Origin of the sequence: Spirosoma liriopis, assembly GCF_023196085.1 — a bacterium.
In the GTDB taxonomy this organism is placed as follows: domain Bacteria; phylum Bacteroidota; class Bacteroidia; order Cytophagales; family Spirosomataceae; genus Spirosoma; species Spirosoma oryzicola.
Map to the genome: position 1 here is coordinate 1,095,350 of NZ_JALPRF010000001.1, position 115,343 is coordinate 1,210,692.

Genomic DNA, 115,343 nt, shown 5'->3' on the forward strand with positions numbered 1-115,343 from the left:
GGTTAAGGAACTAGGCGGATCAATTATTTACACGGTTCCGGCTACGGGTGGCGCACCAAAGCAAATTACGCCTAAAGGGCCGTCCTATCTGCACGGGTGGTCGCCCGATGGTAACAGTTTAGTATTCTGCGGTTCACGTGATAACGAATACGACATCTACAAAATACCCGCAGCTGGTGGACCGGAGATCAGGCTCACCGACGCGAAAGGGCTCGACGACGGTCCGGAATTTACACCCGACGGTACGTTTATTTACTTTAATTCAAACCGTACCGGCACCATGCAAATCTGGCGAATGAAACCCGATGGCAGCGGACAGGAGCCCGTCACCAATGGCGATTTTCATGATTGGTTTCCGCATATTTCGCCGGATGGCAAATGGATTGTTTTTCTATCGTTTCTCAAAGAAGAAGTGCAGTCCGGTGACCATCCCCCGTACAAACACGTTTATCTCCGGCTGATGCCCATCAAAGGAGGAAAACCAACGATCATCGCTTATTTGTACGGTGGTCAGGGTTCGATCAATACCCCTTCGTGGTCGCCCGACAGCAAACGAATCGCGTTCGTCAGCAACACAGACATCAGTACGTTGAGTCCGGCAGAGATAACGGATAATTAGTCGATCCTGGTTGCCGAAGCGTATATTGCATCAACTAGCCGACTTACAGCGACAAAGTAAACTCATTAATTTTATCGGGTCGAATGAAAACAAGACGTGAATTCCTTAAAGCATCGGGCTATCTGGCAGTAGGCGCTGCTTTAGTCCCTAATCTAGCCAAAGCCGCGAAAGTGAAGAATGTCGGTATTCAACTCTATACAGTTCGCAAGGAGATGCTGGCCGACGCAGCAGGCACCTTAAAGCAATTGGCTCAAATTGGCTACACAGAACTGGAATCGGCCCGCAGCGAAAAAGGTAATTTCTATGGCTTACAGCCTAAAGAAATCAAAAAAATTGCCAACGACCTGGGCATGACCGTACGCAGTGGTCACGTGCAAATCGACAACAACTGGCAACGCACGGTTGACATGGCGGCAGAAGCGGGACAAACCTACCTGGTGTGTGCGTCACTACCAACAGAAGGCCAGACCGTTGCGAACTATCAACGTTGCGCTGACGCATTTTCTAAAGCTGCCGAAACCTGCAAAAAAGCGAATCTGGTCTTTGGTTACCACAATCACGAATACGAGTTTGAAAAAGTAGATGGCAAAATTCTGTACGACATTCTGCTGGACCGCACCGATCCTAACCTGGTGAAGATGGAGATGGATTTAGGCTGGGCCATTCTGACGGGCAACGACCCACTCGCTTATTTCAAAAAATATCCGGGCCGTTTTCCGCTGTGGCACCTCAAAGACATGGACAAGACCAAAAAGGAAAGCACCGAATTTGGTAAAGGTCAGATTGATATCAAGAAGATGTTGCAGAATATGGACAAATCGGGAACGAAGTATTTCTTTGTCGAGCAGGAAGAATACCCTAAGACGGCGATGGAAAGTGCCAAGTACGATTATGATTATCTGGCAAAGCTAACGTATTAACCAGCCTGCCTCACAAACACCGATAGCCGGACTGAGTTCGCTTCTAAAACCAGTTAAACAAGTGCTGGTGCGATTAACGTAGTGTGTCTGGCTATCGGCGTTTACCAAGTGACTACATTTTACAAGACACACCTACTAAACGATTCACTACCATTATCTTTCATCCTAAGAAGTACTTAAGTTGCCCCTGAATTATTGTACCGTTTACGATTACTCCACTGAATCTTATTTATCACCGTTTGCCTTACGAGACGCTGATTTCTTAAACAAAAGCGTTCTGATTTTTTGGTAAGGTTCAGCGTAACCAACTTATCTGTCTAGATCTTAAAATAGATTTTATACTTTTCTTACACCGATAAAGCGTCTGTTTATTTCTCTATTAAATCATATTTTATCCGCGTAAACAAAACAAAGTGCCCTAATCAAACATTTTAGTAAGTTACTACGTACTTTGTCAATTCTTTGCTTCTAACAGAGGAAATCTATGGACTTGTGGTAAACACGCTTGTTAACCAATCTACCATTTAATATATTTTTCGTGTCTTAATTAACTGGTTTCAGTCTAAAATAAATAAAGGAGCACTTAGTTAGCAGAGCTTGTTAAAATACAACTTGAATTGCACTAGTAAAGGATTATGCATACTTCACTGACCGACGAGAATATTATTCGCCTGTACTTACCTAATCAGCCGAATGAGTGTTTTGAGACACTTTACACACGATATGTCAACAAAGTATATCGTCGTTGTTTGTCACTTACCCACGACTCGGCCAAAGCTGAAGACTTTACGCATGATATCTTTCTAAAAGTATTTGACAAACTCGATGCTTTCCAGGAACGGGCTCGTTTTTCAACTTGGCTTTATTCGATTGCCTACAATTATTGCCTGGATCAAATTCGTCTGTCGAAACGCCTGAATACGGTTACAATGGACGACGACTACGAACTTGATATCGCCGACAACCAGGAATCTGTACTGCACGAAGAGACGCTACAGATGGTAAAGCAAGCGATGGATACACTGTCCAAAGAAGAAACGACGCTCCTACGGATGAAATACGAAGATGGAATGAGTATCGACGAGATTGCCGACCTGTACAACCTTAAAGCCAGCGCGGTAAAGATGCGTCTAAAGCGCAGCCGGGATAAAATTCATCGGCTGTACGAGCAACAATACAACAGCTAATTATTTTTTTCAATTTCACTTACCAAAAGGTGACCAAAGGGGTTAACTTTGCTCTAAATGGTAAAGACCCTCTATAAACCAGAAATTGCTCGGAGCCCAGCTGTAATGGCTGGGCTTTTTTTTGGGCAAATTCATATACTTCCCGCTGTTCACCAGTTTTATCTCAAGTAAGACTGATAGAATCATCCTACCTACCGAAAGCGAACCGTACGGGCAAGCTTTTTTGTTCGTACAGTACATACGGTTATTTACTGACCTGAGTTACGGCTTCGGCTTTCGTGCCCCAGTCTATTTCCGTATCTTTGCACTCATTTTTAACCGCATGAGTTTCAAATAGCTATTTGAAAAACTCGTGCTATTCGTTTATTCCAGGCGTGAAGTATCAGCAATATGAGTCCCTCGATTATGCGAAGATCGCAGCCGAGGTTTTAACGTATTGGAACCAAAATCAGGTTTTCGAACAGTCGGTCGCCATTCGCGAAGGGAAGCCCACGTTTACGTTTTACGAAGGTCCGCCTTCGGCCAACGGAGCTCCCGGTATTCACCACGTAATGGCCCGGACAATTAAAGATATTTTCTGCCGGTACAAAACCCTACAGGGCTTTCAGGTCGAGCGGAAAGGTGGCTGGGATACGCACGGTCTACCCATTGAGCTACAGGTTGAAAAAGAACTTGGCATTACCAAGGACCACATTGGTAAACCCGAGTCGGAAGGAGGCATCAGCGTTGAAGCCTACAACCGCAAGTGCCGCGAAACCGTTATGCGGTTCACCGATCAATGGAACGACCTGACCCAGAAAATGGGCTACTGGGTTGACCTCGACAATCCGTACGTCACCTACAAGAACGAGTACATTGAGTCGGTGTGGTACCTGCTGAAAAAGCTGTACGACCAGGATCTGCTGTACAAAGGCTATACCATTCAGCCTTATTCGCCGAAGGCCGGAACGGGCCTGAGTTCACACGAGCTAAACATGCCCGGCACATACAAGGACGTACGCGATACGACCATTGTGGCTCAGTTTCGGGTAAAGCTAACGGGCAAATCAGGCTATCTGTTCGATGCCGCCGACTCCGACGACATCTTCATTCTGGCCTGGACGACTACCCCCTGGACGTTGCCAGCAAACTCGGCGCTGACCGTTGGTAAAGACATTGACTACGTCCTGATCAAGACTTTCAACCCCTACACCTTCAAGCCAATTAACGTTGTGCTGGCAAAGGCGTTGGTCAGTCGTTGGTTCAACGAGAAAGGGCGGGTTGACTTTCCGGACGATCCGGCGTTCGATGCCTATCTTCCAAACGACAAGGTCATTCCCTGGGCTATTATCGACATACCGGGCTTCAAAGGTGAACATCTGGAAGACATCGAGTATGACCAGTTGATGCCGTACGTTACCCCCGACAAACCCGCCTTCCGGGTTATCATGGGCGACTTCGTTACGACGGAAGACGGTACGGGTGTCGTTCATACGTCGCCAACCTTCGGTGCGGATGACTTCCGGGTGTCACAGGCGGCTGGTATTCCAGCCATCATGGTCAGGGATGAGACCGGCAAAGAAGTTCCTATCGTCGACAAACACGGTCAGTTTGTTGACGAGATCACGGATTTTGCTGGTCGGTACGTAAAAGAAGAATATTATTCGGACGAAGAACGCGCCGATCCGGAGTTCAAGCCAACCGATGTGCTGATCGCCATCAAGCTGAAAGAAGAAAACAAAGCGTTCCGGGTCGAGAAATACGAACACCCTTACCCGCACTGCTGGCGGACCGATAAACCGATTCTGTATTATCCGCTCGATAGCTGGTTTATCCGCACGACAGCGAAAAAAGATCGGCTGGTTGAGTTAAACAAACAGATCAACTGGCAACCCGAAAGCACCGGAACGGGACGCTTCGGCAACTGGCTCGAAAACCTCGTAGACTGGAACCTCAGCCGAAGCCGTTTCTGGGGAACACCACTTCCCATCTGGCGATCAGAAGCGGGCGAAGAAGTTTGTATCGGCTCGGTCGAAGAGCTACAGAATTACGTGCAGGAAGCTCAGCAGAGCGATGTGCTGACTGATGAGCAACGGACCAAAAACAGCGCGTTTCTGGATCAACTTTCAGCTGGCGAGTACGATCTCCATCGGCCCTACGTCGATGAGGTGTACTTTGTGTCGGCGTCGGGCAAGGTTATGCAGCGTGAGTCGGATTTGATCGACGTTTGGTTTGATTCGGGAGCGATGCCGTACGCGCAGTGGCATTATCCGTTCGAGAATGAGGATGTCTTCAAGAAGGCGTTCCCGGCTGATTTCATTTCGGAAGGCGTTGACCAGACGCGGGGTTGGTTCTTCACGCTTCATGCCATTGCCGGCATGCTGTTCGATTCGGTTGCGTTCAAAAACGTTGTTTCGACGGGACTGGTACTCGATAAGAACGGCAACAAAATGTCGAAGCGATTGGGCAACGCCGTCGATCCCTTCGCGACCTTATCGCAGTACGGAGCCGACGCAACGCGCTGGTACATGATCACCAACGCTGAACCGTGGGACAACCTTAAATTCAATACGGAAGGCATCGGCGAAGTGCAGCGAAAACTGTTCGGAACCCTGTCGAACACGTACAATTTCTTTGCGCTGTACGCCAACCTCGATCAGTTTTCCTTTGCTGGACGAACCATACCGGTAGCCGAGCGCCCGGAGCTTGACCGCTGGATCTTGTCGAAACTGCAATCATTGATCCTTGAGGTTGAAGAACAGTTCGATAGCTATAACCCAACCAAAGCAGGTCGGGCGGTTCAGGACTTTGTGAACGATCAACTCTCGAACTGGTATGTGCGCTTATCACGTCGGCGCTTCTGGTCCGGGGTCGCGTCCGACGGTGAAATGACGCCCGATAAACGAGCGGCTTACGAAACCCTGCATGAGTGTCTGACAACCATTGCGCAACTGATGTCGCCCATTGCGCCATTCTACGCCGATTGGCTGTATCGGAACCTGACGGAAGGCAATACATCGGTGCACCTGACCGACTTTCCGAAAGCCGAGCGTGCTTTGATCGACACGGAACTGGAAACGTCGATGGAACTGGCGCAGGATATCTCGTCGCTGGTTCACTCGCTACGTAAAGGCCACAAACTAAAGGTTCGTCAGCCTTTGAGCCGCGTGCTTATTCCGGTACTCAACCCCGATACGCGTCGGCAAATTGAGCACGTTGCGCCCATCATCCTGTCCGAGGTTAACGTGAAAGGCGTTGATTTTGTGGACGATGCAAGTGGTATTTTAAAAAAGAAAGTGAAGCCTAACTTCAAAGCGCTTGGTCCCAAGTTTGGTAAACAAATGAAGGACGTAGCCGCTGCGATCACGGCCATGACCGAAGATGATCTGAAACAGTTAGAGACATCTGGCAACTGGCAGTTACCGCTGGGCACTATTTCGCTTTCCGACGTTGAGATTCTTACCGAAGATATTCCGGGCTGGCTCGTGGCTAGCGAGGGGGGACTGACTGTCGCGCTGGACGTTAACGTAACCGATGAACTGCGCCGGGAAGGCATTGCTCGTGACTTCGTAAATCGCATTCAGAACCTGCGTAAAGATCGCGACTTCTCCGTCACGGATAAGATCCAGATCACGTTGGAACGTAACGATGATTTACTGGCGACCGCAATCGAAGCGAATCGCGAGTATATCCAGCAGGAGGTTCAGGCGATCTCACTTGAGTTGGTTAGTGACTTAAATGGTTCGGCTACGGAAATTGAAATGGACGAGTTTCAACTCCGGGTTAAAGTGGATCGACTGTAAGTAAGCTCCTACAAACAGGAATTTCATTTTTATAAAAAAAGCTGCCTTGAATAAGGGCAGCTTTTTTTGTGCATTAGCAGCTCATTTTGTAGCAAGGCTGTGTATTCTAGCTTTGATTAAGTATACTATAGATGATTATTTATTGACAAACGGCATGAAACTTGTACGGTATTTAGTGGGATCTTCTGCTTACATGAACGCAACTCATTCAGATTGGCCGATAACCCATCAATCCACTTAATACTTGTACACTTTTTGATGGAACCTTTACAAAACACGCTACAGTCGTTTGTCAACAGTTACCACTCCATAATGTGGCGACTCCGGGAATGTAAGCTGAATGACGAGCAATTAAGCTACGAGGTTAATCTCAGCAGCGGAGCGATTCGCAATCGCCGGGCCAAACCAGACCTTTGGAAGCTCAAGGAAGTTGAGCAGTTAGCCGCTTATTTCTCAATCCCAACTACTGCTTGTCGGCAAATGAATGCGCTGCTTCACGACCTACCCAACCGGTGGGGTACAATGCCAGAAGGCGAACGTCGTCGTGTCGAACGCATGCTTTCGATCAGACGATCTCAGTTTGAAACATACAATAAAACAGATTGGCCCGTGCGCCATTTGCTTAACATGCACCGGATCATGAATCTGTCAAACGCCTAATCAAGCAAGTACCTGCCCAAGACCGAAAAGAATAACAAACAGCAATGTTGACAAAGCCAACTGTCCCAGTCGGGCGTTTAGCTCGGCGGGACGTTTGTGCGTAGCCACGAACCGGCCATTCACGACAAATAAGGGGAACGTAAGAACGTAGAGATAGCCTACTGCGGGTGCGCTCGTTAGAAAAGAATAAGCCAATGCACAGAACATGCCTGCCAGCAGCAGTCCCCAATGGTAGCGGATCGCAAGTGGTAAGCCTATTCGTGCGGGAATCGAGCGTTTGCCGGTCAGCGTGTCGGTTTCTATATCGCGAATGTTGTTGATGTTCAGTACGCCTGTAGCAAATAAGCCAACGCTGGTAGCTGGCAGTAATAAGATGGGACTAAAAGACAAGGTGTGCAGAAAATACGTGCCTAGCACACCGACCCAGCCAAAGAACAGTAGAACGGCAATATCGCCAAAACCGGCATACCCATAAGGTCGCTTTCCGTTTGTGTAGCCAATAGCAGCCGCAATACTGAGCAGACCAAGAATCAGGAAAAACCAGAACAACTTCGGCCCTGCTCCGAAAAAGGCGATCACCAATAACCAGATACCACTAGCCAACGACAGCACTGAGGTAATGATAATGCCCCGCATCATCGCTTCTTTGGTGATATCGCCCGTTGCTACCGCCCGCCGTGGGCCTACGCGCAGTTCGGTATCTTTCCCCGACACCGCGTCACCGTAGTCATTGGCAAAATTAGACAAGACCTGTAGAAAAATAGTTGTCAGCGCGGCCAGTAACGCTATTGTCCAGCTAAAATGCCCAGTAGATACCGATGATCCGGCGGCCAGAAAACTACCGAGAATAATGCTCGCTAGTGATAAGGGTAACGTGCGCGGTCGAGCCGCAGCAATCCAATTTTTTACGGACATGGGTAATGTGTAAAAGCACGAATGAGTGATCAAGCAAATAACATCCGAAAATGCACTTACTCAACCACTCATCCGCGCTTTTAGCAATTTAGATGCCTACGGCTTTCTTGAATTCTTCATCGTCTGGCTTCACTTTCGAAGCAAAGAAGTGAGTCAGCTCACCTTTTTCGTTGATGACATATTTGCAGAAATTCCAGGTTGGCACTTTATCGTTCCAGCCATTCATATCTTTAGTAGTCAACCACTTGTACAACGGAGCCTGATCGTCACCCAGTACCGATACCTTCTCGAACATCGGGAACGTTACACCGTAATTTTTCTGGCAGAACGACGCAATTTCTTCGCTGGTACCGGGCTCCTGGCTTTTGAAATTGTTGGCAGGAAAACCGAGTACCACAATTTTGTCGCCATGCTCTTTATAAAACTTCTCCCAGTCGGCATACTGTGGCGTAAACCCACATTTAGACGCTACGTTCATAATAACGACCTTTTTGCCTTTGAATCCACTCAGCGAAACAGGTTTGCCGTCGAGTGATTTCACCGTGAAATCGTAGAGCGTTTTTGTCGGCGCAGCGGCATTCGCTGGTGCTACAGCCACTTCGTTTTTGTCAGCCATAATTCCTTTGACGAGTGTTGATAATGACTTGAAGCTCGTGGTGGTAAACGCTACAGCCACTACAGCCAGTAGGATCATTGCTTTTTTCATGGTAACCGGATTGTTGTATAGAGTTTGGAAGAATAATACGTACGTTAAATTCAGACGCCTGGATCTACATTTTCTCGGGCACGTCTATGCCCAATAAACCCATTGCTTTTCGAATAGTTTCACCGACTGATTTTGACAGGGTTAACCGCGTATGCAGCTTCACGGCATCGGTCTCTTTCAGGATCGATAGCTTATCGTAAAACTGGTTGAACGTCTTTGCCAGATCGTAGGCGTACTGCCCTATGTACGAAGGCGCATAGCTCTCTCCCGCTTCGGCCACGCGTTGCGGATATTGACTCAGCAGGAAGATAAGCTGACGCTCGATTTCGTCAAGCGTTCCGTTCTGAACCGCGCCGGCCAGCGAAACGCCGGAATCAGCCGCCTTCCGTAAGACCGACTGGACACGAGCGTGTACATACTGAATGTACGGCCCCGTGTTACCGTGCAGATCAACCGATTCTGCCGGATTGAATTGCATCCGCTTCTGAGGATCGACTTTAAGCAGGTAGTATTTCAGCGCGCCCAGGCCCAGCATTCGAAAAAGAGTTGCTTTCTCGTCATCGCCAAACTCATCCATCTTGCCTTTGGCGGCTTCGTCGGCAGCCGTAGCAGCCGCATCGATGGTTTCCTGGATCAGATCGTCGGCATCAACAACGGTTCCTTCGCGCGATTTCATCTTGCCGGTCGGTAAATCGACCATACCGTAGGAAAGGTGGTACAGGCCATCGGCGTACGTCCGGCCCAATCGACGCAGAATGGCAAACAGTACGTTGAAATGGTAATCCTGCTCGTTACCAACAACCCAAATCTGACGATCATTCTGAAAATCCTGGTACTTCAGATCAGTGGTCCCGAGGTCCTGCGTCATGTATACCGAAGTACCGTCGGAGCGCAACACCAGCTTCTGGTCTAAGCCTTCTTCGGTTAAGTCGATCCAAACAGAGCCATCATCCTTGCGGTAAAAGACGCCTTTTTGCAGCCCTTCTTCAACGATTTCCTTGCCAAGCAGATAGGTGTTCGACTCGTAATAAGTCTTGTCAAAATTCACGCCAATGCTGCGGTACGTTGCGTCGAAACCTTTGTATACCCAGGCGTTCAGCTGACTCCAAAGCGCTACAGTCTCTTCGTCACCTTGTTCCCAAAGCCGCAGCATCTGCTGTACCTCAAGCATCAGGGGTGCCTTTTTCTCTGCTTCCTCTTTAGCCATGCCCTGCCCGACCAGTTCTTCAATCTGCGCTTTGTAGGCTTTGTCGAACAGGACGTAATATTTTCCAATCAGGTGATCGCCTTTCATACCAGCCGACTCCGGTGTTTCACCGTTGCCGAACAGCTTATACGCCAGCATGGACTTACAGATGTGAACGCCCCGGTCGTTGACGATACAGGTTTTCACCACGTCATAGCCGTTGGCCGCCAGAATCCGGCTGACCGAGTCACCCAGAAAGTTGTTACGCAGGTGTCCCAGGTGAAGCGGCTTGTTGGTGTTTGGCGACGAAAACTCAACCATCACCGAGCTTTGTTTGGCCGGGAGCGTGCCAAACGCCGGATTGGTTGCGATGTCGTTTAATACGTCAACCCAAGCGGCATCGGCAATGCTGATATTCAAAAAACCCTGTACGACGTTGAAGCCGCTGACGATGGCGCTATTCTCGGCTAACCAGGAGCCAATTGCCTGTCCTATCTGCGCGGGTGCTTGTCGAAGGGCTTTGGTGAGTGAAAACGTGACAAACGTGTAAAGCCCCTCAAATTCTTTCTTGGTGGGTTGCAGGGTAACTTCGTCAACGGTTGTTTGAAAAAGCACCTGTATAGCTTGCTGTATATCGGTTTTTAATTGTTCCTGAATGTCCATTCGGTCGGATTCCATGTCGAATCACAAAGGTAACTCTTCAAGTCTTCGAATTACAAATTGTACCAAACTGCGACGGATGGTATAATTCCGTCGCTAATAGCACTCTGGTTAAAACACCACGAGTCTTCCCGTCTGGCTAACCTGATTCTGCGTATACGATACCCCAGCCACTTTTAGTCCCGTTGGATCGAGTAAACTGATCGAGCCGCCGTCATTGCTCAACACAACCCGCTGTCCATTAAGCGCGTATACAAACACCTCTCCTGCCGGTACGACTCCACTCAAAGGTTCACGACGATTGGCTTTATCGACCAGTTCATAGCCAGCCAGGTCAATCGCATTCGGCGACGCATTCAGAATATAGACACGTTCAGGTTTACCCGCCTGAGGCTTTACTAGCGCGGCAATCAGATGCAGATCAGCCATTTCCGGCACGGGTTGCGGTCCGCCCGGCACCTTCGTAATCGCATGGCCGTTTTCGTCGGTATGGAAGGACTGCGACTGAAACGCCAGAAACAGCGCTACCCATCGGTTGGTACTTGTAAAGTGGATCAGAATACCCCCATCCTGCCAGATGCCATCCTGCGCGACAAACTGACCAACGTTACCCTGATTCATGTGAATGTCGTGGATACCCCGCCCCGGCAGAAAAGCAAAGTACTGGTCAAGTTTTGTTTCGGGTCCCCAAGGTTCGCCAAAGGCGTAGAGTTCGGCATCGGGGTTGTTCATCGCCCGTTGAATATACAGGTCGAGTTTGTCATTGAGATCGTTGTCTTCACCGGGTACCTCCAGCGGCAAAGGCTGCATTTGCGCCGTATCGAATAGGTTACGCCGAACGAAATCCAGCGCCAGCCCATTTGGTTTGCTCGGGACAGCAGTTAGTCCGGTGGGCAGCTTGGCCTGGGCGATCTTGTCAAGAATTTCGTGCGTGTAGTTGTCACTGAAAAAATACAGCACTTCGGACGGAGCTACCTTCGACTTGGCGTTGACGGCAACACGGTACTGAACACCCTGCGCATCTTCGATCAGAATTTGAAAGTGGGCACTCTGCGCTGTAGCACGTTTGCGATCTTTGACGCGTCCTTTCAGAATGCTATAATTGGCGATTGGCATGATAGTCAGAAGCTTTGTGATACCCTGATCAGGGCTTCAGTATAGTCGTTTGCTCGGCTACGGTTTTCACCTTGTCTTTGGTGAAGAACACCGGAAAATAATTGTTTTCGGCCCAGATTGGAAATAAGTCGCTGTAATGCGGACTATCAGGATTACCAGACTGTCCCGGACTGTTGACGCCCAGCGTTTTATCCCAATCTTCGGTATCAATCAGAATACGGAATGACGCCCCGTGCGTCTGGTTCAGGTCATTAGCCGTTGCGTTGACGGTTTCGCCGTAACCGCCCCGCGCCACCGGACCAAGGTTGATCTTTTTCTGCATAGCTTTGTCTACCAAATCGCTAAGCGGGTGCGTGATGGTAATGTGCTTATTTTTTCGCTGTCCGTACAGCCAGTCATCCATGTCGTTACCAAGCCGGTCGGTCAGTTGGGTCACAGCGCGGTCCATGCAGGAAAGCAGCAGGCTATCGCGGGAAACCGTCGGAATAAGTAGTTCGTCAAAGACCCGCTTCGAGGGCAGGCTTTTAAAATAAGGCTGCGCATTTTTCGGCACTTTCTGTTGATAAACCGCTTTTTTCAGCTCTCCCTCCCAAGCAACGTAAATCGCAGCGGCCACCGAATTTGTCTCTAGTTTATAATCCCATTTACGCAGGTAACCCAACGCCTGTTCGGTTCGGTTATCAGGCGAAGCCAGGTTTTTCAGCAACGGTACCAGCGTTCGAGCCGGAATAGATAGATAGTCAGCCTGCAAAGCCATAAAATCGACCATACTCTTGCGTTTCCCATCATTCAATACTTCTTCGATGCGGTGGGCCCGATTAGGCGAAGACCATGTCCAGCCGACCGCATCGCGATGGGGAAAGTTAGCGGGTGTCAGGTTGTTATTGGCCGTGGCGACATACCCTTCCGATGGATTCAGTTTGTTGGGCAATTGCTGAATCGGTAGATAGCCACTCCACTCGTATCGGCCATCGCCGGGTACGGGTACCAATCCCGTAAAGTTCTTGCGAATCGGGGCCAAGCCTACGGCCTGCCAGCCAATGGTTCCGGTTTTATCCGCCCAGATCATATTTTCTCCCGGAATCCGGCTGTACGAACACGCTTGCCGAAACTCCGTCCAGTTACGCGCCTGATTCATGCGCAGACTTGCCAGATACGGTGAACAGCCCGTGTCGAGCCAACCCGCCCGGATAGCGTAGGCTTTGTGATGCTGCTTGTCTTCGAAGACCACCGGGCCGTGTCGCGTATATTTCAGGGTCGCCTGCACCGGCTGTCCACCTTTCACCGGAATGGTTTCGGTCAGCGTTTTCATGCTTACCCAGTTGCCTTTGTAGCGGTATTGATTCGAATTGGCCGGGTTGGTTTCGTACACGTACAAATCTTCGTTGTCGGTCTCAAAAATCGTCAAGCCCCAGGCCCCATGATCGTTATGACCGATTGAAATTCCCGGTAGGGTCGGCTCCCCCGCCCCGATCACGTTCCATCCGGGCCCATTTAAGTGTACCCAATACCGCAGGGAGGGTGTCGATTGCGCCCGGTGCGGATCATTAGCGAGCATCGGATAACCACTCGCCGACTTATTGCCCGAAATAATCCAGTTATTGGAGCCGACGTATTGTTTTTCGGTATCAAACCACTCGTCGTTGTTTTGCTGACGGTCGAGTTGGGCTTCGTCTTCGTCGGCTTTTGTGGGTCGCCCCTGAAATTTTAAGGGTAAGCGAAACGCTTCGTACAAGTCGAGAATGGGCTGGAACAGTTCATCGCCGTTCACGCGTAGGGTCAGGTCAGGTTCGTTCGGTTTCGATACAGGATGAAACCATTGCAGTTCACGGAGTTTGTCAGCGCCAATGAGTTTGACCAACCGACCGTAATTTAGTTCGTCACGCACGTTATAGGCTAATCCCTGATGACGGCTAATAACTACTTCAGGCGTCCACAAACCCGGTTTCGTGTTCAGGACCCGAAATTCGAACGGAAGCTTTTCGGGCGTTTTCAGTATCTGTGTAATGTACGCGTTAACGCCATCGACAAAGGCCCGAACAATCTGCGGTCCGTGCGGGTGGTAGTGCAGTAGTTCCTTGTTAAGATCGCCCCGAAAACGAAAAAGCCGGGTACCCATATCCCGTTTGACTTCCTGCGGACCGAGCAGTTCGGCGACGGTTCCGGTTGCCTGCCGACGCCAGATTTCCAGTTGGAAAAGCCGGTCTTGAGCCGCCGAATAGCCTTGCGCAAAAAATAGATCGTGCTCGTTTTTGGCGTAAATGTGATTGACGCCCCAACGATCACGGATTATTTCGACGGGTTGCTGAAGGCCGGGAATGGACTGAGCAACAGCAGAAAACAGCGAACAAAAGAGCAGAACAAGTGGTAAAAGCCGATGCATGACGTTGAGAGGATTTCCGGGTAAGATAACCAACAATCAGCACACCGCAACTTTAAGAAACCTTTAACAACCGAACTACTTTTATTTGGTTAGTTTAGCAACAAGATCAGAATACTTATGAAAGCGCTGACTTTTTGCCTCCTGATTAGCTTCGTAACTGGCTGTGTCACGATTCAATCGAACACTAAATCCGACGCCGTACCAACATTTAAACGGATTTTGGTCGTAACAAAAATGCGGAAAGCACCAGACAGCTACGCGCAGGGCTTTGTCCATGCATTCCCCGCAGGGTATCAGGTTTGTACGGTGGCCCTAAGTCCACTGTCATTCGACAATCCCAACGAAACGATCCGGAAGCAGGTCGAAGCCTGCCAAAGCGAAGTGATTCTTACGCTCGAATTAAGCAAGACGGGCAGTATCGACCGGTATCACAGCAGCGATTATGAATACAACGCGGAAATGACTTCCGTAGCGACCGGCCAGCCCTTCTGGAAAGCGATCATTTCGGCAAATCCGAATCTGGGCGAACAATTATCTCCTCGCAGTGTCGTCAAGCGCTTGCTGAACGATCATATCCTTGATGGTAAGCTACCAAGTTCGCAATCGCTACAAGCCGTCAATTGATAAAATATCGATGGTTGCGTTTTGAATATTCCGGACGCGGGCAAACACTGCAGTGCCGTTACTTCCGCCCTTCACATCCGTATTGCCTTCCAGTGTCTCAATGGCATCACCGAGAACGGCTGTCACAATGCCCGTATGAAACCAGTCATCGGTTTCTGGATTACGCAACAGAAACACATCACCGGGACGCATACAGGCTGGTTTTTTCCGTAGATTGGCACATCTGGTAAGCCGTCCGGTTCCCTGTCCATGCAGGGCCATTGTGTCGCAACTAAGCGTATGCGGCATAATGGCCGTAAAACTGCGCCCGTAGGCCGATGAGGTCTGATCCAGCACCGTCTGCACAAAGCCCGCACACCATTTGAAAAGGGAGCCATCGTACCCATCGCAATAGCCACGTACCCAAGGCCCCAAATTCTGTCCATCCGACGTTTGCAGTTCTGCCGACCGTTGTCTCAAATGGGCGTTCGCGATCTGAATAACGGCTTTTCGGGAATCTTTCGCAGTCGGCTTTGCGCTAAACGCATTCGACAGGGGAGCACTCAGGCGTTTAAATAGCTCCGGCGTGACGACGCCCGTCTTCGGTACTTTAAGCGCAGCCTGAAAGTTCTGCACAGCCCGCTCTGTCGCCGGTCCGAACTGACCATCGATGGACGTAGTAAGAGCCGCTCTGGGGTAATTCGGCGCATTCAGGCATAACCACTCCTGAACTCGTTTAACGTCGTTTCCTCCATCACCTTTTTTGATGGCACCGGAAAAAAGCAATTCGTTCTGGTAAGCCGTTTTGATCATGGTAACTGGTGGGATATGGTGGGTAGTCAGATTCGTTATTTCAACTTCTCGTTATTCAGGTGCCGTGTCGCATCTCGGATATTTTTTTTCGCCAGATTTTTGGCAAAAGCGTCGGTCAGATCGACACCGGTTTGATTGGCGAGACAGATAAGCACCCAAAGAACATCAGCCATTTCGTCACCCAAGTCTTTGTCTTTATCGGATTCTTTTTCCGATTGTTCGCCGTAACGACGCGCAATAATCCGCGCCACTTCGCCCACCTCTTCGGTGAGCATTGCCATGTTGGTAAGTTCATTAAAATACCGAACGCCGACGGTTTTGATCCAATCGTCAACGGTAGCCTGAGCGTCTTTTAGCGTTATATCCATTTCGTTAGTGTATTTCCCGCTTGAGCATCACAAGAACACTCCGCGATTGCCCCTGCGCCATGTTCAGATCCACCGACGATACGACTTCCCAGCCTTGCTGGCCAAGTTCGTTGAGCTTGTCGGTTAGTTCCTGCACGTCAATCTTACCTCCTCCGCTCCAAAAACCGCCTGCGGCTACGTCAAGGACGCGGTATTCAAACTTTTTCATGGTGTTGATAAATGACTGGTTCGTGAATGGGATCAGCCCACGAAGATAGGCAGCACTCAGGCAAATAAATCAACTTTCCTGTACCAACGGGCGTTATACAGGAAAGTGAATGCTATGGCTCTCGTTGCTCCCGTTACCATCCAAAAAATTTCAGGCGACGGTCTGAAAGAGACCCCCGATCTGCTGGCCGTTGAGGAACCGCTCGAAATCCGTCTTGGCTTCGGACCCGTCGATGACCGTCAGCAGCGGAGCGTCGCCGTTACGATGCGAACACCCGGCCACGACGAAGAACTGGCGATGGGGTTTCTGTTTACGGAAGGCATTATTCAGCGCCCCAGCGACATTATTTCCTGCCGCCACTGCGTTCAGGATTCGGCCAAAGAAGGCAATGTACTCCGCGTTGAACTCCATCCCGACGTAGTTGTTGACTGGGCACGGCTCAACCGGAATACGTTTACGTCGTCGAGTTGTGGACTCTGCGGCAAAACGACCATCGATGCCGTAATGGCTCTTACGCCCGGTCCCGTTTCGTCCGATTTTCTGCTGGAACCAACTGTATTACACGCTTTACCGGAGCGGGTTCGGACTGCACAGCGGGCGTTTGCGTACACAGGTGGTATTCACGCAGCGGCTCTGTTTAATGCGGCTGGAACGGTGTTGCTTGTTCGGGAAGACATTGGCCGGCACAACGCGCTGGATAAACTCATAGGCGCTGCTTTCTGGCAAAACGGGCTTCCGCTGTCGCAATCGGGCATATTTCTAAGCGGACGAATCGGTGTCGAACTGGTTCAGAAAAGCTGGATGGCCGGTGTTCCGTTGTTAGCGGCTGTCGGTGCACCATCGAGTCTGGCCGTTCAGATGGCGCAGGAAGCCGGTATGACACTCATCGGCTTTGTCCGTGACGAACGATTTAATGTTTACAGCAAAGCTGAACGGATTAACGTTCATTCGCTCTTAGCAACCAGCCTTTAGGCCGTGACTGGTTGCGGTACGATCATTTTCACAACGCCGGGTTTAACCTCGGCTTTTAGCTGAGTTACCCGACCGATGTATTCGCCGTCTACCTGAAAATACGCTTTACGGTGCGTTTCGATCGTGATCGACGTGGCGGGGAAAATTTCAATTTTTCGAGGATCGAACGGTTGATAACGCCAGAACAATTTCAGGATTTCCCAGAATGACAAGCGCCGAAAAATAACTACTTCGAATTGCCCATCGAACGGATCGCCCTCGGGATTGATTACAGCCCCCGTACCATACATGCGCGCATTGGCCAGCACGATCATGAAGGCCGCTCGTGGGATGCATTCATCACCTTTATTGATCTCAACCCGCAACAAACGGTGCTTTCGCAACACATTGACCACTCCGCGCAGATAACCTAGTTTACCGCGCAGATTATTTTGCTGGTAATGCTTTACTAGCTGGGCGTTCAGACCAATATCGGCCAGGTGCAGACAGATCTCGCCATTCACCGAAATAAGGTCTGTTGGCTTTAAAACCCCATTAGTGAGCACATTCAGGCTTCCTTCGACGTCAGCGGGAATACCAAGCTCACGGGCCATTCCGTTTGCCGAGCCAGCCGGTAAAATTCCTATCGGGATATCCGTGTCCAGGAGTTGCTCGGCCACAAACTTGATCGTACCGTCACCCCCGACGGCCACGACACGGTCTGGTTTTACCTGAGCGATTTTTTTCTTTAGCTCTTCCTCATCCGTCTTGCCGTCGAGGTACAAAAACTCGGCTTTATTGGGCGAGTTATCGAAATGGTTGTGGATACCATCTTCCCAGTCCGTTTTGGCTTTCCCACCGGAAACGGGATTTATTGCGAATAAAAAGACCAACTTCTGAGCGAATTATGGGTTATACGTGACACGCACCGTTGAACATTATGACCCTTGACCAACAGCCAATACAGAGTAAACAGAATTTAAGCCTAAAAGGTAAGTTAATAAATCGTTTCTTAACATGGCTGCGGCTAACCGATCAGCCCGTTGTTAACGTTTATCGGGGATTTGGCAATGCTCAAAAGGTAACCATCCACGGACATGCGCTTCGGCGGAGTGCCCAACCTCGAAAAAATTATCGAAACAGCGCCGTGGTAAATTTGCTTGCCGTCCTTCGCCTGTTTTTGGTGCGTCCGTATCCACAGGCTACCATTCGGGTCCGTTTAGGTGACCACACGACGGAAATCCGGACCGATCCTGATGGTTACTTTCGTATCGAACTCCCCTTGGAGCAGGCCCTACCGCCCGGCTGGCACTCGGTAAAGGCACAAATGGTGTCGCAAACGATTTCGCCCGAAACGATACTGGCCGAAGGAGAAGGTAAAATACTGATTCCGCATCAAACGCCGTTTCTGTGTATTTCGGACATTGACGACACATTCTTGATTTCCCATTCGGCGACTATTGGCAAACGTCTGCTGGTACTACTGACTCAGAATGCGCACAGCCGTGATCCCTTCGAAGGGGTTGTAGCCCATTACCAGCTGCTCGCCGAAGCCGCCAGCGGCCCGGACGCTACCAATCCTTTTTTCTACGTATCTAGCAGTGAGTGGAACCTGTATGATTATATTCTGGAATTTTCGCGCAAGAATGGGCTTCCGGAAGGAATCTATCTCCTGAGCCAGCTTAAGCAGCTATCGCAGTTGTTGCAGACGGGCAAAACCAAGCACCTGACCAAGTTTGACCGCATCGTCCGCATCATCGAAACGTATCCAGATCGGAAATTCATTCTGTTAGGCGACGACTCCCAGCAGGACCCGCCTATTTACGAATCGATTGTCAGGCATTTTCCTCAGCAGATTCTTTGTGTGTACATTCGGCGCATCCACCCCAAAAAACAGGATGCAACGAATGAGCTTATGAAGAAAATTGAAGCCAACGGGGTGGCCTATTGTTATTTCGCGAACAGTGCCGAAGCTCATCGGCATTCGGTAGAAATGGGACTTGTCGCTTCCTGAGAATACAAGCGGACATTACACGCTAGAGAAAGCGTTGAGAAGATAGACAGGTTTGTGATGACCGCCTGATACAGCCATCACAAACCTGATTCGTTATTTCGTCGCTATGTAAAAGAAGTCGAGACTTCCGGCGGGATCGTTGCTGACCAGATAATCGGTGTAGTCGATCTCGGCAGCAATACCATCCGCTTTCAAAAGTCGGTTGCGATTCAGTCGATTCATCAAATCGTAAGGAACCTGTAACAACCGGCGGGGTAACCGATACTGTAGATTGAAAATATCGAACCGGGTCAGCTTTTTGACCGACTCTTTATTTTGCTCATAATAGGTCATCACTTTTCCATTGCCGTGAACGCCTTTGGTATCCACGTTTGGAAAATACTTACCCATCAGGTTCCTTAAGCCGTCGGCGTAATATTCCCGAACGTGCCACGGATTACGGGTTAGCGAGAACGTCTTGTTGACGGTTGTCAGCAGTAGCTTCCCCCCCGGTTTCAGAACCCGATGAGCCTCCCGGATAAACAGATCATCATTCTCAATATGTTCGATCACCTGAAACGTTACGATATAATCAAACGTATTGTCAGGTATTGGAGCACCGTTGGCACCCATTAACGGCGGAATGTTGGCGGCAATAAATGTAGACTGTGGGTAGGCCGCACCCAATGCCGAAATCAGATCGTTGTTTTTATCAATACCGGTATAATGATCAGCGGCTTTGGTGAGCAAATCAAGGCCACGTCCCCAGCCACAACCGATTTCGAGCACCTTGCCACTGACGATTGAAGCCGCTTCCACGTATGGAAACAACAGGCGCTGATGGACAGGATTGTCCGACGCAATTTCAGCGGAGGTAATTTCGGTGGTTTTGTACATATCTTTTCTGGACGCCTGGGTTATTGTTGGCCACTAGGATCGTTTTTATGCTTAATTTAAGATCACCAAGTAGCCATTGTCTGTTTATCAAACGTCGTCGTTTGCAATTCAATCTACAAAATTAGTCTTTTGTAGTTAAGTAAAGAAAAATGAACCGCTTCCGTAACCCGAACGATACAATTTTTTCGTTATAAATACGGCTTTGCTGCTTTTAGGTGTACGTCAGGTTGGTAAGCCGTTAACCGACAGCCAGTTGCTGAAGCCCAAACTAAACATTTACTATCCGAAACACGCAAGATTACTTATATTGTATGCGTATTCTGTCAGCTATACTATTCATTGCATTCGTATCGGCCTGCTCAAGCAGCAAAAAGACGCAGCAGGACCGTGCCACTGCGGCTTACGAAGCGCGCACCGAAGCCCGGCGTAATTCGCCCCAAAGCGATTCGCGCCCGTCGGCACCCGCAACAGCAGCCCCTATCAAACTAAACGATGGTCCGACTACGACGCCTAGCTCAACACCAACGGCGGGGCCAAAACAGGTCGGAGAATGGGTTGTCACGTCCATAAAAGGTAAGTTTCTGGCAGTCGACACCAGTTCGGTTCGCGTGTACATGAACCTGACGGCAAAAACGCCAAAAGGAGAGCCGGTTTTGAACCCCGCTGAGTTTGTCGAGCATTTTCAAATGGCGTACGTCATGTATCCCGACTACAACAACCGCGAACGACTCGGTTATGGCACTATTCCACTGTCTACGCAAAACGTTAGTCGTGAAGGTGATTACCTGACATTGATGTTTGACGTTAAACGGCCTAAAGATGCCGCGAATGCTGTTCTGCTGACAGAAATTACGGAAATGAATACAGGGACGAAAGCGCGTAACGACCTGTCGCTGCGTTTTAAAGGCGGAAAACTCAGTGACCGTTTCGCCCTGTTCGATAAAAAGGGAACGATGCCACAACTGCGGAACTACGTCAACGCAGGTGATACGGTTATTATCCGCGATGTCAGCGGTGCCAGCAAGCCGCTTTACGGGTTTCGCTACCGGCACGATTTCGAGGCTGCTTCGTCGCCAATGAACACCTCGCCGAAACCAGCTCCTAAATCGCTGAACGTCGATTCAACCTTGAGCATTACTACGAACCAGCCGTTTATTATTCCGCGAGAAGGGCTTTATTACTTCGTGGAAGACACAACCGCCGAGACGGGTATTGGCCTGGTTGTCAGCGACAAACGATTCCCAAAAATGACTCGTCCCGAAAAACTCATCAAACCCGTGCTGTACATGAGTACCAGTAGTGAGTTTGGCGAGCTAGCTCAGGCGCAGGATACCAAAAAAGCGTTTGACCGCTATTGGCTCGGCCTGATGTCAGGAAATGAGGAAGTCGCCCGAAAAACGCTAAAAGCGTACTTTGACCGGGTTGAAGAAGCAAACCGCCTGTTCACCACGTACAAGGAAGGCTGGAAAACCGATAAAGGCATGATTTATATCGTACTTGGCGCTCCGGACCGTGTGCAACGGAACCGCGAACGCGAAGTGTGGGTTTATAATCGCCGGGCCAACGTCTCGGAAGTCAATTTTACATTTACGAAGAAACCGAATCAATTTGTCGAGGATCATTACGAACTGGTGCGCTACATTGAGTATCAGCCAATTTGGTACCCGATAGTCGAAGCATGGAGAACCGGCGCAATCCGCGAATAAATCGCTTTAATCATCGAAATAACAATGCCAAACCCCAATTTCGTCCGCAGCCCGACGAGATGGTGTTTGGCATTCAGTCTGTTATCGAAACCCTGCGTTCCGAGCAGCAGATCGATAAACTGTACATGGAAAAAGGGCTTAGTAACCCCGATATCCAGAACCTGGCATTTCAGAACCGCGTCACGATACAGCGTGTACCCGTCGAAAAGCTGGATCGGCTGACCCGGAAAAATCACCAGGGCGTCGTTTGTCTTGTCGCTCAGGTGCAGTACGTCAAGCTGTCCAACGTTATCGCTGATGTGTACGACCGGGGCGAAACGCCATTTTTTCTGCTTTTGGACCGCATCACGGACGTCAGAAACTTTGGTGGTATTGCGCGTACAGCCGAATGTACGGGCGTGCAGTGCATCGTCATTCCGGGACGTGGTGCCGCAGCGATCAACTCCGACGCGATGAAAACGTCGTCGGGTGCGCTCAACCACATCTCGGTTTGCCGCGAACCAGATTTGACCGAAACAATAAAATATTTGCAGGATTCGGGCATCACGGTTGTGGCTTGTACGGAAAAGTCGAGCCGGGATCTTTACGAGCGTACCACCGATCTAACCGGTCCGCTGGCTATTATCATGGGTTCGGAAGAGGACGGTATATCGCCCGAATTACTTCGCATGGCCGATAACCACGTCAAAATTCCGCTTCTTGGCGCAGTCGGCTCGTTGAATGTGTCGGTCGCAACTGGTGTCGTTTTGTACGAAGCTGTACGCCAGCGCAGCCTTGCCGTTCCAGTGCAGACCGAAGAATAGCAACAATGGATGGTTGTCAAAACAAGTTAGCTACCAATCTGACTTTGTAACTCATAAAAAAAGCACCGGCTAGTAGTCCGGTGCTTTTTCACTATTACGATTTTTTGCTTTTCGCTTTGGTCGATCCAGCTTTTTTAGCTGGCGACTTATCCAGCGAATTGATCCAGACGGCTAGTTTCATAGCATCTTCTTTCGGAACCTGTTTCATTGGAGCCATCGGTGGGTAACCGGGCCAGTGGCTTGGTATTGGATTGTAAATCAGGTTAACGATTTCCTCGTTAGAATACTTCTTCTTCGCTACGTCTGCGTAAGCAGGGCCAACTAACCGTTGGTTAGGACGATGGCAAGCAATACAAGTGTACTTGCTCATCAGGGCATTCATATCCGCTGGAATATCAGCGGTCGGAGCCTGCGCATTGACGTTTAATGAAGCCAAGGCCAGGGCTGCCGTAGCAAAAAGAAAGCCAAACGATTTTTTCATGAGAATCAGGTAAAGCAATAAATGAACGGAACAAATTGAAATCGGCGATAGGTCAACCCCGCAAAAATAGATGGTTCCTACTTATAACCCAATTTTGCCCAGGTTTTTCCTACTAAACCACTTGTTTGACAGTTGTTCTTTAAAAACGTTTAATATTTGCCCAAATAAAAAGATTATGACCCCTCTCGACCGCTTCTCGGGCCACGCTGATCTGTACGCGCAGTACCGGATCGATTATCCGCAGGATCTTTACGATTTCATTCTTTCGTCAACGGACGGGCGTCATATGGCCTGGGATTGCGCTACGGGAAATGGGCAGGTCGCCGGTGTACTAGCCGATACTTTCGAGCAGGTCGAAGCCACCGATATCAGCGAAACGCAGTTGATACTCGCTGTTAAGAAACCGAATATCCGCTACCAGCTAAGTCAGGCGGAACAAACCCCCTTTGCCAACCAGACGTTTGATCTCATCACGGTAGCACAGGCCCTGCACTGGTTTAACGTGAAGGCGTTCCACACGGAGGTTCGACGCATTGCCAAACCGGGGGCGACGCTTGCTGAATGGGGATATGGCCTGGCGACGCTTGGCGCTGATCTTGATCCGCTTCTGATTGATTTTTACCGAAATCAGGTTGGCCCTTATTGGGACCCACAACGCGTTCATATCGATAAGTCGTACGCAACGTTGCCGTTTCCCTTTGCGGATGTACAACACCAAGGATTTACCATCCGTAGAACCTGGTCACTGGATCGGTTTCTAAACTACTTGCGGACGTGGTCAGCCGTGCGTCAATACATCCACGAAAACGAAGAAGATCCCGTCACTCCGTTTGGCGAGCAATTACAGCCCATTTGGGGCGATACTGAACGAGACGTTACTTTTCCTGTATTCCTACGACTCGGTCGTGTCCGCTAACAGCTACGAATTAGCTTTTGTCAGCGAACACGACCGAGTTATTATGAACAGCCTAAAAGTTGAAGGACGCGGACGCCTTCAAGGCAAATGGCTTAACCGGAATCCCATTGGGACCATTATCCAGGTAAGTAAGCCGGTGAATTGCCTGAATACGGATTATTTTGAAAATATTGTCGATACCATACCCTACTTCCACGTATGGTTTTCTACCGTCGAGCGCGCCAAAATGAATCGGTTTCATCCCACCCGGTAACGGCTTAAATGTTTCAATGTCCTGATTGGCCTTTGATTGACTTCCCCAGAGTGCGTCAACGTTGGCAACCAGTCGCCAGTTGAGTTTCCGGATACCAGGTAGTCGATTGAACAGGAGCCCTTCAAACCGATGCTGTACGTGAATTGCCACGAATCGATCACTCACAAATTCGTAGAACTGCATTCGGTTGAACGTATTGAATGTCAGCAAAGGAGTTGGATTACCGATGTGCGGAAACAGCAACGGCGCTGGCAATGTTGACGGTGTAAACCCGGCTGACAGCAGGTAGCTCATGCGACCGAGTGGCCCGATGCGCAACGATTGCTGTGCCCGCATGGTCAGCCGGTCATAATTGTAATTACCACCCAGTGATTTTAGGCCTTTCGTGTAACGGATGGTTAAAACCGGTGCCCGCTTCGTACCGAGCGTGATACGCTCGTTTCCGTCCATGATGTATTTTTCCTTACGGGCCAGACGCGCTTCGATTGACCAGTAAGTATCATAAATATCAGACTTCAGCGGTGATAAATCCCCCATGTCGGGGCTGATCCGGTAATGGAATGGAAATATAGGATTGAATGTCCGACTACCAATCGTAGCGGTCAGCAGTATGCCACGAACGGGTTCGGTACGGAAAAACAATTCTTTTTGCATATTCCTGTAAGCGCCCCGGTACCGTCCAAAACGGCTTAACGCGTAGAAGATCCGGTTTCCGCCGATCAATTCTGGCGTCAGCCCTAAACGTTCCAGATCATCGGAAACCTTAACGCCAGCCAATGTCCAGTGCTGACGAGAGAAAAGGTAGTCGGCTTCCATTCCGTACTTAAACCGACGATCAAGCGTTCCGTAAGCTACGTAGCCACGAAACGTCCAGTTGCGGCTAAACTGATCATTGGTTCTAAAACCGATTCGCGTCCGCAACCCTTCCACCGAATTGACAGCAAACAAATACGGGTACGGGCCTAAGTCGACCTTACCCAGCTTGTAAAACCCGGTAACGAGAACCTGTCCGATTCCTTCGGCTGTTTTCACTGCCGGGATGGCTCTTAAGTTCTCAATCATCTGGAGCGCTTTCTTGTCGGCCTTGTTGAGCGAATCCGACCCGGCAAGATTGCCTTGCACCGCCCGCCAATAAGCGTCATTATCCGTAGCAACGGTGTCGCTCGGCTCAATCGGTTGCTCATAGAACAAGGCCGGATGCGGTTTATTGACAACGACATTGCTGCTACGTAGCGTAACCTCAGCGCGCAACCCAAGCGACTGCTTACCAACTCCTGTCAGATCGGCCAATAGTCGAATGGTAGTAGGCAACCAGCCTGCGGTTCCCGACGAAGTAGAGACCGTATCCATCGTTGGTTCCAGTTCCTGCTCAATCGTCAGCTTACGCACATAGTTTAGGTTAGCCCCACTGCCAATGCTCGTTTCGATCTGGCACAGCGCAAATGAGGTCGTGTCAATCCAGGCTTTACCCGTAAACGCCAGGTCTTCGGGGCGCTTGGGTTCAAACTGAATTTCGTAGCAGATATGATCGCCGATCTGGGTCGTATCCGCCAGGAAAAATTCGTACCAGTTCCGCCAGTTGTCGCCAATAGGTGACGCAAAGTCTTTTCCCAGAATAGGGATGTAGTTATCGTAGAAGTTCTGATTAACCAGGTTTGTTCCACCCAGCAGTTGTGAGCTTAGTCCGGCATCATCTACGGCCACGCCTTTAATGCGCGTTTTACGAACGTCCTCCCGTTTGCGCTGTGGACTATCCCGGTAGTAATAATGCGATACGGATTCCGAAACTAATATAGGTAGCAGTTTGTGTCCATCGCTGTCGATAATCGAATCGTGCTTGCTCATAGCCTCGTTGACCTTTTTCATCAACGGGTTACGGCGCATCCGTTCCGACATATGCGTTAGCGATACCTGGGTTTTGACGTAGTTGTCGCATTCGTAGGCCAGCAACCGTTTTCGGTCGTTGGTAACGCGGTTTTTACGCACCTGCCGCAACACACGGAACGCCGGATTCTCACCAGCACGCACCGTTACTTCCTGCAATGACGTACCGCCGGAAGCCAGCTTGACATCAACTGCCTGTGACATTCGTTCCCGATCAATGAACTGTCGTTGCGTCACGTACCCAAGCGAACTAACGGCTATCGAATCTGACAGCAACTTGGCTTTGATCACGTACCGTCCCTGCTCATCCGTCAAGGCACCTACCCGTCGCCCTACCAGCGCGACACTAGCGAACGGAACAGGCTCTCCTGTACGAGCATCCGTTACTAGTCCTGTAACGGTGTAAATCGTTTGCGCGTTGGCTTGTTGTGAAGCAACGACAAGGAGACAAGTGAGTAAAAGTATAAGTAGTTTCTCTATGGACTTCATTGCGTATAATTACGGAAAGCGAAATTAAGCAATGCGCCATAATCTTAAAATACCCTTACCCCCCAAATGTCATTAATAAGTCATTAATTGTCAAAAGATTGCTTTCGATTGATAGCATGCCTATCCAACCAACCAAATTCGATCGGCGTCGGCTCCCTGCTCAGTCCACTCAACGAGTACCCGTTGGGATTCAAGTGTATTGACGCGTTTTCCGGTATAATCGGGCTTCACGGGCAAATCGCGGTTATACCGACGGTCGATCAACACTAGTAATTCGACTTTACGAGGCCGTCCAAAGGCGGTCATGGCGTCGAGGGCTGCCCGCACCATTCGACCGGTTGCCAGCACATCGTCTACCAGAATTACGCGCTTATCCTCGATGATAAATGGGACATGAGTTGTGTTGGGGCGTAGTGGAGAATCGCGACGCCGAAAATCGTCCCGGTAGAATGTCGCATCGAGGTAGCCAAGAGGTACGTCGTAGCCAAGCGCCCGATTTAGTTCGCGTCCGACGCGCTCAGCAAAGTAAATACCGCGCGGCTGCAATCCCAGAATCACCGTATCCGCAAAATTCTGGTGGTTTTCAATAAGCTGCTGCGCCAGACGGCTGATCACAATTTCGAGCAGCGGACTGGAAAGGATTAGGCGTTGTTGGTTCATGGGGTAAAAATAGTCGTCTATTACCAGCCATCCGTCGTTAGTTGGTAGTTTTGGCTTACTATTTTTGTTTCCTTCAATTTATTAAAGACTAATGCAATTGGCTAATGGCTAAATTTTTGATCGTCGGCCTCGGTAATATCGGCCCTGAATACGCTCTGACTCGTCACAATGCTGGATTTATGGTTCTCGACCGAATGGCGGCTCAACACGGGTTTACGTTTACAATGAATCGCCTGGCTTATACGGCTAAATGGCAACATAAGGGAAAGCAGTTGTTTCTGATCAAGCCCACGACCTTTATGAATCTCAGCGGCCGTGCCGTTCAGTATTACATGAAGCAGGAAAATATCCCAATCGAGAATATTTTGATTGTCACTGACGATAAAGATCTTCCATTCGGTAAGCTGCGCCTAAAGCCAAAAGGATCGCCGGGAGGTCATAATGGATTACGTAATATCGACGAAGTACTGTCTACTCAAGAGTACGCTCGCTTACGGGTTGGCATAGGCAGTAATTTTCAGAAAGGAAGACAGGTTGATTTTGTCCTAGGGCAGTTTCCGGAAGATGAATTGATCCAACTACCCGACTATTTAGACCGCATAGCCGATGTTACGCTTGCTTTTTGTACTATGGGCATACAATTTGCGATGAACAATTACAACCAATGATATAAATTTTTAAAGAATTTTACAGTATTCACAAAACATATATTCTTATAATCTATGCCCGAATAAACAAAATATTATTTCGATTCAAAAATTAGTAATCAGAAATTATCAACTATTTACGAATTATACAGGATCAAATTCGGAATAATATTTTGATAAGGTACCTAATCAAGTTTTGCATTATCAAAACTTATAGAGACATTTGTGCGTTCGATAAACGAAACAGAAATAGAACAAAACAATGAAATCGCGTGTTATCTTTGCGTCGTTGATTCTTGGATTAGGATTGATGACAAGTAAGGCGGACGCGGCTACCACCACCAACACTGATGATAGCCCGGCAGCCAACAAGCCGGCAGGTGCCATGCTGGTTAACGGTTCAGAGAAGCAATTTGCTTCTTATGTTGAACAGCACGTTAACAAGCTTACGCGCAACAGCAACTGGCAAAATTTTATGAGCGTTGTCTCTTTGTATAACCAAAAGCCGTTCGCAGTGCTGAACCTCAGTGCAGCAGACCGGAACAAGTTCAACGAAGCAGTCACTCAAATCGATAATCAACTGGCGAAGCAAAACAGTGCTGAGGCCAGCCGCTGGATGAGCCAGGCCAATCACACGGCCCGGATGATCAACTTCCTTTGGAACGCGAATCAGTCTATCAGCGAAGGCTTTGATATTCAGTAATTTAAATAAATTTCTGATTTAACAAAGTATTTGGAACAGAAAAGGGTAAAAGTTAGTTTTTCATGTAGAAAAGGTTAAGGGTTTAGGAATAGTCAGCATAAGGTTCTCTGCCAAGATCAGGGAACCTTATCTTTTTTATAGGCTTTCGAGGCAAACGTATTGCTCTAAACGGATGTCCAGCCACTCTGCTAGACTGAGCCAAGAGACGTATAAGAGGACTTGTTTGATCCCTTTACAATGAAGCGAGTGGCCTGCTATTGCTTGATTATATTGATTGTCTTGTTTTGGCTCAGCGTACTTACATTAACGACATATGTACCCGGCGCAGAACCAAGCCGAAGTGTTTGACGCTCGACATCCTCAGCTTTTTCAATACGCAGTTGACTGATTGGCCGGCCACGCTGGTCGATAACTTGGTAGACAACCATTTGTCCACTGACGCCACGAATTTCTACGTCCACTGTCTGACCAGTCACAGGATTAGGCATGGCGACTATATCAATAGGAGTTAGCGCTTCGGGAGCAGCCAGGCGAAGCCCTCCACAGGAATTTTTCCAATTAAAAGCGTAAACTGCCTCGCCGGGTGTTCCTTGTTGAGTTGCTTTTAGCGTGATAACAGGGTTATCAGCATATAATTGTAGACTATATGGTCCTAGACTGGTTGTGGTGGGTAACTCATTGGCTACAGAGAAAGCGATAGGCTGCCCTGTTAAACCAGTATACTGCGGTGTAAACGTCACCGTCTGCTTCCCGTCTTGAGCGGCTGTGCAATTCACCCCCGACACACCCGTAATTGCAAAAGGAGCGTCTCCCGCTGAGGTTCCAATTTTCGCCAGTCGGCAGTTTGAATTAGCGTCCTGATAGCGACTGTACAGCACATTATTGAGCACAATCAAGAACCCATCGTGTCCCCACCCTAGATCGGGATTCGTTAAAAGTGTCAACGTTTTGCCATCGTACTTAGCCAGACGAAATGCATAGTTAGCGTCTCTGTACTGGCCATAGATTGCGTTATCGAATACGATTTGATTGCCAACATAGCCCGGTCCATTATCAGGATTAGGGATTAGCGTTACAGTATTCCCATCAAATTTAGCCAAACGTCCCCTGTTCGTCGGATCGGTATAGGTGCTGTATAAACTACCATTCAATACAACTGGGGGATAGGTAGATGTATACTGCCTGGCATCCATGAATCCTGTGTAATTATACCCTTGTTCTACTTCAGGAACAAGAGTCATTGTCTGAGCATACATCCGGTCACAGGTGAACGCATAGAGGGTTACCGTAACTAAAAAATAAAGGATTTTTTTGAGTAAGAATGTTTTCATAATTTTAATAGTGTTGAGTTGCATTATATCTTACAATAATCTTGGTTACAGCTACATTTCTGCGGCTTTCGCATCAATCTTGTAAAGATTTAATCTTGTAATTGTTTTGGTCAAAATAAAACATAGTTATTAAGCGGAAAGTCGTGTTCAGCTTGATAGATGGGACATTGCGAGGCTTACTACAATGAAATATACTTATCCCGTTTTGCTACCAGAGTGTATGAAATGAAGCTCTCTTGTTTGGTTAACAGAGCCTATGAAAATAGCAACAGCAATTCCCTATTTAGAAGAGTAAAGACCTTATAATAGATTAAACCTTATGATTAAATGGTGTTGATATGAGCTGTTTAAACTTTCTGAAATCGAATACGAATTGGTGTGATTCCGTCACCCCGACGGAACCCGGTAAGTGATCTGTCGTTTATCAACAAAAAAGCCAGCCCTCAAGATGGGACTGGCTTTCACGTTTTCTTAACCTAAACTAATCGTTACGATTCATACCCTGATTCGTTAGAGTTATGTATCGTTTAATTTTGTCCGCCTACCCGGCTTTGTTCGGCCGATGTCGCGGAATTGCGTTGCCGGGCAGTTTTCACATTCTGATTACCAAATCGATAGGTGAACGTTAGCATGATCCGGCGGCTTTCCCACTGCGAACGAACGCGGAAGTTGATATCCTGTACGACTGCCCGACCACTAAACTTATTCAGCCAGAATGGGTCGTTGACATTCAGTTTGAGATTGCCTTTGCCTTCCATTACTTTTTTCTGAATGCCCAGGCTGAAAGCGCCCATCGGCTGAGCCCGGTAGAACCCGTATTGTGACGCTGAGTTGTACCAGCCTGACAATTCAGCAGAAAGCGTTTTATTGATTGTAAAGCTGTTAGACGTGTACAGATTGTACGATACCAACTTCACTTCGTAAGGTGTTCCCGAGTAGAATGTTTGGTAGTGTGTATAATAGGAGCTGATATTGTTCTGCATCCGCCACCACTTCGCCACTTGTACCGGGAAGCTGATACTCAAGTTGATATTGTCCAGCGAGCCTAGGTTTTCGGGCGTTACGTACGTGACGTTTTCGGCGGGAATCTGGCGGGGCGTTTCGCGGTTGATGAAATCCGTCGTGCGGCTAAAACCTAGTGTCGTTGAAATAGCGCTCTTGTAGACGTGGGTTAGCTCAACGGAGTTCGTGTACTGAGGCCGCAGGAACGGGTTTCCTTTTTGGTAGGTATATGGGTCCAGATAAAACACAAATGGGTTAAGGTTCTGGTAATCGGGACGGTCGATCCGGCGGCTGTACGACAGATTCAACGTGTTGGTCGAATCCAACTGTCGCGATAAAAACAGCGTTGGGAACAGATTCAGGTAGTTGCGATCCACGGTCTGGTTGAGCGTAATGGACGTACCGATTGAGTGCGTGTGTTCGGCCCGCAGACCCATCTGTAATTTGGTTTTCTTACCTAGCTGTCCGGCATAGTTCAGATAAGCCGCGTTGATATTTTCGTCGTATTTGAACTGATTCGAACGACTCGCATCGAACAACCACTGTTTTGTTTCCTGCCGGAGGGTATCATAGATCGTGTTGTTATCGGCTTTTACAAAACTGCTTTTCAAACCAGCTTCGAACTTGCCCCCGTTTTTCATCGGATGAACGTAGTCCGTCTTGAACGCCATGATGTTGATGGTTGATGGCATGTTGTTCCGCACATCCTGATTCGGGCGGGTCACGCCATTGTCAACATTGTAGTAGATCGTATTTAGATTGTTGGTATTGTTGCCGTTGTAGCGAACGTAATCGGCATCAACAGTCCATTCACGACCTTTACCATCGAACTCGTACTTGTAATTAACGTTACCCGTTATGTTCGACAGAAGCTCCTGCGCGTCAGTTTTTGTTGTAGGCTTGCTAGTCAGGCGGTAGTTTTCATCACTGATCAACGTGTTATTCTGACCCGACGAACTCCAGTCATTGGAGAAACCATTCACCAAAACGCCCACCGTACTTTTTTTGCTGACAAAGTAATCAAGACCGGCTTTGTACGAATGGCCGATAAACTGGCTTGGTCGCGACGAATACTGATCAAAGTAAGTTACGGTACCATTGTAAGGAATTGCCCGGTTAATCTGGTTGCTGTTGTAGCTCTGGCGATTTGCGTAGCTATAATTTCCAAACAGATTGACTTTGCCTTCGCGATGGTTCAGGTTCAGAGACGTGTTAAACTTCGGTAAGTCGTCGCGAACACCGCTCAGGTTATTGGCCCAGCCGTAACCCGTGCCAACGATGAACGTGCCGTTTGTTCCGAAGTTTTTGTTTTTCTTCATCTTGATATTGATGATACCAGAGTTACCAGCCGCGTCATATTTCGAACCGGGATTCGTAATGATCTCAATTGATGCGATGTTGTCGCTTGGCGTATTTTTGAGCAGATTCGCTACTTCCTGCTGGGACAGGTAGGTTTGCTTTCCATCGATGTACACAATGACGCCCGATTTGCCTTTCAGTTGAATCTGGTCATTCTGGCGGTCGATTGTTATGCCTGGTGCTTTCTCCAACACTTCCAGCGCGGTGTTACCACTGGCAACAATACTGTTTTCGACGTTCACGACGGTACGGTCTACCTGCTGTTCGATGAATGGCTTTTTAGCGACGACGTTTACTTCGGTCAGGTTCTTCGATTCTTCGGTCATTGCCAGAGCAGGCACTTCATGCGTAGGATGTGCTTCGTCGATAACAAATACAGCACTGTATATTTTCCGGTAACCGACCTGTTGAGCGGCCACCCGGTATTGACCAGCCCCAACGTTTTCAAAAATGTATTTACCAGTTGCTTCGCTAATTGCTCCTTTTACAAGCGTCGAGTCTTTAGCTTTCACGAGCATCATAGTGGCAAATTCCAGTGGTTTACCAGCTCCGGTATTCACCTGACCGCTAACGTGGCCTCGCGTCAGAATCTGCCCAAACGACGTCGTCAGCGTCAGCAGTAGTAGCGTCAGAGAGTATAAAGTCGTTTTCATTAGTGTATCTTTTTCAGGAATCGCCTGTGTTTATGTCGAAGTACATGGCAAAGGTAGGTAGTATGCATCGCAAAGTACCTGTTCTTACACAAGCGGTCTGAAAGGCTGTATGAGTGGATTTAAGTGGTGATTGATGTTGTGAAGAGCGACTTTGGAGGAAAGACACCCGAAAAAATGAGATGTTGCGTAATGGCTAATTTTTTTTACTTTTCTGCCATTAACCGCTCACTACACGTATGGCTGCGTTGCATATAGGCTGGATGGTACTGAATGTCGGCTTGGCGATCAGCCTGTACCTTGTTTCCTTTCGGAATTTTCGAGTATTCTCGCAACGCTTCGGAATGATACCAAGCGGACTCGTATTGGTATTAATCGCATCAATGTGTCAATCGCCCGCAAGAAAACCATCTGAACTACCATCGAGTACGTTTAAGCGAGTTATTCCAGCTTTTGCTCAGCCTACCGATTGGTCTGATTCATATGACATCCCGTTAGTAACGTATCCGACGCTTCGCCTTACGCAGCAAGTGTATCTGATGCATCACACGCAACCAGATTCTGTACAAATAACCAGCATGACCAGTCTGACTCGTTTTGTGCTGGGCCTGCAATGGTCCCCAGCCAATACCTACGTCGATATTCACCCTGATCTTACGATGAATTATGAAGCGTCGGGTCTGTTGGAATGGAAGCTTCTTGGCCTGACTGTTTACCGGCAGCACAAGTATTTTGCCGGTAAAGTCGCGCTCAAATCAGTCGAAACTCGGTGACTTGTCGATGCAGCCGTTCACCTTACAGTTTTAGCCCAACCGCCCAGACACTCGCGTCTGGTCCTTCGCCCGTCCGAAAAGGACTGTTCGGCTCATAGCGGAAAAATAGTTTGGCACTTCCCCGGTAGCCAATTTCGCTGGTTAGTCCCCAACGAACTGGATTCAGATTGAAAGACCCGTGCGTCCGAACTGCGGACTGTCCTTCTGGCTTGACCTTCGTGTAGCTGTCCAGACGCATACCTATGTAAGCCCCTGCGCCGACGGTGAATCCTGATCGAAATCGCAGATTGAGCAGTACCGGTAAATTCAGTTGCGTTGTGACAAGCTTTGATTTACGCAGGTCTACATTAGCCGCTTCGACAATGAGTTGGTTATTTTGCTCCGTCAACGTATTACGGCCTTCAAACATAAAGTTGTTCCAGGCAATTTCAGGACCCGTTACCAGACGCAGTTTGGTTGAGCCGTTGGTGATGAGGGGAATGCGTTTTTGCCAAGCCAGCGCTATGAACCGCGAACCAATTGGCCGAAAGTCGTAACCCGCGGGTAGTGACCCACCAAAATTATTAAAGCCGACGTATATGCTGAAATCGGAGGTGACTCGCTGAACAGCGCGGTACCGATTAGTCGTCGAATCGGTAGTGACCGTGACGGTTGTTGTCTGGGCAAACGTAGCAACTGATGCAGCAACAAAGGCGGTAGTCAGGAAGTGTTTTAGCGTTTTCATGGCAGTATATGAACTAAGATTAAAGGAAAGTTGAAGTTTAAAAAATCGTACAACGTACTCGTTGTGTTATTTGACCGGAAGATGTCAGAACACGCAGGTCAGGTTGCACGCAGGCTAAAAATTTCCTAAAATTTTTTCATCAACTTCGCCAATTATCTCATTATCAGACACATAAATCAGCAACATTTCGTACAAAGCAGGCTATCGATCATATCAACTGGCCGATTCGTGCCGTCGGGTTCTCAAACCTGACGGTTTCTGCTTCAGGAGTTGGATGGAACCGGCCACCCTGCCACCGAAGTAAATTACTCGTTACTATACTTTTCCGTCATCGCCCTTTTTCTTTTGTGTCGTCAGCCATCCGTGATGTCGGTTTTTTGAAACCGACATCACGGATGGCTGACGACACAAAAGAAAATATACGCTATAATCACCGTTAGCACCCATCGCTATGCACTTGGTTTTGCGGATTTCAATACGGGTAACGTTTGCCGTTTACACAATAAATGGGATACCTATTTGCTATTGACAAAATAAACGCTGACCATTGTAGTGTATTAGTTATGTAGTACACTAAAACAATACACGATGATTACTCTAAACCAATTGACTTTTGGCTATAGCGCGAAGAAATTACTCTTTCAGGATTTGACGGTTTCGCTTCACCCAGGTACCATTTATGGTTTGCTCGGAAAAAATGGGGCAGGTAAATCCAGCCTACTGCGACTCATGGGGGGTCTACTCTACCCCACCGCTGGTCAGGTTCGCGTAGTAGGATTTGAGCCCCGGCAGCGTCAACCTGCTTTTCTGCAAGAATTGTATTTCATCCCGGAAGAAATCTATCTGCCGCCGGTGACACTACAACGGTACATTGACACGATGGGACCGTTTTATCCGAATTTCAGCGAGGCTCAGTTCAGACGGTATCTATCGGAGTTCGATGTTCCACAAGACCGCAAGCTGACGGCGATGTCGTATGGTCAGAAAAAGAAAGTGGTCATCAGTTTTGGCCTGGCGACGAATACGCGCATACTACTCATGGATGAGCCTACCAATGGACTCGATATTCCTTCAAAAAGCCAGTTTCGCAAAATAGTCGCTTCGGCCCTGGCCGACGACCGACTTATGCTGATTTCTACGCATCAGGTTCGTGATCTGGACAACCTGATCGACGCCGTTATTGTCCTGGATGAAAACGAGATTTTGATCAACCACTCCCTGGCTGAGATAAGCGACCGACTTTTATTCAACACCGTTTCAACCGTTTCAGAGCCAGACTCCGTACTATACGCAGAACCGTCATTGCGAGGCCATGCCGTTGTGATGGAAAACCGGAATCACGAAGAAAGCAAAATAGATTTAGAACGGCTCTTCAACACAGCCGTTAGCAACCGGAAACGAATCAAAACCCTTTTTCGCCCCTAACCATGACCTTATACTTCATGCTTTTTATGCTACTGAAGGCGCTGATCGGCACAGTAGCCCCTTATCTGGCAACCCTCTAATAGTCAGCAACTAATCTTCTACACCCTTTTACACCGTAGTTATGAATCAAACGTTTGATCTCCGCCGGTTCAACCTGGTCCTCCGCTTGCATTTTTCCGAACACCTCCGGACTTATCTGATGGGTATTGGTATCCTGTTTGGCATCTGGATTATCATGCTCATTCCCAACATCATTCATGTCACTCATTTCAGTGAGTCGCTGTATCGAAGTCACGGCACGTTGTTCGGCTTTATTTTTTGCGGAGCGGGAGCCTGGTTTGCTAGTGAATCGTTTCGGGTGGTCGGTACACCGATGCGGGGCATTCCTTTCCTGACCTTACCCGCTTCTCAATTCGAGAAATACCTGGTAGCCTGCCTGATGCTTATCCTGTTTGTCCTGGTTTTTCTGGGTGTTTTTTATACCGTTGAAGGGGCCGCTTTTTCGCTGGTCAATGCCCGGCTGCCGCAGGATGAACCCCGTTATCACTTGCTCGATCTAAGCGGAACAGCCGTGCCCATAGAACTACAGTACGTATTTATCGCTGGCATACCTTTCTTTTTCCTGGGGTCTATTTACTTTTCCAAAGTGCCCTTTGTTAAGACAGGTGTTATTGCCTTTGCACTTTTATTCGGTATCATATTTCTGAATGAGTTTATTATCAAACAACTATTTCCAAGTTGGGAATCTTACGGTGCTAAACCCTTCCGGTCCGTTACGTTTTTACAACATCGTATCTGGTACGATGTTGCCTTGTCGGGTACACCCAAGATGATCGTTGACGCCTTCCTGATTTTAACCGTAGCGGGGCTATGGGTTGCCACTTACATTCGTTTCAAGGAGAAAGAAGTATAAGTATGGATTTTCGCGATAAACAAGCTATCTATTTACAAATCGCCGACTATGTCTGCGAGAAGATCGTGCTGGGGCAGTGGCCGCCGGGCGACCGTATTCCATCGGTTCGGGATCTGGGTATCGAACTGGAAGTCAACCCGAACACCGTCGTTCGGACCTACGACTTTTTACAGCAGAAAAGCATTATTTTCAACAGGCGGGGCATCGGGTATTTTGCCGCTGACGATGCGCCGGACCGTATTGTCGCGTACCGACGTGAACAATTTCTGGAAACAGAACTTCCCGCTTTCTTTCGAACGCTGTATCTGTTGAACATCGATATGAAAGAGATCGAACAGCGCTACGAATCGTTTGTCAAAGCGGCCTTTACTTAACATATAACCCATAGCAATGTGGATAACTATCAACAATTCACTATGTACGTGGATAACTTTCCTATCTAAACCATGAAAACAAGTGATAAACTAATGGTCGGCCTGCTCCTGGTAGGCTTGTTGACGCTGGTTGGCTCTACCGTGGCCCTCAAAGCCGAACACGACAAGATCGACTTTAACGATCCGTTTTATGGCTATTCCGCAACGACAATCAAGCCGTTCCGCGTTCTGAAAATAGAAGTAGACTCGGCCAATAAGCAGCCTGTCAAGAGTACACAAACGGCCATAAGCATTCAAGTTGGGAAGTCGTTTGCAATTCGCCGTCAAGACCAAAGCAGCGTTCCTTTTACGTACCGTTCTGTGGGCGACACGCTACTAGTTCGTTACAAGCCGGAACGTATTTACTGGCACAATAGTACCGATGACCTACTGGCTACCAAACCATTCGCGTACATTATCGTGCCGTCGATTGGAGGACTTGTTGTCAATGGAGCAATCTGTACGCTCACCGGCCTGAACGCTGACTCTCTACAAATAACCTCAACGAACGCACTGGTGCGAATCGACAAAAGCACAATTGGTCAACTGACGGCCTCTGGTCAACGGGGAAGCTTTTTGCAAACGGCGTCGGCAAACCGGATCAAAGCCGCCACTATTATTACTCGTGATAGCACGGGCTTTATGGCCGAACGAGACGTTTTCGGTTCGTTATCCATGCAGAACGACGCTAATACGATGATAAGCCTTCCGGCGTCGCTTCTGCAAAAACTACAATGAGCATTGATTCTTTGACGGCGTGGTTTTGCGATAAAATTACGCCGTTATTGTTCCTCCGGCTGTCTCCCCTCTACCGCCAGCATATAAACCGTCATCGACTCTCCGACGGTAGCAATCCAGGTATCGTAATCAACAATGGCCTGCAAACGCTGCTCGTCGGTGATGTACCCCGACTCGACCAACTGAGGACCGCGTAACTCTGCTACTTCGGCCCATAAGCGACTGTCTACGGCGAATGTCGGCAGCAGCTTTTTTGACAATTCAGACTGATCTTCTACCCGAATGTCGATCAACCCAACAGCCTCCATCAGTTCAGCCAGGTGATCCGCGATGGCGTTATCGAAACCAGCATCCTGCCGCCACTTCAGAAAAGCTGCGTAGAACTGTTTCATGGTGTGGGGCGGTTCAGGCTCCCAGTGAATTTTTTCATGGTTAAAATCGAGGATTGCTAGAAACCCACCCGGTTTAAGCAATCGCTTCATATTAATCAACGCGGCTTTGGGATTAGCTAGCCATTGCAGCGTTCGAGCGCAGGTTACCAGATCAAATCGCTCATCGGTGTCGAACGTGTACACATCGCCCAGTTGAAAATCAAGCCCCGATCCATCCGTATGCTGACGCGCCTGTTCAATAAGTTTGGCGTTGGGATCAATACCCAGTACGCGACCCTCAACGCCTACTTTCTCGGCAATACTGCGCGTGATAGCACCCGATCCACAACCAACATCAAGCACCGAGATCCCCGGTCGCAGGTATTTGAGCAGATTGCGATTCGCGTTGTTGACGGTTCGGCGTTCAATGACTGGGTTGTGCGCAGCAGGCATGGTCGCCCGGTCAGAGGGTGTTTGGTCGGTCATCACGATTAAGGATAATACTGGCAAGTTCGTATTTATTATGACACTTGCCAGTATTACAGCTGACAATGTTCACTCGCTTCGTAAAGCCGCTCCATTCTTATCCGCAACCTGTTTCGCTGACTCCTTCCGATGACAGGATTATAGCAATTCAGTCGGTACAATTGCCAGTTCATGCAGCGGGCCATTGGTTTCGGGTGGCCTTCCACGCCAATTTTGGGAACTCAGCCGCTCTAACAGCGCGCTAGTCGAACCAAACTCTATTCATAAACAACGCGTCTAATGAAATCGTATTTACTGTCTTTGTCGCTACTCGTCATGAGTGGCTTTACGGCCACCGCCCAAAATGCTACCCGTTTTGCCCAACCCGCAGCGTCAACAAAGGCAACAACCACAAACACCAGTCCTGCGGCTCAGCCAGTAGCCCAAAACGCACCGGTATCCCCGCAAAAAACAGTACCAACGCCGGGTGCAGCTGTTCGCACTACTCCGCTTCAATCGTCCAGTGAGCGGCCCTTGTACATCAACGCCGGAATTGGTTTGGGGGCTTATACGGCTGGCGGTATTCCCATCGGCTTGTCCGTCGAAAAGACCATTCAGAACAACATCTCGGTAGGTGGCTCAATCGATTACGCCCGCTACGGCTACAATACCGGTGGCTACAGTTGGCATTACAGCTTTATCTATGCCGGTGCACGTGGCTCGTACCACCTCGGCGAATTGCTCAATACGGGCAATGATAAGTTTGACCCCTACGCCGGTGTATCGCTTGGTTTCCGCCATGCGTCTTATAAAGATACGTACGGCTATGTCGGCGACTACTACAATCCGTATTCAAGCGGCTTATACCTGGGCATTCACCTGGGAGCCCGTTACATGTTCAGCGAGAAATTCGGTGGGTTTGCGGAAGTTGGTTACGGTGTCTCGGCCCTTCGATTGGGTCTTTCCGCTAAATTTTAACTGCTAACGCATAAACGCAACAACACTAGTGAACAGGCTTGACGCCCTTTGAAGGGCAAGCCAGCAAAGAGCATAAACAAGGGTGGAACAGCGGATGGCGGTTTTGTCATCTGCTGTTCCATTTATGGGCGAGTCGCTTTTGGTCACAGCCTATCGCTTACCGATTCATAAATTGATTATTGACGCTCAGTGGTATTGGTGTCAGTTTTGAAAAGCTGACACCAATACCACTGAGCGTCACCAAGGATTGTTCATATCGATAGGGAAACCGTTTTATGTATAAACGAACAGATGCGATACGCATCATAGACATAGGGCTTAATCCGACTTAGGAAACCTTTTGCCGGCCAATAAATACCGCGCTGTTTCATCGGCGATTTGTTTTGACTGGAAACCTGTTTGTCCCGTTCATGGTTAGGCCTATTTATAAGCCAACCACCGATTTGGTTCTTTCGTTGCGGCTCCGTCTAGAGACCGGCACGTTGCTTAACCGCTATGACTTACGACACCTGGGTCTTGTTGTTTCTCGGGATGCTAACGGCCATGTTGCTGTACAATATTGCACAGTGGCTATGGCATCGCGAGCGCGTTTACGGCCTTTACACGCTGTACATGCTTGTCTGGCTGAGCTATTTTCTGCTTCGTAATTCGCCCAGCTTAGTCAACTTTCCCAACAACGTCTGGTATTTGCTGCGTACCATCGGCCCAATGGTCGCCTACTGGGTTTACTTCGAGTTTACAATCGCTTTTCTGGAAGTAAAAAAACGACAGCCCAAGCTCATTCCGCTATTTCGTTACGCTCAGGCAACCTTACTGGTTTATTTCGGAATAGAACTGGTGTTTTGTCTGGTAACGGATTTGTGGCAAAAGCCTATTCATGAACTGGTTCATACGATTGTTCGGGTAGCGCTGGCCGTTTTCTCGATCTACATTGTCATTCAGGTTTACAAGCGCCGGAATGCCGTCGCCCGGTTGTTTATTACGGGCTCGCTGCTACTGGTCATTGGTGGTGTCATGGCTATGCTGTTCAGTCTGACATGGACTAGTTTTCAAACCTCGAATGCGATTCTGTTCTGGCAGGCACCGCTCACGTACATGCACATCGGCATTTTTCTTGAACTGTTGTGTTTCTCAATGGGTCTGGCGTATCGCCACCGGCGCGAGTCGATTCGGAGAGCCTTGGTAGACAAAGAATTAGCGCGTGAGCGGGAGCAGCGATTACGGGAACAGGTTGAAGCGCAATTAGCCGTACAGCAGTTGAAACATAAAATGACGGAAGTACAAATGCGGGCTTTACAGAGTCAGATCAGCCCGCATTTTCTGTTTAATAGCCTGAATACGCTGTCGTCGCTTATTGCTGACGAACCGGAACGGGCTGAACAGTTTGTTGATCAGATGTCGAGCGTGTACCGGTATCTGCTCCAGGCAAACGACCGCGAACTAACGACACTGACGACAGAACTGACTTTTATTCACTCGTATTATCACCTGCTCAAAACCCGTTACGGTCAGGGTATCGTGCTGGACGACGATATTGCCGATAGTTTCCGGTCGTACCTCATTCCTCCATTAACGCTTCAGTTACTGGTTGAAAACGCAGTTAAGCATAACGTCGTTTCGGCGAACCGTCCGTTGCGAATCCGTTTATCAACCAGCGAAACGGGGGCGCTCTGCATCTGGAACAACCTTCAGCGGAAACTCAATAACCACACGACATCTACTCAGAAAGGCTTGCTGAACATCATTGAGAAATACAAACTGCTTCATCAGCCTCCTATTCAAATCAACGAAACCGCTGATTCGTTTGAAGTGATCCTCCAATTAATTGAACCTGCCTGATCGGCTTTGTTTTTCTACTTTCTACGTCTGTTGGCGAACCAACATATTCTGCGGTACGAGCAGCGGCAATGTCACCCGGAACCAGCCGCCCTCCTCTTCAATCGTCGGTTCCGGCTGGTTAAGCAGCTGGTATTTAACCGTGATATTCGACAGCCCCACACCGTTTGAATCGACCCGGAGGGGTTTGCGTTGCAGCGTATTCTCGACAATCAACTGGCGCTGATCATTGGTTCGAATGCGAATCACCAGCGGCTCTTCGGCCAGAATAACGTTGTGCTTAACTGCGTTTTCAACCAGCAACTGGAGCGTGAGCGGGGGTATCCAGGCTCGGTTATACGCCTGATCTACCGCTATTTCCAGACTAACGCCACTGCCGAAACGAGTACGGAGCAAGTGAAAATACGAGTGAATAAACCCAAGTTCGAGGTTTAGCGTAGTCAGTTCGTTCTCGTTGCTGCGCAGCAAATAACGGTACACACTCGACAACTCATCCACAAACTCACTAGCCTGTGGAGGGCTTTCATCAATAAGCGACGAGAGCGTATTCAGACTATTGAACAAAAAGTGGGGACTGATCTGACTCTGTAAAGCCCGCATTTGCACTTCGGTCTTTTCGTGCTGAAGCTGTTTCAGGATCAAGTCGGCTTCAAGCTGCTTGCGGTAGTGATGTTCGCGCTCATTTTCCAGATCTTTCTCAACAACCACTTGCCGAACAGCCTCCCGCCGATGCCGGTACGAAATACCCAACGAAAAGAAAATCAGATCAAGCACGACGCCCATCTGAATGAATAGGTCGGGGTGTTGCCAGAGCGGTAGTTGCAGACTAAAGCTCGTTGAGCGAATTAGTAGCAGTACCGTGACAGCATGGTTGATCATCAACGAAGCCGTACCAGCGATGAAGAACCGGACGACCATGTCTTTTGATCGATAAAACGTAAGAACGATATATGCTCCTACCGCCAGTAGTGCGAACCGTACCGGATGAAGCAGCAGATCGTGAAGCCTTGTCTGCCAGAAGTCAGTAAGCAGATAGATGTACGTCTTGATCAGGCAATAAGCTACCAGTGCCCACTGCACGTACGTTACCCATCGCAGAAATTTAGGGTGACTCTTTAGTTCAAGAAAAACCTTGGCCAGTTCCAGATACAAGATGTACGAGGAATACGACAGGAGAAGCTTGTAAAAATTACCAATGTTTATTGGTAGGCCAAAGTGGTTGATGATAAAATAAACGGCCCAGGTCAGTGTGTAGAGCGCATAAAGACCGTAAATGCGTTCCCGATACATGAACCATTGTACGGTGGTGGTCAATAACATGGCGACAACCATGCCCAAAAAAAGGGGTGACCAGGCTTCGTAAGTCATTGACGGTATCTTGTCGCTTCGACCCGGCGAAGTGGTGTTCCACCCCAACCGCGTCATTCCGTAGAGTTGCTAAAAGGCAAAAACGAATGTACAAAAAATACAAACCCGTTTTACCAATTGGTTCGTAGACGGCAACCGTATTTCTCTACGGTTCATCCTCTTCTTTTACCGCTTCAACGCAAACGCCGTTGGCAATCAGTCTTACTAGAACAAACTTGATGTCCGTAAACAACAAGATAGAACTGATTGACCATGAAATTCCTCGACATTGACCTTTATACGGCTGACCCTGAAGGCACGCGACGCTTTTACACGAAACAATTAGGTCTGGACATTCTGGACGAGTCAACGGATCAGTTGACCTTACAAATCGGCTGGACTCGGCTAACGTTTCGAGCGGTACCCTTTCCGGTAGCGCCGTATCATTTCGCCATCAATGTACCCGCCAGCACGCTGGAAGTATGTATGCATTGCTACCCGTTCGATTACCTCGACACCCAGGCTACGGGCAAAGTAATTGCCGAATTTCCGGCCTGGGGAGCACGCGCCTGCTACTTCTACGACAACAACGGTAACCTGCTCGAATTCATTGGCAGAAACAGTTTACCACTCGACAATCCGAATCTGACCATTGGCGATTTGTTTCAGGGGATCAGCGAATTAGGCATGGGCACCGAGAACGTTCCACTCGCAACCCGTCAACTCAGAAATCAGTTTGGCGTTCCGCAGTTCAATCGGTCGATTCCGATGTCGGATTTCAACGCGGTCGGTGATGATAATGGTTTGTTTATTTTTTCGCAGGTTGGCCGTAACTGGTTATTTACCAATACGCCTGCCGCGCTAAACTACTGCCGCGTAGCCTTCGAAACGGAGCCGAATGGCGCGTTACAAACGCTCTGTAGCTACGACATCAATCAGACACCCGTCGGCTACGCTTACAACTACCCGTGCTGAGTGGTTGGGGATACTTCTCATGGATATGCACGGATCAGTTCAGCACCTGAATAGTACGATTGGCTAAGCGTTTCGTACGATTGACACGGATTGATCTTCGGCAATCGCCAGATACCTATCAACTTTGTCAGTATCAACCCATTGCTATTCGACAACAGATACTATGAAATCGTTTAAAGCGTTATTTTTTGCTGGATTGGTGGCGACGAGTGGCTGGCTGATGGCCGCTCGTACCAGCGATGTTCTGGCCGATGTTGGCATTGGTCTGGACAAACTTCGGTACGATGTGCTCACCAACCTGAAGGAGCCGAAGTGGTTTTTCTTCAACAGTACGTCTACCATTCGTTCGATGGCTCGCCGGCTCCCCGAATCGTCGCGGCCCGCTACCGTACGGGCACTTGGCAAAACCGTCCGGGCTTACGTCGAATCGTCGGTTTTTCGGCAGGAATGGCTCCAGGACGTAAAACGTTACCATCCGTATGACGAGACCTACAGCCCCGAAAATTTGGCCAAAAAGCAGCAGGAAGACAAAGCTGAGCAAGCGGCCTTTGACAATCAGTTTGCCAGTATGGACCAGGCATTTACACAGCTTGACCCGGCGATGATGCAGATGGCGATCCGCGCACAATTGGCGGAAGAAGAGCGACAGTTGACTTCGCTCAATGCAGAGGAACGAACCGAGCGGTCGCGCTACATTGCTGCCGCCAAAAAGATGTTGTCACTGCCTCCGGCTGAGTTTAAAAAGCAGTATGTAGCTTTGCTTAAGCAACAGGCTCGCAACAACCACAAAAAGCCAGCCGCCGATACACAGACCGACAAAGAAAGTATCGCTCGCTACCGCGAACAGAAAGCCGAATTTGATGCGTACAGCGATTTTAAGCCGCTCCTGAGAAAGCGACTGCAAGATTTTATTGATTTGAGCAATTCCGTTGATTTTGACGCCCGGCTCGTCCCAATGGGCTACAAACAGGAGTTTGCTAACCCGCTCTATCAGCGCAAGCCCGCCGAATGGAAATTCTTGTATAGGTTAGGCAAAGAGCCAGTGACGGAAGCCAGAGCCTTCGCTCAGCAATGGTTAACAGACATTCATTAACGCAGTTAACTTTTGGCTTTTTGGGTGACTGAAGTGCGTTGGCAATCCAGAACGCAAAATACCATTTCATCAGCCCAGTTGACAATCAAAAGCCCACTCTCCATTCCTCTAAGGCGAGTGGGCTTTTGATTGTCAACTGCTTAGGGCTGCCTGATAGATCGAGAAAACAGCAACTTTACCTGAATTGTGATTTCCTATTCTGCTCCACCACGCTCGTCCGTGGAACGTCCCAACGATAAATGGCTCCGTCGGTTTGCCATTCCGCTGGCAGTGCTGCTCGCGAACCTGCTTTCACTACCGGAGAAAGAGTATGACTGGCAGCAATACGTTATCTGGTCTGCGGTTGAGATCGGCTATGCAACCTTGATCTGGCAAGTAATCCTGTACTGGCTGTTGTACATCCGTCGGCGCTATTCATCGATCAATCGGACCCGTCGGCGAGTCATCCTTACGTTCGGTGGTTACTTTGTGATAACAGCCTCTGCCCAAGCCTTAATTATCGGGTTGTCCGACGTAACGGGCGTAAGTAGCATTCCAATCAACGTGTACGTATATGGCAAATTTATAACCGTAGGACTGGTATGGGTCATTCTGGTTGGTACGGTCTACGAGGTTATTTATTACGTCCAGAAATACCGTGAAGCTTTACAGGAAACCGAAGCACTCAAAAAAGTAAGCATTCAGCAACAGTACGACCGGCTTAAAAATCAGGTAAACCCGCATTTTCTGTTTAATAGCCTTAACTCGTTGTCAGCGCTCATCACCGAAGATCGGGATAAGGCCAGTATTTTTCTTGACGAATTGTCGAGCGTCTATCGGTATTTACTTCAAGCGGGGCAGCGCACCGTCGTAACGTTACAGGACGAACTAACCTTCTTGACGGCTTATCAACACCTTCTGAACACTCGATTTGGCAACGCCATTCGCTGGGATATCCAGGTTGACAAACAATTTCTGGACCTATCGATTCCTCCGCTTACGCTTCAAACGCTTATCGAAAACGCGTTGCGGCATAATCTCCTACTGGTCGAGCAACCGCTAACCCTGCGCATTACGGTCACGGACGACGGCCATCTACTGGTAAGCAATCGGCTTCAGCGCAAGAAACTGACCGTAGCCACTCAGCAAGGTGGCCTAAGCAAGCTATCGAGTCGATTTGACGATCTTGGTTTGCCGCGCCCGCTTATCGAAGACGACGGCAAGCAATTTACCGTCTGTATTCCTTTAGTCCGGTTAACCCAGTCGCAGGAAAACGTTGTGACAGCTAACCCCTAGCCCGACAGCTAACTTGTTTACGTTGACTCGGTGATTCCTCGGATAAGTAGTAGCTTTATCATCTTGTAATAAGCCCGAAGCAGACCCTACTCTTTTTTAACAGTGTCCCTATGAACGTATTTCTAATTGAAGATGAAGAACTCGCCGTTCGCAAACTGACCAAGCTTTTGCTGGACGTCGATCCTACGATCAATATTGTTGGTACATCAGCCAGTGTGCGCTCGGCGGTAGCCTGGCTCAACGCCAACGGTCCCGGTCAGCCATCAGCGCCGGATCTGATTCTGATGGACATTGAGTTGGCCGACGGACAAAGCTTTGAAATTTTTGAGCAGACTACGGTGAGCGCACCCGTCATTTTTACGACTTCCTACGACGAATACGCGCTACGGGCTTTCAAGGTCAACAGCATCGATTACTTGCTCAAACCCATCAAACGGCACGAACTGGAAGCCAGTCTGACGAAATACAAGCGCACGGTAGCCGACAACGGGGAACCCGTTGAACCTAAACCCAGCGATATAAACGTGATGGACATCGACGCGCTGGTGCAGCAACTTCGACAACAAATCCAGCCCGCCGATTACCGCCGTCGCTTTCTGGTAAAACACCGACAACAGTGGGTTCCGATTGAAGTTAGCGACATTGCGTATTTCTATTCCGAAGAAGGGGTCAGTCTATTCCGCACCCACAGCAATCAGAAATATTCGCTCGATTATCCGCTCGACGAATTGGAAAAAATGCTTGATCCAACCCAGTTTTTTCGCGCCAATCGCCAGTATATCGTTCAGATAAATACCATTCAGCAGATCCACCCGTATTTCAACAACAAGCTAAAGCTAGTGCTCAAGCCAGCCGCCGACGATGAGGTACTGGTAAGCCGCGAGCGGGCTGCCGACTTCAAAAAATGGATGGGTAAATAATTAACTCCAAAGGTTTCTTTTTAGTCGAGATATTCTTTGTACGTGGGCTTATAACCAGCCAGATAGGCGAACGGCGTCAGCAACGTAAACAAGATTTTCTGCACAACAAACGGCGGCCTGGCGATACGGAAGACGCTTGCAAACCGGTTAGCCAGTAGCGCCGTTTGCAACAGCGGTGGCATTCCACTGGCCGTTACTTTACCAGCCTGGGCAAGACCGTTGGCCGTTTCGAGCAGGTATTCCGTGTCCATTGCCGGGCGGACCTGCCAGTTCACGACTGTCTTACCATTGGACGCGTTCCACATGGCGTGTACAGTGTTTGTCGGAATGTGCAGCGTATCGCCTTTTTTCAGCACTTTTAACTGGTCGCTTATCTTCACGGTAAGCTCGCCCGTCAACACCTCGAAGTCCTCGACCTGGTAAGGATGGTAGTGTGCTGTCGGTTCTTTCGATCCCGCGTAGTACGTCGATTCCATTTCCAGAAGCTGTCCATCGGTGTCCGCGGCTGTCTGCACGAAGCGAATGTCCTGTCTGGTTATTTTGTTGCAAAGCAGTTTATTTTTGTAAGCCATAAGAAAGGATTTTAACGACCTATTGACAAGGCCAATACTACTAGCTAAAACCCTGCTGGTCAATCCGTTTAAAGACGAACCCCTTAAATAACGGCTTGAACTGGAAGTTTCTGTAGTCGAATAGATTCGCCAAAAATCCGGGGTAATTATATAAGGACACCTCTACGGAAAGTCGTCCAGTTTATCGATTTCATAAAACGGCCCCTTTGTCAATGACCAACCCGGATGCGGATGCTTTATCTTTGAACTGGTATGACAACATTAACGCAATCGCGCACTTTACCGACAACCTGGACCGTCGTATTAGCGTTCGCAGCTATCTACCTGATTTGGGGATCAACGTATCTGGCGGCCCTGATCGGTCTGGAGAGTCTCCCGCCTTTTCTGATGGCGTCGCTCCGCTTTCTTTCGGCGGGTGGTTTGCTCTACAGCTGGTGTCTGTTTCGAAGAGAGCAGGCGGTCAGCCGGTTGGCATTCTCCCGCAATGCTATTGCCGGTGTATTGATGCTGGGCGGTGGTACGGGTTCTGTCATTTGGGCCGAACAGTATTTACCAACCGGGTTGGCGGCCATTCTGGTGACGACTTTACCGCTCTGGTTTGTGGTACTAGACCGTCCACAGTGGGCATCATACCGCACAGCAAAACTGCGACTCGTTGGGCTGCTGCTTGGCTTTAGTGGCATTTTACTGTTGTTTAGTGAAGATCCAGCTACTCTTGTCGCACCCGCAAAAGCAGCGATGTACTGGCCAAGTATAGCGGTCATACTGGTAGGTACCATATCCTGGGCCGTAGGATCGCTGTATTCGCGGTACCGCAAAGCACCCGGTTCAACAATTTTAAACGCAGCCGTCCAATTACTGGCCGCCGGTTTGTTTTGCCTTTTCGTGAGCGCAGGATTAGGCGAATGGACAGGCTTTACCATCACTCAGGTAACCGTTCGCTCGTGGTTAGCGTTGACATATGCCGTTATCTTTGGCTCGGTTGTCGCTTATTTGTCCTACTTGTGGCTTCTTCAGGTGCGTCCGCCAGCGGTAGTCGGCACCTACGCCTACGTCAACCCCGTGGTAGCCATCCTGTTGGGCTGGGCATTAGCTAATGAAACCATAACGAGTCGGCAACTCACATCGCTTGCTATCATTCTGGTAGGAGTACTACTCGTAAACCGATCGTCGTCGCGCTAACCCGGATTGCTTTTCAGAACAACCATCGCCGATTGATCCGGCAACTAAGAGTTTATTAACGGTCTGTCGGAAGGCTACCCGCTATGCAGATATTAAGTCAAATTTCACTTTACGGTAAGACACACAAACTACAATGCTTACTTGACCGTTGATAAAACGAAACTCTATCGCTCCATTATACTCATTTATGACAAACACCCCCGCTTCGCCCACAGTCCTGCTTGTTAACGAACAGGACAATGTACTTGGAACCGCCGAAAAGTTGTCGGTCCATGAATCGGGCGATCTTCACCGCGCTTTCTCTGTGCTTGTTTTTAACGAACAGGGGGACTATTTACTTCAGCAACGCGCTTTTGAGAAGTATCACTCCGGCGGTTTATGGTCGAATTCCTGCTGTGGTCACCCCAGCCAGCCAGATAACACTGCGGCTCAGGCAAACCAGCGGCTATACGAAGAAATGGGTTTCCGGACCGATTTGCAGCCTTTGTTCAGCTTTCAGTACCACGCCCAGCTACCCAATGGCCTGACTGAACATGAACTGGATCACGTCTTTACGGGTCAGTACGAAGGGCCAGTTCCGTTTAATCCAGACGAAGTATGTGCGGTTCGCTGGATCGCTCCTGACGCACTCGCCCGCGAAATGGAAATGGCTCCAGAAACGTTTTCGGTATGGTTTCGAATGCTTTTCGAGAGGCTACAGAAATCTGCCTAGTATTTTTCTGAATTTAACAACGAATTGAGGTTACTTTTAAGCAAGTAGTTTTGCTTATCAGACAATTACTTCTTTTCTTAACCGTTCAATTTGCGAGTATGCGTTCCCATCCTAGTAAAATTGAGTTCGTTAAATTCATTAAATCATGAAAACACTTACCGTATTTGCTGCTTGCCTGCTTGCCTCGGGCGTTTCGTTGGCTCAGACCTGGACGGTCGACAAAGCCCATTCGCGCGTTGGCTTCACCGTTACCCACAACCTGCTGGCCGAAGTCGATGGCAATTTCAAAACATTTGATGCCAAAGTTACGTCCGCAAAGCCTGACCTTTCGGACGCAGTCCTGGAGCTGACCGCCGATGTGAACAGCATTAATACCGACAACGAACGTCGGGACAATCACCTGAAAAGCCCTGATTTCTTCGATGCGGCCAAATACCCGACGCTGACCTTCAAGAGCACCTCGTTCAAGAAAGTAGATGGCAAAAAATACGCGGCTACGGGCAACCTGACGATGCACGGAGTCACTAAGCCGGTTACCCTCGACGTTACGATGGTCGGCCCCGTGAAAATGAAAGGTCAGGGTGGTAAAGAGCAGGAAAAAGTAGGTTTTAAAATTGGCGGTAGCCTGAAGCGTACTGATTTCGGTGTTGGCACGATCCCATCCGTTGTTGTTAGCGACGAAGTTGAGATAAAAGCCAGTGGCGAATTTGCCAAGCAGGAAGGTTAGAAACCCATTATTTCCCCAATTATTTTTCGCCCGATGATTAGTTTCATCGGGCTTTTTCTTTCTGTATAATAGCCCATTGCAGCAGCACTCATTATACCCGTTTAGCTCCATGAGAAACCGTAGAGATTTTTTGAAACAGGCCAGCCTGTTGACCTTGGGAGGCCTAGCCCTGCCTCAGCTTACGAAAGCGGAACAGCTTATTCATCCGACTCTCTCCCGCCCCATTGGTATCCAGCTGTTCACCCTGTTCAAGCAGATGAATGACGACCCGAAAAGCACACTGGAAAAAGTGGCGGCTACAGGCTATAAAGAAGTCGAATCTGCTTTCAGCATGCGCGGAAAATACTACGGCTATTCGGTCAAAGAATTTAAAGCACTGGTTGAGGGTATGGGCATGAAATGGCGGGCTCACCACGCGGGTGGAGCACCGTTTCGTCCGCGCCCCATTCCACCGGCCAGTACGACCGCTGCGGGTGGAGGAGCGCCACCCGCTCGCAATCCATTTGGCAATGGGCCAATGCCAACCATGCTGAACCTGCGGGACAACTACCAGCAATTGGTTGACGATGCCGCCGAAGGGGAACTGAGCTATCTGGTCTGCGCCAGTACGCCCGTCGCAACGCTGGATGAAATCAACAAGTCAATCGAGGTGTTTCAAAAAACGGGCGAAGCAGCCAAGAAAGCAGGTATTGGCTTCGCCTACCACAACCACGCTACCGAGTTCGATCCCGTTGAGGGCGGGAAGACACCGTACGAACTAATTCTTTCTCAGACGGATAAAGATCTCGTCAAGATGGAACTTGATCTGGCCTGGGCAACCAAAGCGGGTAAAGATCCCGTGGCGTTGTTTAAAGGGCAACCGGGTCGTTTTCCGCTTTGGCACATCAAGGACATCAAGTCGGATCTAAAAACGATCACGGAAGTCGGGAATGGTGTGGTTGATTTCAAACGCATTTTTGCCGCAGCTGGTATTGCCGGACTTAAATACATTTTCGTTGAACAGGATATGGCACCCGGTATCGAGAACATTCAGATCAGCTATCAAAATTTAACGAAGGTGCTGGCCTGATTGGTGGAATACGCCGAAAGACGTTAGCCTTTAGATAGCCCTCACGGACCCGTTTTCGAATGAGTTCGTGAGGGTTTTGCTGTTAACAGAGTTTGGTTTTGGTTTCCGATGATACTTTTTGAGTAAAGCGTTCTTTATTTCATCTTTCTGTTATGAAGTTTCTGTCTGACGCCTACTTTCTCCCTGTACCTGTATGAACCTCCCTTTTCAACTACGCGTACCTGCCTGCGGACTGCTAACGCTGGCGTTGAGTTTGCCGGTAATGGCTCAAATGCCGCAACGGCAGCCGACTCCGAACGATACGCTTCAATCACCCCGCGTACTCAACGACAAACGTATTGCCTTGAGCATCTATGCACCTAAGGCAAGCGAGGTAACAGTATCCGGCGATTTTCTGTCGCCAGCGAAACCGCTTAGCCTTGCTAAAAATGAGCAGGGCGTCTGGTCCGTTCTCGTTGGGCCGCTCAAACCGGATTATTACACCTACACCCTAACGGTTGATGGCGTTCGGACGATAGATCCCAAAAATCCGGTTATCAAACAAGGTATCAGTAGTCTCGAAAATGTAATGACCGTACCCGGTGATGCCACCGCATTCGAAGACAATCAGTCTGTGCCGCATGGTGAAGTCCGTGAAGTATGGTACCCGTCGAAATCGCTGGGAATGATGCGTCGGATGCACGTCTACACACCACCTGGTTACGAAAAAGGCGCGACAAAATATCCCGTTTTCTACCTACTGCATGGCGGAGGTGACGACGACTCCGGCTGGAATTCCATCGGGCGTGCGGGTTTTATTCTCGATAATTTGCTGGCTTCCGGCAAAGCTAAACCTATGATCGTGGTGATGCCTAATGGCAGTATGCCCATGAACAACAAGACAGGTGGTGACCTGGCTCAGTCCATGTCAGCCATGCGGGCTTTGTTCGCCGATGAACTATTGAAAGAGGTGATGCCTCAGGTTGAGAAAACCTACCGCACGCTGAACAACCGCGAAAATCGGGCTATAGCAGGGCTGTCGATGGGCGGTTTTCAAACGCTGGATGTCACGCTGAGCCACCCGGAACTGTTTGATTACGTTGGCGTATTCAGCTCAGGGTTTTTCGGTGCAACGATCGATGAAGCCGAAACCAAATACGCCAAGGCATTGCAGGACCCGGCATTTAACAAAGGCAAAAAGCTATTCTGGGTCGAAATTGGCAAAGACGATTTTGTGATGGATGCCAACAAGAAAACGCTGGCTCTCCTCGACAAACACAACATCAAATACCAGTACAAAGAAACGGATGGCGGTCACACCTGGATCAACTGGCGGCAGTATCTGCACGAGTACGCTCCGCTGTTGTTTCGTTAGACAAACCTCGTCAGAATCAACGTCGTGTCAATGCCGTCCGGCGAGAATCGAGCTTGAGGAAGATAAACAGCAGAATAGAGAACGACCACAGCGATGAGCCTCCATAGCTAAAAAACGGAAGCGGGATTCCGATCACAGGCATTAAACCAATGGTCATTCCAATATTGACCAGGACGTGAAAAAAGATGATTCCAGCCACGCAGTAGCCATAAACGCGGGCAAATTTGCTGCGCTGCTTCTCGGCCAGAATCACGATGCGCGACAACAAGCCAACAAACAAGGCAATAACGACGGCGCTGCCAATAAAGCCATGTTCTTCGCCAATGGTACAGAAAATAAAATCAGTACTTTGTTCGGGTACAAAGTCAAATTTTGTCTGCGTACCCTCTAAAAACCCTTTGCCCTGAAGTCGTCCCGAACCAATGGCAATCTTGGCCTGCGTCACGTTCCAGCCAACACCCAATGGGTCAATGGTTGGATCGACCAATACTTTAATGCGGTTTCGCTGGTGTTTTTGCAAAACGTTATTCACAAAAAAATCCACGCCCGTCACGAACACCATCATAACAGCGCCGACAATTCCCATTGAAATGAAGTTGCTTATGGTCCGGTTATAACGCGGCATCAGCGCAATAATAAGCAGCAGCAGCACTACGATTCCGGCAAAAATGTACAGTTTAGGAAAGATGAGCGCCAGTACAAACAAAGCCACAGCCGTAATACCCATCGCTGGAATCCAGCCGGGTAGTCCTTCGCGGTAAAGCATGATCGCGAAGGAAGCGAAGACCAGTGTAGAACCCGTTTCGTTGGAAGCCAGAATCAAAATACAGGGCAGCACGATAATGCCAGCGATGTACATCAGGTCTTTCCGTTTGGTCAGACTAACCCCCGGATTGTCCAGGTATTTCGCCAGTGCTAGCCCTGTAGCCATCTTGGCAAATTCGGCGGGCTGGATCTGAAATGCGCCAAACTTAATCCAGGAGTGTGACCCTTTGATGTTGGCTCCTGCCACCAATACCAGCAGTAGCATCAGAATCATAAACGCGTAAAACAAGTACGCGAACGAATCAAAGAACTTATGGTTGACAACCATGATACAGATAATCAGAATGACCGTGGTACAGATCCACATCATCTGCTTACCGGCATTGGTCGTCATATCGAAAAGACTGGTGTGATCCTCAGGACTGTAAACGGCAGCGTACACATTGAGCCATCCCATAGTGACGCAGCCTAGGTACAGCACTAAGGTTAGCCAGTCGATGTCCTGAGTAAATAGATCGTTATTACGAGACACTTTTGGGTATTGTTTATCTATTGACTTTATAAAGAAGAAGCAGCTAACGCTATTCTATAAACTCGAAAAGCGAACGTTTATTTAATAGCCACTCACCGTCGCTGTGGCCGTTGTTGACCTTGGCTTTGTAAAGGTCATGAATGGTTTAGACGGTACTGGCTTGGGTTCCTTCTGTACAGTATCCTTTTTCGAAGGGGCCGGTTTTTTCGGCGTTAGCAGAAAGTTGGCGGGTGGCAAATAATTGGAGGCCAGCACCTGCGCTTCGAGTTTTTTTGCTTCGGTTATCCGTTTCAGATATCGTTCAGCAACCAAAGCCGCTACGGATGCTGCTGCCTTACCACCCCATCCGGCATTTTCGACAAAAACAGCCACCGCAATTTTAGGGTCATTCATGGGGGCGAACCCGATAAAAATCGAGTGATCGAACTTGTGGCCGAACTTCGCGTTCTGCGACGTGCCCGTTTTTCCGCAAAGATCAATCCCGGCAATATTCGCCAGCGGAGTCACGGTACCATTGGCAACCGCTCCGCGCATTCCGTCAATAACGGGCAGGTAATATTTGTAGTCAATACCGGTTTCATGGCGTTCGTGGTATTCACTGGGTACACCAGCCCCCGCCTTTTCGAAACCTTTAATGTAATGCGGGGTAATGTACCAACCCCGGTTGGCAATTGTTGCCGCCAGGTTGACCAGTTTGAGCGGGCTGATCAATAACTCACCTTCACCAATACTCAGCGAGTAAACGTTCGAGAACTTCCACCGCAACGCACCCCGGTACGCCTTGTCATAGTACTCAGGCGTGGGTAGATTTCCTTTGCGTTCGCTTGGTAGATCAACGCCTAGCCGAGAGCCGATACCAAACTTTTCGACCATATCGTGCCACTGCTGCAAGCCTATTGCCGACGCTTTGAATACGTTGCTTTCGCCGTTGAAATACAAAAACTTCCGGAAGACGTAGTAGAAGTAAGGATTACAGGAGTTTTGCACGGCTCCGCGCAAGTTGTTACCACCCCGGCAGTGACACCGCATCGGCGATCCAGCATGACCGTAAACCGTATTTGGAAAAAGCGATCCCTGTTGCTGAGCAACCAGCGCCTGAATAAGCTTAAACGTCGATCCCGGTCGGTAGCTGGACATGATAGGCCGATTGATCAGCGGCTTGTACGGATTCTTGACTAAGGCGCGGTAATTCTTTGAAAAATAACGGCTCGACAAGAGATTCGGGTCGTAAGTCGGCGCTGAAACCGAAACCAGAATTTCCCCTGTCGATGGCTCTACGGCTAACACCGCTCCCACTTTATTTTGCATCAGGCTGTCGGCGTACCCCTGTACCTCTACATCGATGCCCGTAATGAGGTTCTGCCCGGCAACGGCGAGCGTGTCGAAAGCCCCGTTCTTCCAGGACCCTTTGTTCACCCCACGCACGTTCTGCATCATAAATTTGACGCCCCGTTTGCCCCGCAATTGCTCTTCGTACTGTTCTTCCAAACCGTTGTTACCGATATAATCGCCCTGCCGGTAATACGGAATATCCTGTTCTTCGAGTTTCTTTTTGCTGATTTCGCTGACGTATCCCAACGCGTTAGCCATCGTATGCGCAGGGTAAGTTCGCATAGAGCTAATCACAGGTTCAAAACCACGGTAATCCACCAACGCGTCCTGAATCCGGGCAAAATCTTCCTTGGACAGCTGACGCAAGAACAGCGATGGTTTAACCGGGGAGTAAATCTTCGCCAGCCCCATAATACTGTCAAAGTCAGAACGAGTAATGTCCATCATTCGGCAAAACGCTACCGTATCCGGAATACGCACCTGCTTGGGCGTTACGTACAGATCGTAAACAGGAGTATTGTAAACGATCAGTTTGTTGTTGCGGTCATAAATCTGCCCGCGATAGGGTATTTCGATGACTCGCTTAATCGAATTCTTCGACGCTCCCAGCGAGTAGGTATCGTCAAGGACCTGCAAATAAAACAATCGGGCCAGATACGTCAGTGCGACAAGACAGAAAACGCCGATAATGACATACTTACGATTCTCCAACATGAGAATATATACTTACTTCAAGCTACGTACTCTATACAAAGTTAGTGCTTTAATCACGAACTATGCATGATAAACGTTGAAGTAAACTAAGTCATTTTAGCATCCTTTATCATTCCTATTTCATCCATAAATCTTACCATCCTTTGGCGGACGTTTTTACTCGGCAGAGGTACATATCCGCTGTTATATAGAGCGTTGAACCATCGTCGCCCCAGGCACAGTTGGCCGTGGCCCCACCAATTTTGATATGCCCCAGAAACTCACCCGCAGGAGAAAGAACCAATACGCCACCCGGCCCGGTAGTCCAGATATTTCCGTCGCGATCCACTTTCATTCCGTCGAAACCGCCCGACAACCCTTGCTTTTTTAACCCGTCAGCACCAAACACAACCCGCCCCTTACCAACGGAGCCATCGGCTTGCAGGGGGTAAGCCATAATAACGGGCCGTTCTGGATCTGACTGAGCTACATATAGCGTTTTTTCATCCGGCGACAACGCAATACCGTTGGGCCGGGTCAGATCGCTAACGACCATCGACACCGCTCCCTGCTGACCAATCCGGTACACACCAAACTCGTTTATTTCGCGACTGGGATCGTTTTCTTTTTTAGGCATTCCGTACGGCGGATCGGTGAAATAATAACTCCCGTTCGAATGCGCGACAACATCATTAGGGCTGTTGAAGCGTTTACCGTTAAAATTGTCAGCCAGGGTACGCTTCCCGCCGACTCCATCCAGTGGCATGGCCGTTACGCGCCGGTCACCGTGTTCACAGGCGATGAGCCGCCCGTTCGCATCAACGGTTAGTCCATTGGAACCAGGTTCATCGCCGTAAACGCCTAAACCTGTATAGCCCGATGGTTTTAGAAAGGGTGTGACCCCTTCTTTTTCGGTCCATTTATAAATCGTATTCTGCGGTACATCGGAAAATAACAAAAAATTACCACCGGCAGCCTTTCCATTTCTTACCCAGACGGGTCCTTCCGTCCACATAAAGCCGCTGGCCAGTACTTCAATCCGGGCATCTTTTGGTAGTAGTTTATCAAGTCGAGGGTCGAGCCGTACAATCTGCCCGATAGTCGGGTAAGGAGTCGGCTGCGCCAGGCTCTGACCAAGCGCCGTTGCTATCAAATAAGTCAGTATGAATGATTTCATTGAATAATCGGGTTTTGTAGGAATAAGAGCAAGATTACGAAAGTGACGGAGTATAGCCACGTGAACAAGGTGTTTTTGGCGAGTTTTTTAATTATTAAATTATTTAAAAAATTAATCGAGACTTCGTTTATTTTTACAGACGATTCATTCAACAGGATTGATGCTGGTTGTCAGCGTAATCTTCGTTTTACCCTTCATAAATCCTCAATCTATTTTAGCATGAAAAACGACAAACGGGCGGTTTCATCGGAGACAAATGGGCAAAGTTCCCGCCGATCTTTTCTGAAGACCCTCGGTATTGCCGGTACAGCCGCTGCCGCTTCTCCCGTTGCCTTGGCGAAGCCCAACGCGACTCCTATCCCTCAATACCTCGACCTGATAAAAAGCCACTCCAGCACAGCGGCTAATGACAAAATCCGAATTGCCCTCGTTGGTACGGGCGGCATGGGCATTGGCGATACGCAAACGGCGCTGATGGTCGATGGTATCGAAATGGTTGCAGCCTGCGATCTGTACGATGGTCGTCTTCGTCGGGCCCGCGAACTTTGGGGTGAACAGTTACCCGTTACCAAGGACTACCGGGAAATACTAGAGCGTAAAGACGTTGACGCTATCATCAACGGTACCACCGACCACTGGCACGAAAAAATATCGACCGACGCCATGCGCAAAGGCAAGCACGTGTATTGCGAAAAGCCAATGGTGCAAAAATTCGAAGATGGGCATACGCTCATTAAAGTGGCCAAAGAAACCGGTAAAGTGTTTCAGGTCGGCAGCCAGTTCGCCAGTTCACTGCTGATTGCCAAAGCCCGTGAACTGATGAAAGCGGGTGACATTGGTGAACTAGTTTTTGCCGAAGCCATCTACGACCGACACAGCGCAATGGGTGCCTGGCAATATTCTATCCCCCCCGATGCGTCGCCCCAGACCGTTGACTGGGATACGTACCTTGGTAGCGCGCCCAAACGCCCCTGGGACCCGCTCCGTTTTTTCCGGTGGCGGAATTACCAAGACTATGGCACCGGCATTGCGGGTGATCTGTACGTCCACCTGCTAACCTCGCTACATTGCATCACGGGCTCGAAAGGACCAACCCGCGTGTATTCGAGCGGAGGTACGCGCTATTGGAAAGATGGTCGCGATGTGCCGGACATTCAGTTAAGTATCTACGATTATCCGAAAACGGCGGAACATCCCGAGTTTAACCTTACGACTCGCTCAAATTTCGTTGATGGCGGGGGTGGTAATTACCTGGTTCGGATTGTCGGCACGGAAGGAGACCTGTCGCTTGGTTTTGACAGCCTGACAGTTCACCGCAATAAATTCCCGAAAGCGCCGGGTATGTCTATCGATAACTTCCCGAAAGATCAGAAAGAGTTGTTCGTTAAGGAATACGCGAAAATGTATCCTTCCCGTCCGGAATTGGAAGGTCCGAAAGAATTTAAGTATTCATTCCCCAAAGATTACAAGGGAGACCGTTACGAGCACTTTGCGAATTTCTTCAACTCGATTCGGACAGGAGCACCGAACGTCGAAGATGCTACCTTCGGTCTGCGTGCCTGTGGTCCGACACAGTGCGGCAACATGAGCTTTGCGCAAAAGAAAGCGATTAGCTGGGACCCGATCAATATGAAGATTCTGGGCGCTGTGTAAAGTTTATCAATTACGCTGAACGCTGAAAAAGCCGTATGCCATATCTCCAAGATATGGCATACGGCTTTTTCAGCGTTCAGATAGTTAGTCTACCTGGATTCTATGTTGCGCCATGCCCGGCATACCACTTATCGTTGCCCCTTCGGCTCGTAACCGAAGATTCGTTTTGGCATCGGAGGTAAAGAAAGATACGGTTGCCTTGCCTTCCGCGTTCGTTTGGATGAGCGGAGACCAGAATAGCGTAGTTCGATAATCGGGTCGGGCAGCATTCAGCTTTTCCTGTTCCGTTTTCTTACTTTGGTCGTCGTAACGCGGTGAGTAGAACGCACGAACGGGCGCGTATCCGGGTAGTTTAGCAACCAACGTTCCGGGCGCAGCTTCCTTCGCCAGATCGTAGTTTGGCGACCCCCGCTTGGTTAAAATGGAAATGACTCCGCCCCCTCCCCGTGACCCATAAATACTGGCCGACGCTCCTTTCAGAACATCCACCTGGTCAACGTCATTGACGGGAATATTGATGGCGGTTTGCATGTCTACCGGCATGCCGTCCAGCACAAAGAGCGGTTCAACCGCCCCACCGAAATTAGCCGCTCCCCGTATTTGAACCCGCGCGCTCAGGCCAGAGCCCATTACCTGTACACCCGCAATACGCCCCTGAATCACGTCGAGGATCGTTATTCGACCAGCGGTATTCATCGGATCAAACTTAACACTTGCATCCGGCGTACCGTAAATGACCCGTGAGTCTCGCTCTTTGAACTTTTTGGCTTTCACGGTCACCGACTGAAGCAATACCTCCCGGTTTCGCCGGATTTGCTCTTCAATCTCCTGATACTCCCGAGTGCGTTTGATAAATTCACCCAATTCGTCGCGTCTGAACTCAAATGGATTGTAAGGTACGCGCGTGATGGTAACCGTCGGGGTCAATAGTTGATCAAGCGATATTGCCAAATCGCGATTAGCTTTTCCTTTTACACCCTGGATTAGTACCGTAGTGGTATCGGTAAAATCGAGATCGTAAGCACCGAAATATCCTGACTCATCCGTATCACCCGTCAGAAAATCGCGCGTGCTATCGCGTCGGGATAGTACAAAGGTCAATTTCACTTTACCGCCAATATCTTTCTGATTCGGACGAACCACGCGTCCCGTTAATGACAAGCCCTGCTCAATCGGGTATTTGACCGGAGGAATAGTACCGGCCAGCACGTCGGCCCAGACGAAACGTCGCCAGCCCTGAGTCATCAGCAGCAGATCCAACTGCCGCCAGCGATCTTCGTTTTTTGGATTGAAATAGTAACTGGGTTGCTCAATCGTTCCTGTCAAATCCGACGAAAGCAACAGATGCGATACAATGCTGGCGCTATTTGAGTCGATCTCCGGAGCCAACCGAGCGTCAACGGCTGCCAGCGATAGGTTTGCCGCAACCGGCTTGCCATCGCTGCCTGTGGTAGAAATACTCAGCTCTACCTTTTCACGATTTTTGTACGATGTTTTGTTTGGCGATAGCGTAATATTGATCTGCTCATTTTTGTTGACGAATATTAGCCGCTCACAGATTGGTTTACTGGTTTCATCAAATAATGTCAGTTGGGCGATTCCCTGCGGAAATTCGGCCTTGGGTAACTGCACCAACGCACCTCTTTTGGCTAAGGGCACTTTAGCGACCTGCACAACCTGACCACGCGTCTGCGCAAAAAGTGTCATCGTAGCAGGAGGATCCGTTATAGCTTTGTTGTGCCGCAGATAAACCCGGATATTGTCTTTGTTACTTATGTTATCGACCTGCATCACGACACCCTCCTTTTGTACGTCAGGCAATGGATATGCGGTAAACTGCCCGCTACCAAGACGTTTAACAAAGGCCGTATACGTCTGACCAGCTTCGGGATTCAGCGTAAAAAAGCCTACACCAAGCTGCGTACTGGCCAGTCCCGTGATCGTGTCTTTACGAGTATTGAGGACAAATCCTTCTACGGGTAAGCCACGGCCCGATGCCTCTAGTGCCTTGAACGCCACCCGGCTTTCCAGCCCCTCGACCAGTTGGCCCCCTTCGGGCAAAAACTGTACGTCGAGTCGGTCGGGAGAAGCCGATTTGCTGGCTGTCGAAGCGGTTGAGCCATCGGCTTTTAGAATGGTCAGCGTTTTTCTGAAGTAATACGTTTCCGGAAAGTTGCGCATGTAGTTCGTATACGCTTGCACCATGTACGTTCCCGAAGCCAGCGAATCCGGCAGTAAGAGCTGACCGGGCGCGTAACTGCTGCTAGACCGGAGTTGCAGGCGCTGCCGAACACGGCGAGCGGTAGGGTCAATCAGGTCTACATAAAGTACTTTACTGATGGTGTCGGCAGTGTGCGTATTTCCGTTAAACACATAGCCTTTCATCCAGATCGTCTCTCCGGTCAGATACGTGTCCCGGTCGGTGTGCAGATAGACCTTTTCAACGGGTCGTTGCAGATTGTAAGCCTGAAACTTGGCCAGTACTTCGTTGACAAAATCATCGTTATTAGCAAAACGAAAGGCCGCTAGTGCGACAATAGCGACTAGCGCAAGAATACTACTTGTTCGATAAAAGGTGTGGTGCATAGAATAGATTTCAGCAGTAAGTATCTACATCTGCTTAAAGCGCGACTAATTTAGCAAAAATATCCTCTTTGACATGATAGCACCTACTCCCAAAACAGCCATAGTACTTGGTGCCACCGGGCTTATCGGCAATTTGCTTACCCACCGTTTGATCGATTCCCCTTTCTATGAAAAAGTAAAAGTCCTGGTTCGGAAGTCACTCGGCTGGCAGCACCCCCGATTGCAGGAGGTCGTCTTCGATTTTGACCACCCGAACGGACTCCTTACGCAAGCCGACGATATTTTTTGCTGTCTCGGTACAACGATGAAAAAAGCGGGCTCAAAAGACGCTTTTCGTAAAGTAGACTACCAGTATTCATTGGACGTTGCCCAATCAGGTCTGGCAAATGGCGCTCAACAGTTGGCCATTGTTACGTCAATGGGAGCTGATACTAACTCAACGTTTTTTTACAATCGCGTCAAGGGAGAGGTTGAACGGGACCTTACCGCATTGAATTACCCAACGCTATTGATTTTTCGGCCTTCGCTTCTGCTCGGCAATCGAAGCGAAACGCGCTTTGGCGAACGGCTGGCGGAAGGAGCTATGCGGTTATTCAACCCACTTATTCCGGCAAAATACAAGGGAGTCGAAGCGGCTAAAGTAGCCAATGCCATGCTAACCAATACGCAAGAGGGATTAGTCGGTAAACACGTGTTTGAGTCTGACCAATTGCAGCGCTATTAATGGTTGCGCTAGTAAGCAGCTTATGGTTTACTTTCTCACCGATGTAAGTCAATAAGGGTTCTCCCTGATTCGCCTGCATCGGTGAGAAAAGCCGTTGCCTTTTATTTTAATTTCTGTTCCAGCATCTTGATGTAGTAACCGCCGACAACTGATCGCGCCCGAAAACCAACGTGCTTGCCATCGGTAGTCTCGTGCCAGTCGCTCAGCGGAATCCGGTCGGGGCTTTCGTTCGCAAAACGCAGCACAGGCGCAATTAACGCGTTAAAATCAGCCGGACGATCCGCCAAAGTTGCCGTCCAGATAATCCAGTCCGATTTTGTGTATGTCTTGCGGCTATCGAGTGGTAAACCAAAAGGCTGCTGTTTGGTCAGGTAGTACGCAATCTCTTTCTGCGCTACTTCTTTTGGGAAAATCTCCAGTTTGAGCAGCTTATCCCAAACCAGATTGTACTTCTGACTCCAGGTTCCTTTGTTTTCGAACGTCAACGTGTATTGATCACCGTCGTCGGCAAGTTTCATCCACTTTCGGGCCAGATCACGAGCGATGTCGATGTATTCCTTTTCCCGAAGCTTGTCGCCTAGCCGCCCCGCTAAATAGCCGTAACTGGCAATGCCCATAATTGCCTTTACCGACAGGTTTGCGTTGCGGGCAATGTGTCCGGCAAAGTCATCGGTACACAGCTGATTAGCCGGATCAAACCCTTCTTTGATTAGGTAATCGGTCCAGGTTGTTAGCGTTGCCCAGTGCTGCTTGGCATAGTTCGCATTTCCTTCAACCGCAGCGATAGCCGCCGTTAGAATCAGCATGTTACCACACTCCTCAACGGGCATATCTTCACCGTAGGTTTGGCCGTTGGCCAGCGGATACGTTCCCACGTCGTGAGCCGCAAAAGGCTTGTTCCATTTTCCGCTCTCCGAATACTGAAAGATGGGTTCCATCATTCCTTTCAGCAACAGCGGATTGTACAGCAAAAAGAGCGGAGCCGATGGGTACGTTACATCCACAGTGCCGATTGAGCCATTCGAGAAATTCTCTTTCGAGAAAAAGAACGCTTCACCGTTAGAACCAGCTACCAGCTTATGCGCTGCAATTGCCTGCCGATAACCCAGCACACACAATTCGGCATACGTCGTTCCACCCGCTTTGAGCGCGTCGGTATAAAGTTGCTTATCGAATGTGTCGCATTGAATTTTTACTTTGGCATAGTCTGCATCGGCATCCTCCAGCGCCCGTTCCATAGACATGTTTCCGTAGCGACGCCACCACGCATTGAGTGGTTGCCCGAAGTATTCAACGGATTTAATATCATCGTAGCCGACAAGTAAGTGCCGTTCGACTGCCTTGTTGCCGATTGTGCCGAGCTCCATGCTTGTTGCCAACACGGGCAGGCTATCGCTTACCAGACGAGGCATTCGTTCGTGCAAATCCGTCACCCGTCCTTCGCGTTCAAACTGATTTAAAGCACTCGCTAACGACCCAATCCGCCGACTCGTACCTGGCTCAATGGGCGACGCGATGTACAAGTGTCCCCAGTCGATACGAACATCATCACCTTTTCGACCCAGCACTTTCTGCTCGGCGGTACCAACCCGCATGTAATCGAGCCGCCCCGCGCGACCACGTCGCCAGGTCACTAGCTGATCCGGCGAGTTAACAGCCAATTCAGCTGAGGCATCCGAATACAATTGTACATCATGGGTTTTGCCGTCGGTAGACCGTACGCGGTAGCTGACATACTGCACGGGTCTCGACAATACATCCAGATTAGTCATCAGCAACGGAGCCATAAATGTAACCGTCAGTTCGACACCCGCAGCCACAAACGTGTATTCCGACTGCGTCGCTGTCATCCGGCGACCCGTCTGCGTTGCTGGTTTGTAATTTAGTACCCGTTCTTCCACTAGGCCAAGATCGACGAAACCCGGTCCTGACATGTTCTGGCTGTGAAACGCAATGACGTTCTGTCCCTTACGTAACACGTCAGAGGCTTTTCGATTCGTAGGGGTCAGCCGGTAATTCGCCGAAACACCGCTTACTTTTGTCATCCGCTCACCATTGATAAATAGCTCGTAATTGTCGTTCTGAATCGCATCGACCAGGAGCGGGCCGTCGGGCACACGATCCAACGTAACAATACGCCGAACATAAATATCCGGTGTTGACCACGGAGTATGGTCACCGTTTCGACTACCAAACGTACCTTCGCCGACATTCCATTGGCTATCGTCGAAGTCGAGCGTAGTCCAGCTATCGGAAGCGGGTTTATTGGTTAGGTAACGGGCCTGATAAGTTTGCCGTTGCGCCGAGGGAACAATGGTCTCACCCGTGAACGACGGATTTCCCATGAATCGAAACGTTCGTCCGTCAACCCGGATCAGTCCGTTTAGTTGTTGAGGTTGCCCTGTCCAGTGGCGGGTAGCATCCCCATTAAGCTGATCACCGAACGACCATATACTCGTATACGGGTCAATGGTTAATAATGGAGTTGCGGGAGGATTAAGCGCAGCTTTATGCGCGCTCTTGGGCTGAGTGAACCCAGTCAAAGCATTCATAAGCAAAATTAAAGTTACGGTTAAGCACTTACTACTACGAGTAAATCTAATGATATTGCATCTATATAACATATTTTTTAACTATTTTAATTTATTCATTCGTAAATAATTTTACGGACAGAATTAAAGATGAATGATGTTACAGCGAGTAATTCCCTGCTTTGCCAGCTATCAATCAGGCTATTGAATCGACAAATGCCTGGATCAGAACTCCGTTGATTTATCAGGCTGCGCAAACCTTTCGTGGCTGAGAAATTGCTGTTTGACGAACTGCGTGTAGATTTGGCAAGTACTAATTCGCCAACAATACCCAAAACAGCCGTGCTTCTTAATCCTACTCCATCAACCAGCCTTATTATTCGATCGGCGACCCAGCACGACTCTACTACGGTCTACCAGTTTTTGTGTGAATTAGAGACAGAAACACTTAATTGGCCCCAATTTCAGATGGTATTCGATCTGAACTTACAAAACCCGCTGATTCACTATTTGATCGCCGAAGCGGCTGGCGAACGCGTGGGTTTTGTGAGTTGTCACATTCAATACTTACTTCACCATACCGGTAAAGTCGGAGAAATTCAGGAGTTATTTGTTCGAGAAGATTACCGCAACCAGCGAATTGGTCATCAACTCATAGCGGCTTTATATGATATCGCTATTCGCGAAAAATTTGTCAATCTGGAAGTGACAACGAATCAAAAACGCCTGGATACAATCCGCTTTTACGAACGCGAGTCATTCAAGCGTACGCACCTGAAGTTGGTCAAAGCCGTTCATTCTTGATCGAGAACCAACAAAAAAGCCGCTTTCCACGATGGAAAGCGGCTTTTTAAGAAAATATATTGAACCGACTGTAACGCGGTTTAATGAGCTAGTTCAGAAACTGCAAGCGGAGTTCGTTCAATTGATTCCGGATCGAGCCATCAATTTGCTGATCACCGACGCGTAGAATATAGCCACCGATCAGTTTTGGATCGATTCTTTCTTCTAATTCAACCAGTTTACCACCCGTAGTTTTTAGGACCATTGCTTTGAATTGCTCCCGCAAAGCGTCCGTAAGTGGAACGGTTGTGATAATGCTTGCCCGCTCTACTCCTTTCAAACGGTCATACTGGCGGATGAATTCTTCTGCAATCGCGTCCATGATTGGCTCGCGGTTCTTCTTTGTGATGATTTGCAGAAACGACATCGTTACTGGGTTGAGCCGTTCTTCAAAAGCCGCTTTTAACACAGCTGTTTTTTTCTCCGACCGAACGATGGGGTTTTTCAGCATCAACAGAAGGGGCCGACTTTGATCAACCGTCTGCTTGAAGAGCTGCATATCTTTGTATAACGTTTCCGTTATGCCTTGCTCCTGAGCTAGATCCAGAAGTGATTTTGCATAGCGGGCGGCTACAGTAGCGACTGCCATAGATATAATCGTAAGTGGTAAACTACAGACCTAACTCTGATAGCTCATCACTCATTTAGTTTAGTCTTGAATTTGATACCAGATCGCTAACCAGTTTTTCCTGCGCAGCTTTATCGTTAAGCTCTTTACGAAGCACTTTCTCGGCAATATCAATCGAAAGCGTAACAACCTCTTTTTTCATTTGGGTTATCAACGCCTGACGTTCGTTTTGCATTGCTTCACGCGCTTGCTCGAGAATCCGTTGACCTTCAGAAGCTGCTTTATCGCGCGACTCAGCGAGCATTTTATCAGCCGTTTCCTTAGCACCACGCAGAATAGCCTCGCGCTCAGCACGAGCCTCAACGAGCAGCTTTTCGTTGTTCGCTTTAAGGGCGGTCATTTCCTGACGGGTTTTTTCAGCCAAGTCAAGTGCGCTTTGGATATTGTTTTCGCGCTCATACAGGCTTTCCGTGATGGGTTTCCAGGCAAAGGCGCGAAGAATCAGGAACAGGAGAACGAAAACGACTACCTGCCAGAAAAGTAAACCAAGATCGGGAGTGAGCAAATCCATGGATCTATATATTGGGATTGTTTATTTCAGTTCGTTAAAATCGTTATGCAGAATGTCAGTTTATGTTCATTCCCGACAACGTCTATCAATCTTTTGTTAGGAACCGTTCGCTTATCGGCAACCCCAAACAAGCGAACGGTTTCCAGAAAAAGGCGAGTAGTGAAGCCAGCGCCTAATGCGACCAGCCTACTCAATTCAGATGCTGCTTAAGCCGTAGCGACCAGCAGACAAATAACGGCTGCGAACAGAGCCACGGCTTCAATCAGAGCCGCGATGATCAGCATGGCAGTTTGGATACGACCCGCTGCTTCTGGCTGACGAGCAATACCTTCCATGGCGCTACCACCAATCCGGCCAATACCCATACCTGCACCAATAGCAACTAAACCAGAACCAAGAGCGGCTCCCATTACGGCGATGTTACCCGTAGCTTCTAACAGCAGAGCAAACAACATTGCGAACATAAACGTCAAACGGATTTATTAGTAAAACAAAAGATTGCAACTCAAAAAGACCACCCGATTGATTCGGATGATATACTCAATTAACCTAACTCAGAAGTTGTTTCATGGCCGATACCATGATCAGCTTCATGATGCTCTTCAACGGCACTACCGATGTACATAGCCGTCAACAGCGTGAAAATAAACGCTTGCAGGAAGGCAACCAGTAGCTCGATCAGGTTTAGAAACAGTGCAAAGAAAAGAACGACAGGACTGATCGCCAGACTCGTACTTGCACCGGCCAGATGGTTGGCCATAAAAATCAACCCCAGCAAGCTCAAAATGATGATGTGACCCGCTGTAATGTTGGCAAATAACCGGATCATCAGGGAGATTGGCTTCATAAATACGCCGACAATCTCAACCGGAATCATAACAGGTAGCAACGCAACAGGTACACCCGTTGGTTTGAGGATGTGAAGCCAGTAATGCTTGTTACCACTGAATGTTACGATCAGAAACGTAATTACTGACAGTACCAGCGTCACAGCAATGTTGCCAGTCAGGTTAGCAGAACCCGGCAAAAGACCTAACAGGTTGTTTATCAGAATAAAGAAAAACAGCGTCAGCAGGTAGGGAAGATACTTGTGGTAGTGGGGCCCGATGCTCGACTTGGCAATCTCGTCGCGAACGAACAGAATAATCGGCTCAAAGAATGACTGGATTCCTTTGGGTGCTTTCCCCTGATTTTTTCCGTAACCCCGGCTAACGGCTGGAAAGATCAGCAACATGATCGTAGCACTTAACAAAAGCGATGCTACATTCTTCGTAATAGAAAAGTCATAGACTTTGGCTTCGTGATCTACTTTGCCAGCTTCGTCAACACGGTGGATTTTACCATGTTCCTGCTTATAGCCATTGTGAACGTTTCCATTAGCCAGTTTTGACGACGAAAAGACCTCTACTCCCCGATCCTGCGAATAAAGAATAACAGGCAAATGAAGCGTAACACCGTGGGCAAACTCCCAGCCATGTTCGTCTTTGATGTGGTGCATAATCATTTCGCCCACATTGAAGCCTTCTTTCTTGCCGTGCTCTCCCGGCACTTCACCCTCGTGGCCTTCCTCCTGAGCGTGTACAAAAGCTAACGAGCTCATAACAAGAGCTATAGCCAATAAAAATCTATTAATCAACGAACTCATTGTAGGATGTGACAGATCGTTTTTACGAATCGCGTCGCAAGTTACGAGTAAGGGCCCAAATCTCAAAGCATGTGTAAAATATATATAGTACAAGAAAGTCAAAAATGAACGTACGGCGTTGTTCGATGTGTCGATATAGGAAAAACCCGACAAAAGCAAGACCAAGCAATAAACGGGCAACTGTTGCAGCTAAGTACAGCGGAACAAATCGTTCGCGATTACCTTGTAAACCAGCATCCACCATGCGATGTGTAAGAAAAGACATGGCTAAAAAGAAAAGTAGTAAAATTTTCCAACTGGGATGTAGCCAAGATGCCGCCGAAAATTTTTCGGCTACGAAAAATACAATTGCTAAAAGGATTGTGAGTATTACAGAGCGAAGCATAAAGCACAGTGCAAAAAAGCAGGCAGCAGGGAGCTACCAGCAAGCGATTGCCGCCAATAAATTATTTTCTGGTTAGTTGACGAATAAATAAGTACAGCGATGCCCCGATAGCCGTTAGCGACAGAACAACGGTCCAGATCGGTCGCCTGTTACCCTGCCATTCATCCAGTTTCAAGCCGACCCAGACCCCTAAACCGATCGTGCCAAGCATTTGAAACGCAATACCACTATACTGGACAAAAGAGGTTGTTTTTTCAGAAGCGCTCTTTAGCGGACCATCGGGCGTTGACGGGCGGTTTTCTGGCGATTGTTCAGGGTCCTTTTCCACAGAATTCAGGAGTTCTATACGATATAAAAAGCAAAATTCGTTAATTTGGGCTAACGTTCATACGGCCACCCCAGATAGAAACGTTTTGAGATACGAGTCACTACGTATTATTTCCCGAATGTCCCGCTATTTCCGTAACCGCCCGCTCCTAGTATTGTTAACGGTCCTTGCGCTGCTGACCGGTGGGCTGGTTTCGTGTTCGCAGTACAGCACAAAGCCAATCAGTAAGGGTTACCATAATCTGACGGCCCATTTTAACGCGTACGTAATTGCCCGCGACGAAATAAAGGAAGCCGAATTAATCCTGTTCAAGACCCGGCAGGAAAATTACAGCCAGCTCTTACCGATTCTGTTGCCCGTAGATTCGATGCTGTCGATGCCCGTAAAACCTCAGCTCGACGACGCCATCAAAAAAGCATCGCTTATTCCAGAACGCCATCAGAACAGCAAATGGCTCGATAATGCGTATATTCTCATTGGCCGGGCACGCCTGCTCAAGCAGGATTTACCGAATGCTATTGACGTCTTTAAGTACGTAAATACCAAAGGTACCAGTGAAGACGATAAGCACGAGGCTTTGGTTGGCCTAATGCGTGCTTACACCGAAGCCAGTGACTATGCCAATGCGCTAAATGTAGCAGAGTACCTACGGACGCAGCCTCTCAACAAAGCCAATACCCGCGACTTTTACATTACGAAAGCGTACATACACGAGCGGAAAGGTGAATACGCCGTTGCTGCGGGTATTTTGGATGCAACTTTTCCGGCGTTGAAAAAAGGCGAATCCACGGCTCGTTTACACCTGATCGCGGGTCAATTGTATGACCTGACTGGCCAGCCAGCGAAGGCGATAGCTCACTACGAAAAGGTTCAGAAATCGCAGCCCACGTACGATTTGTCTTTCTACGCAAACCTGTATGCGATTCAAAGCAACGGCCTGACCGGCGACCAGAAACGACTGGCTCAGTCAACCGAGACGTTCGAGAGTATGCTCAACGACCGGAAAAATGCGGATCTGAAAGATAAGATTTATTTCACGATGGGCCTGCTGGAAGCCCGTAACGGTCGGATTGACAAGGCCATCAGTTTTTATAGGCAGTCCATCCAGGCAGCGGGGGCCAACACAACGCAGATTCCTTACACTTATCAGGAAATTGGTAAGCTTTATTTCGAAAAGAAAGCGGACTATTCAAAAGCGAAAGTATACTACGACAGCGCTCTGGCTTTGATGCCGCAGCAGTCGCCGGACTATGCCGCTCTGATGAATCGGAAGAAGACGCTGGATGAATTTGTACAATATCAGACTACAATTCGTACGGAGGACAGTTTGCTCAATCTCGCTCAGATGAATCCTACGGCGCTGGATAAATTGCTGGATAACGTTATCACGCAAAAAGAAAAGGAGGATCAGGCGCAGGCTGCGCTTGCCCAGCAAATCGTAGAACGCGCTTCCAACGGCAATTTCAACGCTGTTCCGGGAGCAACCAACTCCAACCTTCAACCCAACGAGCGCTGGGTTTTATACAACCCGGTAGCGTTAAGTCAGGGCAGACAAGAGTTTTCGGTACGTTGGGGCAACCGGCCTATCGAAGACAACTGGCGACGCAGTAATAAAGAAGCATCGGAAGCCATTGCAGGGGTCAATAGCCCGCTCAATGGTGGAACCTCCGCTAATGATGTAAGTCCCAACGCCCCCCTGCAACAACAGGATGCTGCTAACGCAACGGCTTCGGTAAATGCCACAACAACGGGGCGCAAGGCACAGAAAGACGCTTTTTACGCCAAGATTCCGTTTACAAAAGAAGCGCAGGCACAGGCCAATCAGCGCGTCGAAAACGCGTTGTATAAACTCGGCAAGCTGTATAAGTTTCAGTTGAACCAACCAGCTGATGCGATTCCGACATTTGAACAATTACTGACCCGTTATCCCAATACACTACAAAAACCAGAGGTGTATTACCTACTTCATTTGTCGAATGAGCAGCTGGGTAAAACATCTTCCTGGAAGGATAAACTACTGGCTGAGTACCCAAACACATCGTATGCACGGTTGGCGGGCAAAACGGTTGCCCAATCGGGTGATAGCGAAGCCAAAGCGCTGGTAACTTACAATCAAATCTACGAACTGTATCAAGCCAACAACGTAACGGAAGCACTGGCACGTGCGGATAATTCGCTAAGTTCGTTTGCGGGAACGCAGTTGGAAGACAAACTGGCGCTTTTACGTGTTATCCTCGTCGGAAGAGTACAGGGCGTAGATGCTTATCGTCAATCCATCAATGAGTTTATTCGCGATTACCCGGCCAGCCCATTGCTCCCACGCGTGAAAGCAATGCAGGATGCCGCTAATCGAATTACGGCGAACAGAAAATAAGTTTTTTGTTGGCAACCGATGCGCTATCGTTTATAGATAATAAGTCATCGATCAATACACTATAAATCCCTACACACCTGTAATGATTGAGTTTGCTCCCGGTCGGTACCGGACCCTAATTAAAAATCTCTGGCGGTATGCACTACTCGGTTTAGTGCTGATGGTTTTTTACATAGTAGCCGTTAGTTACAACGTTTTCTGGCTATTCGGCGGAATGCCTAGTTTGAAAGCGTTGGAGAATCCGCAAAGTGAAGAAGCTTCCGAAGTTTACACCGCCGACAACCAACTGTTGGGTAAATACTACGTTGAAAACCGAACGCCGGTCGAAATAACGCAAGTCTCCCCCAACGTAGTGTCTGCCCTGCTGGCAACCGAAGATGCGCGTTTCATTAAGCACTCCGGCATTGACCCGCGCTCGTTTTTCCGGGTTATCAAGGGAATCGCTACTGGCAACAGCAGTTCGGGGGGCGGTAGTACGCTTACGCAGCAGGTAGCCAAGAACCTGTTTGATACGCGGGGCGAGAAGTTACGGGGAGCGCTTGGCAATATTCCTGTATTAAAAACGGTCATCGAGAAAACGAAGGAATGGATTCTATCCGTTCGGCTGGAACGCAACTATACCAAGCAGGAGATCATGATGATGTACCTGAACACGGTATCGTTTGGGAACAATACATACGGCATAAAAACGGCGGCCAAAACGTATTTCAACAAAGAGCCCTGGCAGCTAAGCGTTGACGAATCGGCTTTACTGGTTGGGATGTTGCAGAACCCTTCCCGTTACGACCCTCGTATTTTCGAAGATCGGGCATTCCAGCGCCGAAACGTGGTACTAAGTCAGATGGAACGGTATGGATTTCTGAACAAAGAGCAGTTTGTAACGTACAAAACCAAGCCAATAAAGCTTGATTTCAGCATCGAGAATCAGAATACGGGCATGGCCGCTTATTTCCGGTCGGTTATTCGGGATGACATCAAAGCATTTATTAACCAGTATAACGAGGACAATCCAGACGCCGAGCTGGACCTTTATACGAGCGGTCTACGCATTTATACGACCATCGACTCCCGGATGCAGACCTACGCGGAAGAAGCCGTGATGGCGAACATGCGGGATCAGCAGAAGAAATTCTACGAACACTGGCGCGGTCGGAACCCATGGGTAAAGAAAAATCCAAAGACAAAAAAATACGAGGAACTACCCGGTTTTATCGAAGCCCGAGCAAAGCAAACGACCCGCTACAAGCAACTAAAAGCTGCGTACGGCAACGACGAAAAAAAGATCTGGAGCGAAATGCGGAAGCCGGTCAAGATGAAAGTCTTTGTGTACGGCGGTCGGCGGAATGAGAAAGATACGACCATGAGTCCGCTTGATTCGATGCGGTATTACAAACGGCTCCTTAACACGGGCTTTATGTCGATGGACCCGCGTTACGGCCACGTGAAAGCGTGGGTTGGTGGGATCAACTTTAAGCACATGAAGTTTGACCACGTTCGGCAGGGCCGTCGTCAGCCGGGTTCTACGTTCAAGCCGTTCGTTTATCTGACCGCTATGGATCAGGGATTTGTTACGCCTTGCAGCCAGATTACGGACCAGCCAACCACATTCTTACACGGCGAAGATAACAACAACGGCCCCGCCTGGACACCGAAAAATTCGACGGGTCGGTACAGTTATCGCGGTCTCACGCTTCGTGAAGCACTCGGCCAGTCGATCAATACGGTTAGTGCTCAGTTGATCAAAAAAACGCGTGCTGAAGCAGTGATCAAATACGCCCACAATATGGGTATTCAAAGCAAGGACTTACCCGAAAATCCAACGCTTTGCTTAGGAACCGGCGACGTGTCTGTCTACGAGATGGTGTCAGCTTATTGTGCCTTTGCCAACGGTGGTATCCGGGTGAGACCAATGATTATTCTACGCATAACGGACAAACACGGGAACGTACTCAAGTCGTTTAGCGCCGACGCTAACCAAGTTATAAGCGCCAACCGGGCTTATGAGATGCTGTATCTGATGCGGGGGGCAGTCGAAGAGCCAAATGGTACAGCACAGCGCCTTCGTACGCAATACAAACTCCTTGAAGGAGGTAATGAGATTGCCGCGAAGACAGGTACTACATCAAACTACTCTGACGCCTGGTTCATGGGCATGACGCAACACCTGGTTTCGGGCTTGTGGGTTGGTGGTGACGACCGTTCTATTCACTTCCGAACGATTGAATTAGGGCAAGGTGGACGCATGGCTATGCCTGCCTGGGGCATGTATATGCAAAAGATATACGCTGACCCAACGCTGACTCAGTATCGTCCGGAGCCATTCCGTAAGCCAAACAATTTTAAGATCGATTGCGGTGGTTACCATATTGATTCGACTCAGCGCTACATTCCACCCAAAGTTGTACCAGAGGACGAAGACGAGATTCTTCAATAATAGTTCGGGCCAGCATTTGCTGGCCCTTTTTGTTGGTACTAAACTGGCAACCTTTACTGTATATTCGTTGTTTTTGTATAGCTAACCGCTAGTCTGTTAGAACATAGTTAGCAAATGACTATACGCTTCACAAACTTTGCTTGACGGTCTTTCTTTATGCCGGAATTCGATTACAAAAAAGAACTTGCCAAAGTACCCCATGAGCCGGGGGTTTATCGCTATTTCGACGCAACCGGTGAGGTTATTTACGTGGGTAAGGCGAAAGATCTGAAAAACCGGGTTAGCAGCTACTTTACGAACTCGAAGCAACATGACCGCAAAACGCTTCGTTTAGTAAGCCAGATCCGGAAGCTTGAGTTTACCATTGTCCATACTGAATTCGATGCGCTACTGCTCGAAAACCAGCTTATCAAGCGCTACCAGCCGAAGTTCAATATCTTGTTACGGGACGATAAAACGTACCCGTTTGTCTGTGTCACGAACGAACATTTTCCCCGCGTCGTTACGACTCGTCGCATTGATCGCAAACTAGGCACATTCTACGGCCCATTCGCAAATCTTAAGCCGATGTATACGGTGCTGGATATGTTCAGCCAGTTGTTTACAATCAGAACCTGTAATTACAACCTGGCTCCGGAGAACATTGAAGCGGGTAAATACAAAGTTTGTCTTGAATACCACATTGGCAATTGCAAGGGGCCTTGTGAAGGCAAGCAGAACGAACCTGACTACGACAAAGATATTGAGCAGGTCCACCACATTCTGAAAGGCAATCTAAAACCAGCGCAGGAGTATTTCAAAAATCGAATGGTGGAAGCCGCCAATGATCTGGCCTTTGAACAAGCTCAGCAGTACAAAGAGAAGATGGACGTGTTGCAACGCTTCCAGAGTAAATCGACGGTTGTTAACCCTAAAATTGCCGACGCCGATGTTTTCTCGATTGCTTCTGATGACTCGGCGGCCTACATCAATTTTATGAAGGTGGTCAACGGTACGATTGTCCAGGCACATACGGTCGAAGTAAAAAAGAAGCTTGATGAAACCGATCCCGATCTGCTGGCGATGATGATTATTGAGTTTCGTGAGCAGTATGGTAGCCAGGCAAAAGAAATTATCACAAACATCCCGTTAGATGTCGATTTGCAGGCTGAGGTGACTATTCCGCAGATTGGCGATAAGAAAAAGCTACTGGACATGTCGCTCAAGAACGTGCTGTACTTCCGGCGGGAGCGCCAGGAACGGGCAGCCGCCGAAGCGACAGCGAACGCCAGCAAAAAAGACCGTGTACTTATCCGGTTAAAGCAAGATTTACAACTCAAAAATTTACCCAATCGCATCGAGTGCTTCGATAACTCGAATATTCAGGGGACGAATCCTGTTTCGGCGATGGTATGCTTCATTGGTGGTAAGCCTGCGAACAAAGAATACCGGCATTTCTCGATCAAAACAGTTGTCGGGCCAAATGACTTTGCGAGCATGTACGAAGTGGTTACACGCCGTTACACGCGTGTACTGGAAGAGCAGACGGACATGCCCGATCTTATTGTTATTGATGGTGGCAAAGGACAGCTCAGCGCGGCCTGCGATGCGTTAAAAGCGTTGGATCTGTACGGTAAAGTACCCATCATCGGTATCGCCAAACGTCTTGAGGAAATCTACTTTCCAGAAGATAACTTACCGTTGTACATCGACAAAAAGTCGGAATCCCTTAAGCTTATCCAGCGAATTCGTGATGAAGCGCACCGATTCGCCATTACCTATCACCGCGACAAACGAAGTCGGAATAGTCTGATTAGTGAGTTGGAAAACGTGGAAGGAATTGGTAAGAAGACGGCGGCCAAGCTGCTCAAACACTTCAAAGGAGTCACGAAAATCCGTGAAGCATCATTTGAAGAAGTCGTTGAGGTGGTCGGTAAGGATCGTGCCGTAAAGCTTAAAAGCTACTTTGACACCATTGAACAATAAACACGAAGAGCGACCCTACTAGGGTCGCTCTTCGTGTTTCACAAAAAAAGCGGGTTTAAGCCCGCTTTTTTCTTAGTATTCCCATAGACTGTGCTCTGTTTCCATCAGTTCGTACTCTGTCTGGTAGGATTTTAATAAGCCTTCCCGATCACCGTACATACCGATCAAGTCTTGATCACCAGGGTTAGCCACTTTCGTAATGCGTCCGTAGAACAACCGCAGATCGAAGGCATCAGCCAGGTTTTTGTGCTGAGCCTGGTTTTGCGGGTTGTACCAGATGAATTTTTTCGGATCGCTACGGAACAGCTTATCCAGATCTTTGTATTTGAACGATGCAATTGGCACCTCAAAACCAGCCTGGTTTTTGTCAGCAGGAAGTAACATCGTCACTGTCTGCACGTCATAGTACAAACGCGAACGCTTCCGGTCGAAAATCCAGTCTTCTTTGATCTCCAAAATATTTAGCTCCTTCGCAAAATATTCGTCGCCCGAAAAACTAGGAGTCTGCGCTACTGCTACAGTATCTTTTTTGGGTACTTCGACAGGTGCCGCAACGGTTTTCTTTCCTTTCTTGCCTTTTGCGTTCTTCGCTACCGTCGATTTTTTCTTGGGAGCACCCCAGCCATCATCAGCAGGTTCGGCAGCGGCTTTCTTGGGAGCACCCCAACCATCATCAGCCGCTTTTTTGTTGTCTTTTTTAGGACTGTCCCAACCATCGTTGGCAGCACCGTTTTTGCCATCTTCCGTAAAACCAGCGGCTTTCTCTTCTTCCGAAAGGCCACCGCCTGTGTTTGGAATCAGCATATTTTCATGAAACTTCTGGGCCGTGATCTTCGTCGTGCACGAATCGTTCGTATAGGCATCGATCAGACCTGCTTTTACCGCTTCAATCAGATATTTAGAAATCTCATTATTTTTCGAGAACATCGACTGATTTTGTTTCTCCTTCAGGTCGATACGACGCCAAAGGGTCTTCTTCATCATGATGTCGTTCTCGTTTATTCCACGAACGGACAGCGAGTTAGTGCCGTTGCTCGCTTTCTCTTGAGCCATTGCGCTCCCACCCGCCAAGGCCAGCGTTGCAGCGGCCAGCACTCCAGCATATCGTATCGTTCTTCTTTGTGTCATGGCTACTATTTGTTGTCAAGTATGTTAACGGACCGCTAACCACTTTAGTGCATTAATAAAGCGAAACTTGCGACAATGTACTTCCCATTGGAACATCACTAACTTCACCACGGAAATTCCGACGTTGCACACCATCAACTTGAATGACCAATCGATCACCAGGCTGCGCTTCAGCAGCCAACCCAGCGATAGATCCACCACCGGCGGGCACTGTAACCGCTTGTATACGTTTCGTTCCGCGCACTAAAGAAACCGTAGCCCCGGTTGTACGGAAGTTGGCATCGTCTGGTGAGTAAGCGGCAAAGCTTGGATCAGCAACGGCCTGAATCCGAACGCTCCGTGCCGATGATACAGGGACTCCACGAGGGTCGTTAGCCCGTGTTCCACCAACAAAAACTTCAAGCGTTGGGCGAGGCACGCGGTTAACCCGGAAGCGTTCCGTTCCTAGCAAACTACCACTGTTGCTAATGTTTAGGGAAAGATTTGCAGCACTAGGCACAACTGTGATCTTACCTTTCTCGCCTGACTGAATCACAGCACCACCGTCAGCTGAGAAATTCGGGTTCCAAAGCGCTCCTAGCTGTGGGCTCTGAATGCTCAGTTTATTGGCACAGCCTAAGTACAATGGCGGCATCGTTCCTGTTTCAACCTGATACGACGGCTTAGCTACGAAATATTCAGCAGTAAGCGGTACAGTTTTCAGACCAGCCGCTGTTTGGTAAGCAATCGAACCGTTAAGAACCCGACGCGCCAGACCGTTTTTATCGTAAGCACCACCCTGAGCGGTAAACTCAACAATACCCTGACCGTCCTGCATCCGAACAGCACCGCCGTTCAGGCTCATTCGTGGTTGAATACCCGACGACGACGCAGCCAGGAACATCTGTCCTTTGAACTTCGTACCTGCCACGACAACTTTCGATTCCATGCTCAGCATGGCAATGATTTTGTCGAACTTCACGTCCTGAGCACCTACTTTACTAGCCAGGGCATCCAGCACTTCACCTTCGATCCGACGAACATCAGCTTGCTTCTGGCTCAATACCGCTAATGCAGCCGGTACGGGCGTCTGAGCAAAATTCAATTCGGCAAAATCCTTCTTACGCTGATCCGGTGATTGGCTAGCGATAGGATCATCTTTGCCATCGAGAGCCATTGCCGGATATTTGGTACCCGCATACTTCGATACAGCATCGATGTAGCCGTTCAGTTGGTCTTTCAGTTTGAAAGCAGCACCGGTACGGCCCGTACCAATCATCAACTGTGCGACTTTCTCTTCTTCGCTCAAGTTTTTGATGTTTCCCGCTTCGTCACGGCCACCACCAGCTTCAATAATTTGCTCTTTCAGCTTATCAACTTCACCGATAACGTCAGCGGTTAATTTGCGGACTTCATCGGCCTGCTTAACAATAGCAAGGTCAGTAGCTCGGTTACCTGATTTTTCTACCGTAGCGCGAATGTTGTCAAATGTTGACTGGTTCACTTTACTTACAGCACCGGTTGACTGCTCCAAGCTGTTATTGATCAATACAAATTTCTCCAGAATAGCCGACGTTACCTGCAATGCTAACAACGCGGTCAATACCAGATACATCATCCCGATCATCTTCTGACGGGGTGTCTCTTTAGTGCCTGCCATAAATTATGGTAGAAAACGGGGATTAGATATGTGGAATATAGCGTTACGGTTTGCAGCAGAGACTATTACACTGTAAGAAATAGTCTCCAGCCGCAAACCGTAAACCAGACTATTGATTTTGACTACCACGCATGGCAGTTAACATACTGCCGTATACGTTGTTGAGCGAAGCAAGATTACCGGTCAACTTCGCCATTTCGTTCTTGAACTGCTGAGCGTCCCGGCTTGCATCTGACATGTTCTCCATAGCCGAAGTGAGGCTACCGTAGAAAGCATTCATTGCTTTCAGGTGCTTGTTGGAATCCTGCAATTCCAGCTCATAAACAGCATTCAGAGCACCCATATTTTTCGTAACTTTCTGAAACTGATCGCGGTAATCTTTAGCGTCGGTCGTTGCATCAGCCATTGAGTTCATGGCTGTAATGGCTGTACCGTATGACTTGTTCATCTCACTGATCGAACTAGAAGCCGACTTAACGTTGCGAGCGTAATCATTCGTAGCAACAGTTGCGTCCGTCAGATCGGTCAGTTTCGAAACCGTATCATTCAGATTACGGAAGCCTGAACCCAGACGCTCAAATACGTCAGGCGTTACTTTGGCCTGCGCCAACATCTGATCCATATTACCAGTCAGACCGTTTGTTTGTGGAGCTGGTTTGCGGGCTTCCCCTTTGTAGTCATCAGCTAACTCAGGATAAACGCGCTCCCAAGCGTAGCCGTCATCAGCTGTTGCTGGGTTAGTGAAGCTCTGAACAGCGTATAATAAGAAGATAACGACCTCTGTCAACAGACCGGCTGTTAAGAGCCAGCCTAAACCTTCATTGTGGGTAATCTTTGCCCAGGCACCCGCAATTACGACGGCTGCACCGGCACTATAAATGGTTGGTACTAAACGATCCCAAAAGAAATTCGTGGACTTTGCTGCTGCCATGATAAGCGATTTGGTTGGAACAGGTAACTAACTTTTTGTGGTTAAGATTTTAGTTGAATGCCAGCTAATTAGATATGTGGTAGAGAAGTATCGTGTCTCGTCTACCACCCATCGATACGATTATGCTTTTTTAGCGGATGCTTTTTTGCTGGATTTGCTTTTGCCTACGCGGCCACCACGACCCGATGCAGCACGGCCTTCAAGGTTGTCCATAACGCAACGGAAACCGATGTAGGAACGCTTCTGATCTTCGTATTCGAAGTAGCGAGTACCCGTTTCGAGGTAGTAAGCGATATCTTTCCAGGAACCGCCCCGAACCACTTTCCGAGGTTCATCGGCATTCTGGTTATCAGGGTTCATATCCCATACGACTGCGTTTGAGTTGTCCGCATAAGCGTCGCGGCACCATTCGGCAACGTTTCCGGCCATGTTGTACAGACCATAGTCGTTCGGGCTGTACGCTGTAGCGGGAGCCGTGTATGGATAACCGTCGGCATCGAAGTTACCGCGCTGAGGCTTGAAGTTAGCCAGATAACAGCCTTTACCGTTGGCAACGTATGGGTTACCCCAGGGATACTTGGCACCGTTTTTGCCACCACGGGCAGCCCACTCCCACTCCGCTTCGGATGGAAGACGGAAGCCAAATGAGCGATAACCACCGTCTTTCGTACGGAAATCGTCAAGCGTATTGGTCCGCCACTGACAGAAATGTTTAGCAGCGATCCAGCTAACTCCTACGACCGGATAAGTATCGAAAGCAGGGTGTGCATAATAGTGCTCCAGCATTGGATCACCGTTGTGATAGGTAAAGTCGTTTTTCCAGACCGTAGTATCCGGGTAATATTTTGCCATGATTTCCTCTTCACCCAATACGGATACCGAGTCAGCCAGCAGCGCGTTGACGTACTGCCGATATTCATGGTTCGATATCTCAGCATCGTCCATATAGAACGAACTGATCGTTACCTGACGGTTCATGTTGATCTGAGTAGCCGCAACGTCTTCGTCGGCTTGCCCCATGATAAACGAACCAGATGGAACCAGTACCATACCATATGGAGTTGGTTGCTTCCAACCTTTCCGACCCGTAGCCGTGATTTCTCCATTGGTTACACCGACTTCCCCTCCTTTGCCGTCCTTACCACCAAATTTTGATTTCATAAAGCCGCAACCTTGCATCAGCAGAATCACGGCTGCGACCATTACCACTCGGGTTGCGTTGGCTGTAAACCAGTTGTACTTCATCATTATAAGACTTTTAACCTTCTTCTTGTGCGAGATCAGACTAAAAACGAAAATCCGATTAGATATTGTATGTGGATTTCTCTTTACGCGGAATTTCTTAAAAACGTTGCTTGACTGCTTGTCTCCCAATTGGTAAGGGTGTTTTTGTTTATACTCACTTCCTCCAAAAATAAGCAGCCATCTGCAAACAGCCTAACAAGAATATTGCCAAAATGTTAGTGACTGTTATTTAACGCAACAAATCTAAAATAATCCATTTTTATATCAAATTAGTACCGAAAGCGTGGCGTTCGGATAATTGGCTTCTTCCGAGGGTCGGGCGACGGCAAGGCATAACCCAGTATAATCTCGTGCGACGTTGCACTTTTCGTGCTTGCTCCCAAGACCATATCAAGCGAATAGCCAACGCGTAGCGCATTGTTACGCATCAAATTAATACCACCAGTAATCATAGCTGCATCCTGATACCGGTAGCCAACACCAGCCCAAATCCGATTCGCGTAGGTGCCAATAATGTTTAAGGTTGCGGTTGAATTACGAATACCACCTTCTGTGGCGTATTGAATCAAAATGGATGGCTGAATGTCGATATCATAGCCTATGCCCAGTCGATAACCAGCGGTCAGATAAGCGCTTGGATACAATGGGTTGGTTGAACGATCCGTACCTAATGTATACGATGCTTTGTTGATGTGATTAACGCTTACGCCAAACCAGTAATCCGTTGTATTGTAATACACACCAGCTCCGATATCGGGTCTGACCTGACTGATCCGACCGGTTGGAATGAGTGGGTCACCTGCCTCGCCGGGTCTAAGCTGACCGTAATCATACCCTTTGTTGAAGGCACCCGCCTGAACACCAAGCGACAGCGTACCATTTTTTAACGCTAATCTATACGCATACGACACTTGTACGGACTGGTTGTAATTTGGACCTACTTTATCATTCAGTAAATAAATGCCGATACCACTTTTGATACGGGCCAATGGCATATTGAATGATAGAATCTGTGAGTTCTGTCCACCGCCCGGATCAGAGTTACCAACTGGCTGATAACCGAGGTACTGAGTACGTTGAGTCAGTTGTATGCGTGATACCCCCTCTGATCCAGCAGCAGCCGGGTTGTAATAGAGCGGATTATACATGTACATACTAAGCTGTGGTTCCTGTTGAGCAACAACCGAACGAGCGGTAAGCATCAAGAGCAGGAAGGCAAAAGAGTAAAGTGTGCGAATCATACAAGCAAAGAAAAAGGGACCTGCGCCAAGACTTGTTGTCTATTTAAGATACGCATTGGTAAGATCATTGCAACCGTACGGTGCAGTTTACAAATAAACGCCGAAACTGCTAACTTTATTGAACCTAAAAAATAAAGGTTGGCTGCTGGAAAAAGGACTGGAAATGCCCTATTCCAACAACCAACCTCCGTAAGATACCAACTGTTTATGAATTGTTGGCCTTTTTGATGTAAAGATCGAGGGCACCGGTCATTGACGGTGCGTTAGGTAGTGGTGCTTCAATATCGAGTGTTAAGCCAGCATCCGTAACAGCTTTTGCGGTAGTAGGGCCAAAAGCAGCCATCCGCATTCCGTTTTGCTTGAAATCGGGAAAATTTGTCATCAGTGACGAGACTCCCGATGGACTGAAAAAGGCGATTATATCGTAGCTGTGAATATCCAGATCCGATAAGTCCGTTGGGACCGTTTCGTACATAACAGCCTCCGTAAAATGCAGGCTACTGGTATCCATAAACTCCGGAATGTCGTTGCGCCGGATGTTCGAGCACGGAAACAGGAACTTTTCGTTCTTGTGTTTCTTGATCAGATCGAACAGTTCGGTTGCCGTCTTGCTGCCATTAAAGATTTTCCGCTTGCGAATGATGATGTATTTCTGAAGATAGTTGGCGGTTTGCTCCGAAATACAGAAATACTTCATGTCAGCCGGAACCTCAACGCGTCCTTCCTGACAAATCCGGAAGAAATGATCGATTGCATTACGACTGGTGAAGATGATAGCGGTGTGATCCAGAATGTTGATTTTCTGACGGCGGAAGTCCTTATACGATACACCTTGTATCTGAATAAACGGACGAAAATCGATCTGAATGTTGTACTTGCTGACTAAGTCAAAATAGGGAGATTTTTCGTCGGCAGGGCGGGATTGGGTCACTAACAGCCGATTAACCTTCGTTAGCCGGTCTTCTGTGGATTGCATGCTGGTCTCGTTCATTGAATCTCAACTCGTTTCAATAGTCAGTTCTGAGTTCATGGCTTTGGTTTATAATTGACCAGAAAACCAACCATAAACCGCAGCTATAAACTGTAAACCACTCTCACAGCGCGAAACGAAGGCCTATGATGAGTGGAATCAATTCAACGATGCAAAGGTACGAAAATAAATACAGATTCTTGATAGATTCAAGACTGCGTATGACAATGTATAGAAAGGCCAAACGGGCCAGGTAGAAGATTAAAATAGGCAATAGCAAGGCACTTTCTGACCAGGTTGTACTCGTTGTGTTATAAGCAATTATAGCCAGCAGCAGCGTTAACACCGTGAAAAACAGCATCGACGATTGTAAAGCCTTGAAAAAATGGATATTGATGATACTTTGTAGCTTGTATAATCCACCAATAACCTCTAAGGCTATATATTTTCCCATTAAGGTAATAAACGCTACGAAACTCAGTATAGCAAACTCACCCAGTATGGACCATAGGCTTTGTTTACCCAGTAAATGTCGGGATAAGAACACATCGAGGTTACGGCTCTGCACGAACACCATCAGGTAAGCAACCACAAAGCTCAGATTAAGCACAAAAAGGACGTTGGTGCCACTCAATGGACGGCTAATCAGAAACGATTCTTCTTGCGCCCGCAGTGAAAGCAAATCGCGCAAGCTGTAGAACCGTAAAAAAGCCCGGTGGTAGAACGAGAACAGAAACGTGTGCGTTGCCAGCAGAAACAACAATCCCAGGCTTAGAAAATTGTCGTAAACGGAAAACGTACGGGGTCGTACGCTCAGGTTATCATCACGTAAAACAACCGGCTTCTGCGTCAGCGATTTAGGATAACCGATAAATAGTTGCTTATTCGTTAAGCCAGGAGCCCCATAGATCGTCAAAAAGATCTCAGGTTGTCGAAAGGCACGGTATAAACTATCGATGCTGAACACGTACCATTTTCCGGCCTCCAGTTTGTGCTTCAGTGCTGCGTTGATAAACAGATACCCGTCCTGCTGGGTCGAAACAAGCAAATTGTAGTTTCGATTACTTTCCAGATCGACATATGTGCTGAGCGCTCGTTGGTCGGGCTGCTGCTCGACGATATAAGGAACATACGCTTTAGCTACCTCGTCATAGACCTGGAAGTCATCCCTGAAATCGTGAACGGGGTAATACTGGTTGGACGGTCCAATGCCTTCCGTACGTGTCTGAGGAAAGGCAACTTGTGTTAACAGCAAAAGAAAGAACAGAAGAGCGGACTGTGGCAAGGAGAAAAAGCGAGGAAGCATAGTCGTACCTAATCCTGTACAACTTAGTAGCTTCTTTGTCACTCTTTTACCACCCCACGGTCCGGTCTTCTGCGCTTTCACTAGTGTTCTTTAGAAATTTATTTGCCCAGCGCTTTCAGCATAGTATCGCCGATAAGCGCAGGAGATTCAACTACGTGGATACCGCATTCACGCATGATCGCCATTTTAGCGGCTGCGGTATCATCGGCTCCACCCACAATAGCGCCCGCGTGACCCATTCTACGTCCTTTAGGAGCAGTCTGACCAGCGATAAATCCGACAACGGGTTTGCGATTACCATCCGCCTTGATCCAGCGAGCGGCTTCGGCTTCCATACCACCACCGATTTCACCGATCATAACGATAGCTTCGGTTTCGGGGTCGTTCATCAGCAATTCGACAGCCTGTTTGGTTGTCGTTCCAATGATTGGGTCTCCACCAATACCGATGGCTGTGCTTTGTCCCAGACCAGCCTTTGTCAATTGGTCAACGGCTTCGTAAGTCAGCGTTCCTGATTTAGAAACGATTCCGATGGTGCCTTTCTTGAAAATAAAACCAGGCATAATGCCAACTTTACATTCCTCCGCCGTCATTACCCCCGGACAGTTCGGACCGATTAGTCGAACATCCTTATCGGCAAGGTAGTTTTTCACGGCCACCATATCTTCCGTCGGGATACCCTCGGTAATGCAGATAATCACCTGAATACCGGCCTCCGCAGCTTCCATGATGGCGTCAGCAGCAAAAGCGGGTGGTACAAAAATGATAGAAACATTAGCACCAGCCTCGTCAACAGCCTGTTGAACGGTGTTGAAAACGGGGCGGTTCAGGTGCGTTTGTCCACCTTTGCCGGGTGTAACCCCACCGACAACATTGGTACCATACTCGATCATCTGCTGGGCGTGGAAACTGCCCTCCGAGCCAGTGAAGCCCTGGACGATAACTTTGGAGTCCTTGTTAACTAAAACACTCATGACAGTTAGTAAATCGTTGGCGATGCGATTGAATTTGACGCAAAACGAACCGGCGATCGTGCAAAGACTTTAACAGCTACTGCCTTTGCCTTTCGTCTGTTAATCGTGCATCTTTAAATAAGTTGGGCAAAAGTAGCCGAATCTTCGTAAATTACGTGATGATTTTTTCGCACATTCTCTCTGGTTCTATTCTAGCCGGAACGGGCGTTGGGGTATTCTGGCATTTTTTTCAGCGAGTAAGCTTATTTAACCGGCTTTTGTGGGGCTTCTTTTTACTCACGGTTTCTCTCGCTGCACTAATTGGCATTTTTCATTATGCAGACAACAAGTCGCTTGAACCCTTACACCGCTCAATGGTCGTGCTATCCGACAGTCTGGGCGTAATCTGTGCAGTAGTAGGGGTCTGGGGATTGTTGAATCGACGGTCTTATTCACTGATGACCTTCGTAACGACCATGTTGTTTGGCCTGTTCACGTTTATCATGCTGCTGCTGCCCGAAGTGCGCGTCTTTACCCCTATCGTGCCGTCTCTGGCTATTTTGGTTCTTATGCTGCTGGCGGTCTTTTCGCTGCTTCAGCGCAACAAACGGGGACTTTGGATTGTGCTGGCCGCCATGATGATGGGCCTTGCAACGAAAGCGGAGTCATTTGAATCATTTATTCACCCGACGGATTTTTATCACTACGCCAGTGCTTTGGCACTCTGGTTTTTTGGGAAAGCCGCTGAGCGCTAATCGTCTGTAGATCCAAGGCGGCACCAACGGGCGAATTCAGATGCCTTTCGGCGGTAATCACCAGGCGAAATACTTTAATCGTCCAGCTAACCAATTCCCTAACCAATCAGTTACCAATCCACCAAACACAACGAACGTGGATTTACTGGAACTGGCACACGACCCGGTTAAGGCTGCCAAGGCGGCTAAACTTGTGTACATGAACGACACCATGCCGGGCATCAGCCGTCGCAAAACCGGCGATCATTTTTCGTACTTTGACACTGGCGAGCACGCTGTCGAGGACGAGCAAACCCTGTCTCGCATCAAAAGCATGGCGCTCCCCCCGGCCTGGGAGCACGTCTGGATTAGTCCAAAGGCAAATGGTCATTTGCAGGCTACGGGTATCGACACCAAAAACCGAAAACAGTACCGCTACCACACAAACTGGAACGCGATCCGCAGCGAAACAAAGTTCTTCCGCATGGTGGCGTTTGGGGAAGCCCTGCCAAAACTTCGCGCTCGGCTCGACAAAGATTTGAAACAAAAGTCGCTAACTCGCGAAAAAGTAATCGCCATTGCGCTCAGTGTCATGGAGCAGACCCTTATTCGGGTGGGCAATGCGGCTTACGAAAAAGAGTACGGTTCCTACGGCTTGACAACGCTAAAAAACCGACACGTTAAAGCAGAAGGGTCCAATTTACGTTTCAGCTTCAAAGGCAAAAAAGGCATTTACCACGATATTACGCTTCAGGATCGCCGATTGGCCAAACTGGTGAAGGACTGCCGCGAAATTCCGGGCAAAGAACTGTTTCAATATCTGGATGATGAGGGCGACCGTCACTCCATCGATTCGGGTATGGTGAACGACTACCTGCATGAAACAATGGGCGAAGATTTTTCGGCCAAAGACTTTCGAACCTGGGCCGGAACGGTCAATGCGCTACGTCTGCTGGTCGAGTTAGAGCCTTGTGAGTCGGAGAAAGAACTGAAAAAGAACGTCAACACTGTCCTTGACGAGGTATCGCACAAACTAGGCAACACCCGAACGGTTTGTCGCAAGCACTACATCCATCCGCAAGTTCTGGAGTCCTACGAATGCCGGGATCTAAACGAATACATTGAGCATAAAAATCGCTTTCGAAAGACAAGTCCACATGGGCTGGATGGTGTCGAGAAGCTGCTGCTCAAATTTCTCAACGATCAGGTTAAGAAAGTCATCAAGAACCCCAAGGTAAGGAAAGCAATCTAGCTTACAACTGCTTCACTGTACGGCTTCGGTCCACTCCGAGTGGCGGCAGCGTGGGCAAACAAACTGATTAACGGGTCCTGTAAACGTCTGTACATGACCGCAATTAGCGCATGCGTACTCCCCCGATTGACGAATTGTTTCCGAACGACGCATCAGGTCGTTGGGCAAAATGGACAGGCCCTTCTGCGCATCGCTTTCTTTAAACTTGAAGAGGCTCAGTTGCCCGTTGGCCTCCAGAATAGCCACACGAACCTGCCCGAGCTGTTCGATACCTTCTACACGTAGGTCGGCGAACAGCTCGTCCTGACTCAGATCTTCCTGGCTAAAATTGTTAATGAGAATACACCCGTTTTCGATGACATACACAGGTTGCCCTTCAACGATCTTCTGGACTGTTTCATTCCGGTCGCTAATGCGGGTGGCGAGTTTATAACAACCCATCATCACAACAAATACAACCACTGCCGACGCCAGTGGCACATCGTCGTAAAACATAGGGTCGCCAGCGGCAGAACCGAGGCCAATAACCAGCACCAGTTCGTAAATGGATAACTGCCGTACTTCCCGCTTACCGGAAACTGTCAGCGCGGTTAGCAGAATCAGGAACATAAAGGCCGTTCGAAGAGCGACCTCACCAAGGTACAACCAGGGAAATTCGTGGATAACAATACGCTCCCAGTCGAAGGGCTGAACGGGTTCTTTCATGGTAGTGGACAAAATAAGTAGATGGATCGGCTCGTACCCAAGTACTTATTTTTTGTTCTCCGGAGCGTTATCCTTACGGATTTTCATACCCCGGTTAGAAGCCCACTCTTCAGCTTTGGCGGTTCCTATGGCAATGGCGCGCGTTTCATCAGATCCTTCGGCAAGCAGGGCGTTGACAATATCAATCGCTTTGTTGCGAACGGGTGCCATAAAATATTTTAGCGAATCAGGGTACTCTTTTTTGGTGAAAGGCATAGCAAGTTATAAAGTTAGTTGTCCTGTAATAGGCTGATTTACCGACCTTATAACTCGCTACCTCCCCGACTGTTTAATTACCGACCTAGTTCCTGCGTGATCGTACTACTCAACCGAAGTAACTCGATTTCAGCCGCTTTGGCAGTGAATTCTGCCTCGATCAGACGGATTTGGGCATCGATAGCGTTGCGTTGCACATCCCGAAATTCAACAAACGTTGAGTTCCCGATCCGGTAACGATCATAAGCAATATCGACGTTCTGGTTCGCTAACTGGTTGTTCTGAACTTCCAGGTTAAGCAGCCGCAGACTGTTTTGGTAGGTCTGGTACGTTTGCGTAAGCGCTAAATGAAGTTGTAAGCGCTGATCGTTCTCCTGATTTTGAGCGATAATCGTGTTCACGCGTGCATTTTGAATCTGCCGTTTCAGGTTATATCCGTTAAAAATTGGAATTGAGGCTGTTACCGAATAATTGAGCGATCCAGTTCGACCTGTTCTGATACCAAACCCTCCCTGATTGTCCTGGAACTGGTACGTATATCCCGTTTGTGCCGTTACCAGTGGGAGTTGCTGGGCGCTTGCCAGTCGGATGCTCACATCAGCAAGCGTTCGGTTTAAGACTGCCGATACCAGCAATGGGTTATTTGTATTCAACGATTGCTGGAGCGACGCAAACTCCAGGTTAGGACGCGCAATGATGGTATCGCGCACGGCAAACTCGGTGAGCGGCTCGCGTACTAGTTGTGTATTGAGCAGTACTTTTGCGTTACGCAACGCTTGTTCCTGCGCAATCAGAGCAGCGCTATCCGTATTGTAATCAACCTGAGCACTCAAAAAATCAACCTTCGACCGCGCACCGACTTCGTAATTGGCACGTGCCAGTTCGAGTCGCTCACGTGAAATGTCAAGGGCTTGGGTAAAGGCGATCAGCCGCTGAAGCTGCCGGATCACATCATAGTAACTGGTAGCGATACCGGCTACAGTCGCTTCGATATTAGCGCGCGTCGTCACTGATGTAATCTTCAAAAGTTGCTGAAGCTGTGCATACAGTGCCGACCGGGCATAGCCATTAAAAACAGTGTAGTTGAGGTTGATTCCCAGATTGGTCGTTCGGTTAAACACCCCATTCGCTTCCTGGGGTGGACGAAGGCCGTCGAGGTACGTTTGCCGGAAGCTCTGCAAGCTTCCGTTCGAAAGCCCGTTAAAGACCAGCGAAGGCAGGTAACCCGCGTTTCCTTTCGTGTAGTTGTTTCGGGCGATCTCTTCCTGAGATCGATTGATCTGAATCTGGTAGTTCTTGCTGACAGCTTGTTCAATCGCCTGGGTAAGTGTCAACACGTCACCCGGCTGCGGTATGGTAGCCACCGTGAACGTTCGTTGTTGAGCGCGTTGAATAGGGTTTTGAGGTTGTTGGGCAAGGGCCGGAAAAGAGAGGCAGGTAAAAAGAATCCAATTACGGAGCTTCATTGAGTTATTGTTGACAATGACGATTCAGACAAAAATACAAGAATCTGTGATTAGCTGGTCGGGTTATTGACGTTTCCGTTAATTTGCGTTTTTCCCAACATCAGTCATGATACGCCCTCTTTTATTAATCACTGCTTCATTCCTATTCCTGTCAGCCTGCTCCTCCAAGCAGAAAGCTGACCTTTTCGTTAGAAATGCCCGTGTTTATACCGCTGATTCAAGCTTTTCGGTAGCCGATGCCTTTGTGATCAAAGACGGTAAATTTCTGGCGGTTGGCGCGGCTAAAACACTCGCTGACCAATACGATGCCGACAGTACAGCCGACCTAGGCGGCCAGCCCGTGTACCCTGGTTTTTACGATCCACACTCCCATTTTCTTGGTTTAGGCCAAGTTCTCAATCAAGCCGATCTGGTTGGTGCCGCTTCTTACGATGAAGTGATCGAACGCCTGAAATCGTTTCATCAGCAACACCCCGATGTTATGTGGCTGACGGGCCGGGGCTGGGATCAGAACGACTGGCCCGACAAAACATTTCCGACTAAGGAGAAACTGGATGCTGCCTTTCCCAATGTACCGGTTGCACTAATGCGGGTAGACGGTCATGCGCTGCTCGTCAACTCAAAGACCTTACGGTTAGCGAAAGTAACGACCAGCTCAAAACTACCGGGCGGTGAAGTTGTGGTGAAGAATGGGCAGCCAACGGGCGTTCTGGTGGATAATGCCATGCAGCTTATCAAACGGGTAATTCCACAACCGACCGATGCCGACAAAGTAAAGATGCTGCAAGCCGCCGAAAAAGTATGCGTATCGCTGGGACTCACCACCATTTCAGACGCGGGCATTAGCCCTGACGAAATCAACCTCATCGATAGCTTACACAAAGCGAACAAACTAAAGATTCGCGACTATGCGATGGTTAGCCTTGGCGAACCAAATCTAAATTATTTTCTGAAGCGCGGGCCTTTCCAGACGGATCGACTGACGGTTCGTTCGTTTAAGCTGTACGCCGATGGTGCTTTAGGATCGCGCGGAGCCTGCCTTCGGCGTCCGTATACCGACCGACCCGAAACAGGCGGTTTTTTGTTGCTCAGTCCGGGTGAGCTGGAGCGTGTCACCAAACTCTTGCACGCTAGCGGCTTTCAAGCAAACACCCACTGCATTGGCGACTCCGCCAACCACCTGATGCTCGATCTGTACGGAAAATTGCTGAAAGGCCGTAATGACCGTCGTTGGCGGATTGAGCACGCTCAGGTCGTATCGCCCGAAGACGTTCAGAAATTCGGTCAGTATTCCATTATTCCGTCCGTACAGCCGACTCATGCCACCTCCGATATGTACTGGGCCGCAGAACGGCTTGGTCCTATTCGCGTTAAAGGCGCTTATGCCTTCAAAGATCTACTGAAACAGAACGGAATGATTGCGTTCGGTAGCGATTTTCCCGTTGAGGCTGTCAACCCTCTGTTTGGCTTTCACGCAGCGGTTGCGCGTCAGGACGCAAAGAATTTTCCAGCGGGCGGTTACCAGATGGAAAACGCGGTTGACCGTAAGTCGGCGCTGCTGGCTATGACACGCTGGGCCGCTTACGCGTGTTTCGACGATCAACTGCGCGGCAGCATCGCAGCGGGTAAACAAGCTGATTTTGTCATCCTGGACCGCGACATTATGCAAGTACCCAATCCGCAATTACGCGATACCAAAGTGAAGCAGACCTGGATTGGTGGCGAACGCGTTTATTAAATCAAGCCACGCTTACAATTGTATAAACCATCTTATTGAACGTAACCTCTTCGCCCGCGCGCCGACCGGCTAATGCCACTCCAACAGGCGATGCGGGCGAAACGGCGAATATATCCTTGTTATCGACCCTGAGTTTGCCCGCGCTGATACTAATAAAAAACGTTCCCCGATTGGTCGTTACCAGACTACCCGGCTGAACGGTGCTGTACTCTTTTTCGCTATTGATTCGGGCGAGTTCCTGCTCCAACGTCAGGGCACCATCGAGCTGTTGGGCGTAGCGGTCACGCTCAAGTTGCGCCATCGCCCGGCCCGTCTCGTACTTATCCCCTGCACTGCTTTTTGATTCGGAATTGGCGGATTCCTGAGCCGCTTCCATCGCTTGCCGGGCGGTTTCGATACGCTGTTGAACGTGCGCTCTGCACTGTTCCACCAAAGCCTGCTTTATTTCTATTGAATTCACGCGTCTAAATTCTTTTGTGCCGTGATGCGGTGTCTGCCACTTCACCAAGTTGACGGTACGATATTACATACGAAATGCGGAGGACACAAAATCTACTAAAACAGTAGCTTTCTCAAAACAACCGTCGTTGGTTTTGGCTTATCAAGTTAAGTACAACCAAATCAACGTTATGGAAGCAAAAATTCCCCCACAGCATCAGGCTATCCAACCGGGTATTGAGGCTGAACTTGATCCCCAGCCGAAGGTGATCCGGTACCTTTACAAAGGAGCTAACAAATTAAAAGACAAAGTCGCTATTATCACCGGTGGCGATTCGGGCATTGGTCGGGCGGTAGCCGTTCATTTTGCCCGCGAAGGCGCTGATGTCGCGATTTCGTACCATCCGCGCGAAGAACAGGACGCCCAGAAAACAAAGGAACTCGTCGAGGCCGAAGGCCGCAAATGCCTGCTCCTGCCCGGCGATATTCGTCAGGAAGAATACTGCAAGCAGCTTGTTGAAGACACTGTCGAGAAACTCGGCAAGCTGAATATTCTGGTCAACAATGCTGGTCTGCAATTGCAGCACCAATCGCTCGAAGAGGTTCCCGATGAGGCTCTGCTAGCGACGTACGAAACTAACATCTATTCGTTTTTCCGCGTCACCAAAGCCGCTGAACCGTATTTAACCAAAGGCGACAGCATTATCAACACGACCTCGGTAACCGCTTATCAGGGCCGCGCCGACCTGTTGGAATACTCATCGACCAAAGGAGCGATCATGGCCTTTACGCGTGCTTTGTCCGGTAACCTGATCAAAAAAGGAATTCGGGTAAATGGTGTAGCGCCTGGCCCGATCTGGACTCCGCTCAACCCGGCTTCGGTCAGTGCCAAGGAAGTCGCGCAGTTTGGGAAAGACGTACCAATGAAACGGCCCGGTCAACCCAGTGAAGTAGCACCCGCCTATGTGTTTCTCGCATCCGACGATGCATCCTACATCACCGGCCAGGTACTTCACCCCAATGGTGGTACAATCATCAACACGTAGTCAAATAGGCTGGATTTCGGCATAAAGTCGGATCGAAAAAAATAGCCCGTGTCGGGTTTGAAACCTGGCATCATCAAACTCACTTCGTTATGGAACAAATGGAAATTGAAACCAAGCCCCAGCATCAGGACGCACAGCCGGGACTTGAATATGAAATGGACCCTCAGCCGATTTATATTCGGGACAACTATCAGGGAGCCGATAAATTGATCGATAAAGTTGCGCTGATTACGGGTGGTGATTCGGGCATTGGCCGGGCGGTGGCGATTCACTTTGCCCGCGAAGGCGCTGATCTGGCGATTGTCTACCATCCCCGTGAAGAACAGGACGCCCAAAAGACAAAAGAACTGGTTGAGGCCGAAGGCCGTCGCTGTCTGCTGCTGGCGGGCGATCTCAAACAACTATCGTTTATCCGGGAAGTTGTTGGTAAAGTGATCAGCACCTACAGTCGGATTAACATTCTGGTCAACAATGCAGCCAACCACATCGAGCAACAGGAGTTTACCGATATCTCGGACCAGCAGATGCGCGAAACGTTCGAGCTAAATATCCTCGCGATGTTCCGGCTAACCAAAAACGTACTGCCTCACATGGGTGCGTATGATTGCATCATCAATACCACGTCGGTTGTATCGTACCGGGGTAGCAAAGCCCTGATCGATTACGCGTCTACCAAAGGAGCCGTGACGGCGTTTACCCGTTCGTTGTCGCAAAATCTGGTGGATCGCCATATTCGCGTTAACGCCGTAGCGCCTGGTCCCATCTGGACGCCCTTGATCGTAGCGACCAAAACGCCCGAAGAAGTCGAAAAATTTGGTTCCGAAACACCGATGGAACGCCCTGGTCAACCCGCCGAATTAGCACCGGCTTATGTCTTTCTGGCGTCGGAAGACGCGTCGTATTTTTCGGGTCAGGTAATTCACGTCAACGGTGGTGAAGTAATCAACTCGTAGTACCTACAAACGCGCACTGGCGGGCAAAAGCATATTTTAGTCTTTGCCCGCCAGTGCGCGTTTATGATCAGACTCCTTATTTAATGGTGAAGTCGGAGTCCTTCAGCCCCTTGTTGACTTTCACGTTATCAACCGACATGGTCATCGGCCCGCGTGGCGACTGCTGCGTAATCGTCATGGGAAACTTAACCCCGTTTACTTCTTTATAGTCCGAATAACCCGATGTCATCGTCATTTGGCCACGCGCGTTATTGCTCGTCACGACAGACTGCACTTTCAATCCGGTTGTCGCATCGAAATTGTCCGTCCAGGTAGCGGAACCGTCGGCGGTCGTATGGCTCAATTTGTAGGTGTCTTTGCCGTCGATTTTCTCCGGGCCAACAACGGTTGACTTTATTCCATTCTCAGCGTAATGTAGTTCCGGAAAAATAACGTTCATCGCGGTCATTTGCTGGGCTGCCGATCCTTCCAGCGTGTTGCTGTTTCCCTGCATACCGCCCATTACAATCTTCGAACCGTCGCCCGTCTGCTTCATAACCTCCATTCCGTTGGCGTTGATCACCATCGAAAACTTGTTGGGCAACTTCTGCTTTCGGGTAATCATAATGGTTCCCATCTGCCCTTCGCTGGACATACTTGTCGTTACATCCGTGACTTTCGTCAGCGCATCTTTACCACCAATGGCCGCAATGTATTTATCTAAAATTTCGTCGGCAGTTGGCGTTGTCTGGGCCATTGCCGAATAGCAAAGTAAGGGCAGTGAAAGTAAGGCAATAAATAGTTTTTTCATGGTTCGATTCAGTTAGTGAGTTTCACCAAATGTACGAGATCGCAAACATACTTTTTCGCCAAAAAACAAGACTTTAGCGATGAATGGAATTTCCCTTCGGTAGTCACTGTTTTTCTAGGGGGTGTTCATTTATACCAATCAAGAGTTGATCACCTACTTTCAACCAATGGCTAGATTCGTCATTCGTGTTTCCTCGCTTGGTCCCGATGGGATGGCCTTGTTCCCGTTTATATTGGTGCGAAAGCCTAATCCGGGAGCCGTTTTACTCAACCACGAACGAATTCATTTGCGCCAGCAGGCCGAGCTAGGCATTCTTCTTTTCTACATCTGGTACGGCGTCGAGTACTTCGTCCGGCGGCTTCACTACCGGGAGCATTACGAAGCGTACCGAAACATTAGTTTTGAGCGCGAAGCATTTGCCAATGAAGCCAACCTGACTTACTTAACGAAGCGTTCGTTCTGGGCATTCTGGCCGTACCTAAAGACGCCAACTGAGTGAGTTTTATTCTTCTTGAATAGCAGTTTTCTGCCTCAGTCCGCCCAGCATCATCACAATGAGCGACAATACAACGACCAGTATGGGTATACCATCGCGAATACCGATCACCCGCATACTTTCGGGAATGTTCAGGTAAAGCAGGACCGTGATCAATCCGCGGGGAGCTATCCATAACAGTGGATTCATTGGTCCCTGATACGTCAGTCGCAGGGTAACCCAACGCCAGGCAATGATGACCGCCACAAAGATAGCGCTGACAATCAATGCGTCCCGGTCCCACAACTCACTGGGGCTTGCCGCGTAACCTAGGATCAGAAAGAAGAAAGTACGAACGACAAAAGCGCCTTCGGCGGTGAGGTTTTTGAGTTGCTCCAATTCCTTTTCGAACAAGTCATTTTTCAGAATACGACTCAACTGCCCCCGAATAAACAGTTCGGTATTATTCAGGAATAAACCAAAAATCAGGATCAGCAGCAGTGACGACAAATGATTGATCTCGGCAATGGCATAGACGAGGAACAGTACGGAGATGATTGGCAGAAATTTGATCCGGTGGTTGATCCGACCAATCAGGTACAGCAGCAGAAAGCAGCAAATGAGCGATAACAACGCCATGATAAAGGTATCGCGGGCGAAAAACCAGATGGCGCTTAATACGGAATCGCGGCTGACAAGCAGGAAATTAAACAGTAAGACGCCAATGATCCCAGCAAAAGCCGACTCGTAAATTACAAATTCGCCCTGCCCGAACGACAGATTTGATACGCTTGGAATAGCCACAGCGCTACTGATAATGGAGAATGGTAGCGCGGCAATCAGGCAATGGTAAAAAGAATCATTCAGCAAAAGGTATAAAACGCTGGCCAGCAGAAACGTGATCCCCGCGACCGAAAGCAACGAAGCGATTAACGTACGTCGGATAATGCCCAGCTTGTCGCCGTGTAGCTCCAGATCAAGGCCGTTTTCCAGTACGATCAGGATTAGACCCAATGTACCCAGTGTCGGTAAAATCGTATTGACAAACGGAAGCTGAACCCCAAAATAGTTTGTCGCCTGCCGGGTCAACAGACCAAGTAGCAAGAGCAATAACACAGAAGGCGTTCGTAACCGGCTGCTAAACAAGTCGAACGCGTAGGAAATAAGAACGGATAAGCTCAGAACAATAATCAGAATCGACGAATCCATTCGGCAAGATAAAAAGCAGTTTTCAGCTTAACCCATAGCAAGCCCTAAAAACTACTAATCGACGCTGAAAACTACACTAAGTCCGTAGCGATTTTGGCCGATAGTAAACACAATGGGATTCCACCGCCCGGATGGACGCTTCCGCCAACAAAGTAAAGGTTATCGAATTGACGCGAGAAGTTGGCATGACGCAGAAAAGCCGCAAAGCGATTGTTGCTGCTGTTGCCATAAAGCGCTCCCTGTGCCGACGAGGTTCGCGCTTCAATACTCCGGGGGTCCAGTACAGACTCCGTTTCAATATACTTGCCAATATCTACTCCCAGATTCTGGCTAATCTTTCGAATGACATTCTGCCGGGTCTGAGCAATGATCGCATCCCAATCCTGTCCCGTATTGTTGGGCACATTTAACAGAATAAACCAGTTTTCGCAACCGTCGGGTGCATCGTCCGGTTTGAGCTTTGACGTGATATTCAGATAAATCGTTGGATCAGACGAGACGTTATTCTCCTGGAACAACGTTTTGAATTCAGTCTGGTAATCATTACTGAAAAGAATATTGTGCAACCCAAGTTCTGCAAACTGCCGCTTGATACCCCAGTAGAAAATCAACCCTGAGCTTGATTTGGGTTGCCGCAAAATCCGCTCCGGCTGGCGGGCAGTTGGCAATAGCCTGCGATACGTACTGACAATATCCATGTTGGAAACGACCAGCGCAGCTTCGACCGTGTCGATACCGTCAGCGCGGCTAACTCGGATTCCTTTTACCTGTTTACCTTCCGTTATGATCTCGGTAACGCGTGTATTGTAATAAAAGTGAACGTCCAGTTCCTCCGCCAGCTTCAGCAGACAGGTGGTGATGCTGATCATACCTTCTTTCGGGAAGAAAGCGCCGATGTTGTATTCCAGATGCGGAATGATGTTCATCGTAGCCGGTGTCTGGTACGGATCGGAGCCGTTGTACGTGGCGTACCGATTGAACAGTTGAACCAGTTTGGCATGGTTAAACCGCCCGTTGTTAGCCTCGTTCATCGTACCGAACACACCCAGCCACGGCAGGTTCAGGTAGCCAGTTAAAGCATCCCGGTTGAGCCAGGTCGACATTTTATGAAGCGAGCGCTGTAAAAACAATTTCTCGGTTACCTGGTATTTCCGGGCACTATCGTTGAGGTGCTGGTGCAGATGACGAGCGGGTTCGCCTAGTACGGTTTCGACTTCCTGCCCAAATCGATTCAGATCAGCCCAGGCAGTCAGCCGGGTGTTATCATCCCAGAAATAGCGGCAGGTTTCATCAAGTCGGGTATACTCAAAATAATCGGCTGGATTGCGGCCCGCGAGCCGGAATAATTCATCGACCAGATGAGGCATCGTAAAGAGCGATGGCCCCGCATCGAACCGGTAGGTTCGACCGTCGGGTGTCATCTGGTCAAAGCCGGAGAGCTTACCACCCGGATACAAATTGGCTTCGAACACATCAACGTTGTAGCCTTTTACGGCTAAGCGAATGGATGCCGCAAGTCCGGCGATACCCGCTCCAATGACAGCAGCTTTCTTTTTCACAGATACAAAGAAACGTTTTGATTCAGACGTAAGCCGCTGTCGAACCAAAACGTTTATTAATTTCTACTTACTGCTTACTGTTTGGCGTAATAGTACAGATTTACCGACGAAGCACTCGCGCGTTCACTAAGGGTAAAGAACCCTCTGCCGTCCTTATCGAAGGCGATAGCTTCCCCCTGCGGTTCGGCTTTGACAACCAACTGACGAGCGGTTCCTTTCTGCATGGCATCAGCAACGGTTTGGCCGGCTTCACGTTTCCAGTAGAAAACCTGGAGGTATGTCCGTAACAAAATTTCTGTTCCATCGGGCGAGATAGCCGCGCTTGTAACGTACGTAAACGGCAATTCTCCATAGGCTTCGAGGGTAGTTACCTGATTCACATCCTGGGGATACGGAAGCCGATACATCCGTATTTTTCCTTCCCGCTTCGAAAAAATCCAGGTGTCACGGGTTTGCGGGTCAACCAAGAGCGCTTCGGCATCGCGTGGACCGTCGGGGTATTTGAAATTTATTCGCTCGACCTGCCCGATTGCTTCCTGCAAACTGGCCGGCTCGGGTAAGCGGTAAATCACGCAGTTTGGCCGCTGGGCATTGTTATCACCGATATCAGCGATATACAGGTAGTTTTTACCGCTCTGTGGGCCAGGACCAATCGACAGATCTTCCCAATCCACGTTCGTTGCATTGGGTATACTAATTTTACCTTTCAACTGACCATCATGTCCGAGCAGGGCCAGTTCAGCGGGGCTACCGCTATCCTGTTCAACCCAGATGTTTCCTGGCTGCGTCCGGCTATCGACAATGCCCGAAGCTTCGTCAATCAGGCCGGGCTGAACCGGGGCAATTGTTGGATCACTGCTAAACCTGGCCCCGTCAGGTGATACACCGACGTTACAGGACAGGACTGTCAGTGTACCAAGAACTAAAATGATAATGCGCATGAAAATTCCGGTTGATTCAATCGTCAAAGTAACGAAAGAAGCCGTTGATTAAGTCTTTAATTTGAGGGAGAGGGCAGCAATAGTCGGAAAGTAGCCCCTTCACCCGGTTGCCCGGTCGCCGTGATATAGCCATAATGATTCTCGACAACTTTCTGTACTATAGCCAGTCCAATTCCAGTTCCCTGGTACTCGCTGCGTCCGTGCAGACGCTGAAATACCTGAAAAATCCGCTCAGCATATTGAGGGTCAAATCCAATGCCATTGTCAGTGATGGTAACCAAATAAAATAGCCGATTACTATCCGCGGGTGATACAACAAAGCCGGATTCGCGACCACGAACCTTTTCTGACATTATCGTTATTTCGGGTAATCGATCTGGCTTCGCGAACTTTAACGAGTTACTGATCAGGTTTTGCACTAGCTGTCGTAGCTGAAGCGCATCGCCCATAATGGTGGGTAACGAACCAACAGTCAGCAGGGCTTTTTTATCGTCAATGACCGTTTCAAGATCGTTGATCACCTCACGAGCAACGGTACTCAAATCAACGGGCACATGCACTTCACCCCTGTTCGAGACCCGCGAATACGTCAATACGTCTTTGATCAGCACCTGCATCCGAGCGGCAGCCGACTGCATTCGTTGAATCATGTCGGCCCCTGCTTCACCAACAATCGGAGCGTACTGGGTCTGCAAAATATCGCCAAATGCCTGAATCTTTCGTAGAGGCTCCTGAAGGTCGTGGCTGGCTACGTAAGCAAACTGTTCCAGATTTCGATTAGAGCGCTGTAACTCGACTACCGACGCTTCCAACTGCTGCTGAAGCTGCTTGAGCGGAGTGTAATCACCGAAGGTCACCAGCACCTCATCGCCCATTCGAGTTACCAGAATATCAAGCCACGCGTCGATACCGCCCCCGTCGTAATGAAAGTCAAACCGCTGCGTTTCCCCCGTTTGATACGCCTTTTTATACAAGTCGAACATGCCGTTGTCCTTGTAATCGGGAAACCAGGTACTACCGAGCGCACCGATAACCGCTTTGGGTTCTTGCCCGACGTAAGAGGCTAATTGCCGGTTAGCCGTCTGAAAGCGAAAATCAACGACTTCCCCGCTTTTATCCCGTACCGGATTAAAAAGAAAGATCCCCGTCTGGGAGGTATCGATTACCGTCTGCAATTCGGCCCGCGACCGCTCCAATTCCTGCTGCGCCCGTTTTATGTCGGTGATGTACTGGAAAACAGTCAGCACATCGTCTTCCTGTTTGACCATTGTGATTGCCGCCCACAAATCGACACCGTCGTCGCAGAAATGATGTTCGTACTGCTTCGTTTCAGCCGTTTCCCATACCTGTTTTAAGTGGTCGAAGAATCCTTTCTGCGCGGAACCCGGAAACATCGTAAAGAGCGTGTTTCCCTGCATGTAGTCTAACGGTCGGCCAGTGGCGGTAGCGGCTATAGGATTCGCCAGTTTATAGCGAAAATCAATGATAACGTTGTTTTCATCCCGTATCGGTTCGTAGAGGACGAGAGCCGCCGGTGAATTATTGATCACCGTTTGCAGCAGATCCGCCGATTGCCGGATTTGACGCTGGATTTGTTTTTCTTCCGATATATCCGAAAACGTAACGACAAAACCATCGTTCAGCTTGAGCGCAGAAGCATGAATCCACATATCAAGCCCATCGTAGTTGTAATGAACTTCCATACTGGTCCGCTCACCACTCTCGACCGTATGAACATACATGTTCATCATCCCCGATTGAAGATTACCAGGAAAAACGTCCAGCATCGATTGCCCGATTAGTTCGTCTGCTGTTTTACGCGCTAGCAGCGAGGCCGCCTTATTGACCGCTATAAACTTGAAATCAACAATTTGCCCGGATTCGTCCCGCACGGCTTCGTAGGCAATAATACCGTTGGTCGAATTGTCGAGTACGCTGTTAAGCAGGTCCGACAACTGCTTGTATTGCAGCACATCTTCTTTTTGCTGCGTGATATTGATGCCTGTTACAACGCATCCGTCTCCTAATTTGGTAATGGATGTATCGTACCATTCTTTTACATCAGGATAGTAGTGCTGGGCAAACAAGGGCTGTCCGGTTTCGATTACCTGCGAGAAGAGGTTAAACTGACCGGTCTCCCGCGAATGTGGCCGTAAGTCAAGCAGGCTATTATCCAGGACTTCTTTGCCATATCGGTTCATCACATCCTGACGAGCTACTGCGTTAGCCAACCGTACCCGAAAATCCTGAACCTGGCCAACCTCGTCGCGAATTGCTTCGTAAACGAATATGTTGTTCAGGGCGGTATCCAGAATAGTTTGCAGCAGTTCTGTCTGTTTGTTTTTGTCCTGTTCGGCTTCCTTCAACGGTGAAATGTCGCGTGTGACGCTAAGGACTCCGTCTCCCAATTTACTCCGGTCCGTCAGATACCATCCATTCAGAATCGTATTGAAGTAGACCTCCTCGGTAGGCTTGCCTGTTTCGACAATAGTTGACAGACTTGTAAATATGGTTTGGGCAATAAGCGCCTGGTCCTGCCTGTCATTGAGCAGAAGCGTTCCAATGGCCACCTGATATTTGCCTGCACTATATTCTTCTGCTTTCTTGTTGGCGTAATCGACTCGAAAATTAACAACCTGACCGCTGTCATTACGAATAGCCCGCAACCAGATTACAGAATTGGGCAACGCATCAAGAATTTCAGAAAATTGCAGATCTACAGAATTTATAGTCGGCATTTACGATAACGTCAAATATAAATAACACCCTGACAATTAATCTCATTACTTTATTAGAATCGACTTATCCACAGCGTTATTCATTGTAGGAATTCCAGAAGTAAGAAGCGTCAACGAAGGTACATAATTTACTGCGCAAAAGTCATTCCAACAAATAGGTGCGTCAAAACAGCCTTTTTGATTCTAATACCATTGGATTTCAGCGTATCTTTAGAGCCTTTGTTAACCGAAAACAACCTCTATTTATGCTTCACAACCTCTCTGTTCATCGAAAAAGCCGCCGGCTCCTGCTTGCGCTGGCGGTCACGATTCCGATTTTCGGATACGCTCAGGATGCGCCAACTTATCAGACTCCGCCCAAAGCCCTGGCTGATCTGGTAACAGCCCCGCTGACGCCTACGGTCAGCATGTCGGCCAAGGGTGATCTTATGCTTATTCTAGAGCAGGCTTCCGCCCCAAGCATTGCCGAGCTTGCACAACCTGAATTAAAATTAGCGGGGCTGCGCATGAACCCAGCCAACAATGGTCCCAGCCGGGCGCGCTACATCACGGGATTGAAACTCAAGAAGTTGATGGACAAGGATGAGAAAGCCATAACGGGCCTTCCGGCTAATCCGCTGATTAGTTTTGTCCAGTGGTCGCCCGACGATACGAAAATTGCCTTTGCCAATTCGACCGATACCCAAATTGATCTGTACATCGCCGATGTAGCAACGGCTTCCGCAAAAAAAGTGGGTACGTTAGCGCTCAATGCTACGCTGGGTGTACCGTTTCACTGGGTCTCCGACAGCAAAAGCCTTATCGCTAAAGCCATACCGGCCGGGCGTGGTGCAGCGCCCGAAGTTAGCCGGGTACCGGCTGGACCAACCACGCAGGAAAACGTTGGCGGTAAACGCGGGCAGGCTCCTACGTATCAGGATCTGCTCAAAAATCCGTCCGACGAAAAGCAATTTGCTTATTACACAACCGCTCAGGTGGTTCGGGTGGGACTGGACGGCTCAACGACCAACATCGGGCAAGCCGGTATTATTCGTTCGGCAGAGCCTTCGCCGAATGGTCAGTACGTCATGGTCGAAACGGTTCATACGCCGTTCTCGTATCTGGTTCCGGTTTATCGCTTCCCGCTCAAAACGGAGATCTACGCCATGACCGGATCACTGGTCAAAACCTTGAACGACGGCCCCTTACAGGAAACTGTAGCCTACAGCCCCGATGGTGCACCAACCGGCCCACGCGAGTTTACCTGGCGCGCCGATGCTCCCGCATCTGTCTACTACACAGTGGCGCAGGACAATGGTGACCCCAAGGTGAAAGCCGACATTCGGGATAAGGTCTATCTGGTTGACGCACCGTTCTCGGCCCAACCCAAAGAAATCTATGCCGCTCAGTACCGCTTCGAAAACTTCGACTGGGGTAATGAATCAACCGCATTGGCTACCGAACGTTGGTGGCAGAACCGGAAAAGCCTTACCAAGACGGTTAATCCTGCTAACTGGCAGACAACGGTTCTCTTTGATCGTTCGTACGAAGACCGTTATACGAATCCGGGTCAGCCCGATACGAAACACAATCAGTACGGTCGCGAGGTGCTGAATATTTTGCCTAGCGGTGAGATTCTGATGGTCAACGGACAGGGTGCATCGCCCGAAGGCGACCGTCCATTCGTAAGTCTGCTTAACCTGAAAACTAAACAAAGCCGTGAGCTTTGGCGCTCAGCGTCTCCTTATTTCGAGCGTCCTGTTGCCGTGCTCGATGCTGTTAAACAAGTAATTCTGACCACGCGCGAAACCCCCGACGAGAACCCGAATTACTTTGTGCGTAATCTGAAAGCCCGTATTGCGCCTATTCAGGTAACGACTTTTGCACACCCTTATCCACAGCTAAAAGGGATTCAGAAACAGCAGTTGCGCTACAAACGCGCCGATGGTGTCGATTTGACGGCTACGCTTTATTTGCCCGTTGGCTATAAGAAAGAGCAGGGTCCTTTGCCAACATTCCTGTGGGCTTACCCCGCCGAGTTCAAAAGCAAAGATGCCGCCAGTCAGGTATCAGGTTCGCCTTACCAGTTCAACCGGATTAGCTATTGGGGAGCCGCTGCCTTTGTGACAATGGGATACGCTATTCTGGACAATGCCAGCATCCCCATCGTGGGCGAAGGCGACAAAGAACCGAACGATACGTACGTTGAGCAACTAGTTGCCAGTGCCAAAGCCGCCATCGACGAAGGTGTTCGGCTAGGTGTTGTTGATTCGAGTCGCGTCGGTGTGGGGGGTCACTCGTACGGAGCCTTCATGACCGCCAACTTATTGACGCATAGCAAACTATTCAAAGGTGGTATTGCCCGCAGCGGTGCTTACAACCGGACGCTAACCCCGTTTGGATTCCAGAACGAGCAACGTTCGTACTGGCAGGCTCCCGACGTGTACAACAAAATGTCGCCCTTTATGAACGCCGACAAAGTGAAAACGCCCTTGCTGCTCGTACATGGCGAAGCCGACAACAACACCGGCACGTTCCCCATTCAGTCCGAGCGATATTACAACGCGCTGAAAGGTTTCGGTGCCACAACTCGTTTGGTATTCCTTCCCTACGAAAGCCACGGTTACACGGCTAAAGAGTCGTTGTTACACATGCTTTGGGAGATGAACGGCTGGTTGGATAAATACGTCAAAAACCCGGCTCCAACGGCCAAAGCTGGTCAGGCTGGCAAAGTTGGTGGCGGTAAGTAAGCTACAGCCTATTTGTTCAAAGAGCCGTCAGCGAACCGTTGACGGCTCTTTTTTTGTGGTGGTAATTCGTTTTTGTCATCCTTCCTTTGGTCGGGATGACAAAAAACACCCATATTTTGGTCAAAACGAGTCGGGAAGAGCCAGCAGTTTCCTGAACACAACCAGTCAGGGTCGGGTTGAATTCGAGAAAACAGCTAACCTAGTATGCTTACGGCACTTGATAAACAAACCGCTCTCGTTCTGATCGATCTCCAGAAAGGCATCGTCAACGGTGATAAAGCGCATCCGACGCCAACGATCATTCATAATGCTTCCCGACTAAAAGCGGCTTTTCGTCAGGAGCGATTACCGGTGATAGTGGTTCACGTCGAACCGATTGGCGCGCCAGCATCTCTCGTTCGTTCCGAAAAAAGCAATTTCCCTAAAGACGCTGCTGGACAGCAACAGGCGCTCGACATAATGCGGGCAGCAGGCTTTTTCGATATTGTGGAGCCAATCAAGCCAGAATCCGATGACATCCAGATCACGAAAGAAACCTGGGATGCATTCTACAACACCTCTCTGCACGAAGAACTACAGAAACTAAACATAACAGGTATCGTCTTGGCGGGAATCTCAACCAGCATTGGTGTGGAAGGAACGGCTCGTTCGGCAAATGAGCGTGGCTATAACCTTACTTTCGCCACCGACGCCATGACGGATATAGTGGCCGCTGCCCATCATAACAGCCTGACATACATCTTCCCCCGCATCGGCGAACTAGCGACCACCGACGAAATTATCGCCATGTTGCCCGACAGAACCTGACTATCATTCTACGCACCATTGTCTAACGGACATGTCGATAAATTGCCCAACAACAACCTTTAAGAGCCTTTTAATAACCCATATTCATTGCATTAGTTATTTATACGAAGGGTCATAATCCTAAAATAAAAGTCAACGCATATGAAACGGTTATTTTTTATCGCCCTGTTGGGACTGGCAACCAGTCTGACGCAGGCTCAAAATGTCACAGTAAACAGCGAAACCAAACCTAACACGGACTTTAGTCGCTACAAGTCTTATGTTTGGGCATCGCAGGTGGATAGAAAGCTCGATCCAGGCTATTATTTCCTAAACGACCTGGTTTTGAAGAAACAGATTCGGGAAGCCGTCGGCTTCGCTATGGATGGCCGGGGTTACAAATTCAATCGGCAGGCGCCCGATCTAATTGTTAACTTTAGGGTGTTTGACAAGCCAACGACAATAAAGGGCTACACAAGTGCAGGTTCAGACTATTTTAGTTCCAATGAAGTTCAGGCGCTGGGTGATGAGCAGGACATTAAAGTAGAAGCAGGTACCATTCTGATCAATCTTATTGATACGAAAACCGATCAGGCTGTTTGGCAGGGTCTGGCGTCGGGTTTGACGTCCAACAACGGCTTTGATCGTCAGCAAGGTAAAATCCGCGAAGCCATCAACCTGATATTTAACAAATATCCCTACCGAGCCGATAAATTCTAGTTGGCCGTTCGTTCCAAAAAGTGCGTCGCTTCCCCGAAGCGACGCACTTTTTTTGTTTAATAAAACCTACTACTATCGTTCCGCTCCAATTAAGCAAAATTGGCCACTTCCCCTTTTTGCCTTATTTTTATCGGCTTGTAACCCAATCATCAGAATACATACCTATGAAAACACAATTTCTCACAACGGCTTTACTGTTACCCTTCCTAGCGGTGGCACAACCAAAGCCCAAAAAAGCGGCTTCCTCAGCTGTCGATGCCGATAAGAAAACGGTCATTGCTGATCTGGATAAGCGATTCCCCGAATACGCCGGAATTTCCAAGCAGATCTGGGATTTTGCCGAGTTAGGGTATCAGGAAGAGAAAAGCGCTCAGTTGCTCGAAGAACAGTTGAAAAAAGAAGGGTTTGAGGTGCAGACAGGCGTAGCGGGTATCCCAACGGCTTTTGTGGCGACGTACGGTTCAGGCAAACCTGTCATCGGTATTTTGGGCGAGTACGATGCGCTGCCCGGTCTGGCGACGGAAGCGAAACCTGATTTTACACCCATCCAGGGCCAGAAAGGCGGACATGGTTGCGGTCATAATTTGTTTGGAACGGCTTCCGTTGCGGCTGCTACCGAAATAAAGGATTGGCTAAAACGCTCGGGTCACTCGGGAACAATCAAAATTTACGGCTGCCCTGCCGAAGAAGGGGGTTCGGGTAAGGTTTACATGGTGCGTGAAGGCTTGTTCAAGGACGCTGATGTTGTGTTGCACTGGCATCCTGGCGCGCAGAATGCAGCCGACGCGAGTACGTCACTGGCGAATAAAAATGCCAAATTTCGCTTTAAGGGAATTGCGGCTCACGCAGCGGCCTCACCCGAACGGGGACGCTCGGCCCTAGATGGCGTCGAAGCCATGGACTACATGGTCAACATGATGCGTGAGCATATCCCATCCGACACGCGTATTCACTACGTCATCACGCGCGGTGGCGAAGCGCCCAACGTAGTTCCAGCTTTTGCCGAAGTTTATTATTACGCTCGTCACAAAGACCGCGACATCCTGCAAAGCGTTTGGAAGCGCATTGAAAATGCTGCCGAAGGAGCCGCAAAAGGCACAGGTACGCAGGTTGAATGGGAAGTGCTGGGTGGCGTTTACAACCTATTGCCCAACGTTACACTGGCCGAAGTAATGCACCAGAACCTGCAAACCGTTGGTGGCGTCAACTACACGCCCGAAGAAACAGCGTTCGCGAACAAGATCAGTCAAACGTTCAACGGCCCAAAAGTTCCCATCGAAAGCGCAGCCAACGTCAACGATTTTCGTACCGCATCCGAGACAACAACCAGTAGCGCATCAACCGATGTTGGCGATGTAAGCTGGGTAGTTCCTACCGTTGGTCTGTCAACCGCAACCTGGGTACCAGGTTCGTCGGCACACAGCTGGCAATCGACAGCCGCCAGTGGCATGAGTATCGGTCAGAAAGGTATGCTCGTAGCGGCAAAAACTATCGCGCTAACAGCTCTCGACTTATACAAAACGCCTGCTCTCATCGAGAAAGCCCGTGCCGAATGGGTTCAGAAACGCGGGGCCGATTTTAAGTACGAAGCGTTACTTGGCAACAGAAAACCAGCGCTGGATTATCGGAAATAAAAGAGAAAGTACGAAAGAGTGAATGAGCGACTGTCCAGTTCCTGTAAAGTATATACCTTTGCGGCATTCTATTAAAAGAAAGGAACCGAATAGCTGATTCAGAACCTAGTTTCTGCCTGTTCATTCGCTCTTTCCTCTATCACTCTTTTGCTCATTAGAAATGCTTCGAACGCATACCTGCGGAGAACTCCGCCTTACTGACGTTAACAAGACGGTCGAACTGACTGGCTGGGTCCAGACCATTCGTGATAAGGGTGGTGTATTGTGGATTGACCTTCGCGACCGGTACGGTATTACGCAACTTCTGCTCGAAGACGGCCAGACAGCACCCGAACTCTTTGCAACTGCCCGCTCGCTGGGCCGCGAATTTGTCCTGAAAGCAACAGGAACGGTGATCGAACGGAAGTCGAAAAACCCGAATATACCAACGGGTGATATTGAAATTAAGGTGACGGCGCTGGACATTCTGAATGCAGCTAAGCTACCTCCTTTCCTCATCGAAGATGATACCGACGGTGGCGACGATCTGCGGATGAAGTACCGCTACCTTGATCTGCGTCGCAATCCGGTTCGCCGAAATCTTGAACTGCGTCATCGGATGGCCCAGCAGACGCGGCTTTACATGGACGGTCAAGACTTCATCGAAGTTGAAACACCGGTATTGATTAAGTCAACGCCCGAAGGAGCCCGCGATTTCGTTGTGCCGAGTCGCATGAATCCGGGTGAGTTCTACGCGCTTCCGCAATCACCGCAGACGTTCAAGCAATTGTTGATGGTATCGGGTTTTGATCGGTACTACCAGATTGTGAAGTGTTTTCGCGATGAAGATTTACGCGCCGACCGTCAGCCTGAGTTTACGCAGATCGACTGTGAAATGTCGTTCGTAGAGCAGGAAGATATTCTGAACATGTTTGAAGGGCTGATTCGTCATCTGTTCAAAGCCGTTAAAGGTGTTGATCTGGCCGAAGTGCCCCGGATGACCTATGCCGATGCGATGCGCCTGTACGGTTCCGATAAGCCGGATACCCGTTTCGACATGCAGTTTACCGAACTGAAAGCGGTCCAGCGTCCCGGCACGTTTGACACCATCGACCTGACATCGGGCAAAGGATTCGGCGTATTCGACTCGGCAGAGTTGGTAGTAGGCATTAACGCACCGGGTTGTGCACACTACACCCGCAAACAACTCGACGAACTGACCGACTGGATCAAACGTCCCCAGGTTGGCGCAAAAGGATTGATCTACGTCCGCTACAACGAGGATAATACGCTGAAATCGTCGGTTGATAAGTTTTATAGCGAAGACGATCTAAAAAAATGGTCGGTTCAGTTCAATGCCAAACCGGGTGATCTGATGCTGATTATTTCGGGTGATGCCAACAAGGCTCGTAAACAGCTGAACGAACTCCGTCTGGAAATGGGCAGTCGGCTCGGCCTGCGCGATCCAAACGTGTTTAGCAGCCTGTGGGTGCTGGACTTCCCCCTGCTCGAATACGGCGAAGAAGAGCAGCGCTGGTTTGCGATGCACCATCCCTTCACGTCGCCCAAGCCAGAAGATATTTCACTTCTGAACAGCGACCCAGGTGCGGTACGGGCCAACGCCTATGACCTCGTTATCAACGGAACCGAAGTTGGTGGTGGTTCCATCCGGATTTTCAACCGGGATTTGCAGGCTCGTATGTTTAGTCTGCTTGGTTTCTCGGATGAAGAAGCGAAAGCGCAGTTTGGCTTCCTGATGGATGCTTTCGAGTACGGTGCTCCTCCGCACGGCGGGATAGCATTTGGGTTTGACCGCCTGTGCTCGATCTTTGGTGGAGCTGATTCAATCCGCGATTTTATCGCTTTCCCGAAAAATAATTCGGGTCGCGACGTGATGATTGATTCGCCATCGACCATTAGCCAGGCTCAGCTTAATGAGCTAAAGATTGAAACGGTAGCAACGAAGTAATTCGCCCAGGGCGAAGCCAATACAAAGCGAAGGTGTGGTGCTGTGGTACTGTCATGTTTAAGAACTTGACGGCACCACAGCACCACACCTTCGCTTTTTGTATATTGGTATATATTTCTACTGATCCAACAGCACACTAGCAGCCGCTATCCGAATTGATTTTATTGTAGCTACCCATAAATAGTACGACAAGTAAATTTTTAGGCAATTTTTGTATACTTAAATAAATGTCAAGCGGCTATATTCTATACTTGCCGTTTTTATTAGCATCCACCTAATACAACCTAATTATATGAACACTTCTAGCCGGGCAATGGTATTGCTCCTTGTCTTACTGTACCCTACCCTTCTGACTGCTCAACTTAGTGTTTCAAGTCCGGCTCCACGAATAGTTTATCAACGAAATAATGCAGAAGAAGCGACGATTATCGTTACGGGCTTGGCCTCATCAGCGGCTACGCACGTAGAAGCACGTTTTGTGCCAATGGCAATTGGTCAGGGACAGGTTACACGCTGGACAGCATTACCACTTCTGCCTTCGTCATCTACGTTTCGGGGATCCGTTGTTGTCAAGACGGGGCAGTACCGGTTGGATGTACGAGCATTTATGGGCAACACGCTATTGGCCGAAACCCACGTAAACCGGGTCGGCGTAGGCGAAGTGTTTGTGCTGGCAGGTCAGTCAAATGTGTATGGCGGGTTCCGGCGCGTGCCTGGTTCCGAAGAAGACCGCGTTTCGTGTGTCGACTTCCGACAGGAAACGATTGACGAATATCTACTTCCATTCCAGTTTAGCAATGTTAGCTACGGCAGTAATATTGGCCCAAGCCAGCCTCCTCACTTGTGGAGCGTTCTGGGCGACAGGCTTGTTCGCTGGCTCAACGTACCCGTCATGTTTCTAGGGGCAGCATTAGGCGGTACGTCGAGCGAAGAATGGAAGCAGTCGGCTGCCGGGAACATCGGCAATACGCTTAACTCAGCCGTTTATCGACGGTTAGGTGTCGCCCTGCTGCATTATGTGTCCCGGACCGGAGCACGAGCCATTTTGTGGCATCAGGGCGAAAGTGATGATACAACCAACACGCAAACTTATTTCGACAACATTCACTACGTTATTACTAAAACGCGCCAGCAGACAGGCTTTAATCAGCTGGCCTGGATGGTATCGCGGGCGAGTTACATAAACGGCAAAACAAACCCTGATGTCATTGCGGCTCAGAATCGACTTATCAACGAAGTACACGATGTTTTTGCCGGACCCGCCACGGATACGCTTACGGGTTCTGCTAATCGTCCCGATAATGTACACTTGCTTGGCGACGGTATGTACCGCTTCATTGATACGTGGATGCAGTGTCTTAACACCAGTTTCTTTCAAAACAGTGTACCCTTTACGCCGACGGATGAATCGTCGCTGATTACCAGTGGATACACATTACCCTTAACCCGCCGTCCCGGTGAGACGATCCAGGCGTCTTCTCTTCGGTCGGATGCGCACGAGTTGAATAACCAGTACATTGCACAAATCGTACGAGCCGACAACAATCAGGTTGTGTCTGAATCGGCACCCGGTACTACCAACCCACTGACGGTAACCTTACCTGCTGACTTGACTGATGGGTCATACCGAATCCGTACGAGGTCCACTCATCCAGTCACGGTTGGTACAGTCGGCGAAGCGTTTCAGGTAAGTCGATCAGCAGCCCCAACAACATCTCAAGCTACCATTCCGCTAGCTACCAGTGGCGGAACACCTGATCCCGCCATACAACGCCTGGCTTATCGGTATGAGATCTTCAGTCATGGTTTTTTTGCGATGATTCGCGCCGAAATTCCCGTTGAGGTCCGGCTTGAACGAATCGATGGCGGTAGTTTTAGTGATTCAGGCTGGTATTTGGTTCCACCCAGTAATCAGGCACCCGACTACACCGAATTTGCCGATTTCAATTACATCCGCAATTATCCCCCGGCCGCTGCCGGAGTGGGCGGGGTCGAGCCCGGAAGGTATCGTCTGTCAGTACGTCGCCAGGGCAGTTCAGGGGCTGGATTTTGGTACGATGTCAATTTCATTAATGGCAAGCAGATTCTCTACTACGCTATGGAACCCATTCCGCCGGTACCACCTGTTCTGGCAATGGAAGATATACCGATGACGCAACCTTGTTTATCCGGCTCATTTCCCGTATATGTTACGGTTACCGATGGATCTGTAAATAGTGGTAATACCTTTACCGTTCAGCTGTCCGATTCTATGGGTTCCTTCTACACAGTAACCAATATTGGCACAGGTAATACCAATCCTATCCAGGCTACATTGCCCGCTGGTTTGCCTGCTGGCAATACGTACCGAATCCGAGTGATAGCCAGCAACCCGACGGTAGCCAGCGCTCCTAGTCTACCGCTGCAAATCTGCCCCGATATGGCCGACTTATCGTTGGCCATGCAGGTAGATAACCGAACACCAGCCGTCGGGCAAATCGTCTCGCTAACAGTGTCGCTCACGAATGCCGGGCCAAACGATGCTACCGGTGTGCAGGCGAAAAGCCTTCTTCCCGATTTCGTTACCTTCGTCGATTCGCAGAACCCAGCTGTAAGTTCAGTAGACAATACCGTAACGGTCGCAGCGGGTACTATTCTTACCGGTTCAACCATACCGTATACGTTTCGTATAAAAGCCAACCAACCCGGCACGTTTGTAACGGCAGCTCAGATTAGTAGTAGCTCGGTAACAGACCCGGATAGCCAGCCTGATTCGGGTACCGGTGACGGACAGGACGATGCAGCTTATGTAGATCTACGCACCGCCAATGCCAATGGTCCTCTGATTACATCGCCTAATCCCAACCAAACACCCTTACCAACTGTCCTGTCCAACCAGCCCTCAACCGATCCAAACAAAGCCGATTTGAGCCTCGACTTACAAGTCAGTCGGTTGGTGGTAACCACTAATGAATCAATTAATCTTACCGTAACCCTTAATAACCAGGGAGGACTAGCGGCCAGTGACGTTGCGATTCAGGTACTACTGCCCAATGGATGGCAACTGACCGATTCAAACGGGTTCCTCGTCAACGGTCAGACGGTTACCGCCGTGGTAGGTTCAGTGGCTATCAATTCGTATGCGACGGTTTCCTTACCTGTACGGATTAGTGGCTCAGGGACGGTGTCGGCTCAGGTTTCGAGTGTTTCCCAGCCGGACCCTGATTCGACACCAGGCAACGGCTACAGCAACGGGGAGGACGACGAAGCCAGCATTAGTGTGCGAGAATATTAAAGACCGCTTTTTCAGACAGGAGCGCGTTCACTAAATAGATTCGCTTTTTTTAAAATCAGCGCAATTTTAGCGAACTGAAATCTGTTGAAATAGAGCAATCGAATTTGGTTTGCTTAGCTTTGACACCATGGAAGCAACAACGTTAGTACCTGCCGAAAAACAACGCTATCAGAAGCACCTGAATCTGCCAGAAATTGGCGCGGCTGGTCAGCTTCGACTCAAGAATACCCGTGTACTGGTAGTTGGTGCAGGCGGCTTAGGTTGCCCGGTACTGCTTTACTTAACGGCGGCTGGTGTTGGTACCATCGGTGTGATTGATCCTGATGTAGTAGACCTAAGCAACCTTCAACGGCAGGTGCTGTACACAACCGATGAAGTCGGCAAACCGAAAGCAAAAATCGCGGTCAACCACCTGAATCGGCTCAACCCTGACATCACGTTCGATACGTACACGATGGCGCTTGACGGTAGCAATGCTCGCGGCATCATCGAGTCATACGACATCATTGTTGACTGTACGGATAATTTCAAAGTTCGGTATCTGGTCAACGATGTCTGCGTCACGCTCGGCAAACCATTTGTGTACGGGGCCATCCACCGGTTTGAAGGCCAGGTAGCCGTACTCAATGCCGACTTGGGCAATGGTCAACGGGGTCCAACGTACCGATGCCTGTTTCCCGAATACCCGAACGATATCGAGATTCCGAATTGCAATGACACGGGTGTTTTGGGCGTTTTGCCCGGTGTCATTGGCACTTACCAAGCGAACGAAGTCATTAAGCTGATCACGGGTATCGGCCAAAGCCTGACCGAGCACCTGCTAATGGTCGATCTGTTGACGATGAATCAGCAACGCATCAAAACAAAACGGCGGGCCGATGCGGATGAGCTGGCCCGGCAGGGTTTATCAAATACCAACCGACCGGCTCCTGCTGCATCGGGACCGCTAAAAATGTCGGTTCAGGAACTGGCAGACCGGCTGGCGCTTGGCGAAGACATTTTTCTGCTGGACGTTCGGGAGCGACCTGAATATGACCTTTGCCACCTGGAAGGATCGGTGCTGATTCCGGTTGGTATGATTCCCAATAACCGCAAGCGTATTCCGACGGACAAACCGGTAGTTGTTTATTGCCATCATGGTATCCGTTCGGCCAATGTCATTAATTATCTGTACGCGCAGGGCGGATTGACCAATTTATACAATCTGGACGGCGGAATTAATGCCTGGGCGCGCGATATTGAACCCGAGATGGCTATTTATTGATTTTCTTTTCTGTACATGAATTACCGGAAGCGCCGTAGCACTAAGCTATGGCGCTTTTGCTTACCTAATGGTCAACTAAATGACGTGGAACCAACCCCTGGGTACGGCTGTTTTGGGGGTGCCGTAGGTAAGCGTCAGCACTTGCCGCCCCAAACGGCAATCACCGATCAACTATGTTTGTCAACGTATTAAAGTCTAAGCTTCACCGAGTCAAAGTCACGCAGGCGGAGTTGAATTATGTTGGCAGTATCACCATTGATGAAGACCTGATGGATGCTGCCGGATTGTTTGAGAATGAGCAGGTACACATTGTTAACAACAACAACGGGGAACGGCTCATTACTTATGTCATCAAAGGCGAACGCGGTTCGGGCATCATCTGTCTGAACGGAGCCGCAGCCCGCCGGGCACAAGTCGGCGATATTATTATTATCATTGCTTATGCGATGATGACCCCCGAAGAAGCTAAGGCTTATAAACCAACCGTTGTATTTCCGGACGATAATAACCGGCTGGTAAAAGCTTAATCCTTTTGTCAGCGAGCACTCCATTCTCACGAAACTCCGTTACTTTGTGACGGAGTTTTTTATGTAACGTGGCCCAGCGTCGGATCTTTAACCGTCAGGAAGCCGCTTTATCCACCGATTATGAACGTTAAGAACGTCCTTAAATACGTTATCTCATTAGCCATCGCCGGCGGTTTACTTTGGTTTACGTTTCAGCAAAGCCACCTCGACGGGGCCGATTTATGGCGTAAAATAAGTTCGGCCGATTACCGATGGATTGCGGTTTCGGCGGTTCTCACGATTGTTGCGCACTGGAGCCGCGCCGAACGCTGGCGGACCCTTCTCGAACCTGTTGTTCCGCAACGCCCTACCTCGCTCGACGCTACAGTTAGTGTCCTTACGGGTTATTTGGCTAACCTGGCTCTCCCGCGCGCCGGTGAAGTAGCCCGCTGTGGTACGCTTTATCGCCTTTCGGGTGTACCCGTCAACGTTAGCTTCGGAACGGTAGTTGCCGAACGGCTATTCGACGTGCTGATGTTGTTTCTACTACTAGCGGCTACCTTCGTACTCGAATTTGATCGCCTGAGCCAGTTCTTCATGGAATTCTTTGGGGGAAAACTTCCGAAAGAATCCAGCGGTTCGAGTTTGCTGGTGCTTGCCGGAGCCGTTTTGCTAGGGATCGCTTTGCTAGCCTGGTTTCTCTTCAACCGCTACCGCGAAGCTTTAGGACGTCATCCGCTCTACCAGAAAGTTAGTGGATTCCTGGCGGGCTTATTAGAAGGCTTGCTGAGCGTTCGTAAACTTCGTCGGCCCGGCGCGTTTTTGTTCCACACGCTGCTCATCTGGACGATGTACTACCTGATGTCCTACACGCTCTTTTTTGCGATGCCCGCCACCGCCGGTCTTGGCCCGCTGGCCGGATTGACCATTCTGGTCGTCGGGTCGCTGGGG

97 protein-coding genes (2 of these 97 running past the window's edge) are annotated in these 115,343 nt (G+C 49.1%); 51 read left to right on the top strand and 46 right to left on the bottom strand.

Going from position 1 to position 115,343, the window contains the following annotated elements:
* The 5 genes from M0L20_RS04570 to M0L20_RS04590 form a co-directional block, all read left to right on the top strand.
* Positions 1–619, top strand: the final stretch of a protein-coding gene (locus tag M0L20_RS04570; protein WP_248475906.1) for a TolB family protein. It extends 905 nt beyond the left edge of the window; 619 of the gene's 1,524 nt are visible here — the last part of the coding sequence; its start codon lies off the left edge, out of view; its stop codon occupies positions 617–619.
* A gap of 83 nt (positions 620–702) precedes the next feature.
* A complete protein-coding gene (locus M0L20_RS04575; RefSeq protein WP_248475907.1) occupies positions 703–1,539 on the top strand; it encodes a sugar phosphate isomerase/epimerase family protein in 837 nt (278 codons plus the stop codon).
* 635 nt (positions 1,540–2,174) lie between these two features.
* Positions 2,175–2,726, top strand: coding sequence for an RNA polymerase sigma factor (locus M0L20_RS04580; protein WP_232559681.1), 552 nt, complete (start codon positions 2,175–2,177; stop codon positions 2,724–2,726).
* A gap of 365 nt (positions 2,727–3,091) precedes the next feature.
* Entirely contained in the window at positions 3,092–6,508 is a 3,417-nt protein-coding gene (gene ileS, locus M0L20_RS04585) for an isoleucine--tRNA ligase (protein WP_248476597.1), read from the top strand.
* A gap of 258 nt (positions 6,509–6,766) precedes the next feature.
* Positions 6,767–7,168 (top strand): hypothetical protein, encoded by a 402-nt coding sequence (locus tag M0L20_RS04590; RefSeq protein ID WP_232559682.1) that lies wholly within the window; start codon positions 6,767–6,769, stop codon positions 7,166–7,168.
* On the opposite strand, the gene M0L20_RS04595 is transcribed toward M0L20_RS04590, so the two are convergent.
* The 5 genes from M0L20_RS04595 to M0L20_RS04615 form a co-directional block, all read right to left on the bottom strand.
* On the bottom strand, positions 7,169–8,083 hold the full coding sequence (locus M0L20_RS04595) for a 1,4-dihydroxy-2-naphthoate polyprenyltransferase (RefSeq protein ID WP_248475908.1): 915 nt from the start codon (positions 8,081–8,083) through the stop codon (positions 7,169–7,171).
* Positions 8,084–8,171: 88 nt separating this feature from the next.
* Positions 8,172–8,789: a glutathione peroxidase gene (locus M0L20_RS04600; protein WP_232559684.1), complete on the bottom strand. Its 618-nt coding sequence runs from the start codon at positions 8,787–8,789 to the stop codon at positions 8,172–8,174.
* A gap of 64 nt (positions 8,790–8,853) precedes the next feature.
* Entirely contained in the window at positions 8,854–10,638 is a 1,785-nt protein-coding gene (gene argS / locus M0L20_RS04605) for an arginine--tRNA ligase (protein WP_248476598.1), read from the bottom strand.
* A gap of 108 nt (positions 10,639–10,746) precedes the next feature.
* Positions 10,747–11,751 (bottom strand): DUF2278 family protein, encoded by a 1,005-nt coding sequence (locus tag M0L20_RS04610; RefSeq protein WP_248475909.1) that lies wholly within the window; start codon positions 11,749–11,751, stop codon positions 10,747–10,749.
* A 28-nt stretch (positions 11,752–11,779) separates the two neighbouring features.
* On the bottom strand, positions 11,780–14,134 hold the full coding sequence (locus M0L20_RS04615) for a penicillin acylase family protein (RefSeq protein ID WP_248475910.1): 2,355 nt from the start codon (positions 14,132–14,134) through the stop codon (positions 11,780–11,782).
* 234 nt (positions 14,135–14,368) lie between these two features.
* On the opposite strand from M0L20_RS04615, the gene M0L20_RS04620 reads away from it, so the two are divergent.
* On the top strand, positions 14,369–14,758 hold the full coding sequence (locus tag M0L20_RS04620; protein WP_232559687.1) for a hypothetical protein: 390 nt from the start codon (positions 14,369–14,371) through the stop codon (positions 14,756–14,758).
* Here M0L20_RS04620 and M0L20_RS04625 read toward each other — a convergent pair.
* Genes M0L20_RS04625 through M0L20_RS04635 form a run of 3 tightly spaced genes read right to left on the bottom strand, consistent with a single transcriptional unit; the run spans position 14,741 to position 16,126 of the window.
* A complete protein-coding gene (locus tag M0L20_RS04625; protein WP_248475911.1) occupies positions 14,741–15,550 on the bottom strand; it encodes a peptidoglycan-binding domain-containing protein in 810 nt (269 codons plus the stop codon). The genes M0L20_RS04620 and M0L20_RS04625 overlap by 18 nt on opposite strands.
* A 35-nt stretch (positions 15,551–15,585) precedes the next feature.
* Positions 15,586–15,912 (bottom strand): nucleotide pyrophosphohydrolase, encoded by a 327-nt coding sequence (locus M0L20_RS04630; protein WP_232562878.1) that lies wholly within the window; start codon positions 15,910–15,912, stop codon positions 15,586–15,588.
* 10 nt (positions 15,913–15,922) lie between these two features.
* Entirely contained in the window at positions 15,923–16,126 is a 204-nt protein-coding gene (locus M0L20_RS04635; RefSeq protein WP_248475912.1) for a DUF4177 domain-containing protein, read from the bottom strand.
* Between the two features lie 114 nt (positions 16,127–16,240).
* Between M0L20_RS04635 and fdhD the strand changes: the two genes are divergently transcribed.
* Positions 16,241–17,098: a formate dehydrogenase accessory sulfurtransferase FdhD gene (fdhD, locus tag M0L20_RS04640; RefSeq protein ID WP_248475913.1), complete on the top strand. Its 858-nt coding sequence runs from the start codon at positions 16,241–16,243 to the stop codon at positions 17,096–17,098.
* On the opposite strand, the gene M0L20_RS04645 is transcribed toward fdhD, so the two are convergent.
* A complete protein-coding gene (locus M0L20_RS04645; protein ID WP_232559691.1) occupies positions 17,095–17,970 on the bottom strand; it encodes a diacylglycerol/lipid kinase family protein in 876 nt (291 codons plus the stop codon). The two genes, fdhD and M0L20_RS04645, sit on opposite strands and share 4 nt — an antisense overlap.
* 47 nt (positions 17,971–18,017) lie before the next feature.
* Here M0L20_RS04645 and M0L20_RS04650 point away from each other — a divergent pair, with 47 nt between their 5' ends.
* Positions 18,018–19,091: an App1 family protein phosphatidate phosphatase gene (locus M0L20_RS04650; protein ID WP_248475914.1), complete on the top strand. Its 1,074-nt coding sequence runs from the start codon at positions 18,018–18,020 to the stop codon at positions 19,089–19,091.
* A 93-nt stretch (positions 19,092–19,184) separates the two neighbouring features.
* Here M0L20_RS04650 and M0L20_RS04655 read toward each other — a convergent pair whose 3' ends face one another.
* Positions 19,185–19,967: a class I SAM-dependent methyltransferase gene (locus tag M0L20_RS04655; protein ID WP_248475915.1), complete on the bottom strand. Its 783-nt coding sequence runs from the start codon at positions 19,965–19,967 to the stop codon at positions 19,185–19,187.
* A 311-nt stretch (positions 19,968–20,278) separates the two neighbouring features.
* Here M0L20_RS04655 and M0L20_RS04660 point away from each other — a divergent pair, with 311 nt between their 5' ends.
* Positions 20,279–21,673 carry a GWxTD domain-containing protein gene (locus tag M0L20_RS04660; RefSeq protein WP_232559694.1) on the top strand — a complete coding sequence of 465 codons (1,395 nt, stop codon included), beginning with the start codon at positions 20,279–20,281 and terminating at the stop codon, positions 21,671–21,673.
* Positions 21,646–22,476, top strand: coding sequence for a 23S rRNA (guanosine(2251)-2'-O)-methyltransferase RlmB (rlmB, locus tag M0L20_RS04665; RefSeq protein WP_232559695.1), 831 nt, complete (start codon positions 21,646–21,648; stop codon positions 22,474–22,476). Before M0L20_RS04660 ends, rlmB begins: the two co-directional genes overlap by 28 nt.
* A 94-nt stretch (positions 22,477–22,570) precedes the next feature.
* On the opposite strand, the gene M0L20_RS04670 is transcribed toward rlmB, so the two are convergent.
* On the bottom strand, positions 22,571–22,957 hold the full coding sequence (locus M0L20_RS04670) for a c-type cytochrome (protein ID WP_232559696.1): 387 nt from the start codon (positions 22,955–22,957) through the stop codon (positions 22,571–22,573).
* A gap of 175 nt (positions 22,958–23,132) precedes the next feature.
* On the opposite strand from M0L20_RS04670, the gene M0L20_RS04675 reads away from it, so the two are divergent.
* Positions 23,133–23,873 (top strand): class I SAM-dependent methyltransferase, encoded by a 741-nt coding sequence (locus M0L20_RS04675; protein WP_248475916.1) that lies wholly within the window; start codon positions 23,133–23,135, stop codon positions 23,871–23,873.
* Between the two features lie 52 nt (positions 23,874–23,925).
* Here M0L20_RS04675 and M0L20_RS04680 read toward each other — a convergent pair whose 3' ends face one another.
* Together M0L20_RS04680 and pyrR are read right to left on the bottom strand one after the other, a co-directional pair.
* Positions 23,926–26,499 (bottom strand): DUF5686 and carboxypeptidase-like regulatory domain-containing protein, encoded by a 2,574-nt coding sequence (locus M0L20_RS04680; RefSeq protein ID WP_248475917.1) that lies wholly within the window; start codon positions 26,497–26,499, stop codon positions 23,926–23,928.
* A 120-nt stretch (positions 26,500–26,619) separates the two neighbouring features.
* Entirely contained in the window at positions 26,620–27,159 is a 540-nt protein-coding gene (pyrR, locus tag M0L20_RS04685; protein ID WP_232559699.1) for a bifunctional pyr operon transcriptional regulator/uracil phosphoribosyltransferase PyrR, read from the bottom strand.
* 104 nt (positions 27,160–27,263) lie between these two features.
* Between pyrR and pth the strand changes: the two genes are divergently transcribed.
* Positions 27,264–27,827, top strand: a complete 564-nt coding sequence (pth, locus tag M0L20_RS04690) for an aminoacyl-tRNA hydrolase (protein ID WP_248475918.1) — start codon at positions 27,264–27,266, stop codon at positions 27,825–27,827.
* 241 nt (positions 27,828–28,068) lie between these two features.
* Positions 28,069–28,509: a hypothetical protein gene (locus tag M0L20_RS04695; RefSeq protein ID WP_232559701.1), complete on the top strand. Its 441-nt coding sequence runs from the start codon at positions 28,069–28,071 to the stop codon at positions 28,507–28,509.
* 254 nt (positions 28,510–28,763) lie between these two features.
* Here the strand turns inward: M0L20_RS04695 and M0L20_RS04700 are convergent, their stop codons facing one another.
* Entirely contained in the window at positions 28,764–29,840 is a 1,077-nt protein-coding gene (locus M0L20_RS04700) for a T9SS type A sorting domain-containing protein (protein WP_248475919.1), read from the bottom strand.
* 527 nt (positions 29,841–30,367) lie between these two features.
* Positions 30,368–32,854, bottom strand: coding sequence for an outer membrane beta-barrel protein (locus tag M0L20_RS04705; protein ID WP_248475920.1), 2,487 nt, complete (start codon positions 32,852–32,854; stop codon positions 30,368–30,370).
* A 236-nt stretch (positions 32,855–33,090) separates the two neighbouring features.
* On the opposite strand from M0L20_RS04705, the gene M0L20_RS04710 reads away from it, so the two are divergent.
* Complete coding sequence (locus M0L20_RS04710; RefSeq protein WP_248475921.1) at positions 33,091–33,624, top strand: hypothetical protein; 534 nt, start codon at positions 33,091–33,093, stop codon at positions 33,622–33,624.
* A gap of 22 nt (positions 33,625–33,646) precedes the next feature.
* Here the strand turns inward: M0L20_RS04710 and M0L20_RS04715 are convergent, their stop codons facing one another.
* A complete protein-coding gene (locus M0L20_RS04715; RefSeq protein WP_248475922.1) occupies positions 33,647–34,348 on the bottom strand; it encodes an outer membrane beta-barrel protein in 702 nt (233 codons plus the stop codon).
* Positions 34,349–34,936: 588 nt separating this feature from the next.
* Here M0L20_RS04715 and M0L20_RS04720 point away from each other — a divergent pair.
* From M0L20_RS04720 to M0L20_RS04735, 4 genes are all read left to right on the top strand, one after another.
* Entirely contained in the window at positions 34,937–35,773 is an 837-nt protein-coding gene (locus M0L20_RS04720) for an ABC transporter ATP-binding protein (RefSeq protein WP_248475923.1), read from the top strand.
* A 121-nt stretch (positions 35,774–35,894) separates the two neighbouring features.
* The gene (locus M0L20_RS04725) at positions 35,895–36,686 is read left to right on the top strand and encodes a hypothetical protein (protein ID WP_248475924.1); all 792 of its coding nucleotides are present in this window, start codon (positions 35,895–35,897) and stop codon (positions 36,684–36,686) included.
* 2 nt (positions 36,687–36,688) lie between these two features.
* Entirely contained in the window at positions 36,689–37,060 is a 372-nt protein-coding gene (locus tag M0L20_RS04730) for a GntR family transcriptional regulator (RefSeq protein ID WP_248475925.1), read from the top strand.
* Between the two features lie 72 nt (positions 37,061–37,132).
* Positions 37,133–37,837, top strand: coding sequence for a hypothetical protein (locus tag M0L20_RS04735; protein WP_248475926.1), 705 nt, complete (start codon positions 37,133–37,135; stop codon positions 37,835–37,837).
* Between the two features lie 44 nt (positions 37,838–37,881).
* Here the strand turns inward: M0L20_RS04735 and M0L20_RS04740 are convergent, their stop codons facing one another.
* Positions 37,882–38,694, bottom strand: coding sequence for a class I SAM-dependent methyltransferase (locus M0L20_RS04740; protein WP_248475927.1), 813 nt, complete (start codon positions 38,692–38,694; stop codon positions 37,882–37,884).
* Between the two features lie 279 nt (positions 38,695–38,973).
* Between M0L20_RS04740 and M0L20_RS04745 the strand changes: the two genes are divergently transcribed.
* Both M0L20_RS04745 and M0L20_RS04750 read left to right on the top strand, forming a co-directional pair.
* Positions 38,974–39,651, top strand: a complete 678-nt coding sequence (locus M0L20_RS04745) for a putative outer membrane beta-barrel protein (protein ID WP_248475928.1) — start codon at positions 38,974–38,976, stop codon at positions 39,649–39,651.
* A gap of 495 nt (positions 39,652–40,146) precedes the next feature.
* Positions 40,147–41,490, top strand: a complete 1,344-nt coding sequence (locus tag M0L20_RS04750; protein WP_248475929.1) for a sensor histidine kinase — start codon at positions 40,147–40,149, stop codon at positions 41,488–41,490.
* Positions 41,491–41,511: 21 nt separating this feature from the next.
* Here the strand turns inward: M0L20_RS04750 and M0L20_RS04755 are convergent, their stop codons facing one another.
* Positions 41,512–42,912, bottom strand: a complete 1,401-nt coding sequence (locus M0L20_RS04755) for a sensor histidine kinase (protein WP_354004162.1) — start codon at positions 42,910–42,912, stop codon at positions 41,512–41,514.
* 195 nt (positions 42,913–43,107) lie between these two features.
* Here M0L20_RS04755 and M0L20_RS04760 point away from each other — a divergent pair, with 195 nt between their 5' ends.
* From M0L20_RS04760 to M0L20_RS04775, 4 genes are all read left to right on the top strand, one after another.
* On the top strand, positions 43,108–43,809 hold the full coding sequence (locus M0L20_RS04760; RefSeq protein WP_248475930.1) for a VOC family protein: 702 nt from the start codon (positions 43,108–43,110) through the stop codon (positions 43,807–43,809).
* 163 nt (positions 43,810–43,972) lie between these two features.
* On the top strand, positions 43,973–44,902 hold the full coding sequence (locus M0L20_RS04765; protein WP_248475931.1) for a hypothetical protein: 930 nt from the start codon (positions 43,973–43,975) through the stop codon (positions 44,900–44,902).
* 219 nt (positions 44,903–45,121) lie between these two features.
* Entirely contained in the window at positions 45,122–46,177 is a 1,056-nt protein-coding gene (locus tag M0L20_RS04770) for a histidine kinase (RefSeq protein WP_248475932.1), read from the top strand.
* 110 nt (positions 46,178–46,287) lie between these two features.
* Complete coding sequence (locus M0L20_RS04775) at positions 46,288–47,097, top strand: LytR/AlgR family response regulator transcription factor (RefSeq protein WP_248475933.1); 810 nt, start codon at positions 46,288–46,290, stop codon at positions 47,095–47,097.
* A 20-nt stretch (positions 47,098–47,117) separates the two neighbouring features.
* Here the strand turns inward: M0L20_RS04775 and M0L20_RS04780 are convergent, their stop codons facing one another.
* Positions 47,118–47,669 (bottom strand): cupin domain-containing protein, encoded by a 552-nt coding sequence (locus M0L20_RS04780; protein ID WP_248475934.1) that lies wholly within the window; start codon positions 47,667–47,669, stop codon positions 47,118–47,120.
* Positions 47,670–47,921: 252 nt separating this feature from the next.
* On the opposite strand from M0L20_RS04780, the gene M0L20_RS04785 reads away from it, so the two are divergent.
* From M0L20_RS04785 to M0L20_RS04805, 5 genes are all read left to right on the top strand, one after another.
* Positions 47,922–48,851, top strand: a complete 930-nt coding sequence (locus tag M0L20_RS04785; protein WP_248475935.1) for an EamA family transporter — start codon at positions 47,922–47,924, stop codon at positions 48,849–48,851.
* Between the two features lie 187 nt (positions 48,852–49,038).
* Positions 49,039–49,563 (top strand): isopentenyl-diphosphate Delta-isomerase, encoded by a 525-nt coding sequence (gene idi / locus M0L20_RS04790; RefSeq protein WP_248475936.1) that lies wholly within the window; start codon positions 49,039–49,041, stop codon positions 49,561–49,563.
* A 145-nt stretch (positions 49,564–49,708) separates the two neighbouring features.
* On the top strand, positions 49,709–50,290 hold the full coding sequence (locus M0L20_RS04795) for a YceI family protein (RefSeq protein WP_232559720.1): 582 nt from the start codon (positions 49,709–49,711) through the stop codon (positions 50,288–50,290).
* Positions 50,291–50,399: 109 nt separating this feature from the next.
* The gene (locus tag M0L20_RS04800; RefSeq protein ID WP_248475937.1) at positions 50,400–51,359 is read left to right on the top strand and encodes a sugar phosphate isomerase/epimerase family protein; all 960 of its coding nucleotides are present in this window, start codon (positions 50,400–50,402) and stop codon (positions 51,357–51,359) included.
* 193 nt (positions 51,360–51,552) lie between these two features.
* Positions 51,553–52,713 carry an esterase gene (locus tag M0L20_RS04805; RefSeq protein WP_248475938.1) on the top strand — a complete coding sequence of 387 codons (1,161 nt, stop codon included), beginning with the start codon at positions 51,553–51,555 and terminating at the stop codon, positions 52,711–52,713.
* Positions 52,714–52,729: 16 nt separating this feature from the next.
* Here M0L20_RS04805 and rodA read toward each other — a convergent pair whose 3' ends face one another.
* The 3 genes from rodA to M0L20_RS04820 form a co-directional block, all read right to left on the bottom strand.
* Positions 52,730–54,010, bottom strand: coding sequence for a rod shape-determining protein RodA (gene rodA / locus M0L20_RS04810; protein ID WP_232559723.1), 1,281 nt, complete (start codon positions 54,008–54,010; stop codon positions 52,730–52,732).
* Between the two features lie 81 nt (positions 54,011–54,091).
* Positions 54,092–56,056 (bottom strand): penicillin-binding transpeptidase domain-containing protein, encoded by a 1,965-nt coding sequence (locus tag M0L20_RS04815; RefSeq protein WP_248475939.1) that lies wholly within the window; start codon positions 56,054–56,056, stop codon positions 54,092–54,094.
* Positions 56,057–56,189: 133 nt separating this feature from the next.
* Positions 56,190–57,212: an SMP-30/gluconolactonase/LRE family protein gene (locus M0L20_RS04820; RefSeq protein ID WP_248475940.1), complete on the bottom strand. Its 1,023-nt coding sequence runs from the start codon at positions 57,210–57,212 to the stop codon at positions 56,190–56,192.
* Positions 57,213–57,431: 219 nt separating this feature from the next.
* Here M0L20_RS04820 and M0L20_RS04825 point away from each other — a divergent pair, with 219 nt between their 5' ends.
* Complete coding sequence (locus tag M0L20_RS04825; RefSeq protein WP_248475941.1) at positions 57,432–58,865, top strand: Gfo/Idh/MocA family protein; 1,434 nt, start codon at positions 57,432–57,434, stop codon at positions 58,863–58,865.
* A gap of 84 nt (positions 58,866–58,949) precedes the next feature.
* Here the strand turns inward: M0L20_RS04825 and M0L20_RS04830 are convergent, their stop codons facing one another.
* On the bottom strand, positions 58,950–61,451 hold the full coding sequence (locus M0L20_RS04830) for a TonB-dependent receptor plug domain-containing protein (protein ID WP_248475942.1): 2,502 nt from the start codon (positions 61,449–61,451) through the stop codon (positions 58,950–58,952).
* Positions 61,452–61,524: 73 nt separating this feature from the next.
* Here M0L20_RS04830 and M0L20_RS04835 point away from each other — a divergent pair, with 73 nt between their 5' ends.
* Positions 61,525–62,175, top strand: a complete 651-nt coding sequence (locus M0L20_RS04835) for an oxidoreductase (RefSeq protein ID WP_248475943.1) — start codon at positions 61,525–61,527, stop codon at positions 62,173–62,175.
* A 101-nt stretch (positions 62,176–62,276) separates the two neighbouring features.
* On the opposite strand, the gene M0L20_RS04840 is transcribed toward M0L20_RS04835, so the two are convergent.
* Positions 62,277–64,727: a glutaminase family protein gene (locus tag M0L20_RS04840; RefSeq protein ID WP_248475944.1), complete on the bottom strand. Its 2,451-nt coding sequence runs from the start codon at positions 64,725–64,727 to the stop codon at positions 62,277–62,279.
* 243 nt (positions 64,728–64,970) lie between these two features.
* Between M0L20_RS04840 and M0L20_RS04845 the strand changes: the two genes are divergently transcribed.
* On the top strand, positions 64,971–65,510 hold the full coding sequence (locus M0L20_RS04845) for a GNAT family N-acetyltransferase (RefSeq protein WP_248475945.1): 540 nt from the start codon (positions 64,971–64,973) through the stop codon (positions 65,508–65,510).
* 88 nt (positions 65,511–65,598) lie between these two features.
* Here M0L20_RS04845 and atpH read toward each other — a convergent pair whose 3' ends face one another.
* The 4 genes from atpH to atpB all read right to left on the bottom strand — a co-directional run bounded on the left by atpH (position 65,599) and on the right by atpB (position 68,288).
* Entirely contained in the window at positions 65,599–66,138 is a 540-nt protein-coding gene (atpH, locus tag M0L20_RS04850) for an ATP synthase F1 subunit delta (RefSeq protein ID WP_248475946.1), read from the bottom strand.
* A gap of 55 nt (positions 66,139–66,193) precedes the next feature.
* Positions 66,194–66,688, bottom strand: coding sequence for a F0F1 ATP synthase subunit B (gene atpF / locus M0L20_RS04855; RefSeq protein ID WP_232559732.1), 495 nt, complete (start codon positions 66,686–66,688; stop codon positions 66,194–66,196).
* 206 nt (positions 66,689–66,894) lie between these two features.
* A complete protein-coding gene (gene atpE, locus M0L20_RS04860; protein ID WP_425276912.1) occupies positions 66,895–67,152 on the bottom strand; it encodes an ATP synthase F0 subunit C in 258 nt (85 codons plus the stop codon).
* An 80-nt stretch (positions 67,153–67,232) separates the two neighbouring features.
* On the bottom strand, positions 67,233–68,288 hold the full coding sequence (atpB, locus tag M0L20_RS04865; protein WP_248475947.1) for a F0F1 ATP synthase subunit A: 1,056 nt from the start codon (positions 68,286–68,288) through the stop codon (positions 67,233–67,235).
* A gap of 308 nt (positions 68,289–68,596) precedes the next feature.
* Between atpB and M0L20_RS04870 the strand changes: the two genes are divergently transcribed.
* Positions 68,597–68,794, top strand: a complete 198-nt coding sequence (locus tag M0L20_RS04870) for a hypothetical protein (protein ID WP_232559734.1) — start codon at positions 68,597–68,599, stop codon at positions 68,792–68,794.
* Here the strand turns inward: M0L20_RS04870 and M0L20_RS04875 are convergent.
* Positions 68,780–69,046 (bottom strand): AtpZ/AtpI family protein, encoded by a 267-nt coding sequence (locus tag M0L20_RS04875; RefSeq protein WP_232559735.1) that lies wholly within the window; start codon positions 69,044–69,046, stop codon positions 68,780–68,782. The genes M0L20_RS04870 and M0L20_RS04875 overlap by 15 nt on opposite strands.
* Positions 69,047–69,164: 118 nt before the next feature.
* Here M0L20_RS04875 and porW point away from each other — a divergent pair, with 118 nt between their 5' ends.
* The 3 genes from porW to uvrC all read left to right on the top strand — a co-directional run bounded on the left by porW (position 69,165) and on the right by uvrC (position 75,819).
* Positions 69,165–71,420, top strand: coding sequence for a type IX secretion system periplasmic lipoprotein PorW/SprE (gene porW / locus M0L20_RS04880; protein WP_248475948.1), 2,256 nt, complete (start codon positions 69,165–69,167; stop codon positions 71,418–71,420).
* Positions 71,421–71,502: 82 nt separating this feature from the next.
* Positions 71,503–73,854: a penicillin-binding protein 1A gene (locus M0L20_RS04885; protein WP_232559737.1), complete on the top strand. Its 2,352-nt coding sequence runs from the start codon at positions 71,503–71,505 to the stop codon at positions 73,852–73,854.
* Positions 73,855–74,010: 156 nt separating this feature from the next.
* On the top strand, positions 74,011–75,819 hold the full coding sequence (uvrC, locus tag M0L20_RS04890; protein WP_248475949.1) for an excinuclease ABC subunit UvrC: 1,809 nt from the start codon (positions 74,011–74,013) through the stop codon (positions 75,817–75,819).
* 72 nt (positions 75,820–75,891) lie between these two features.
* Here the strand turns inward: uvrC and porN are convergent, their stop codons facing one another.
* The 8 genes from porN to sucD all read right to left on the bottom strand — a co-directional run bounded on the left by porN (position 75,892) and on the right by sucD (position 85,253).
* Positions 75,892–76,947 carry a type IX secretion system ring subunit PorN/GldN gene (gene porN, locus M0L20_RS04895; protein ID WP_248475950.1) on the bottom strand — a complete coding sequence of 352 codons (1,056 nt, stop codon included), beginning with the start codon at positions 76,945–76,947 and terminating at the stop codon, positions 75,892–75,894.
* A gap of 52 nt (positions 76,948–76,999) precedes the next feature.
* Positions 77,000–78,586: a type IX secretion system motor protein PorM/GldM gene (gene porM / locus M0L20_RS04900; RefSeq protein WP_232559740.1), complete on the bottom strand. Its 1,587-nt coding sequence runs from the start codon at positions 78,584–78,586 to the stop codon at positions 77,000–77,002.
* A 109-nt stretch (positions 78,587–78,695) separates the two neighbouring features.
* Complete coding sequence (porL, locus tag M0L20_RS04905) at positions 78,696–79,517, bottom strand: type IX secretion system motor protein PorL/GldL (RefSeq protein WP_232559741.1); 822 nt, start codon at positions 79,515–79,517, stop codon at positions 78,696–78,698.
* Between the two features lie 120 nt (positions 79,518–79,637).
* On the bottom strand, positions 79,638–80,765 hold the full coding sequence (gene porK, locus M0L20_RS04910) for a T9SS ring complex lipoprotein PorK/GldK (RefSeq protein ID WP_232559742.1): 1,128 nt from the start codon (positions 80,763–80,765) through the stop codon (positions 79,638–79,640).
* 266 nt (positions 80,766–81,031) lie between these two features.
* Positions 81,032–82,003 carry a PorP/SprF family type IX secretion system membrane protein gene (locus M0L20_RS04915; RefSeq protein ID WP_232559743.1) on the bottom strand — a complete coding sequence of 324 codons (972 nt, stop codon included), beginning with the start codon at positions 82,001–82,003 and terminating at the stop codon, positions 81,032–81,034.
* Positions 82,004–82,208: 205 nt separating this feature from the next.
* The gene (locus M0L20_RS04920; protein WP_232559744.1) at positions 82,209–82,994 is read right to left on the bottom strand and encodes a uroporphyrinogen-III synthase; all 786 of its coding nucleotides are present in this window, start codon (positions 82,992–82,994) and stop codon (positions 82,209–82,211) included.
* A gap of 103 nt (positions 82,995–83,097) precedes the next feature.
* A complete protein-coding gene (locus M0L20_RS04925) occupies positions 83,098–84,279 on the bottom strand; it encodes a DUF4271 domain-containing protein (RefSeq protein WP_248475951.1) in 1,182 nt (393 codons plus the stop codon).
* Between the two features lie 98 nt (positions 84,280–84,377).
* The gene (sucD, locus tag M0L20_RS04930; RefSeq protein ID WP_232559746.1) at positions 84,378–85,253 is read right to left on the bottom strand and encodes a succinate--CoA ligase subunit alpha; all 876 of its coding nucleotides are present in this window, start codon (positions 85,251–85,253) and stop codon (positions 84,378–84,380) included.
* 158 nt (positions 85,254–85,411) lie between these two features.
* On the opposite strand from sucD, the gene M0L20_RS04935 reads away from it, so the two are divergent.
* Positions 85,412–85,987: a DUF6962 family protein gene (locus M0L20_RS04935; RefSeq protein ID WP_232559747.1), complete on the top strand. Its 576-nt coding sequence runs from the start codon at positions 85,412–85,414 to the stop codon at positions 85,985–85,987.
* A gap of 136 nt (positions 85,988–86,123) precedes the next feature.
* Positions 86,124–87,218 carry a DNA topoisomerase IB gene (locus tag M0L20_RS04940; protein ID WP_248475952.1) on the top strand — a complete coding sequence of 365 codons (1,095 nt, stop codon included), beginning with the start codon at positions 86,124–86,126 and terminating at the stop codon, positions 87,216–87,218.
* 12 nt (positions 87,219–87,230) lie between these two features.
* Here M0L20_RS04940 and M0L20_RS04945 read toward each other — a convergent pair whose 3' ends face one another.
* From M0L20_RS04945 to M0L20_RS04955, 3 genes are all read right to left on the bottom strand, one after another.
* A complete protein-coding gene (locus tag M0L20_RS04945) occupies positions 87,231–87,923 on the bottom strand; it encodes a DUF421 domain-containing protein (protein WP_248475953.1) in 693 nt (230 codons plus the stop codon).
* 45 nt (positions 87,924–87,968) lie between these two features.
* Positions 87,969–88,178 carry a DUF2188 domain-containing protein gene (locus tag M0L20_RS04950; protein WP_232559749.1) on the bottom strand — a complete coding sequence of 70 codons (210 nt, stop codon included), beginning with the start codon at positions 88,176–88,178 and terminating at the stop codon, positions 87,969–87,971.
* 77 nt (positions 88,179–88,255) lie between these two features.
* On the bottom strand, positions 88,256–89,644 hold the full coding sequence (locus M0L20_RS04955) for a TolC family protein (RefSeq protein WP_248475954.1): 1,389 nt from the start codon (positions 89,642–89,644) through the stop codon (positions 88,256–88,258).
* 106 nt (positions 89,645–89,750) lie between these two features.
* On the opposite strand from M0L20_RS04955, the gene M0L20_RS04960 reads away from it, so the two are divergent.
* On the top strand, positions 89,751–91,382 hold the full coding sequence (locus tag M0L20_RS04960) for an amidohydrolase (RefSeq protein ID WP_248475955.1): 1,632 nt from the start codon (positions 89,751–89,753) through the stop codon (positions 91,380–91,382).
* Between the two features lies 1 nt (position 91,383).
* Here M0L20_RS04960 and M0L20_RS04965 read toward each other — a convergent pair whose 3' ends face one another.
* Positions 91,384–91,842 (bottom strand): 3-oxoacyl-ACP synthase, encoded by a 459-nt coding sequence (locus tag M0L20_RS04965; protein ID WP_232559752.1) that lies wholly within the window; start codon positions 91,840–91,842, stop codon positions 91,384–91,386.
* A 169-nt stretch (positions 91,843–92,011) separates the two neighbouring features.
* Here M0L20_RS04965 and M0L20_RS04970 point away from each other — a divergent pair, with 169 nt between their 5' ends.
* Positions 92,012–92,866: an SDR family oxidoreductase gene (locus M0L20_RS04970; protein WP_232559753.1), complete on the top strand. Its 855-nt coding sequence runs from the start codon at positions 92,012–92,014 to the stop codon at positions 92,864–92,866.
* Positions 92,867–92,955: 89 nt separating this feature from the next.
* Positions 92,956–93,819 carry an SDR family oxidoreductase gene (locus M0L20_RS04975; protein ID WP_232559754.1) on the top strand — a complete coding sequence of 288 codons (864 nt, stop codon included), beginning with the start codon at positions 92,956–92,958 and terminating at the stop codon, positions 93,817–93,819.
* Between the two features lie 76 nt (positions 93,820–93,895).
* Here M0L20_RS04975 and M0L20_RS04980 read toward each other — a convergent pair whose 3' ends face one another.
* Positions 93,896–94,609 (bottom strand): LolA-like protein, encoded by a 714-nt coding sequence (locus M0L20_RS04980; RefSeq protein ID WP_232559755.1) that lies wholly within the window; start codon positions 94,607–94,609, stop codon positions 93,896–93,898.
* Positions 94,610–94,775: 166 nt separating this feature from the next.
* Between M0L20_RS04980 and M0L20_RS04985 the strand changes: the two genes are divergently transcribed.
* Positions 94,776–95,108: a hypothetical protein gene (locus M0L20_RS04985; protein WP_248475956.1), complete on the top strand. Its 333-nt coding sequence runs from the start codon at positions 94,776–94,778 to the stop codon at positions 95,106–95,108.
* 3 nt (positions 95,109–95,111) lie between these two features.
* On the opposite strand, the gene M0L20_RS04990 is transcribed toward M0L20_RS04985, so the two are convergent.
* The 4 genes from M0L20_RS04990 to M0L20_RS05005 all read right to left on the bottom strand — a co-directional run bounded on the left by M0L20_RS04990 (position 95,112) and on the right by M0L20_RS05005 (position 101,531).
* Positions 95,112–96,293, bottom strand: coding sequence for a sodium:proton exchanger (locus tag M0L20_RS04990; RefSeq protein WP_232559757.1), 1,182 nt, complete (start codon positions 96,291–96,293; stop codon positions 95,112–95,114).
* A 71-nt stretch (positions 96,294–96,364) separates the two neighbouring features.
* Positions 96,365–97,852 carry a 1-hydroxycarotenoid 3,4-desaturase CrtD gene (gene crtD, locus M0L20_RS04995; RefSeq protein ID WP_248475957.1) on the bottom strand — a complete coding sequence of 496 codons (1,488 nt, stop codon included), beginning with the start codon at positions 97,850–97,852 and terminating at the stop codon, positions 96,365–96,367.
* Between the two features lie 74 nt (positions 97,853–97,926).
* Positions 97,927–98,793, bottom strand: coding sequence for a PE-PGRS family protein (locus M0L20_RS05000; protein ID WP_232559759.1), 867 nt, complete (start codon positions 98,791–98,793; stop codon positions 97,927–97,929).
* A gap of 56 nt (positions 98,794–98,849) precedes the next feature.
* Entirely contained in the window at positions 98,850–101,531 is a 2,682-nt protein-coding gene (locus tag M0L20_RS05005) for a PAS domain-containing protein (RefSeq protein ID WP_248475958.1), read from the bottom strand.
* Positions 101,532–101,776: 245 nt separating this feature from the next.
* Between M0L20_RS05005 and M0L20_RS05010 the strand changes: the two genes are divergently transcribed.
* The 9 genes from M0L20_RS05010 to M0L20_RS05050 form a co-directional block, all read left to right on the top strand.
* Entirely contained in the window at positions 101,777–104,260 is a 2,484-nt protein-coding gene (locus M0L20_RS05010; protein ID WP_248475959.1) for a S9 family peptidase, read from the top strand.
* Positions 104,261–104,464: 204 nt separating this feature from the next.
* A complete protein-coding gene (locus tag M0L20_RS05015; protein WP_248475960.1) occupies positions 104,465–105,067 on the top strand; it encodes an isochorismatase family protein in 603 nt (200 codons plus the stop codon).
* A gap of 141 nt (positions 105,068–105,208) precedes the next feature.
* Complete coding sequence (locus tag M0L20_RS05020; RefSeq protein WP_248475961.1) at positions 105,209–105,766, top strand: DUF4136 domain-containing protein; 558 nt, start codon at positions 105,209–105,211, stop codon at positions 105,764–105,766.
* 164 nt (positions 105,767–105,930) lie between these two features.
* Entirely contained in the window at positions 105,931–107,400 is a 1,470-nt protein-coding gene (locus M0L20_RS05025; protein ID WP_248475962.1) for an amidohydrolase, read from the top strand.
* Positions 107,401–107,560: 160 nt separating this feature from the next.
* Complete coding sequence (gene aspS, locus M0L20_RS05030) at positions 107,561–109,348, top strand: aspartate--tRNA ligase (RefSeq protein WP_248475963.1); 1,788 nt, start codon at positions 107,561–107,563, stop codon at positions 109,346–109,348.
* A 292-nt stretch (positions 109,349–109,640) separates the two neighbouring features.
* On the top strand, positions 109,641–112,622 hold the full coding sequence (locus tag M0L20_RS05035; RefSeq protein WP_248475964.1) for a sialate O-acetylesterase: 2,982 nt from the start codon (positions 109,641–109,643) through the stop codon (positions 112,620–112,622).
* Between the two features lie 127 nt (positions 112,623–112,749).
* A complete protein-coding gene (gene moeB, locus M0L20_RS05040; RefSeq protein WP_232559769.1) occupies positions 112,750–113,886 on the top strand; it encodes a molybdopterin-synthase adenylyltransferase MoeB in 1,137 nt (378 codons plus the stop codon).
* A 173-nt stretch (positions 113,887–114,059) separates the two neighbouring features.
* Positions 114,060–114,413 carry an aspartate 1-decarboxylase gene (gene panD / locus M0L20_RS05045; RefSeq protein ID WP_232559770.1) on the top strand — a complete coding sequence of 118 codons (354 nt, stop codon included), beginning with the start codon at positions 114,060–114,062 and terminating at the stop codon, positions 114,411–114,413.
* A 120-nt stretch (positions 114,414–114,533) separates the two neighbouring features.
* Positions 114,534–115,343: the 5' portion of a lysylphosphatidylglycerol synthase transmembrane domain-containing protein gene (locus tag M0L20_RS05050; protein ID WP_248475965.1), read on the top strand. 237 nt of this gene lie beyond the right edge of the window; only the first 810 of its 1,047 coding nucleotides appear in the window; it begins with the start codon at positions 114,534–114,536; its stop codon lies beyond the right edge, outside the window.

Bases quoted from the DNA above. Each gene is read 5' to 3' on its own strand.
- M0L20_RS04575 (WP_248475907.1), top strand. From the start codon at position 703: ATGAAAACAAGACGTGAATTCCTTAAAGCATCGGGCTATCTGGCAGTA.
- M0L20_RS04580 (WP_232559681.1), top strand. From the start codon at position 2,175: ATGCATACTTCACTGACCGACGAGAATATTATTCGCCTGTACTTACCT.
- M0L20_RS04590 (WP_232559682.1), top strand. From the start codon at position 6,767: ATGGAACCTTTACAAAACACGCTACAGTCGTTTGTCAACAGTTACCAC.
- M0L20_RS04595 (WP_248475908.1), bottom strand. From the start codon at position 8,083: ATGTCCGTAAAAAATTGGATTGCTGCGGCTCGACCGCGCACGTTACCC.
- M0L20_RS04600 (WP_232559684.1), bottom strand. From the start codon at position 8,789: ATGAAAAAAGCAATGATCCTACTGGCTGTAGTGGCTGTAGCGTTTACC.
- argS (WP_248476598.1), bottom strand. From the start codon at position 10,638: ATGGACATTCAGGAACAATTAAAAACCGATATACAGCAAGCTATACAG.
- M0L20_RS04610 (WP_248475909.1), bottom strand. From the start codon at position 11,751: ATGCCAATCGCCAATTATAGCATTCTGAAAGGACGCGTCAAAGATCGC.
- M0L20_RS04615 (WP_248475910.1), bottom strand. From the start codon at position 14,134: ATGCATCGGCTTTTACCACTTGTTCTGCTCTTTTGTTCGCTGTTTTCT.
- M0L20_RS04620 (WP_232559687.1), top strand. From the start codon at position 14,369: ATGCGGAAAGCACCAGACAGCTACGCGCAGGGCTTTGTCCATGCATTC.
- M0L20_RS04625 (WP_248475911.1), bottom strand. From the start codon at position 15,550: ATGATCAAAACGGCTTACCAGAACGAATTGCTTTTTTCCGGTGCCATC.
- M0L20_RS04635 (WP_248475912.1), bottom strand. From the start codon at position 16,126: ATGAAAAAGTTTGAATACCGCGTCCTTGACGTAGCCGCAGGCGGTTTT.
- fdhD (WP_248475913.1), top strand. From the start codon at position 16,241: ATGGCTCTCGTTGCTCCCGTTACCATCCAAAAAATTTCAGGCGACGGT.
- M0L20_RS04650 (WP_248475914.1), top strand. From the start codon at position 18,018: ATGACCCTTGACCAACAGCCAATACAGAGTAAACAGAATTTAAGCCTA.
- M0L20_RS04655 (WP_248475915.1), bottom strand. From the start codon at position 19,967: ATGTACAAAACCACCGAAATTACCTCCGCTGAAATTGCGTCGGACAAT.
- M0L20_RS04660 (WP_232559694.1), top strand. From the start codon at position 20,279: ATGCGTATTCTGTCAGCTATACTATTCATTGCATTCGTATCGGCCTGC.
- rlmB (WP_232559695.1), top strand. From the start codon at position 21,646: ATGGAGAACCGGCGCAATCCGCGAATAAATCGCTTTAATCATCGAAAT.
- M0L20_RS04670 (WP_232559696.1), bottom strand. From the start codon at position 22,957: ATGAAAAAATCGTTTGGCTTTCTTTTTGCTACGGCAGCCCTGGCCTTG.
- M0L20_RS04675 (WP_248475916.1), top strand. From the start codon at position 23,133: ATGACCCCTCTCGACCGCTTCTCGGGCCACGCTGATCTGTACGCGCAG.
- M0L20_RS04680 (WP_248475917.1), bottom strand. From the start codon at position 26,499: ATGAAGTCCATAGAGAAACTACTTATACTTTTACTCACTTGTCTCCTT.
- pyrR (WP_232559699.1), bottom strand. From the start codon at position 27,159: ATGAACCAACAACGCCTAATCCTTTCCAGTCCGCTGCTCGAAATTGTG.
- pth (WP_248475918.1), top strand. From the start codon at position 27,264: ATGGCTAAATTTTTGATCGTCGGCCTCGGTAATATCGGCCCTGAATAC.
- M0L20_RS04695 (WP_232559701.1), top strand. From the start codon at position 28,069: ATGAAATCGCGTGTTATCTTTGCGTCGTTGATTCTTGGATTAGGATTG.
- M0L20_RS04700 (WP_248475919.1), bottom strand. From the start codon at position 29,840: ATGAAAACATTCTTACTCAAAAAAATCCTTTATTTTTTAGTTACGGTA.
- M0L20_RS04705 (WP_248475920.1), bottom strand. From the start codon at position 32,854: ATGAAAACGACTTTATACTCTCTGACGCTACTACTGCTGACGCTGACG.
- M0L20_RS04710 (WP_248475921.1), top strand. From the start codon at position 33,091: ATGGCTGCGTTGCATATAGGCTGGATGGTACTGAATGTCGGCTTGGCG.
- M0L20_RS04715 (WP_248475922.1), bottom strand. From the start codon at position 34,348: ATGAAAACGCTAAAACACTTCCTGACTACCGCCTTTGTTGCTGCATCA.
- M0L20_RS04720 (WP_248475923.1), top strand. From the start codon at position 34,937: ATGATTACTCTAAACCAATTGACTTTTGGCTATAGCGCGAAGAAATTA.
- M0L20_RS04725 (WP_248475924.1), top strand. From the start codon at position 35,895: ATGAATCAAACGTTTGATCTCCGCCGGTTCAACCTGGTCCTCCGCTTG.
- M0L20_RS04730 (WP_248475925.1), top strand. From the start codon at position 36,689: ATGGATTTTCGCGATAAACAAGCTATCTATTTACAAATCGCCGACTAT.
- M0L20_RS04735 (WP_248475926.1), top strand. From the start codon at position 37,133: ATGAAAACAAGTGATAAACTAATGGTCGGCCTGCTCCTGGTAGGCTTG.
- M0L20_RS04740 (WP_248475927.1), bottom strand. From the start codon at position 38,694: ATGACCGACCAAACACCCTCTGACCGGGCGACCATGCCTGCTGCGCAC.
- M0L20_RS04745 (WP_248475928.1), top strand. From the start codon at position 38,974: ATGAAATCGTATTTACTGTCTTTGTCGCTACTCGTCATGAGTGGCTTT.
- M0L20_RS04750 (WP_248475929.1), top strand. From the start codon at position 40,147: ATGACTTACGACACCTGGGTCTTGTTGTTTCTCGGGATGCTAACGGCC.
- M0L20_RS04755 (WP_354004162.1), bottom strand. From the start codon at position 42,912: ATGACGCGGTTGGGGTGGAACACCACTTCGCCGGGTCGAAGCGACAAG.
- M0L20_RS04760 (WP_248475930.1), top strand. From the start codon at position 43,108: ATGAAATTCCTCGACATTGACCTTTATACGGCTGACCCTGAAGGCACG.
- M0L20_RS04765 (WP_248475931.1), top strand. From the start codon at position 43,973: ATGAAATCGTTTAAAGCGTTATTTTTTGCTGGATTGGTGGCGACGAGT.
- M0L20_RS04775 (WP_248475933.1), top strand. From the start codon at position 46,288: ATGAACGTATTTCTAATTGAAGATGAAGAACTCGCCGTTCGCAAACTG.
- M0L20_RS04780 (WP_248475934.1), bottom strand. From the start codon at position 47,669: ATGGCTTACAAAAATAAACTGCTTTGCAACAAAATAACCAGACAGGAC.
- M0L20_RS04785 (WP_248475935.1), top strand. From the start codon at position 47,922: ATGACAACATTAACGCAATCGCGCACTTTACCGACAACCTGGACCGTC.
- idi (WP_248475936.1), top strand. From the start codon at position 49,039: ATGACAAACACCCCCGCTTCGCCCACAGTCCTGCTTGTTAACGAACAG.
- M0L20_RS04795 (WP_232559720.1), top strand. From the start codon at position 49,709: ATGAAAACACTTACCGTATTTGCTGCTTGCCTGCTTGCCTCGGGCGTT.
- M0L20_RS04800 (WP_248475937.1), top strand. From the start codon at position 50,400: ATGAGAAACCGTAGAGATTTTTTGAAACAGGCCAGCCTGTTGACCTTG.
- M0L20_RS04805 (WP_248475938.1), top strand. From the start codon at position 51,553: ATGAACCTCCCTTTTCAACTACGCGTACCTGCCTGCGGACTGCTAACG.
- M0L20_RS04815 (WP_248475939.1), bottom strand. From the start codon at position 56,056: ATGTTGGAGAATCGTAAGTATGTCATTATCGGCGTTTTCTGTCTTGTC.
- M0L20_RS04820 (WP_248475940.1), bottom strand. From the start codon at position 57,212: ATGAAATCATTCATACTGACTTATTTGATAGCAACGGCGCTTGGTCAG.
- M0L20_RS04825 (WP_248475941.1), top strand. From the start codon at position 57,432: ATGAAAAACGACAAACGGGCGGTTTCATCGGAGACAAATGGGCAAAGT.
- M0L20_RS04830 (WP_248475942.1), bottom strand. From the start codon at position 61,451: ATGCACCACACCTTTTATCGAACAAGTAGTATTCTTGCGCTAGTCGCT.
- M0L20_RS04835 (WP_248475943.1), top strand. From the start codon at position 61,525: ATGATAGCACCTACTCCCAAAACAGCCATAGTACTTGGTGCCACCGGG.
- M0L20_RS04840 (WP_248475944.1), bottom strand. From the start codon at position 64,727: ATGAATGCTTTGACTGGGTTCACTCAGCCCAAGAGCGCGCATAAAGCT.
- atpH (WP_248475946.1), bottom strand. From the start codon at position 66,138: ATGGCAGTCGCTACTGTAGCCGCCCGCTATGCAAAATCACTTCTGGAT.
- atpF (WP_232559732.1), bottom strand. From the start codon at position 66,688: ATGGATTTGCTCACTCCCGATCTTGGTTTACTTTTCTGGCAGGTAGTC.
- atpE (WP_425276912.1), bottom strand. From the start codon at position 67,152: ATGTTCGCAATGTTGTTTGCTCTGCTGTTAGAAGCTACGGGTAACATC.
- atpB (WP_248475947.1), bottom strand. From the start codon at position 68,288: ATGAGCTCGTTAGCTTTTGTACACGCTCAGGAGGAAGGCCACGAGGGT.
- M0L20_RS04870 (WP_232559734.1), top strand. From the start codon at position 68,597: ATGGCTAAAAAGAAAAGTAGTAAAATTTTCCAACTGGGATGTAGCCAA.
- porW (WP_248475948.1), top strand. From the start codon at position 69,165: ATGTCCCGCTATTTCCGTAACCGCCCGCTCCTAGTATTGTTAACGGTC.
- M0L20_RS04885 (WP_232559737.1), top strand. From the start codon at position 71,503: ATGATTGAGTTTGCTCCCGGTCGGTACCGGACCCTAATTAAAAATCTC.
- uvrC (WP_248475949.1), top strand. From the start codon at position 74,011: ATGCCGGAATTCGATTACAAAAAAGAACTTGCCAAAGTACCCCATGAG.
- porN (WP_248475950.1), bottom strand. From the start codon at position 76,947: ATGACACAAAGAAGAACGATACGATATGCTGGAGTGCTGGCCGCTGCA.
- porM (WP_232559740.1), bottom strand. From the start codon at position 78,586: ATGGCAGGCACTAAAGAGACACCCCGTCAGAAGATGATCGGGATGATG.
- porL (WP_232559741.1), bottom strand. From the start codon at position 79,517: ATGGCAGCAGCAAAGTCCACGAATTTCTTTTGGGATCGTTTAGTACCA.
- porK (WP_232559742.1), bottom strand. From the start codon at position 80,765: ATGATGAAGTACAACTGGTTTACAGCCAACGCAACCCGAGTGGTAATG.
- M0L20_RS04915 (WP_232559743.1), bottom strand. From the start codon at position 82,003: ATGATTCGCACACTTTACTCTTTTGCCTTCCTGCTCTTGATGCTTACC.
- M0L20_RS04920 (WP_232559744.1), bottom strand. From the start codon at position 82,994: ATGAACGAGACCAGCATGCAATCCACAGAAGACCGGCTAACGAAGGTT.
- M0L20_RS04925 (WP_248475951.1), bottom strand. From the start codon at position 84,279: ATGCTTCCTCGCTTTTTCTCCTTGCCACAGTCCGCTCTTCTGTTCTTT.
- sucD (WP_232559746.1), bottom strand. From the start codon at position 85,253: ATGAGTGTTTTAGTTAACAAGGACTCCAAAGTTATCGTCCAGGGCTTC.
- M0L20_RS04935 (WP_232559747.1), top strand. From the start codon at position 85,412: ATGATTTTTTCGCACATTCTCTCTGGTTCTATTCTAGCCGGAACGGGC.
- M0L20_RS04945 (WP_248475953.1), bottom strand. From the start codon at position 87,923: ATGAAAGAACCCGTTCAGCCCTTCGACTGGGAGCGTATTGTTATCCAC.
- M0L20_RS04950 (WP_232559749.1), bottom strand. From the start codon at position 88,178: ATGCCTTTCACCAAAAAAGAGTACCCTGATTCGCTAAAATATTTTATG.
- M0L20_RS04955 (WP_248475954.1), bottom strand. From the start codon at position 89,644: ATGAAGCTCCGTAATTGGATTCTTTTTACCTGCCTCTCTTTTCCGGCC.
- M0L20_RS04960 (WP_248475955.1), top strand. From the start codon at position 89,751: ATGATACGCCCTCTTTTATTAATCACTGCTTCATTCCTATTCCTGTCA.
- M0L20_RS04970 (WP_232559753.1), top strand. From the start codon at position 92,012: ATGGAAGCAAAAATTCCCCCACAGCATCAGGCTATCCAACCGGGTATT.
- M0L20_RS04975 (WP_232559754.1), top strand. From the start codon at position 92,956: ATGGAACAAATGGAAATTGAAACCAAGCCCCAGCATCAGGACGCACAG.
- M0L20_RS04980 (WP_232559755.1), bottom strand. From the start codon at position 94,609: ATGAAAAAACTATTTATTGCCTTACTTTCACTGCCCTTACTTTGCTAT.
- M0L20_RS04985 (WP_248475956.1), top strand. From the start codon at position 94,776: ATGGCTAGATTCGTCATTCGTGTTTCCTCGCTTGGTCCCGATGGGATG.
- M0L20_RS04990 (WP_232559757.1), bottom strand. From the start codon at position 96,293: ATGGATTCGTCGATTCTGATTATTGTTCTGAGCTTATCCGTTCTTATT.
- M0L20_RS05000 (WP_232559759.1), bottom strand. From the start codon at position 98,793: ATGCGCATTATCATTTTAGTTCTTGGTACACTGACAGTCCTGTCCTGT.
- M0L20_RS05005 (WP_248475958.1), bottom strand. From the start codon at position 101,531: ATGCCGACTATAAATTCTGTAGATCTGCAATTTTCTGAAATTCTTGAT.
- M0L20_RS05010 (WP_248475959.1), top strand. From the start codon at position 101,777: ATGCTTCACAACCTCTCTGTTCATCGAAAAAGCCGCCGGCTCCTGCTT.
- M0L20_RS05015 (WP_248475960.1), top strand. From the start codon at position 104,465: ATGCTTACGGCACTTGATAAACAAACCGCTCTCGTTCTGATCGATCTC.
- M0L20_RS05020 (WP_248475961.1), top strand. From the start codon at position 105,209: ATGAAACGGTTATTTTTTATCGCCCTGTTGGGACTGGCAACCAGTCTG.
- M0L20_RS05025 (WP_248475962.1), top strand. From the start codon at position 105,931: ATGAAAACACAATTTCTCACAACGGCTTTACTGTTACCCTTCCTAGCG.
- aspS (WP_248475963.1), top strand. From the start codon at position 107,561: ATGCTTCGAACGCATACCTGCGGAGAACTCCGCCTTACTGACGTTAAC.
- M0L20_RS05035 (WP_248475964.1), top strand. From the start codon at position 109,641: ATGAACACTTCTAGCCGGGCAATGGTATTGCTCCTTGTCTTACTGTAC.
- moeB (WP_232559769.1), top strand. From the start codon at position 112,750: ATGGAAGCAACAACGTTAGTACCTGCCGAAAAACAACGCTATCAGAAG.
- panD (WP_232559770.1), top strand. From the start codon at position 114,060: ATGTTTGTCAACGTATTAAAGTCTAAGCTTCACCGAGTCAAAGTCACG.